General features: G+C 65.9%; 104 protein-coding genes, 1 tRNA gene and 2 pseudogenes (1 of these 107 only partly in view). 31 read left to right on the forward strand and 76 right to left on the reverse strand.

Features of this window, described 5'->3' with window-relative positions; genetic code table 11:
* The 7 genes and pseudogenes from Q9R30_RS05235 to Q9R30_RS05265 all read right to left on the reverse strand — a co-directional run.
* Positions 1 to 153 (reverse strand): annotated as a pseudogene (locus tag Q9R30_RS05235) (bifunctional D-altronate/D-mannonate dehydratase); the annotation flags it as partial.
* A 67-nt stretch (positions 154 to 220) separates the two neighbouring features.
* Positions 221 to 1,210, reverse strand: coding sequence for a sugar kinase (locus Q9R30_RS05240; RefSeq protein WP_311216973.1), 990 nt, complete (start codon positions 1,208 to 1,210; stop codon positions 221 to 223).
* Positions 1,207 to 1,878, reverse strand: coding sequence for a bifunctional 4-hydroxy-2-oxoglutarate aldolase/2-dehydro-3-deoxy-phosphogluconate aldolase (locus Q9R30_RS05245; RefSeq protein ID WP_311216974.1), 672 nt, complete (start codon positions 1,876 to 1,878; stop codon positions 1,207 to 1,209). The genes Q9R30_RS05240 and Q9R30_RS05245 overlap by 4 nt, the downstream gene beginning before the upstream one ends.
* 53 nt (positions 1,879 to 1,931) lie before the next feature.
* Positions 1,932 to 3,080: a galactonate dehydratase gene (dgoD, locus tag Q9R30_RS05250; protein WP_104996542.1), complete on the reverse strand. Its 1,149-nt coding sequence runs from the start codon at positions 3,078 to 3,080 to the stop codon at positions 1,932 to 1,934.
* 7 nt (positions 3,081 to 3,087) lie between these two features.
* Positions 3,088 to 3,966, reverse strand: coding sequence for a carbohydrate ABC transporter permease (locus Q9R30_RS05255; RefSeq protein WP_104996541.1), 879 nt, complete (start codon positions 3,964 to 3,966; stop codon positions 3,088 to 3,090).
* Complete coding sequence (locus Q9R30_RS05260) at positions 3,963 to 4,916, reverse strand: sugar ABC transporter permease (protein ID WP_311216975.1); 954 nt, start codon at positions 4,914 to 4,916, stop codon at positions 3,963 to 3,965. The genes Q9R30_RS05255 and Q9R30_RS05260 overlap by 4 nt, the downstream gene beginning before the upstream one ends.
* A 112-nt stretch (positions 4,917 to 5,028) precedes the next feature.
* Positions 5,029 to 6,324 (reverse strand): ABC transporter substrate-binding protein, encoded by a 1,296-nt coding sequence (locus Q9R30_RS05265; protein ID WP_104996540.1) that lies wholly within the window; start codon positions 6,322 to 6,324, stop codon positions 5,029 to 5,031.
* Positions 6,325 to 6,465: 141 nt separating this feature from the next.
* Here Q9R30_RS05265 and Q9R30_RS05270 point away from each other — a divergent pair, with 141 nt between their 5' ends.
* Positions 6,466 to 7,239 carry an FCD domain-containing protein gene (locus Q9R30_RS05270; protein WP_311216976.1) on the forward strand — a complete coding sequence of 258 codons (774 nt, stop codon included), beginning with the start codon at positions 6,466 to 6,468 and terminating at the stop codon, positions 7,237 to 7,239.
* A 240-nt stretch (positions 7,240 to 7,479) separates the two neighbouring features.
* Here Q9R30_RS05270 and ilvD read toward each other — a convergent pair whose 3' ends face one another.
* The gene (ilvD, locus tag Q9R30_RS05275) at positions 7,480 to 9,345 is read right to left on the reverse strand and encodes a dihydroxy-acid dehydratase (protein ID WP_311216977.1); all 1,866 of its coding nucleotides are present in this window, start codon (positions 9,343 to 9,345) and stop codon (positions 7,480 to 7,482) included.
* 75 nt (positions 9,346 to 9,420) lie between these two features.
* Here ilvD and Q9R30_RS05280 point away from each other — a divergent pair, with 75 nt between their 5' ends.
* Both Q9R30_RS05280 and Q9R30_RS05285 read left to right on the forward strand, forming a co-directional pair.
* Positions 9,421 to 10,272, forward strand: a complete 852-nt coding sequence (locus Q9R30_RS05280) for a helix-turn-helix transcriptional regulator (protein WP_104996536.1) — start codon at positions 9,421 to 9,423, stop codon at positions 10,270 to 10,272.
* Positions 10,273 to 10,477: 205 nt separating this feature from the next.
* The gene (locus Q9R30_RS05285) at positions 10,478 to 10,768 is read left to right on the forward strand and encodes a hypothetical protein (RefSeq protein WP_104996535.1); all 291 of its coding nucleotides are present in this window, start codon (positions 10,478 to 10,480) and stop codon (positions 10,766 to 10,768) included.
* On the opposite strand, the gene Q9R30_RS05290 is transcribed toward Q9R30_RS05285, so the two are convergent.
* The 9 genes from Q9R30_RS05290 to Q9R30_RS05330 form a co-directional block, all read right to left on the reverse strand.
* The gene (locus Q9R30_RS05290) at positions 10,753 to 11,505 is read right to left on the reverse strand and encodes a GAF and ANTAR domain-containing protein (RefSeq protein WP_311216978.1); all 753 of its coding nucleotides are present in this window, start codon (positions 11,503 to 11,505) and stop codon (positions 10,753 to 10,755) included. The genes Q9R30_RS05285 and Q9R30_RS05290 overlap by 16 nt on opposite strands.
* A gap of 226 nt (positions 11,506 to 11,731) precedes the next feature.
* Positions 11,732 to 12,172 carry an SRPBCC family protein gene (locus Q9R30_RS05295; RefSeq protein WP_104999579.1) on the reverse strand — a complete coding sequence of 147 codons (441 nt, stop codon included), beginning with the start codon at positions 12,170 to 12,172 and terminating at the stop codon, positions 11,732 to 11,734.
* A 123-nt stretch (positions 12,173 to 12,295) separates the two neighbouring features.
* The gene (locus Q9R30_RS05300) at positions 12,296 to 13,069 is read right to left on the reverse strand and encodes an SDR family NAD(P)-dependent oxidoreductase (protein WP_104996533.1); all 774 of its coding nucleotides are present in this window, start codon (positions 13,067 to 13,069) and stop codon (positions 12,296 to 12,298) included.
* A gap of 27 nt (positions 13,070 to 13,096) precedes the next feature.
* Positions 13,097 to 14,467, reverse strand: a complete 1,371-nt coding sequence (locus Q9R30_RS05305; RefSeq protein WP_104996532.1) for an MFS transporter — start codon at positions 14,465 to 14,467, stop codon at positions 13,097 to 13,099.
* Between the two features lie 216 nt (positions 14,468 to 14,683).
* Positions 14,684 to 15,397, reverse strand: a complete 714-nt coding sequence (locus Q9R30_RS05310; protein ID WP_104996531.1) for a FadR/GntR family transcriptional regulator — start codon at positions 15,395 to 15,397, stop codon at positions 14,684 to 14,686.
* 107 nt (positions 15,398 to 15,504) lie between these two features.
* Positions 15,505 to 15,996: an RpiB/LacA/LacB family sugar-phosphate isomerase gene (locus tag Q9R30_RS05315; RefSeq protein ID WP_311216979.1), complete on the reverse strand. Its 492-nt coding sequence runs from the start codon at positions 15,994 to 15,996 to the stop codon at positions 15,505 to 15,507.
* Positions 15,993 to 17,741 carry a dihydroxyacetone kinase family protein gene (locus Q9R30_RS05320; RefSeq protein WP_311216980.1) on the reverse strand — a complete coding sequence of 583 codons (1,749 nt, stop codon included), beginning with the start codon at positions 17,739 to 17,741 and terminating at the stop codon, positions 15,993 to 15,995. The genes Q9R30_RS05315 and Q9R30_RS05320 overlap by 4 nt, the downstream gene beginning before the upstream one ends.
* Before the next feature lie 62 nt (positions 17,742 to 17,803).
* Positions 17,804 to 18,577, reverse strand: a complete 774-nt coding sequence (locus Q9R30_RS05325; RefSeq protein ID WP_311216981.1) for an SDR family NAD(P)-dependent oxidoreductase — start codon at positions 18,575 to 18,577, stop codon at positions 17,804 to 17,806.
* Between the two features lie 45 nt (positions 18,578 to 18,622).
* Positions 18,623 to 19,447: a sugar phosphate isomerase/epimerase gene (locus Q9R30_RS05330; protein WP_311217091.1), complete on the reverse strand. Its 825-nt coding sequence runs from the start codon at positions 19,445 to 19,447 to the stop codon at positions 18,623 to 18,625.
* A 183-nt stretch (positions 19,448 to 19,630) separates the two neighbouring features.
* Between Q9R30_RS05330 and Q9R30_RS05335 the strand changes: the two genes are divergently transcribed.
* The 6 genes from Q9R30_RS05335 (at position 19,631) to Q9R30_RS05360 (ending at position 26,644) form a co-directional block, all read left to right on the forward strand.
* A complete protein-coding gene (locus Q9R30_RS05335; RefSeq protein ID WP_311216982.1) occupies positions 19,631 to 20,968 on the forward strand; it encodes an MFS transporter in 1,338 nt (445 codons plus the stop codon).
* Positions 20,968 to 21,870: a transketolase gene (locus tag Q9R30_RS05340; protein ID WP_311216983.1), complete on the forward strand. Its 903-nt coding sequence runs from the start codon at positions 20,968 to 20,970 to the stop codon at positions 21,868 to 21,870. The genes Q9R30_RS05335 and Q9R30_RS05340 overlap by 1 nt, the downstream gene beginning before the upstream one ends.
* Complete coding sequence (locus Q9R30_RS05345; RefSeq protein WP_311216984.1) at positions 21,867 to 22,886, forward strand: transketolase C-terminal domain-containing protein; 1,020 nt, start codon at positions 21,867 to 21,869, stop codon at positions 22,884 to 22,886. The genes Q9R30_RS05340 and Q9R30_RS05345 overlap by 4 nt, the downstream gene beginning before the upstream one ends.
* 120 nt (positions 22,887 to 23,006) lie before the next feature.
* On the forward strand, positions 23,007 to 23,666 hold the full coding sequence (locus Q9R30_RS05350) for a GntR family transcriptional regulator (protein WP_104996523.1): 660 nt from the start codon (positions 23,007 to 23,009) through the stop codon (positions 23,664 to 23,666).
* Between the two features lie 124 nt (positions 23,667 to 23,790).
* The gene (gene treS / locus Q9R30_RS05355; protein WP_311216985.1) at positions 23,791 to 26,094 is read left to right on the forward strand and encodes a maltose alpha-D-glucosyltransferase; all 2,304 of its coding nucleotides are present in this window, start codon (positions 23,791 to 23,793) and stop codon (positions 26,092 to 26,094) included.
* 91 nt (positions 26,095 to 26,185) lie between these two features.
* Positions 26,186 to 26,644 carry a DapH/DapD/GlmU-related protein gene (locus Q9R30_RS05360; protein ID WP_311216986.1) on the forward strand — a complete coding sequence of 153 codons (459 nt, stop codon included), beginning with the start codon at positions 26,186 to 26,188 and terminating at the stop codon, positions 26,642 to 26,644.
* A gap of 68 nt (positions 26,645 to 26,712) precedes the next feature.
* Here the strand turns inward: Q9R30_RS05360 and Q9R30_RS05365 are convergent, their stop codons facing one another.
* The 12 genes from Q9R30_RS05365 to Q9R30_RS05420 form a co-directional block, all read right to left on the reverse strand.
* Positions 26,713 to 27,768 carry a nickel transporter gene (locus tag Q9R30_RS05365; RefSeq protein WP_311216987.1) on the reverse strand — a complete coding sequence of 352 codons (1,056 nt, stop codon included), beginning with the start codon at positions 27,766 to 27,768 and terminating at the stop codon, positions 26,713 to 26,715.
* The gene (locus tag Q9R30_RS05370; RefSeq protein ID WP_311216988.1) at positions 27,768 to 28,622 is read right to left on the reverse strand and encodes an urease accessory protein UreD; all 855 of its coding nucleotides are present in this window, start codon (positions 28,620 to 28,622) and stop codon (positions 27,768 to 27,770) included. The genes Q9R30_RS05365 and Q9R30_RS05370 overlap by 1 nt, the downstream gene beginning before the upstream one ends.
* Complete coding sequence (ureG, locus tag Q9R30_RS05375; RefSeq protein ID WP_104996518.1) at positions 28,619 to 29,236, reverse strand: urease accessory protein UreG; 618 nt, start codon at positions 29,234 to 29,236, stop codon at positions 28,619 to 28,621. The genes Q9R30_RS05370 and ureG overlap by 4 nt, the downstream gene beginning before the upstream one ends.
* Positions 29,237 to 29,265: 29 nt before the next feature.
* On the reverse strand, positions 29,266 to 29,946 hold the full coding sequence (locus Q9R30_RS05380; protein ID WP_104999578.1) for an urease accessory protein UreF: 681 nt from the start codon (positions 29,944 to 29,946) through the stop codon (positions 29,266 to 29,268).
* Positions 29,927 to 30,406: an urease accessory protein UreE gene (gene ureE / locus Q9R30_RS05385; RefSeq protein WP_104996517.1), complete on the reverse strand. Its 480-nt coding sequence runs from the start codon at positions 30,404 to 30,406 to the stop codon at positions 29,927 to 29,929. The genes Q9R30_RS05380 and ureE overlap by 20 nt, the downstream gene beginning before the upstream one ends.
* 26 nt (positions 30,407 to 30,432) lie before the next feature.
* Positions 30,433 to 32,205: an urease subunit alpha gene (gene ureC / locus Q9R30_RS05390; protein WP_311216989.1), complete on the reverse strand. Its 1,773-nt coding sequence runs from the start codon at positions 32,203 to 32,205 to the stop codon at positions 30,433 to 30,435.
* Positions 32,202 to 32,546: an urease subunit beta gene (locus Q9R30_RS05395; protein WP_104996515.1), complete on the reverse strand. Its 345-nt coding sequence runs from the start codon at positions 32,544 to 32,546 to the stop codon at positions 32,202 to 32,204. Before Q9R30_RS05395 ends, ureC begins: the two co-directional genes overlap by 4 nt.
* An 11-nt stretch (positions 32,547 to 32,557) precedes the next feature.
* A complete protein-coding gene (locus tag Q9R30_RS05400) occupies positions 32,558 to 32,860 on the reverse strand; it encodes an urease subunit gamma (RefSeq protein ID WP_104996514.1) in 303 nt (100 codons plus the stop codon).
* 123 nt (positions 32,861 to 32,983) lie between these two features.
* Complete coding sequence (locus Q9R30_RS05405) at positions 32,984 to 33,535, reverse strand: cysteine hydrolase family protein (RefSeq protein WP_104996513.1); 552 nt, start codon at positions 33,533 to 33,535, stop codon at positions 32,984 to 32,986.
* A 52-nt stretch (positions 33,536 to 33,587) separates the two neighbouring features.
* Positions 33,588 to 34,592 carry a LacI family DNA-binding transcriptional regulator gene (locus Q9R30_RS05410; protein ID WP_311216990.1) on the reverse strand — a complete coding sequence of 335 codons (1,005 nt, stop codon included), beginning with the start codon at positions 34,590 to 34,592 and terminating at the stop codon, positions 33,588 to 33,590.
* Between the two features lie 164 nt (positions 34,593 to 34,756).
* Positions 34,757 to 35,341, reverse strand: a complete 585-nt coding sequence (locus tag Q9R30_RS05415) for an HhH-GPD-type base excision DNA repair protein (protein ID WP_311216991.1) — start codon at positions 35,339 to 35,341, stop codon at positions 34,757 to 34,759.
* A 67-nt stretch (positions 35,342 to 35,408) separates the two neighbouring features.
* Positions 35,409 to 36,899 carry an alpha-N-arabinofuranosidase gene (locus tag Q9R30_RS05420; protein WP_311217092.1) on the reverse strand — a complete coding sequence of 497 codons (1,491 nt, stop codon included), beginning with the start codon at positions 36,897 to 36,899 and terminating at the stop codon, positions 35,409 to 35,411.
* 269 nt (positions 36,900 to 37,168) lie between these two features.
* Between Q9R30_RS05420 and Q9R30_RS05425 the strand changes: the two genes are divergently transcribed.
* Positions 37,169 to 38,113 (forward strand): ANTAR domain-containing protein, encoded by a 945-nt coding sequence (locus Q9R30_RS05425; RefSeq protein ID WP_104996510.1) that lies wholly within the window; start codon positions 37,169 to 37,171, stop codon positions 38,111 to 38,113.
* A gap of 24 nt (positions 38,114 to 38,137) precedes the next feature.
* Here the strand turns inward: Q9R30_RS05425 and araA are convergent, their stop codons facing one another.
* Genes araA through araB form a run of 3 tightly spaced genes read right to left on the reverse strand, consistent with a single transcriptional unit; the run spans position 38,138 to position 42,173 of the window.
* Positions 38,138 to 39,658 carry an L-arabinose isomerase gene (gene araA, locus Q9R30_RS05430; RefSeq protein ID WP_311216992.1) on the reverse strand — a complete coding sequence of 507 codons (1,521 nt, stop codon included), beginning with the start codon at positions 39,656 to 39,658 and terminating at the stop codon, positions 38,138 to 38,140.
* A gap of 47 nt (positions 39,659 to 39,705) precedes the next feature.
* Entirely contained in the window at positions 39,706 to 40,419 is a 714-nt protein-coding gene (locus Q9R30_RS05435) for an L-ribulose-5-phosphate 4-epimerase (protein WP_311216993.1), read from the reverse strand.
* Complete coding sequence (gene araB / locus Q9R30_RS05440; protein ID WP_311216994.1) at positions 40,416 to 42,173, reverse strand: ribulokinase; 1,758 nt, start codon at positions 42,171 to 42,173, stop codon at positions 40,416 to 40,418. The genes Q9R30_RS05435 and araB overlap by 4 nt, the downstream gene beginning before the upstream one ends.
* A 140-nt stretch (positions 42,174 to 42,313) precedes the next feature.
* Between araB and Q9R30_RS05445 the strand changes: the two genes are divergently transcribed.
* Positions 42,314 to 42,853: a hypothetical protein gene (locus Q9R30_RS05445; protein WP_311216995.1), complete on the forward strand. Its 540-nt coding sequence runs from the start codon at positions 42,314 to 42,316 to the stop codon at positions 42,851 to 42,853.
* Here the strand turns inward: Q9R30_RS05445 and Q9R30_RS05450 are convergent.
* The 7 genes from Q9R30_RS05450 to Q9R30_RS05480 form a co-directional block, all read right to left on the reverse strand.
* Entirely contained in the window at positions 42,815 to 43,636 is an 822-nt protein-coding gene (locus tag Q9R30_RS05450; protein WP_104996507.1) for an anti-sigma factor, read from the reverse strand. The genes Q9R30_RS05445 and Q9R30_RS05450 overlap by 39 nt on opposite strands.
* The gene (locus Q9R30_RS05455) at positions 43,623 to 44,201 is read right to left on the reverse strand and encodes an RNA polymerase sigma factor (RefSeq protein WP_104996506.1); all 579 of its coding nucleotides are present in this window, start codon (positions 44,199 to 44,201) and stop codon (positions 43,623 to 43,625) included. The genes Q9R30_RS05450 and Q9R30_RS05455 overlap by 14 nt, the downstream gene beginning before the upstream one ends.
* Positions 44,202 to 44,251: 50 nt before the next feature.
* Complete coding sequence (locus Q9R30_RS05460; RefSeq protein ID WP_311216996.1) at positions 44,252 to 45,025, reverse strand: class F sortase; 774 nt, start codon at positions 45,023 to 45,025, stop codon at positions 44,252 to 44,254.
* A gap of 116 nt (positions 45,026 to 45,141) precedes the next feature.
* Positions 45,142 to 45,975, reverse strand: a complete 834-nt coding sequence (locus Q9R30_RS05465) for a DUF4397 domain-containing protein (RefSeq protein WP_311216997.1) — start codon at positions 45,973 to 45,975, stop codon at positions 45,142 to 45,144.
* Between the two features lie 97 nt (positions 45,976 to 46,072).
* Entirely contained in the window at positions 46,073 to 47,098 is a 1,026-nt protein-coding gene (locus Q9R30_RS05470; RefSeq protein ID WP_311216998.1) for a LacI family DNA-binding transcriptional regulator, read from the reverse strand.
* Between the two features lie 698 nt (positions 47,099 to 47,796).
* Entirely contained in the window at positions 47,797 to 48,288 is a 492-nt protein-coding gene (gene bfr / locus Q9R30_RS05475; protein WP_104996502.1) for a bacterioferritin, read from the reverse strand.
* The gene (locus tag Q9R30_RS05480; RefSeq protein WP_104996501.1) at positions 48,275 to 48,478 is read right to left on the reverse strand and encodes a bacterioferritin-associated ferredoxin; all 204 of its coding nucleotides are present in this window, start codon (positions 48,476 to 48,478) and stop codon (positions 48,275 to 48,277) included. The genes bfr and Q9R30_RS05480 overlap by 14 nt, the downstream gene beginning before the upstream one ends.
* 768 nt (positions 48,479 to 49,246) lie before the next feature.
* Between Q9R30_RS05480 and Q9R30_RS05485 the strand changes: the two genes are divergently transcribed.
* Complete coding sequence (locus tag Q9R30_RS05485; protein WP_104999574.1) at positions 49,247 to 49,552, forward strand: metal-sulfur cluster assembly factor; 306 nt, start codon at positions 49,247 to 49,249, stop codon at positions 49,550 to 49,552.
* A 108-nt stretch (positions 49,553 to 49,660) separates the two neighbouring features.
* Positions 49,661 to 50,002, forward strand: a complete 342-nt coding sequence (locus Q9R30_RS05490; RefSeq protein ID WP_311216999.1) for a recombinase family protein — start codon at positions 49,661 to 49,663, stop codon at positions 50,000 to 50,002.
* A gap of 12 nt (positions 50,003 to 50,014) precedes the next feature.
* Here the strand turns inward: Q9R30_RS05490 and Q9R30_RS05495 are convergent.
* Positions 50,015 to 50,233, reverse strand: a pseudogene (locus tag Q9R30_RS05495) (DNA-directed RNA polymerase subunit alpha C-terminal domain-containing protein); the annotation flags it as partial.
* Positions 50,234 to 50,865: 632 nt separating this feature from the next.
* A tRNA-Lys gene (locus Q9R30_RS05500) sits at positions 50,866 to 50,938 on the reverse strand.
* 189 nt (positions 50,939 to 51,127) lie between these two features.
* Here Q9R30_RS05500 and Q9R30_RS05505 point away from each other — a divergent pair.
* The 4 genes from Q9R30_RS05505 (at position 51,128) to Q9R30_RS05520 (ending at position 54,346) form a co-directional block, all read left to right on the forward strand.
* Positions 51,128 to 51,787 carry a hypothetical protein gene (locus tag Q9R30_RS05505; RefSeq protein ID WP_104996499.1) on the forward strand — a complete coding sequence of 220 codons (660 nt, stop codon included), beginning with the start codon at positions 51,128 to 51,130 and terminating at the stop codon, positions 51,785 to 51,787.
* A gap of 316 nt (positions 51,788 to 52,103) precedes the next feature.
* Complete coding sequence (locus Q9R30_RS05510) at positions 52,104 to 52,721, forward strand: DUF47 domain-containing protein (protein WP_104996498.1); 618 nt, start codon at positions 52,104 to 52,106, stop codon at positions 52,719 to 52,721.
* Between the two features lies 1 nt (position 52,722).
* A complete protein-coding gene (locus Q9R30_RS05515) occupies positions 52,723 to 53,736 on the forward strand; it encodes an inorganic phosphate transporter (RefSeq protein ID WP_199775305.1) in 1,014 nt (337 codons plus the stop codon).
* Positions 53,737 to 53,938: 202 nt separating this feature from the next.
* Positions 53,939 to 54,346: a hypothetical protein gene (locus Q9R30_RS05520; protein ID WP_104996497.1), complete on the forward strand. Its 408-nt coding sequence runs from the start codon at positions 53,939 to 53,941 to the stop codon at positions 54,344 to 54,346.
* Position 54,347: 1 nt separating this feature from the next.
* Here Q9R30_RS05520 and Q9R30_RS05525 read toward each other — a convergent pair whose 3' ends face one another.
* From Q9R30_RS05525 to pstS, 5 genes are all read right to left on the reverse strand, one after another.
* Positions 54,348 to 54,593, reverse strand: a complete 246-nt coding sequence (locus Q9R30_RS05525; protein WP_311217000.1) for a hypothetical protein — start codon at positions 54,591 to 54,593, stop codon at positions 54,348 to 54,350.
* Between the two features lie 252 nt (positions 54,594 to 54,845).
* Positions 54,846 to 55,625: a phosphate ABC transporter ATP-binding protein PstB gene (gene pstB, locus Q9R30_RS05530; RefSeq protein ID WP_009357830.1), complete on the reverse strand. Its 780-nt coding sequence runs from the start codon at positions 55,623 to 55,625 to the stop codon at positions 54,846 to 54,848.
* 81 nt (positions 55,626 to 55,706) lie between these two features.
* Positions 55,707 to 56,819: a phosphate ABC transporter permease PstA gene (pstA, locus tag Q9R30_RS05535; protein WP_311217001.1), complete on the reverse strand. Its 1,113-nt coding sequence runs from the start codon at positions 56,817 to 56,819 to the stop codon at positions 55,707 to 55,709.
* Positions 56,820 to 57,752 (reverse strand): phosphate ABC transporter permease subunit PstC, encoded by a 933-nt coding sequence (gene pstC, locus Q9R30_RS05540; RefSeq protein ID WP_104996494.1) that lies wholly within the window; start codon positions 57,750 to 57,752, stop codon positions 56,820 to 56,822.
* Positions 57,753 to 57,859: 107 nt separating this feature from the next.
* Positions 57,860 to 58,981, reverse strand: coding sequence for a phosphate ABC transporter substrate-binding protein PstS (gene pstS, locus Q9R30_RS05545; protein ID WP_104996493.1), 1,122 nt, complete (start codon positions 58,979 to 58,981; stop codon positions 57,860 to 57,862).
* 257 nt (positions 58,982 to 59,238) lie between these two features.
* On the opposite strand from pstS, the gene Q9R30_RS05550 reads away from it, so the two are divergent.
* Complete coding sequence (locus Q9R30_RS05550) at positions 59,239 to 60,366, forward strand: FUSC family protein (RefSeq protein WP_311217002.1); 1,128 nt, start codon at positions 59,239 to 59,241, stop codon at positions 60,364 to 60,366.
* 13 nt (positions 60,367 to 60,379) lie between these two features.
* Here Q9R30_RS05550 and Q9R30_RS05555 read toward each other — a convergent pair whose 3' ends face one another.
* Genes Q9R30_RS05555 through Q9R30_RS05565 form a run of 3 tightly spaced genes read right to left on the reverse strand, consistent with a single transcriptional unit; the run spans position 60,380 to position 64,666 of the window.
* Entirely contained in the window at positions 60,380 to 61,258 is an 879-nt protein-coding gene (locus tag Q9R30_RS05555; protein ID WP_104996491.1) for a PRD domain-containing protein, read from the reverse strand.
* Positions 61,259 to 61,284: 26 nt separating this feature from the next.
* Positions 61,285 to 62,706, reverse strand: a complete 1,422-nt coding sequence (locus Q9R30_RS05560) for a glycoside hydrolase family 1 protein (protein ID WP_396136696.1) — start codon at positions 62,704 to 62,706, stop codon at positions 61,285 to 61,287.
* Between the two features lie 43 nt (positions 62,707 to 62,749).
* Entirely contained in the window at positions 62,750 to 64,666 is a 1,917-nt protein-coding gene (locus Q9R30_RS05565) for a beta-glucoside-specific PTS transporter subunit IIABC (protein ID WP_311217004.1), read from the reverse strand.
* A gap of 230 nt (positions 64,667 to 64,896) precedes the next feature.
* Between Q9R30_RS05565 and radA the strand changes: the two genes are divergently transcribed.
* Positions 64,897 to 66,270, forward strand: coding sequence for a DNA repair protein RadA (gene radA, locus Q9R30_RS05570; RefSeq protein ID WP_157239683.1), 1,374 nt, complete (start codon positions 64,897 to 64,899; stop codon positions 66,268 to 66,270).
* Here radA and Q9R30_RS05575 read toward each other — a convergent pair whose 3' ends face one another.
* Positions 66,271 to 66,540 (reverse strand): hypothetical protein, encoded by a 270-nt coding sequence (locus tag Q9R30_RS05575; protein ID WP_104996487.1) that lies wholly within the window; start codon positions 66,538 to 66,540, stop codon positions 66,271 to 66,273.
* Between the two features lie 118 nt (positions 66,541 to 66,658).
* Between Q9R30_RS05575 and Q9R30_RS05580 the strand changes: the two genes are divergently transcribed.
* Complete coding sequence (locus Q9R30_RS05580) at positions 66,659 to 67,132, forward strand: NUDIX domain-containing protein (RefSeq protein ID WP_104996486.1); 474 nt, start codon at positions 66,659 to 66,661, stop codon at positions 67,130 to 67,132.
* A gap of 108 nt (positions 67,133 to 67,240) precedes the next feature.
* On the opposite strand, the gene Q9R30_RS05585 is transcribed toward Q9R30_RS05580, so the two are convergent.
* Both Q9R30_RS05585 and Q9R30_RS05590 read right to left on the reverse strand, forming a co-directional pair.
* Positions 67,241 to 68,485, reverse strand: a complete 1,245-nt coding sequence (locus tag Q9R30_RS05585) for a beta-ketoacyl-[acyl-carrier-protein] synthase family protein (protein ID WP_311217005.1) — start codon at positions 68,483 to 68,485, stop codon at positions 67,241 to 67,243.
* A gap of 6 nt (positions 68,486 to 68,491) precedes the next feature.
* Positions 68,492 to 70,105, reverse strand: a complete 1,614-nt coding sequence (locus tag Q9R30_RS05590) for a peptide chain release factor 3 (RefSeq protein WP_311217006.1) — start codon at positions 70,103 to 70,105, stop codon at positions 68,492 to 68,494.
* A gap of 261 nt (positions 70,106 to 70,366) precedes the next feature.
* On the opposite strand from Q9R30_RS05590, the gene Q9R30_RS05595 reads away from it, so the two are divergent.
* The 3 genes from Q9R30_RS05595 (at position 70,367) to disA (ending at position 72,006) form a co-directional block, all read left to right on the forward strand.
* On the forward strand, positions 70,367 to 70,582 hold the full coding sequence (locus Q9R30_RS05595; protein ID WP_104996483.1) for a hypothetical protein: 216 nt from the start codon (positions 70,367 to 70,369) through the stop codon (positions 70,580 to 70,582).
* A gap of 54 nt (positions 70,583 to 70,636) precedes the next feature.
* Positions 70,637 to 70,777, forward strand: a complete 141-nt coding sequence (locus Q9R30_RS05600; RefSeq protein WP_311217007.1) for a hypothetical protein — start codon at positions 70,637 to 70,639, stop codon at positions 70,775 to 70,777.
* Between the two features lie 152 nt (positions 70,778 to 70,929).
* On the forward strand, positions 70,930 to 72,006 hold the full coding sequence (gene disA, locus Q9R30_RS05605) for a DNA integrity scanning diadenylate cyclase DisA (protein WP_104996482.1): 1,077 nt from the start codon (positions 70,930 to 70,932) through the stop codon (positions 72,004 to 72,006).
* A 69-nt stretch (positions 72,007 to 72,075) separates the two neighbouring features.
* On the opposite strand, the gene Q9R30_RS05610 is transcribed toward disA, so the two are convergent.
* Positions 72,076 to 72,768 (reverse strand): hypothetical protein, encoded by a 693-nt coding sequence (locus Q9R30_RS05610; RefSeq protein ID WP_311217008.1) that lies wholly within the window; start codon positions 72,766 to 72,768, stop codon positions 72,076 to 72,078.
* A gap of 174 nt (positions 72,769 to 72,942) precedes the next feature.
* Here Q9R30_RS05610 and Q9R30_RS05615 point away from each other — a divergent pair, with 174 nt between their 5' ends.
* Both Q9R30_RS05615 and Q9R30_RS05620 read left to right on the forward strand, forming a co-directional pair.
* On the forward strand, positions 72,943 to 73,878 hold the full coding sequence (locus tag Q9R30_RS05615; RefSeq protein ID WP_396136697.1) for an A/G-specific adenine glycosylase: 936 nt from the start codon (positions 72,943 to 72,945) through the stop codon (positions 73,876 to 73,878).
* Between the two features lie 157 nt (positions 73,879 to 74,035).
* A complete protein-coding gene (locus Q9R30_RS05620; protein ID WP_311217009.1) occupies positions 74,036 to 74,524 on the forward strand; it encodes a hypothetical protein in 489 nt (162 codons plus the stop codon).
* 46 nt (positions 74,525 to 74,570) lie between these two features.
* Here the strand turns inward: Q9R30_RS05620 and Q9R30_RS05625 are convergent, their stop codons facing one another.
* From Q9R30_RS05625 to lysS, 11 genes are all read right to left on the reverse strand, one after another.
* On the reverse strand, positions 74,571 to 74,747 hold the full coding sequence (locus Q9R30_RS05625) for a hypothetical protein (protein ID WP_158677165.1): 177 nt from the start codon (positions 74,745 to 74,747) through the stop codon (positions 74,571 to 74,573).
* A 93-nt stretch (positions 74,748 to 74,840) separates the two neighbouring features.
* Complete coding sequence (dhaM, locus tag Q9R30_RS05630) at positions 74,841 to 75,533, reverse strand: dihydroxyacetone kinase phosphoryl donor subunit DhaM (RefSeq protein WP_104996477.1); 693 nt, start codon at positions 75,531 to 75,533, stop codon at positions 74,841 to 74,843.
* The gene (gene dhaL, locus Q9R30_RS05635; RefSeq protein WP_104996476.1) at positions 75,530 to 76,162 is read right to left on the reverse strand and encodes a dihydroxyacetone kinase subunit DhaL; all 633 of its coding nucleotides are present in this window, start codon (positions 76,160 to 76,162) and stop codon (positions 75,530 to 75,532) included. Before dhaL ends, dhaM begins: the two co-directional genes overlap by 4 nt.
* Positions 76,163 to 76,164: 2 nt before the next feature.
* Positions 76,165 to 77,166, reverse strand: a complete 1,002-nt coding sequence (gene dhaK, locus Q9R30_RS05640) for a dihydroxyacetone kinase subunit DhaK (protein WP_104996475.1) — start codon at positions 77,164 to 77,166, stop codon at positions 76,165 to 76,167.
* A gap of 231 nt (positions 77,167 to 77,397) precedes the next feature.
* Positions 77,398 to 77,907, reverse strand: a complete 510-nt coding sequence (locus Q9R30_RS05645; RefSeq protein WP_104996474.1) for an amino-acid N-acetyltransferase — start codon at positions 77,905 to 77,907, stop codon at positions 77,398 to 77,400.
* Positions 77,908 to 78,315: 408 nt separating this feature from the next.
* Positions 78,316 to 80,439 carry an alpha/beta fold hydrolase gene (locus Q9R30_RS05650; protein ID WP_311217010.1) on the reverse strand — a complete coding sequence of 708 codons (2,124 nt, stop codon included), beginning with the start codon at positions 80,437 to 80,439 and terminating at the stop codon, positions 78,316 to 78,318.
* 400 nt (positions 80,440 to 80,839) lie between these two features.
* Positions 80,840 to 83,332 (reverse strand): ATP-dependent Clp protease ATP-binding subunit, encoded by a 2,493-nt coding sequence (locus tag Q9R30_RS05655; RefSeq protein WP_104996472.1) that lies wholly within the window; start codon positions 83,330 to 83,332, stop codon positions 80,840 to 80,842.
* 143 nt (positions 83,333 to 83,475) lie between these two features.
* Complete coding sequence (locus tag Q9R30_RS05660; RefSeq protein ID WP_311217011.1) at positions 83,476 to 85,323, reverse strand: PxKF domain-containing protein; 1,848 nt, start codon at positions 85,321 to 85,323, stop codon at positions 83,476 to 83,478.
* Positions 85,324 to 85,560: 237 nt separating this feature from the next.
* Positions 85,561 to 85,890 carry an Lsr2 family protein gene (locus tag Q9R30_RS05665; protein ID WP_104996470.1) on the reverse strand — a complete coding sequence of 110 codons (330 nt, stop codon included), beginning with the start codon at positions 85,888 to 85,890 and terminating at the stop codon, positions 85,561 to 85,563.
* Positions 85,891 to 86,023: 133 nt separating this feature from the next.
* Positions 86,024 to 86,200, reverse strand: coding sequence for a hypothetical protein (locus Q9R30_RS05670; RefSeq protein ID WP_311217012.1), 177 nt, complete (start codon positions 86,198 to 86,200; stop codon positions 86,024 to 86,026).
* A 2-nt stretch (positions 86,201 to 86,202) separates the two neighbouring features.
* Positions 86,203 to 87,735 carry a lysine--tRNA ligase gene (gene lysS, locus Q9R30_RS05675; RefSeq protein WP_311217013.1) on the reverse strand — a complete coding sequence of 511 codons (1,533 nt, stop codon included), beginning with the start codon at positions 87,733 to 87,735 and terminating at the stop codon, positions 86,203 to 86,205.
* A gap of 74 nt (positions 87,736 to 87,809) precedes the next feature.
* On the opposite strand from lysS, the gene Q9R30_RS05680 reads away from it, so the two are divergent.
* Complete coding sequence (locus Q9R30_RS05680; RefSeq protein WP_311217014.1) at positions 87,810 to 88,664, forward strand: alpha/beta hydrolase; 855 nt, start codon at positions 87,810 to 87,812, stop codon at positions 88,662 to 88,664.
* On the opposite strand, the gene atzF is transcribed toward Q9R30_RS05680, so the two are convergent.
* The 5 genes from atzF to Q9R30_RS05705 all read right to left on the reverse strand — a co-directional run bounded on the left by atzF (position 88,661) and on the right by Q9R30_RS05705 (position 97,459).
* Positions 88,661 to 90,520, reverse strand: a complete 1,860-nt coding sequence (atzF, locus tag Q9R30_RS05685) for an allophanate hydrolase (protein ID WP_311217015.1) — start codon at positions 90,518 to 90,520, stop codon at positions 88,661 to 88,663. The two genes, Q9R30_RS05680 and atzF, sit on opposite strands and share 4 nt — an antisense overlap.
* Entirely contained in the window at positions 90,517 to 94,293 is a 3,777-nt protein-coding gene (uca, locus tag Q9R30_RS05690; protein WP_311217094.1) for an urea carboxylase, read from the reverse strand. The genes atzF and uca overlap by 4 nt, the downstream gene beginning before the upstream one ends.
* Before the next feature lie 14 nt (positions 94,294 to 94,307).
* Positions 94,308 to 94,985, reverse strand: a complete 678-nt coding sequence (locus tag Q9R30_RS05695; protein WP_311217016.1) for an urea amidolyase associated protein UAAP2 — start codon at positions 94,983 to 94,985, stop codon at positions 94,308 to 94,310.
* A complete protein-coding gene (locus Q9R30_RS05700; RefSeq protein WP_311217017.1) occupies positions 94,982 to 95,866 on the reverse strand; it encodes an urea amidolyase associated protein UAAP1 in 885 nt (294 codons plus the stop codon). Before Q9R30_RS05700 ends, Q9R30_RS05695 begins: the two co-directional genes overlap by 4 nt.
* A gap of 90 nt (positions 95,867 to 95,956) precedes the next feature.
* Positions 95,957 to 97,459 (reverse strand): amino acid permease, encoded by a 1,503-nt coding sequence (locus Q9R30_RS05705; protein ID WP_311217018.1) that lies wholly within the window; start codon positions 97,457 to 97,459, stop codon positions 95,957 to 95,959.
* A 220-nt stretch (positions 97,460 to 97,679) separates the two neighbouring features.
* Here Q9R30_RS05705 and Q9R30_RS05710 point away from each other — a divergent pair, with 220 nt between their 5' ends.
* Positions 97,680 to 98,348, forward strand: a complete 669-nt coding sequence (locus tag Q9R30_RS05710) for a TetR/AcrR family transcriptional regulator (protein WP_311217019.1) — start codon at positions 97,680 to 97,682, stop codon at positions 98,346 to 98,348.
* 88 nt (positions 98,349 to 98,436) lie between these two features.
* The gene (locus Q9R30_RS05715; protein WP_104996462.1) at positions 98,437 to 99,273 is read left to right on the forward strand and encodes an alpha/beta fold hydrolase; all 837 of its coding nucleotides are present in this window, start codon (positions 98,437 to 98,439) and stop codon (positions 99,271 to 99,273) included.
* An 81-nt stretch (positions 99,274 to 99,354) separates the two neighbouring features.
* Here Q9R30_RS05715 and Q9R30_RS05720 read toward each other — a convergent pair whose 3' ends face one another.
* The 6 genes from Q9R30_RS05720 to Q9R30_RS05745 all read right to left on the reverse strand — a co-directional run bounded on the left by Q9R30_RS05720 (position 99,355) and on the right by Q9R30_RS05745 (position 107,403).
* Positions 99,355 to 100,830: a DHA2 family efflux MFS transporter permease subunit gene (locus tag Q9R30_RS05720; RefSeq protein WP_311217020.1), complete on the reverse strand. Its 1,476-nt coding sequence runs from the start codon at positions 100,828 to 100,830 to the stop codon at positions 99,355 to 99,357.
* Between the two features lie 137 nt (positions 100,831 to 100,967).
* On the reverse strand, positions 100,968 to 101,534 hold the full coding sequence (locus Q9R30_RS05725) for a type 1 glutamine amidotransferase domain-containing protein (RefSeq protein WP_311217021.1): 567 nt from the start codon (positions 101,532 to 101,534) through the stop codon (positions 100,968 to 100,970).
* A gap of 137 nt (positions 101,535 to 101,671) precedes the next feature.
* Positions 101,672 to 103,501, reverse strand: a complete 1,830-nt coding sequence (locus tag Q9R30_RS05730; RefSeq protein WP_311217022.1) for a glycoside hydrolase family 13 protein — start codon at positions 103,499 to 103,501, stop codon at positions 101,672 to 101,674.
* Positions 103,498 to 104,307, reverse strand: coding sequence for a sugar ABC transporter permease (locus Q9R30_RS05735; RefSeq protein WP_234005483.1), 810 nt, complete (start codon positions 104,305 to 104,307; stop codon positions 103,498 to 103,500). The genes Q9R30_RS05730 and Q9R30_RS05735 overlap by 4 nt, the downstream gene beginning before the upstream one ends.
* Before the next feature lie 119 nt (positions 104,308 to 104,426).
* Positions 104,427 to 106,043, reverse strand: a complete 1,617-nt coding sequence (locus tag Q9R30_RS05740) for an ABC transporter permease subunit (protein WP_311217023.1) — start codon at positions 106,041 to 106,043, stop codon at positions 104,427 to 104,429.
* A gap of 79 nt (positions 106,044 to 106,122) precedes the next feature.
* Complete coding sequence (locus Q9R30_RS05745; protein WP_311217024.1) at positions 106,123 to 107,403, reverse strand: extracellular solute-binding protein; 1,281 nt, start codon at positions 107,401 to 107,403, stop codon at positions 106,123 to 106,125.
* A 233-nt stretch (positions 107,404 to 107,636) separates the two neighbouring features.
* Here Q9R30_RS05745 and Q9R30_RS05750 point away from each other — a divergent pair, with 233 nt between their 5' ends.
* Positions 107,637 to 109,397, forward strand: coding sequence for an alpha-amylase family glycosyl hydrolase (locus Q9R30_RS05750; protein WP_311217025.1), 1,761 nt, complete (start codon positions 107,637 to 107,639; stop codon positions 109,395 to 109,397).
* The gene (locus tag Q9R30_RS05755) at positions 109,376 to 110,404 is read left to right on the forward strand and encodes a LacI family DNA-binding transcriptional regulator (RefSeq protein WP_311217026.1); all 1,029 of its coding nucleotides are present in this window, start codon (positions 109,376 to 109,378) and stop codon (positions 110,402 to 110,404) included. Before Q9R30_RS05750 ends, Q9R30_RS05755 begins: the two co-directional genes overlap by 22 nt.
* On the opposite strand, the gene Q9R30_RS05760 is transcribed toward Q9R30_RS05755, so the two are convergent.
* Positions 110,401 to 111,021, reverse strand: coding sequence for a TetR/AcrR family transcriptional regulator (locus Q9R30_RS05760; protein ID WP_104996455.1), 621 nt, complete (start codon positions 111,019 to 111,021; stop codon positions 110,401 to 110,403). The genes Q9R30_RS05755 and Q9R30_RS05760 overlap by 4 nt on opposite strands.
* Positions 111,022 to 111,145: 124 nt before the next feature.
* On the opposite strand from Q9R30_RS05760, the gene Q9R30_RS05765 reads away from it, so the two are divergent.
* Positions 111,146 to 111,264 carry the beginning of a hypothetical protein gene (locus Q9R30_RS05765; protein ID WP_311217027.1) on the forward strand. It continues 145 nt past the right edge of the window, so the window shows 119 of its 264 coding nt (coding positions 1–119); its start codon is at positions 111,146 to 111,148; its stop codon lies off the right edge, out of view.

Below are 111,264 nucleotides of genomic sequence, written 5' to 3' on the forward strand. Positions count from 1 at the left end.
AACGTGTTCTTTGAGATAGGCGGCGACGGCGAGCTCACGCCCGTTCAGCGTCGCATCACCAATACCGGTCACACCATCCTCCGTAGTAATCCGAAGCGTCACAAAATTACGGGAGGGACTGGTCACAAACACATCAGCAGCAATGATTTTCACAAAAGATCCAGGCTTTCTTAATCGATAAAGCGGCGGGTTAAGCGGGCAGGGGTGGACCGCGAAGGGGTCAACGTTGCGTGGCTCCGCTGGGAGTGGTTCCCAGCAGGGCGAGCTCCGCACGGCCGGGAAGGCCTTCCCAGTCGCCCGCAGTGCTGACGGCGAAGGCTCCGGTGAGCACGCCGCGCTGCAGGCGGCCGGCCACGTCGGCGCCGTCAAGCAGGGCGGACAGGTAGCCGGCGGTGAAGGCGTCGCCGGCTCCCACCGTGTCGATGCTGGTCACCGGGACGGCCGGGGCGTCCCACCGGCCCTCCGGGGTGTGGACGCTGGCGCCGGCCGCGCCCCGCTTGACCACAACTTCGCGGACTCCTAGCCCAAGGATTTCGGCAACCATCGCCGATTCACTGGTGTCCGTCCCTGGTGCACTGTCCGGTGCGGCGGCAACCAGGCCAAGTTCGTCGTCGGAAGCGATCAGGATGCCGGCGTGCCGCACCAGCGGTGCCAGCACTTTCCGCGCCTCTTCCCGGGACCAAAGCTTGCTGCGGTAGTTGACGTCGAAGGACACCACTGCCCCGGCGCCGGCGGCTTGTTCGGCAGCATATTCCACTGCCTTCCGTGACTCCGGGCTGAGGGCGGCCGTGATGCCGGTCAGGTGGAGGATGCGGGCGCCCGCGCTGAGGGCCTGTTCCAGGTCCTCCGGGCACAGCGTTGATCCTGCCGAGCCGGAGCGGTAGTAGAAGGCGCGGGTCACGTCGGCGGTGCGTTGTTCAAGGAACATCACCCCGGTCCGTCGGGCAGCGACCTCGCGGTGCTCCAGCCGGACCCCCTCGGCACGGAGCTGGCGGAGGATGAACTCGCCGTGCGGATCGGCACCCACCACGCCGGCCCAGGTGACGCTGTGCCCGAGCCGTGCAAGGCCGACGGCCACGTTCGACTCGGCGCCGGCAACGTGCATGGTCAGGGCGCCGCCGGCGGACAGCGGCCCGGCGGAGCGCAGGGAGACCATGGACTCGCCGAAGGTCAGGAGGTCCACGGAAGGCCGTTCGACGGCGGCAGTCACCGCAGGCCCTCGGCGGCCCGGTCGTTGTACTCCGCGGCAAGGGCAACAAAGCGGCGCGCGCGTCCGCGCATCGGCGCAAGGTCGCCCCCGGATCCGGCATCGCCGAACAGCGGCCCTCCCAGCCCGACCGCGATGGCCCCGGCTCCCCAGTATCCGGCGGCTTCCCCGAGCCCGACGCCGCCCACTGCGATGAACGGGATGTCCGGGAACGGATCGCGCAGCGCCTTGAGGTAACCGGGCCCGCCGATGGAGGCGGGAAAAAGCTTGACTGCCGTGGCGCCGCGGTTCATCGCCTCGAATGCCTCGCTCGGAGTGAGGGCCCCGGCCAGGACGGCGATCCCCCGCCCGGCCGCCGCCTCAATGGAGGGGGCGAGTGACGGGGTGACCACAAACTGGCCGCCCGCCGACTCGACGTTTTCCGCGTCCTGCTTTGTCAGCACGGTCCCGGCGCCCACGAAGCACCCGGCGGGTGCAGCGGCGCGAACCTGGCTGATCGCGGTGAGCGCTCCCGGCGTCGTCAGGGCGATTTCAACGTACTTGAAGCCTTCCTCCATCGCAGCGAGGGCCGCCCTCCCCGTGGCCGCGCCGTCCGTGCCGCGCACGATCGCCACCAGCCTGGCCTGGCGCACCCCGGCCAGCAGGGCCTCGGGGGTCAGGGTGTTTTCCATGCCGGGATTCTCCTTTTGAGGGGTGTCCGTGTCCGTGCCCGCAGTCCGGGCCGTCACCATTCTGCGAACGCGCCGTCCGGCTGCCGCCAGACCGGGCCCCGCCAGGCGTGTCCGCGCTTGTCCGCGGCCCGGACCACGGCTTCGTCGATCTCAATGCCCAGGCCGGGTCCGGTGAGCCGCTCGATGTGGCCGTCCACAAACTTCAGTGGCGTTTTGTCCACCACGTAGTCCAGGACCTCGGCACCCTTGTTGTAGTGGATGCCGATGCTCTGTTCCTGGATCAGGAAGTTGGGTGTCGCGAAGCCCACCTGGAGGCATGCGGCGAGTGCCAGCGGGCCCAACGGGCAGTGCGGCGCCAGCTGGACTTCATAGACCTCGGCAAGCGAGGCGATCTTGCGGACCTCCGTGATGCCGCCCGCGTGGGAGAGGTCCGGCTGGGCCACGGCGATGCCGGCCTGCAGCGCCGGCAGGAATTCCTGCCGGCTGTAGAGCCGCTCGCCCGAGGAGACCGGCGTGGTAGTGGACGACGTGAACTCGCGCAGCAGGTGCGTGTTCTCGGGGACCACGGGCTCTTCGAGGAAGAAAGGCCGGTACGGTTCCAGCAGCGGCGCCACGCGGCGGGCGTTGGCGAGGCTGAAGCGGCCGTGGAAGTCCACTGCAACGTCCCGGTGCTCACCCAGGACTTCGCGGGCGGCGGCCACCCGGCGGACAACGCCGTCGAGCTCGGCCACCGAGGCGATCGGGCTCATCCGGCCGCTGGCATTCATCTTCACCGCGGTGAGGCCCACCTCCAGCTGGGCACTGATCTGGTCGGCCACCTCGTTGGGTTCGTCGCCGCCCACCCACCCGTACATCCGGATGCGGTCCCGGACGTGGCCGCCCAGCAGCTGGTGCACGGGGGTGTTGAAGTGCTTGCCGGCGATATCCCAGAGCGCCTGGTCCAGGCCCGAGACGGCGCTGGCGAGGATGGGGCCGCCGCGGTAGAAGGACCCTTTGGTCATCACCTGCCAGTGGTCCTCGATCCGCAGTGCGTCGTTGCCGATCAGGAGTTCGGCGAGCTGCTCGACGGCGGTGCGCACCGTCTCGCTGCGGCCTTCGCATGTTGCCTCTCCCCAGCCGACAATTCCGCTGTCCGTCTCGATCCGGACGAAGAGCCAGCGCGGCGCGACGAGGAAGGTTTCAATCCTGCTGATGAACGTCATCTGTTCCCTAGCCCTTGGTCGCGCCGGCGGTGAGGCCGGAAACGATGTACTTCTGCGTGAAGAGCGCAATGATCATGATCGGGATGGTGACCACGGTGGCAGCCGCCATCAGCCCGCCCCAGTCGATGCTGGCGTAGGACACAAAGTCGAAGATGGCCACGGGCAGCGTCTTGGTGCTGGAGCCGGAGAGCACCAGTGCGAACATGAAGTTGTTCCAGGAAAAGATGAACGAGAGGATCCCGGCCGTGGCGATCCCCGCGACGGACAGCGGCAGCGTGATGAGGCGGAACGCGCCGATCGGGGTGAGGCCGTCCACCTGGGCGGACTCCTCCAGCTCCAACGGCAGTGAATCGAAGTAGCTCATCATGATGTAGACGATCAGCGGCAGGGCAACGAACATGTGGCTGAGGATAAGCACCTCGAAACGGCCCACCATCCGCAGGTTGGAGAACACGTAGTACCAGGGCACCAGCAGTGACACGCCGGGAATCACGCGGGCCATCAGGACCACGAGGGCGGAGCGGTGCATCGTGAAGCGGCTCATCGCGTATGCGGCAGGCACTCCGAGCACAATGGACAGTGCGGTGGAAACGAAGGCCACCCAGAAGCTGTTGAAAATGAAGACGAAGTAGTTGTTCCGCTGCAGGACGTTGGCGTAGTTCTCGCCGGTGGGCGTGAAGAACAGGGCCTTGCCGGTGTCATAGATGTCCACGTTGGTCTTGAGGGAGGCAAGGAACATCCAGAACAGCGGGGCGAGGAGGAACACCACCACGGCAATGAGGGCTGCAACCCGGAAGACCTTGTAGAGCCTGACGGACAGGGGCTTCCGGCGGCGGTGAAGCACCTGGGGCTTTCCGGCTGTTTGGGTTGGGGTCAGGACGGTCATTTGCTTACCGCTTTCTTGCGCATGGTCAGCAGCCACATGGAGCCGATGATGATCATGAAGAACAGGATCAAGACGGCGGAGGACAGCCCGTACTGGTTGTAGTCGAAGCTCAGCCCGTAGGCATAGACGTTCAGGGTTTCCACTTCGTTGAAGGAGCCGCCGCCTTTGCCCTTGGTGGCGTACAGGATGTCGAAGGTCTTCAGGGCGTCGATGCCGCGGAGCAGGATGGCAACGATCACGGTGGGCATCATGAGGGGCAGCGTGATGTAGAAGAAGCGCTGGAAGGCGTTCGCGCCATCCACCCGGGCAGCCTCGTCAGGTTCATCGGAGAGGGACGTCAGCCCGGCCAGGAGGATCAGCACCACCATGGGGGTCCACTGCCAGACGTCCATGAAGATGGTTGTGCCCAGGGCCGTGTCCTGGCCGGAAAGCCAGGGCTGCGGCGGAATGCCGATCATTCCCAGCAGCTGGTTGGCGAAGCCGATGTTGGGATCGAAGATCAGCCGCCACATCATGCCGACGGCAACCGGGGTGGCCACCAGCGGAAGCAGGATGGCCACGCGGACCCACTTTTCACCGCGGAAGGGACGCCATAGGAGCAGAGCGATGCCCATGCCGAGCACAACCTCGCAGACCAGCGCGACACCCGTGAAGGTCAGCGTGCGGCCCACTGCAGGCCAGAAGCGTTCGGTGTCAGTGAGGACAGTGAGGTAGTTCTGAAGGCCGATGAACTCCGTGGCGGCGCGCACCGAGCCCTGCGAATCGGTGAGGCTCAGGTACAGGGTCCACACCAGCGGGAAGACAATCAGAACGCCGACGAAGATCATCGCAGGGGCCGCAAAGAGCCATTTGCGGTGCCGGTTGGACCAGGCGGAGACGTTCCCCCCAAGGCTGGGAGGGCGGCCGGCGCTGCGGGCGGGAGCGCTGCGGGGAGCGTTCGTTACGGACATGGTTCACCTAAGGAGTTGGGGGGAGCGGTCCGCGGCGGGACGGCGACAGGGTCTGCCGTCCCGCCGGGCTGTGGTGCTGGCTGCGATGGACGCAGCGCAGGCGCCTGCTGCGTTACTTCTTTTCGCCGTCCAGGAACTTCTGGAAGGCTTCGTGGGCTGAGTCAGCCGCGGCGGCGGGGTCGGCGCCGGTGATGCTGGCTACGATGGGCTCGCCCACGATTTCCCTGGCCTTGCCCACGGTGACAACCTGGGGACGGTCGTGGCCAACACCGTTTTTCGCGCTGACAGCGATGGCTTCGGCGAGGTCCTTGGGGTAGGTGGAGGTTCCCTCGGCGTTGGACCAGACGGAAGTCCTGGGTCCGGGGACACCGGCCTTCTGCGCGGCCAGGGTGCGTTCCTTGCCCGTGGCCCACTGGATGAATTTCCACGCGTTGTCCTGGTTGCTGGACGCCTCGTTGACGGCAAGGCCCCAGGACGGGATGTTGTAGGGCTTGGACCCTGCAGGACCTGCGGGCAGTGGCGCGAACCCGACCTTGTCCGCAACCTTGGACTTGGCCGGGTCAGTGGCGTTCTTGTAGAGCGAGTCCGCCTCAGTGTAGAAGGCGGCCTTGCCCTGGGTGAAGATTGCCATCGCCTCGGGCCAGCTCATGTCGGTGCTGACATTGGCGGGGCCGTAGTTCCTGATCAGGCCGCCGTAGTACCCGTAGGCCTTCTTCGCTGCATCCGAGTTGACTGCAGACTTTCCGCTGGCGTCCGTAAAGTCGCCACCGAAGCTGTAAAGGAAGCTGGAGAACTGGGTGACGGCCGCGGACTTGCCGGTGCGGGCCACGAAGCCGGCAATGTCGGGGTTGGACGCCTTGATGGCCTTGGCTGCCGCTTCGAGCTCCTCCATCGTCTTGGGAACCTGGAGGCCGGCGGCCTGCAGCAGGTCCTTGCGGTAGTAGAGGACCTCGCGCTCGGTGATGATCGGAACGCCGACGACCTTGCCGTCGGCGGTGGTGGCCTTGACCGGGCCTTCCTGGTAGTCCTTCCAGTCCCAACCGGAATCGGAGGACACCTTTTCGGTCAGGTCGGCAAGGTAGCCGTTCTTGGCGAACGCCTTGCCTTCCTGGAGCGGGCGGTACATCATCACGTCGATCTCATCGCTGCCCGCGTTGAGCTTGACGTTGTACTGGTCCGAGAGCTGGTCTTCGCCGAGCTGAGTAAGTTCCACCTTGAGCCCGCTGGACTTCTCGAAGTCGGGAATGGCTGCCTTGATGCCTTCGGTCCAGACGTGGTTGGCCAGCGTCACCCGCACCGTGCCTGATTCCTTGGCGTCCGTGCTGCCGCCGCCCCCGCTGCAGGCGGTCAGCCCCAGCGAAAGTGCTGCGGCGACTGCCGCGTACTTCACGATTGAACGTCGCTTCATTACGACTCCCTTTGCTTTCTGAGGACTGACATCACTGTCCAGCCGCCCTACAAATGCATCTTTACATCTGCCTTGGAAGCGATCATATGGAAATAAGGCAGACTTAGACAACCCCTTGCCAGTGAGCCGTATGATTTATTTATGAAAACCCCAAAGGCGGAGTCTCCTACCGACCTGCATGCCGCGCTGGTCGAAAGCCTGGGGCTCGGCATTGCCGATGGGCGCTGGGCCCCACATTCCGTCCTGCGGCTTGATGAGCTGGAGGGGCAGCACAACGTGTCCCGGTCCGTGGTCCGTGAAGCGGCCCGGGTGCTGTCATCAAAGGGCATGCTGGAATCCCGGCGGCGGTTTGGGACAGTTGTGCAGCCTGAGGAGTGCTGGAATCTCTACGATCCGCAAGTGATCCGCTGGCGCCTTGCTTCCGCCCGCCGGCTGGAGCAGTTGCAGTCCCTTAATGAACTTCGCGGAGCCATCGAACCGCAGGCTGCACGCCTCGCCGCCGAACGGGCCTCCTGGGATGCCGGCAGCGAACTCGTCTCCCTTGCGGCCAGGCTGTGGGCCGCCGGCCAGCGCGGAGACCAGGAGGAATTCCTCCGGCTGGACGTGGAGTTCCATGCCGCAATACTCAAAGCTTCCGGCAATGCAATGTTTTCCCAGCTGCAAAACCTTGTGGCAGAGGTCCTCACGGGCCGGACAGAGCATGGCCTGATGCCCCACCTGCCGCACCACGAGGCCCTGCAGCTGCATGTGGATCTGGCCAGCGCGATCCAGCGCGGCGAGGCGGGCGCAGCGCACGCAGCGATGAGCAGGATTGTGGAGCAGTCCACCGAAGAAATGGGCCAGATCTGGTCAAGCAGCCAGGGCGGGGCGGGCAACGCTCCGCTGGCCCCTCCGGCGGACATCGCCCACACCTAGGGGAGCCCCGCAAGGCAAGCGCGCTTCGGGCGCTTTACGCCGAGGCTCACCGCCCCTTGGCCGAAGCCAGCCCATTTCACAAGGAATTCCAGCGCAGGCAATGCTTCGGGCATGCCCGCGGCGAGGTTCATGTGCCCGTGGACCGGATCCGTCCTCGTCCACGACCTCCACGCCGGCTTCGCGCGCTTCCACACTAGCCAACCTTTCCAGCCGTAAAGACGCCCCAGAACCCAGGAGGGCCTAAACGAGGTTCTCCACCAGCGAGACATCCCGCACCGCACCCTTGTCTGCAGACAGAGCCATGGCGGCGTAGGCGCGCAGGGCCGGGGACACCAGGCGGTCCCGGTTCTTGGCCTTGTAACCGCCATTGGCTTCCAGTTTCTCGCGACGCTCGGCAAGGACCTCGTCGGAGACCTCCAGCTGCATTGAGCGCTGAGAGATGTCGATGCTGATGATGTCGCCGTTCTCCACCAGGGCGATAGTGCCGCCGGAGGCGGCCTCCGGGGAGATGTGGCCGATCGAGAGGCCGGAGGTGCCGCCGGAGAAGCGGCCGTCCGTAATCAGGGCGCACTTCTTGCCCAGGCCGCGGCCCTTGAGGAACGACGTCGGGTAGAGCATTTCCTGCATGCCCGGACCGCCACGGGGGCCTTCGTAGCGGATGACCACTACGTCGCCTTCCTTGACGGTCTTGTTGAGGATCTTTTCCACGGCCTCGTCCTGGGACTCGCACACCACGGCTGGGCCGGAGAAGGTCCAGATCGACTCGTCCACGCCGGCGGTCTTCACCACGGCGCCGTCGATGGCCACGTTGCCGCGGAGCACGGCCAGCCCGCCGTCCTTGGAGTAGGCGTGTTCCACGGAGCGGATGCAGCCTTCCGCGGCGTCGGTGTCCAGGGAGGTCCACTCGTTCGACTGGGAGAACGCGGTGGAAGAGCGGACGCCGCCGGGAGCCGCGTGCCACAGGGCCTTCGCTTCTTCGGTTGCCTTGCCGCCGCGGATGTCCCAGTCGTCCAGCCAGCCGTCCAGGTCGGCGGAGTGCACGGAGTGGACGTCCTTGTGCAGCAGGCCGCCGCGGTTCAGCTCGCCCAGCAGGGCAGGGATGCCGCCGGCGCGGTGCACATCCTCCATGTAGTAGGTCTTGTCCTTGGCGACGTTCGGGGCCACCTTTGCCAAACAGGGCACCTTGCGGGACTTGGCATCCATCTCCGCCAGTCCATAATCCACGCCTGCCTCCTGGGCCGCGGCCAGCAGGTGCAGGATGGTGTTGGTGGAACCGCCCATGGAAATATCCAGCGCCATGGCGTTGTCGAATGCCTTGGCGGTGGCGATGGAGCGCGGCAGCACGGAGTCGTCGTCGCCGTCGTAATAGCGCTTCACCAGCTCGACGACGGTGCTGCCGGCCTTCTCGTACAGCGCCTTGCGCGCGGTGTGGGTGGCCAGTACGGAGCCGTTGCCCGGCAGGGACAGGCCGATGGCCTCGGTGAGGCAGTTCATGGAGTTGGCGGTGAACATGCCGGAGCAGGAACCGCAGGTAGGGCAGGCGTTCTCTTCGATGAGGTTGATGTCTTCATCGGAGATGGACTCGTCCACGGCGTCGGCGATCGCGTTCACCAGGTCCAGGGAGCGCACGGACCCGTCAGTCAGGGTCACGCGGCCCGCCTCCATGGGTCCGCCGGAAACGAAGACCACGGGGATGTTCAGGCGCAGCGCCGCCATGAGCATGCCGGGGGTGATCTTGTCGCAGTTGGAGATGCAGACCAGGGCGTCGGCGCAGTGGGCGTTGACCATGTACTCCACGGAGTCGGCGATCAGGTCGCGCGATGGCAGCGAGTAGAGCATGCCGCTGTGGCCCATCGCAATGCCGTCGTCCACGGCAATGGTGTTGAACTCGCGCGGCACGGCGCCGGCGGCGAGGATCGCGTCGGAGACGATCCGGCCCACGGGGGCGAGGTGGGTGTGGCCCGGGACGAATTCGGTGAAGGAGTTGGCCACGGCGATGATCGGCTTGCCGATGTCCGTGTTGGCGACGCCGGAGGCGCGCAGCAGTGCGCGGGCGCCGGCCATGTTGCGGCCGTGGGTGACAGTACGTGAACGAAGAGGAGGCATGCTACCGATCCTGCCGTTCCGGGCGCGCGGGCGGAAGACAGTGTTGATACTAGTAGCAGCAGTACCAGAGTACTAGTGTTGGATGTCGTGAAAGAGGCAGGCGAAAAGCGCAAGGAACTCGGTCTTTTCCTGCGGGCACGTCGCGACCAGGCACTGCGGTCGGAGTACGGCCTGCCGCCCGTGGCCCGCCGGCGGGAACGGGGGCTGCGGCGGGAGGAAGTGGCCTTCCTTTCCGGCGTGAGCGTCACTTGGTACACGTGGCTCGAGCAGGGCCGCGAGATCAGGCCCTCGCGGGAAGTCCTGGAATCCGTGGCCCGGACCCTCCACCTCTCGGAGACCGGCCGCTCCTACGTCCTGTCCCTCGCGGGCTATTCCGCGCCGGTGTCCGCAGGCCCGGCGGCTGCCGACGCTCCAGCCCACATCCAGCGGCTCCTCGACGCCCTGGGCCCGAACCCGGCCTTTGCGCTCGCCCCGGACTGGAGCGTCACGGGCTGGAACAGGGCCTACGCCGCGCTGTACCCCAACATCGCCAACGTGGCCGCCCCGGAACGGAACCTGCTGTGGCTGGTTTTCACCGACCCGTATGTCCGTGAACTGCTCCCCGACTGGGACGTCACCAGCAGGCGGTTCCTTGCCGAATTCCGGGCAGAAGCCGGGCAGCGGCTCGGCGATCCGGACGTGGCCTACCAGGTGGAGCGGCTCAAGGACACGAGTCCGGAATTCAAGGAGGGCTGGGACCGGTACGACATCCTGGGCTTCGAATCCCGCGAGCGGCTGTTCCACCACCCGTCGGTGGGCGTCCTCAGGCTGGAACACCACCAGGTCTCGCCCTCGGACCGGCCCGACCTCCATCTTGTGGTCTACACTCCGGCGCCGGAAAGCGACGCCGCTGAGCAGATCCAGCGGCTCCTGGCCGTGGGCAGCTAGTACGACGCCGGCCTCCACTCCCCCAGGTACCGTCGCCTCGAGGTGGAACGCGCCGTCGTCGTGCTTCCATTCCACACGGACGGTTCCAGGAATCCCACCGCATTTGCCGGGCTTAGGAAAAAGAGTCACCGCCCCGCCCATCCGGCAGCGCCGCCGCTCCGAACCCCCACTGGGGACAAAAGTCTTTCCAGGAAAGGACGGAACGGTGGACGCAGCGGACCAGCAGGCCCTGACCGGCGCAGTGATACGGGAGCACGGCCTGGACATGGGGCAGTTGTGGCTGGAACACCTGGCCATCGGCGGCGACGCTTCCGAGGAGGAAATCCGGGACTACAGCGCTGGGCTGGCAACCCTTCCTCCAAAGGACCGGGACACTTTGGCCCAGGCTGTCAATGAGCATTGTGCTGCAGCGGGACTGCTGTCCCGGGCGCCGTTCAGTGACTCCCTGCTGGCCCTGGCACGCAGCGACTCGCAGGAACCCTACTCGTCGAAGTAGGTCGAGATTCCGGAACTGCCGGGGATTGACGCAACCACGGTTGCGGCAACGTCCTTGAGCTTCATGTTCCGTGTGTTGGATGCCTGCAGCAGCACGCTGAACGCCTGGTGCTGGCTGCAATGGCTTTGGGCCATGATGGCGCCTGTGGCCAGGTCGATCACGGTCCGCGATTTCATGGCCTCGCTCATGCTGTCCCTGGTGTCCTGCAACTTGCCGATCCGCAGGGCCAGCCGCAGGCTTTTTGAAACCTGGCCGGAGAAGGCCCGGGCAGCGGCAATGTCTTCGCTGCTGAATGCCTGCAGCTGCCCGCAGTACAGGCTGAGTGCCCCACGGATGTCTTCGCCCAGCGCGAGCGGAACGCTCACTGCGGAGAACAGTCCCTCCCTGGAAAGGGCACTCGCATACGCGGGCCACCGCTTTTCCTGGCTCACATCGGCGACCAGGACCGTGTCCGAGGTGCGCATGGCGGTGACGCCTGGACCGTCGCCGTCCTTGTCCTGGAACTGGTCGAGGATGCGGATGCAGGGATCGCTGCCGGCGATGGCCGTGGCCTTCTTGTGCCTTTCGACGGCGACTCCGCAGAAAATTTCCCGGCCAGGGCTGCTGAACCGTCCCGCGGCATAGCTGGCCAGGTCCTGAAGGAACTGGTCAACATCGGGGCTGTCCAGCACCAGGTCCTGAAGATGCAGCGCGACGTCAGTGAAAACCTCGTCATTCGCGGCTTCGGCGTGAGCCACTGCTTCCCCCTCCCGAACAGCACAAAGGCCATGTAGTCCATTAAAGAACGCCTTGGCCGCTCACTGCCGAACGGTCATCCCAGCCTACCCGCGGGATAGTCATAATGTGTCCACCATGACAGACGCATGCCCGCGCACCGGGAATGTCACAGTGTTTGGTGAGTCTGCGAAGGCCGCCGGCTGACGGTGTAACGGTGTAACGGTGTAACGGTGTAACGGTGTAAGCCTAGGCGGCGGCCAAGGCGTTGAGCGTGTCCCGTATCCCGTTCAGCGCCGGGTCCCGCAGGGACATAAAGGCAGGCTTCAGGAGCGGCTGGACGATTTTGGCAGGCCCTTTGATGCTGAACTCCGCGGTGTATTTCACTACAGACCCCTGGGCGGCGGGACTCACGTCAATGGAGTCGAAGGCCGTGACGGATTTGTTCTCGCCACGGAGCTTGATGTGGTTCTCCGTCAGCTCGATGACCTCGTACTCCAGTGACTGGCGCTTGCCACGGAATTCGGACTCGGCGTGGTACCGGTGCCCCACCGCAACCGGGCCTGGCGTCAGTTTTTCCATCACCGGAGTGTTGGGGTCCCACTCACTGGTGTTCTCGAACGCGCTCAGGAAGGCAAAGGCCTTCTCAGCGGACAGTTTGGTTTCCACACTTCCGGTGACTGTGATCATCACCCCAGTGTAGGAAACAGGCAACCGGGAAGCCCAGCCCTCCGGTGCCCACGCACGGGAACGGCAGCAGCGCACCGGACGGAACCCGCCGGGGCGCTGCTGCCGTGAATCACGGTTGTGCGGTCAGCTGACCTGCAGGCCGCCGTTGATGTCGTAGGTCGCTGCGGTGATGTAGCCAGCGTCCTTCCCGAGCAGGAAGGAAATGAGGGCGGCCACTTCCTCGCGGGTACCCACCCTTCCCATCATGATGCCCTCGGACATCTGGGCCTTGCGTTCCTCGGTGAGGGTGCCGCCCATGATGTCTGTGTCGATGGGACCCGGTGCGATCGCATTGACGGTAACGCCGAACTCCCCCACTTCACGGGCAAGGGCCCTGGTGAAGCCGATGATTCCGGCCTTGGAGGCGCTGTAGGCCACCTTGGAGTAGGTGCCGCCGCCGCGCTGGGCGGAAATCGAGGAAATGCTCACGATGCGTCCAAGCTTGCGCTCAATCATTCCCTTGAGGACTCGCTGGGACACGATAAACGTTCCGCGCATGTTGATCGCGAATACCTTGTCCCACTCCTCCACGCTGGTTTCCATGAAGGTTGTGGGCGAGCTGATGCCTGCAAGGTTGGCGAGGGCAACGATCGGCGGCAGCGAGTCTTCGATTTCGCTAATGGCCCGGTCCACGGAGGCCGCGTCGGAAACATCCGCGCCGACTCCAATGGCCTTCACTGCACGGTTGGATCCGATCTCCGCAGCCGCGTCTTTGGCATCTTCGGCGTTGATGTCGAGGATCGCGATGGACCAGCCCTCGCTGGCCATCAGGTCCGCCGTGGCCCGGCCGATGCCGCGGGCAGAGGCAGCCCCGGTCAGTACGACGGTTCGTTCAGCGGGAAATGGGGTGGTTGTCACAGGTGTATCTTTCGTCAGGGTTCGGGGTCAGGAGACTTTGGCTGCGTTGACTTCTGCCGCAGCGGCAACTGCGGGGTCCAGGGCGGCGTCGCCCTCAGGCCGCTTCCGGGCGTAGAAGTATGTGGCCACTGCCGTGACGCACAGGCAGAAGGACAGGAAGAGCAGGCCGCTCTGGTTGTTGCCGGTGGCGTCCTTGAGCAGGCCCACGGCGTACGGGGCCACAAAGCCGCCGAGGTTGCCAAGGGAGTTCACCAGCGCCAGTCCGGAGGCAGCAGCTGCTCCGGTGAGCGCGGCGGACGGCATGGACAGGAACGGTGCAATAGCGCCGTAGATGCCCATCGCCGCAGCGGTCAGGGCGATGAGGGCAAGGATGGGGTTGACCGGGAGCAGGTAGCCCGCGGCCAGCAGGCCCATGCCGGCCAGCACCATGCTGACGGAGGAGTGCCAGGCGCGCTTGCCCGTGCGGTCCGCCCGCCGGCTCCAGAAGTACACAAAGACTGCGGCAATGGAGTACGGAATGAGGACAATGAAGCCCACCTCGGTGGTGGAGAACTTGCCAAGGGCGGCCACGATGGTGGGCATCCAGAGGCCCAGGCCGTAGATGCCGCAGACCAGGCCGAAGTACAGGGCCGAGTAGGTCAGCGTGCGCTTGTCCTTGAGGCCGGCCAGGAAGTTGTGGCTGCCGACCTTGGATTTGGCGGCAAGCTCGGCGTCCATGGTGGTGGCGAGCCATTCGCGTTCTTCAGTGTTGAGCCATTTGGCGTCACGGGGACGGTCGGTCATCAGCATCGGGGTCAGCAGGCCAAGCAGAATGGCGGGGATGCCCTCGATGATGTAGAGCCACTGCCAGCCGTGGAGTCCCATGATGCCGTCCATCTGCAGCAGCAGGCCGGAGACCGGGGCGCCGAGTGCGTTGGAAATGGGCTGCGCCAGGATGAAGATTCCCAGGACGGTGACGCGCTGGGCGGCGGGGAACCACAGGGTCAGGTAGAAGAGGATCGCGGGGAAGAACCCGGCCTCGGCTGCACCCAGCAGGAAGCGGATGATGTAGTAGGTGCTTTCGCCGTTGACCAGCGCCATGGCGGTGGCAAAGATGCCCCACGTGATAAGGATCCTGGCCAGCCACTTGCGGGCGCCGAAGCGGTACATTCCAGCATTGCTGGGAACTTCCAGCAGGGCGTAGCCGAGGAAGAAGATGCCGGCGCCAAGGCCGTAGGCAGCGGCGGTGAGGCCGATGTCCTCGCTCATGGTGAGTTTGGCGAAACCTACGTTATTGCGGTCAAGGTAGGCAATGAAGTAAAGCAGGACAATCAGCGGCATGACGCGGCGGCGGACCTTGCGGAGCGTGCGCTCGCCGAGTTCGCCCAGTCCTGCGGACGGCATGGAGAGTGAAGTCATCGTCGACCTTCTATCTGGCGGACGCGGCGCGTTGGGGGCGGCGCGTCCGAGGGAAATGGGGATATTCCTTCTGCTGCCTATTGGGTCTGATGTCTGACATCTGACGAAGCAACATGAGAAAGATCATAGAAGGGTGATCCGGATTACGTCAAGCCGAGTGGAAAGGGGCGCCGCCCACCGTGGATGGCGCATCGCCGGGGCGGGGGCGCCAGCGACCTAGCCCTGCGGTTCGGGGTGCTGGACGTAGCGCTCGTAATCGCGGTACGTCTGCTCCATATGGTCATCCATGACCCGGCGGGAAAGTTCGGCGTCACCACTGACGATGCTCTCCATGACCTTCTGGTGGTACTCAATCGCGTGAAGCTGGATCTCGGGCACGGCCGAGGTCTCGCGCCGGGTCATGTAGAGCAGTTGTCCCAACTGCGCGAAGAGGGCCCGCACGAAGGGATTCCCGGAGGCCCTGAGCACAGCATCGTGGAACGCGATATCGGCTTCGACGAAACGGTCCAGGTCCCCGGCCTCCTGGAAGCGCTTCATATCCGCGATGCACTGCGCCATTTGCCGGGCATGCTCGGGAGTATGGCGCTTGGCCGCCAGGGACGCCGCACCTGTTTCCACCATGCGCCGCATTTCGATCAGCCCCACCGACACCTGGTCCGCGCCGTTTCCATGCGAGGCGGCCTTGAAGATCGCGTCCAGCCCGGTCCAGTTGTCCGACGGGTTCACGAAGGTTCCGCGCCCCGCCTTGACGTAAAGGATGTTCTGCGCCCTCAGCGCCTTGAGGGCCTCGCGGACCGTGAGCCTGCTGACGTCGTAGGCCTTTGCTATGTCCCCTTCGGGAGGGATGGCATCGTGCGGTTTCAGCTTGCCCGCCAGGATGTCGTCAAGCAGGCCGTCGACGAGATCGTCAACGAGTGTCCTGCGGCCCATCCTGGCTCCTGCCTTTGGCGTTGCCCGCTGGTGCGGGCCCTCTAAACTTTACTGTCGATTGCCGCCCTGATCACCATCGTGGCCTGTTTCCTGCAGCAGGGCAGGGCTTAGCAGGCCTCGAAGTCCGTGAGGACCTTGACCTTTCCCGCAGACGCGGAGGCCGGATCGAAGGTGTAACCGATCCACTCTTTGGCCAGCCGGCGGGCGAGTTCGATGCCCACCACGCGCTGGCCCATGGTGAGGACCTGGCAGTCGTTGGAGAGGATGGAGCGTTCCACGGAGAAGGAATCGTGGGCGGCGGTGGCCCTGATTCCTTCCACCTTGTTCGCCGCGATAGCCACGCCGATTCCGGTGCCGCAGAAGAGGATGGCCCGGTCCGCGACGCCATCCCTGATCATTTCGCCCGCCGCGATTCCCACGTACGGATACGGCCTGGTGAAGTCATTCGGAGCATCGGACCGGTTGACGCCAATGTCGATCACTTCACTGACCCTGGGATCCTGCCGGAGGTCCTCAAGGACCTTGTCCTTGTAGTCGACTCCCGCTTCGTCCGCGCCTACAACAAGTCTCAGTCCCATGGTTCGTCCTTCAGTATTCATTGCCGTGCTCCCACAGATTCGCTGGATACGGCGGCGGTGAGGTGCGGGCCCATGACGGTGAAGATCATGGCCAGCGAGGTTGCTCCGGGATCCGGTGCGCCCAGGCTCTTTTCCGCCAAAGGGCGGGCGCGGCCCTTGAGCGGCAGCAGGCCGGCTGTCGCCTCGGCGGCCGCCGTCGCGGCGCGGGCCGCGTCCTCCCACGCCCGGCCCGGTTCCACGCCTGCTGCCACCAGCCCGGCGAAGGAAGAGGCGCACGGCAGCAACGCGTCCACCATGGTCTTGTCGCCTGCCTCCGCCTTCCCCAGCTGCACGATCCGGTCCGCGAATGCCCTGACCGCCGCTGCCAGCTGCCCGGGTTCCGGCGCTGAACTGTTTCCCAGGGATTCGCCAAAAGCCCGCAATCCGGCTCCCCACAGGACGCCGGACGTTCCGCCCGCCTTGTCGGCCCAGGCATCACCGGCGGCTGCCAGCACATCGCCCGCTCCGGCGCCCTGCCCGAGGGCAGCGGATGCAGCCGCGGCAGCGGCGTCGATCCCGCGCACCATGCCGCGCCCGTGGTCACCGTCTCCGGCAATGGCGTCCATCCTGCCGAGCCGCTCCTCTGCGTCGTGCAGGAGGGACTGCGTGGCTTCCAGCGCGGCAAAGCCCGCAGCGGCAAACTGCCGGGAGGCGTCGGTGGCAACAAACGGGGCAGAAGCCGCATCGTCGTCGGACGTTCCTCCGGCCGCCACGGTGCCGGCCTCCCGGACCGCGTTGCCACGGCGGTAGGCGGGTGTTTCCGCCGGGGCAAGCCACAGCGGTTCCAGTTCCTCGTCCAGCCAGGTGACAGTGAGCGATACCCCGGCCATGTCGAGGCTGGTGACGAGTTCCCCGACTTCGGGCATCACCAAGGTGTACCCTGCGGCGCGGAGCAGCGGCGCCACGGTGCCCCAGAGAACGAAGAGCTCCTCGTGCTTGGTGGAGCCGAGCCCGTTGAGGATGACCGCCATCCGTTCGCCGGCGCCGGGCGGCGTTTCAGCGAGCACGCGTGCCACCAGTTCACGGCCAAGCTCCTTTGCGGACGGCAGCGCGGTGTCGAACAGTCCCGGCTCGCCGTGTATGCCCAGGCCCAGCCCCATCTGCCCGTCGGGCAGGGAGAACAGCGGCGATTCCGCGCCCGGGAAGGTGCAGCCGGAGAACGCGCTGCCGATGGTGCGGGTCCGGTCATTGGCCTTGCGGCCCAGGCGTGCCACTTCGGCGAGGTCCGCGCCGGCCTCGGCTGCGGCCCCCATCACCTTGAAGACGGTAAAGTCACCGGCGATGCCGCGGCGCTTGGCGGATTCCGACGGCGGTGCGCTGGCGATGTCGTCAGTCACCAGGACGTTCTCCACGGCAATGCCCTCTGCAGCCAGGCGCTCGCTGGCCATGCCGAAGTTCATGACGTCGCCGGCATAGTTACCGTACGTAAACACAACGCCTGCGCCGGACTCAGCCGCCTTCGCCACGGCGTACGCCTGCTGCGCCGAAGGGGACGTGAAGATGTTGCCCACCACTGCGCCGTCTGCAAATCCCGGTCCGATGATGCCGGCGAAGGCCGGGTAGTGTCCCGACCCGCCGCCCGCGAGGACGGCAACCTTGGGCTGCGGGGGCCGGAAGCGCCGCACGGCGCCGCCGGGGACCTGGCGCACCAGGTCCCCGTGGACGTCGCAGAACCCCGCCAGGGCCTCCTCGGCAAATTCCGAGGGATCGTTGAAGATTTTTGTCATGATGTGCTCTCTGCCGTGGGTTCCTGGGCGGGACTAAGGGTTCGCTGGGTGGATATGGCTCCCTAGTGGATGTGGCTGCCGCCGTTGATGTCGATGGTGGTGCCGGTGAGGTAGGCCGAGTCCTCGGAGGAAAGGAACGTGATCACCGCGGCAACTTCCTCAGTGGTGGCGTTCCGGCCCAGCGGGATGCCGGCATTGATGGCGGCCTCCTGCTCCTCGGTGCTGCCCACGCGGATGTTGGTGTCCACGGCGCCGGGGGTGATGGCGTTGACGGTCACACCGTTGGTGCCGAGCTCGCGGGCCAGTGCCTTGGTGAAGCCCAGGATGGCGGCCTTCGCGGCGGAGTAGGGAACCTTGCCGAACACGCCGCCGCCCCGCTGGGCGGAGACCGAGGACATGTTCACGATGCGTCCCCAGCCGTTGCTGATCATGTCCGGCAGGAATGCCTTGGTGACCAGGTACGTGCCGGTGGCGTTGACATCCATGACCTTGTGCCAGAGCTCAAGGGTGGTTTCCAGGAACGGGACAGGCGAGGTGATGCCGGCGATGTTGGCCAGCGCGCCTACCGGCGGAAGGTTGCCGGAAGCGACCTCGGCGGCGACGGCGGCCTGGGCTGCGGTGACGGACGCTTCGTTGGCGACGTCGATCTCGTGGCCGAAGGCGGGGACGTTGAATTCATTGCCGATTTCGGCGGCGACCTTGGCGGACTTCTCGCCATCGAGGTCCAGGATCACCACCGCCCAGCCCTGGCGTGCGTAGCGGCGGGCGGTGGTGATGCCGATGCCCCGGTCCGAGGTTGCCCCGGTGAGTACGGCGGTGCGCTGGATGGTGGTCATGATGCTCCCTTGAATCGTTTGGATTGTTGAAGTGGGTGTCGATGGTCAGATGAGGTCAGTGATGAAGCTCGCGGCTTTGGCTGCCGCTGCGGGGCGTTCGTCGTGGGTGACGTCCCTGGTTTCGAGTTCCAGCGAGAAGTGCCCCCCGTAGCCGTCCGCCGCAAGGCGGCGCAGCCCTGCGGCGAAATCGGCGTTGCCGTTGCCGATGCTGAGGTTGATGTTGCCCGGCACGGCATCCCGGAGATGGACGTGGGAAATACTGCCCTTGCGCCGTTCGAGGTACTCCAGCGGGTCTTCGCCGGCGGCGACGAGATGGCTGAAGTCCATGACAATTCCGACGCCGGTGCCCGCCAGCCGCTGTGCCAGCACTTCCGCGCGTTCGAGGTTCCAGCAGAAGCGCAGGAAATGCAGGGACTCTGTCCAGAGTTCGACGCCGAACTCCGCCGCGCGCTGACCCGCGTGGGTGAGCTGGGCGGCAATAAGGTCCAGGTCCTCCCCAAGGCTCCGGACAGGTTCGTGGCTGAGGGCACCGCACGGGAGGACGAGCGCCTTCGCGCCGGTATTCCGCGTGAGGGTCAGCAGCGCCTCCAGGTGCCGCTCGCGGGCTGCCTGCTGTCCGGCGTCGAGTACGGCATTGAGGTCACCGATATCCCCGTTGACGGAACGGACCCGCAGCCCGGAGGCGGCAACCTCGGCTGTTACCGCCTCAACGGCAGGTGCGTCCAGGTTGTACGGGACGTGATCGCATACGCCGGGGAGGGCGCCGAGATCGATCTCTTCAAAGCCCAGGCCGCTGATGGTCCGCAGGGCGGCCGGCAGGTCCTGATGCCTGAAGCTGATGGATGAGCAGCCGAGCCGGGAGTTGAACATCGTCGTTGATCCTCTGGATGAGCGGGTGGTGATGTGAATCACTGTAGGGCTTTCATTGTTAACAGTCAACTTCCAACATTGACTGTTGACAGTCAGCATGAGGCACGTCACACTGGGGATATCATTTGTTAACAGTCGACAGCGGCCGAACCCCCTCGGACCGCTTTTCGAAAGGGAAACACCATGAGCAACGAAGCTCTAAAAATGCGTGGACACGTTCACGGCACCAAGGATGCTAAGCGCGTCGCCATCGGCTCCGGAGTGGGCGCCGTTATTGAAACCTACGACTTCATCGGCTTCGGCACCGCTGCGGCCCTTTATTTCGGAACAGCCTTCTTCCCCACAGGCGATCCCGTAACAGGAACGCTCGCAGCATTCGCCACCCTCGGCGTCGGCTTCGCCGCCCGCCCCATCGGCGGCATCATCGGCGGCCACCTCGGTGACAAGGTGGGCCGCAAGCCCGTCCTGGTTGCTTCCCTGATCCTGATGGGTGTGGCCACGTTCCTTATCGGCCTGCTGCCCACCTACGAACAGGTTGGCCTGCTGGCTCCCGCGTTGCTGGTGTTTGTCCGCATCGTGCAGGGCCTCGCCTTCGGCGCGGAATGGGGCGGCGCCATCCTCATGAGCTACGAACATGCGCCCTGGAAGTCCAAGGGCAAGTACACGGGCATTGTGCAGGCAGGCTTCCCCGTGGGCCTCCTCCTGGCCAACCTCGTCTTCCTGGTCAGCGTTAACCTCGGCGGTGAACTGGCGTGGCGTGTTCCGTTCCTCGCAAGCATCGTGCTGGTGGCCGTCGGCCTGATCATCCGCTCCAAGGTGCCGGAGTCCCCCGTCTTCGACGAGGTCAAGGAGAGCGGCTCCATTGTTAAGTCGCCCATCACCGACGTCATCAGGACCGACTGGCGGAGCATTGTCCGCGGCATCGGCCTGCGCATCGCCGAGACTGCAGGCTACGCGGTGTCCGTCACGTACATGATTTCCTACCTGCACACCCAGCAGCTCGCAAACAAGACCGAAACCCTCGTGGCCCTCTGCATCGCCTCGTTCATCGGCATTTTCGCCACCATGGCATGGGCCCGCCTCACGGACCGCATCGGCCGCCGGCCCCTGTACATCTGGTCCACAGCCTTCGCTGCCCTGTTCGGCATTCCCATGTTCCTGATGGTGAACACCGGACTGTTCATCTTCGTCATTGCCACGATCGTTATCTCCTACGCCGTCTGCCAGAACTCGCTTGCCGGCGCCCAGGGCCCGTGGTTCCCGGAACTGTTCCAGGCCAAGACCCGCTCCTCCGGAGCGTCACTGGCTTACCAGATCTCAGCCATGGTCTCCGGCTTCACGCCCTTCGTCACCACCCTGCTGTTCGTAGCCCTCGGCTGGATGGGCCCGGCGCTCCTCTTCAGCTTCTACGCAGCCATCGGCCTCTGGGCCGCCCTCGTCACCAGGGAGACCTGGGGCAAGCGCGAACGCCAGCTGGCGGATGAGGCCAGCAAAAGCACCCCGCATCCGGTAACTGTCTAATGACCATCACCCACGAATCGAACACGGAGTCGGCAATGCCCGCAGGAATCGTCCAGGACCGGTTGGCGCAGGTCAGCGCCGCGGCCTACCGCATCCGCCACCATGCCCTGAACATGGGCGAGGTCCAGGGCCAGGGCTATGTCGGCCAGGCCCTGGGAGCCGCGGACATGCTGGCCACGGTCTACGGAGACCAGCTCCGCTTCCGGGCGGAGGATCCGCACTGGGAGGCCAGGGACAGGTTCCTGCTTTCCACCGGGCACTACGCAATTGGCCACTACGCCGCCCTCGCCGAGGCCGGGATCGTCCCGGTCGAAGAGCTGGAAACCTACGGTTCGGATGATTCCCGGCTGCCGATGTCCGGGATGTCCACCTACACGCCGGGAATGGAAATCTCGGGCGGCTCCCTGGGGCACGGCCTCACCATTGCCGTGGGCATGGCCCTGGGCCTGCGCTATCAGGGCTCCAGCGCCCGCGTCTTCAATTTCCTCTCCGACGGTGAACTGGACGAGGGCTCCACCTGGGAGGCTGCCATGGGTGCGCACCACCACCAGCTGGGCAACCTCACCGCGATGGTGGACATCAACGCCCTGCAGGCGGACGGCAAGACGGACACAGTGCTCCGCACCGAGCCGGTGACCGAGAAATGGGAGTCCTTCGGTTGGTACACGCAGCGGGTGGACGGGAACGACGTCGGCGCGCTGCTGGCGGCGTTCGACAATGCAGCGGCCCAGGCCGCCGCCGTCGGACGTCCCTCGGTGATCCTGTGCGACACGAAGGTGGGCCGCGGAGTGCCGCTGCTGGAGGAGCGCGAGAAGGCACACTTCATGCGTATCGACGAACACGAATGGCAAATCTGCCGCGAGCAGCTCACCGCCGGATACGAAGGAAAGGCTTCAGCATGAGCACCACCACCGAGGCCCCCGACACCGCAACAGCGGCGAAGCCGAAGCTGAAGACCTCGGCGATGATCGCCTCCTTCGCCGACCCCGGCCAGAAAACCAGCTCCGCCCCGTTCGGGCACGCGCTGGTCAAGGCCGCCCAGGAAAATGACAAGATCGTTGGCCTGACGGCGGACCTGGGCAAGTACACGGACATGCACATTTTCGCCAAGGCCTTCCCGGAACGGTTCTTCCAGATGGGCATGGCCGAGCAGCTGCTCTTCGGTGCCGCCGCCGGCCTGGCCGAAACCGGGCTCGTGCCGTTCGCGTCCACGTACTCGGTGTTCGCTGCACGCCGCGCCTATGACTTCCTGTGCCTGGACGCGGCCGAGCCGAACCTGAACGTCAACATCGTGGGCGGCCTGCCCGGCCTGACCACCGGGTACGGGCCCAGCCACCAGGCCACCGAGGACATGGCGATCTTCCGCGGCATGCCCAACCTGACCATCGTGGACCCGTGCGACTCGGTGGACATCGAACAGGCGGTCCCCCAACTGGCTGCCAGCGACGGCCCCACGTACCTGCGCCTGCTGCGCGGCAACGTGCCCACCGTGCTGGACGAGTACGGCTACACGTTCGAACTCGGCAAGGCCAAGGTGCTGCGCGGCGGCAACGACGTTGTCTTCATCTCCTCCGGGCTGATGACCATGCGGGCCCTGCAGGCAGCAAAGGCCCTGGCGGCACACAACGTGGACGTCGCCGTCGTGCACACCCCCACCATCAAGCCGTTCGACGCCGAAACCGTCCTCGCCGAGATCAACACCGACCGGCTCGCCGTCACCCTCGAGAACCACTCAGTGGTGGGCGGCCTGTTCGAAACCGTCGCCTCCGCGGTGGTCACAGCAGGGCTCGGCAAGCGCGTGGTGCCCGTGGCACTACCGGACCAGTTCCTGGACGCCGGCGCACTGCCCACCCTGCACGACCGCTACGGCCTGGCCGTGGACCGCATCGTGGCAAAGGTCCTCGCCGAACTCGGCTAGCATCCGCCCCGCACCGAAGAAAGCACGGCACCGGACCCGGCCGGCGCCGTGCTTTCTGCCGTACTATCGAAACTACTACCGACTGTAAACAGTCGACTTACAACATTGAGGACAGAGGCCATGGCCGGACTGACCGCCCCGCTGCTGGGACTGCAAAAAAAGAGCCTGCGCGAACAGGCACTCTCGGCCCTGCGCGCCGCAATCACCAGCGGAGAACTTGAACCGGGCCGCCACCTGGTGGAAACCGAACTCTCCGAGATGCTGCAGATCAGCCGGGGAACCCTGCGCGAAGCCCTGCGCCAGCTGGAACAGGAAGGCCTGGTTTCTGCCGGGCCCCGTGGCAGGCTCTCCGTCCGGCACCTGGACGAAAAAGAAATCCGCGACATCTACACCGTTCGCGCCGCCCTGGAAGCACTGGCCGCCCGCACGCTCTGTGAACTGCCGGACCGCCAAAACGTCATCTCATCCCTCCGCTCGGCCATCGACGCGATGAAGGCAGCCGAGGAGGAAGGCCTGCAGCAGCGCGTCGAATCCGACCTGGAATTCCACCGTACGCTGTGCCGGCTCACGGGCAACGAGACACTCCTGCACACCTGGGAAGCGCTGGAAGGGTCCATCAGGATGTCCATCATGTTCGCCGGGCTCGAAAAGGGCGTTAAGAACATGAGCGTGGACCGCCACCACGATATTGTGGCGGCCATCGAAACCGGCGACGCCTCGCTGGCCCGGAAAACCATCCGGGAACATATGGACACTGCCGCGGCCAATCTTGTGGCCTAGCCATTTCTTGGTAGTTTCGTAGTTCGCCCGAATAGTCTCGGCACCCCCGGGTACTGGGACTATGGGAAGGGTGTCAGGCGGCGCGCCTTGGGACCGCGGAATCAACGTGTAGAAAGAGGACTGTATGCGGGAACCGATGGCCAGCGACGGTGTTTATGAAGCGGAGACCGTTGCGGGTGATGACCAGGAAGCTACTTCGGCAACTGTTGAACCCTCGGTGGAGCCGGACGTCAATTTCGACGAGCAGTTCTATCCTGCCCGGCCCAAGGCGCTGCGCCCCACCGCCCGCCGCCGCCAATACTTTGCCACCAGGCCCTCCTTCGAATTCGATGGACGCAATACGGCCTACGTCGAATGGCTGCGGAACCAGGCGATGCTGGGCGACGCCAATACGCTGGCCCGGCAGCTCTCAGGGCAAGCCAGCATGTGGCAGAACTCCTACGCCCATCCGAATCCCCGGGCCGCCGTTGAACGCGCACCCGTATGGTTCACCGCATATCCCCTGTCCTTCATCACCAGGTCCAGCCAGTCCTTCCTCTCGGCCCTCGGCGATCCGGCCATGTGGGAAGCCTTCAGCCAAATAGGTATCCGCGCCATCCACACCGGCCCGGTCAAACTGGCGGGCGGCATCAGCGGCTGGTCCCAGACACCCAGCGTGGACGGCCACTTCGACAGGATCAGCATGGCGATTGATCCCGTGTTCGGCACTGAGGATGAATTCCGCCGGATGTGCGAGGTTGCTGCCGACCATGGCGGGACCATCATCGACGACATCGTTCCGGGGCACACCGGCAAGGGAGCGGACTTCCGCCTCGCCGAAATGAACTTCCGGGACTACCCGGGGATCTACCACATGGTGGATATCCCGGAGGAGGACTGGCACCTGCTGCCGGATGTCCCCGAAGGGCAGGACTCGGTAAACCTGAGCCCGGACGCCGAGCAGGCTTTGCAGAAGGCCGGGTACATCATCGGCCGGCTGCAGCGGGTCATCTTCTATGAGCCCGGCGTCAAGGAAACGAACTGGAGCGCAACCCGGCCGATCGTTGACACCACCGGGAAGACGCGCCGCTGGGTTTACCTGCACTACTTCAAGGCAGGACAGCCGTCCATCAACTGGCTGGACCCCACGTTCGCCGGGATGCGCCTGGTGGTGGGCGATGCGCTGCATTCCCTGGTTGACCTGGGCACCGGTGCGCTCAGGCTGGACGCCAACGGATTCCTCGGTGTGGAAAAGAGTGCCGAGGAGCAGCCGGGCTGGTCCGAGGGGCATCCGCTGTCCGAGGCGGCCAACCAGCTCATCGGCTCCATGATCCGGAAGGTGGGCGGGTTCTCCTTCCAGGAGCTGAACCTGACCATCGACGACATCAAGGCGACCTCCGAAGCAGGCCCCGACCTTTCGTACGACTTCATCACCAGGCCGGCCTACCACTACGCGCTTGTCACCGCGGACACAGAGCTCTTGCGGCTCACACTGCGCCTGTCAATGGAAATCGGCGTGGACCAGGCTTCGCTGGTGCATGCGCTGCAGAACCATGATGAGCTGACCTACGAGCTGATGCATTTTGCTGCCGGGCACCGGGACGAGATGTTCGAGCTCAACGGGCAGGAGCTCACCGGGGCGCAGCTTGCCGAGCAGGTGCAGCAGACCATGCGCGAGCGGCTCACCGGCGAGAACGCACCCTACAACGCGGTGTTCACTACGAACGGCATCGCCTGCACATCGGTCAGCTTCATCATGGCCGCGCTGGGAATCCGGGACCCTGATGCCATCACTTCCGAAGAGGAAGCGCGGGTCCTGGATGTGCACATCCTCCTCTCGATGTTCAACGCCCTCCAGCCGGGCGTCTTCGCCCTTTCCGGCTGGGACCTGGCCGGCATCACCGCGCTGGACCGGAAGAGCGTCGAGGAACTCACCGCCCAGGGCGACACCCGCTGGATCAACCGCGGGGCCCACGACATTATGGGCACCAGCCCGGACGCGGAAGTGTCCTCCTCGGGCATGCCCCGGGCGCGGAGCCTTTACGGTCCGCTCCCCGAGCAGCTGAAGAACCCGGACTCCTACGCCAGCAGGCTCCAGCGGATCCTGGCTGTGCGCGAAGAAAACGGCATAGCCACAGGGGCCCTGCTCGACGTTCCGGACGTTTCCAACCGCGGCCTGCTGGTGATGGTCATCCGGCTGGAAAGCGGCGCCCTGGGGGTTACCGTGCTGAACTTCTCGGACCAGGATATTTCGGGCAGCATCCAGTCCAGCCACCTGGTGCCGGGGGCTGCCGTCCACGACCTCTTCAGCGGCGACGCTGTTGGCCAGGTGGATGACCTGTGCAGTTTCTTCCTCGAACTGCCCGCCTTCCACGGAACCGTCCTGCAGCTGACAGAAGAAGCCCCTGAGCAGGACGAAGATGCACAGCCCGGAGAGGACCTGCCGTAGCGGACTGGTCGACGCCGTTCGGGAATCCTCCTGAGTTCCGCGCCGTTAACTGAATGTGCGGAAAGTTCCGCTCATTCGAACGAGGGATTGAATGACCGCGAAGTTTGTATCAGTGGAAGACGACGCCGGGAAGGTCACCCGGTACGTCCGGCACGCCAACGGCGGCGGGCTTGTTGGGCCCGGCGCCGTTGTGGCCGAGAGCGCCCGGATTGGCGCCATGACGTACGTGGAGAGCGGCGCCCGGATCGGCCCGGGGTGCAGGATCGGGCACGGCAGCTGGATTGACCGCGACGCGACGGTGGGCGAGCGGACGGTGATCGGCGACGGAGTGCGGATTGGCCGCGGCGCCGTGGTGGGTAACCGGGTCCACATCGGGAGCCATTCCCGGATCGGCTCAAGCGTGACGATTGAGCACGGCACCCACCTGGAAGCGGACGCAACAGTGCCCGACGGCGGACAGGTGCTCTCCGGGCCCTACGGAAAACGTTCCCGGCCCGTTCCCGGTAAGAACCGGACGCATGCCAAGGGCAGGGGCCGGGTAGCCGCCTGAGCCGTATTGCTGCACGGGCCGCCGCGCCGGCACGTGCAGCAAGCTAAGGGGCAGGCCGGCCGTGCGTCCTACTTAGCCTGCGTCCGTGCCTTCAAGGCTGCTGCTGCCCAGACGGTCACCAGCAGCGCCACCAACAGCAGGCCGGCGTCGCCCAGGTCAACGGATCCCAGCCACGCCGTCAAGGGGTCCTCCAGCGCGAAGGCTGTGTCGGCGAAGCCGCCCAGGGTGATGACCGCGATAAACAGGGCGGAGACAGCCGAGATTCCGGTGACGAGGGCGTTAAAGCCGAGTTTCCGCTGCGGATCGTCGAGGGCCGAGCGGTACATCCGCATCATGGCCATCCCGTTGAGGGAGTCGCACAGGGTCATGGCGGCCGCGAAAGCGAGGGGCAGCGCCAGCAAGGCGAACGCGGGCACCCCGGCCAGCGAGGCCGCGGTGGTGATCATCAACAGTCCGACGGTGGTGGCGGTGTCGAAGCCCAGCCCGAACAGCAAGCCGATCACATAGATGTTCCGCGGCCGCCGCACCCTGGCCAGCGGCCGGGCAAGGAGGCGGGCAACCAGTCCCTGCGGCGCGAGGTCCTGCGGATTGATCGCGGCCCCGGTCCGTGCCCGGCGGTAGGCGCGGGCCGAGCGGGCAAACGCTGAACCGTTGAACAGGCCCATGGCCAGCAGGAACAGTCCGGACACGCCGCTGCCCACCAGCCCGAGCACCAGGTTGCCGGCGGACCCTTCCTGCATCAACTCCCCCACCACGGCGGCGCCCGCGATCACCAGCACGCCGGCCAGCGTCACCACGGAGCTGTGGCCGAGGCTGAACGCGAACCCGACACTCACCGGGTCCTGCCGCTGCGCCACGAATTTGCGGGTGGAGTTGTCGATGGCCGCGAGGTGGTCCCAGTCGTAGCTGTGCTTCACGCCGGAGAGGTAGGCGGTCAGGACCAGCCCCCAGGTGAGTGCCTGCGCCCCGGTTCCGCCTGCATTGCCGGTATTCCCGGCGAGCAGGAGCACGACGGCGGCTGCATGCAGCGCGGCCACGGCACCGAACATCCACAGCAGGCGGGTCCGCAGCGGCAGCGCTTCCCGGTCCCGGTACAGCGTGGTGATGTTGCCGAGGGCGGTCATCAGTGTTTCCTCAGGTTCAGTGGTCCCTGCCCGTGCCACCGCTCCCGGAGGAGCGCAGTGCAGGACCCAAGGAGGCGGTTCAGTTCCCCGGTACTGTTCGACAACGCGCGGAGGACCAGGCCCGTGGTTCCGGCGATTGTGCGGGTGAGGGAGATGCCGGTCAGGGCATTGTCCGACGTGACGCCGTGCAGCTCATCTGCGAGCGCCTGGTCCACGCGCGGGTCCACCACGATCAGCGAGCCCAGGTGGCTGAAGCCTTCCATGAAGCCAAGCCCTGTGACATCCCCCGACGGCGGCCGGATGAGCAGGTTGTCCAGCGCCAGCAGCTGGGTGGCGCCTTCCGTCTTGACGTGGATCTCGTTCCGCAGCCGCACTTCCTCGAACCGGAAGGCAGCACCGTCCGGAGACCAGCCCGGGGTCACCACCTCGGCCATGGCAAGGCTCGACGACGGCCGAACAGTAATGTGCGTCCGCTGCCGGTAGCTGGCCCCCCGGTAGGCAATGAGCTGGTCCGGCACCAGCTCCAGCCGGGCCCCCTCCCCCAGCCGGACAGCCATCCGCTGCTCGGCGAAGGACCCGGGTGTCCGGTAAACCTTGGTGGCGGACTGCGTGGTGAGCAGCAGGTCAGCGCCCTCACAGACCTCGACATCAAGCACGAAGAGGTCCGCCCCGAGATAGGCCCCGCCAGGATTCACGACGACATAGCAAACCTGTCCCGAGTCATCCAGGTAGTGCGGCCGCACCACCCGCAGGGCACCCTGATGGAACTGGCGGGAGGCAACGGACCTGCCGCCCCGGAAACTCACGCCAAGCTCAAGCCGGCCCATCGGTGACCGGGCCGCCGTCGTGCTCATTGCGCCAGGTCAAGCATCAGGACGTCATGGCGTATCCAATCGATGACTTTGTCCAGCCCTTCGTCGGTCTTGAGGTTGGTGAAGCAGAACGGCTTGGCTCCGCGGAACTCTTTGGAATCCCGTTCCATGACAGCGAGGTCCGCCCCGACGTGGGGAGCGAGGTCGGTTTTGTTGATGATGAAGAGATCGGACTTGATCATGCCCTGGCCGGCTTTGCGGGGGATCTTTTCGCCCTGGGCCACATCGATGATGTAAATGGAGAAGTCGACGAGTTCCGGGCTGAAGGTGGCCGAGAGGTTGTCTCCGCCGGATTCGACGAAGATGACCTGCAGGTCCGGATGCCGCGCTTTGAGTTCCCCGATGGCGGCGGTGTTCATGGAAGTGTCTTCGCGGATGGCGGTATGCGGGCAGCCGCCGGTTTCGACGCCGATGATCCGGTCCGCGGGCAGGATGCCGTTGGCGGCGAGGATTTTGGCGTCTTCTATGGTGTAGATGTCATTGGTGATGGCGGCCATGGAGACCTCCCCGCTCATGTGCCGGGTGAGCCGCTCCACAAGCTGGGTCTTGCCCGCCCCCACGGGCCCGCCGATGCCAATTTTGATGGGTTCAGCCATGATGTCCTCCTTTGAATTCAAAAGCACTGTTAGCTCATGAACATCCGGGCACGTTGGCGTTCGTGCCGCATTTGCGAAATTTCCAGTCCGGGGCTTACGGCCCCGAAGTCGTCCGGCGTCAGGTGCTGGATGCGTTCGACGGCGGCAGCAACGTCGTCCGCCGCCTGGCGAAGCAGCCGCTGGCCTGCATTCTGGCCCAGCGGGATGGCGCGGACGGCGTTTTGCGCCAGGGACGTGACCGTGGCGAACAGGTAGGCGGCGAGCGCCTCCTGGAGCGGCACCCCGAGTGATCGGGCGACGACGGCGAACGCCAGCGGCTGGTGCCCGGCGGCCCGGCCGGTGGCCACCAGGTCCCGGAACAGTTCCAGCTCCGCCGAGGGAAAGACCTCCGCCCCGATTTCCAGCAACCGGGTCCCCATCTTGACGGAAGCCTCCCGAACCTGCCGCGGCAAAAGAGAGGCGGAAAGCAGGGCATCGAGCTCAAGAACATCAACCCCCTCATAGAGGAACCGGACAGCCAGCCCGTCGGAATAGGTCAACTGCTGCCCGATGAAAGCACCGAGCCACACCCGGAAGGACCCCTCATCAAAAACGACCCCAGCGTCGACGTAAGTCTCAAACCCAAGAGAGTGCGCAAAAGCCCCTGTAGGAAGCGCAGAGTCAGTAAGCTGCTGCAGCGCCAGCTGATACTTAGTGACTGTGCTCAGCATGGCGGAAAGGCACAGGCATGACGCGGTCCTGGCGGGAGTAGGGCACGGCATTGTGGCGGAGGTAGTCCTCGACGGTGTGGTCGTAGGCGCACACCATGACGTCAGCCCCGTACTCCGAGGCAGCGTCGAAGAACTGTGCCTGCAGGTGCCGGTTGCCCAGGGAATGGGCTACGACACCCATTTCGTAGACGGAGCGCGGCGCGATCACCAGGACGTCGGTGGGCAGGACGGACACCACGATCATGTTGGTTTCAGCGACGTGCAGGATGTCGCCGTCGCGCAGGTCGCCGGAGCCGGCCGGCAGCCGGATGCCTATCTCCTTTCCGTGGTCCGTGGTGGCGCGCTGGATGCGTTTGACCAGCTGGGCACTGGGGAGGACCACTTTTTCCTGGTGCAGGCCCGCGTAGGTGTGCGGGTCCGGCAGTTCGTGCAGGTTGCCGAGGACTTTGTCGATGATCACTTGGTTCTCCGAGGGCTTGGAAGAAATCAGAAGAGGAAGTAGCGCTGGGCCATGGGCAGCACGTCGGCCGGATCGCAGGTGACGTCCTCGCCGTCGACCGTCACCTGGTAGGTTTCCGGGTCCACCTGGATGTCAGGTGTGGCGTCGTTGTATTTCAGGTCGGCCTTCGTGAGGGTGCGGATGCCGGAGACGGGCCGGACGACTTTCTCCAGCCCGAGTTCCCCGGGGACGCCGGCGTCGATGGCTGCCTTGGACAGGAAGGTGATGGAGCACTGCTGCACCGCCTTCCCGAAGGCTCCGAACATGGGCCGCATGGTGCGCGGCTGCGGGGTGGGGATGGAGGCGTTGGCGTCCCCCATCAGCGCGTAGGCGATCTGGCCGCCCTTGAGGACCAGTTCGGGCTTGACGCCGAAGAAGGCCGGGTCCCACAGCACCAGGTCGGCGAACTTGCCCACCTCCACCGAGCCTACGGAGTCCGCGATCCCCTGGGCGATGGCGGGGTTGATCGTGTACTTGGCCACGTAGCGCTTGAGGCGGAAGTTGTCACTGCCCGCGCTGCCGTGTGTGCCGGCAGCGCTGTCCCCGCGGGGGTCTTCCAGGACACCTCGCTGCTTCTTCATCTTGTCCGCCACCTGCCACGTGCGGGTGATCACCTCGCCAACGCGCCCCATCGCCTGGGAGTCCGACGACGTGATGGAGAAGACGCCGAGGTCCTGCAGGACGTCCTCGGCCGCGATGGTTTCGGCACGGATCCGGGAATCGGCGAAGGCCACGTCCTCGGGAATGTCCGGGTTGAGGTGGTGGCACACCATCAGCATGTCCAGGTGCTCTTCGATGGTGTTGCGCGTGTAGGGAAGGGTGGGGTTGGTGGAGGCCGGCAGGACGTTGGGCATCCCGGCAATCCTGATGATGTCCGGCGCGTGCCCGCCGCCGGCTCCCTCGGTATGGAAGGTGTGGATGACGCGCCCGTTGATGGCGCGGATGGTGTCCTCCACGAAGCCGCACTCATTGAGCGTGTCCGTGTGGATTGCCACCTGGACGTCGTACTCGTCGGCCACAGTCAGGGAAGTGTCGATCGAGGAGGTGGTGGACCCCCAGTCCTCGTGGACCTTCAGTCCGATGGCACCGGCGCGGATCTGCTCGGCCAGGGGTTCGACGGCGGACGCGTGGCCCTTGCCGAACAGGCCGATGTTCATGGGGAACCCCTCGGCCGCCTGCAGCATCCGCTGGATGTGCCACTTCCCGGGCGTCACGGTGGTGGCCTTGGTGCCCTCGGCGGGACCGGTGCCGCCGCCGATCATGGTGGTCACGCCGCTGGCCAGCGCCGTCGGGATCTGGTCCGGGGAGATGAAATGGATGTGGGTGTCAACGCCGCCGGCGGTGAGGATCTTGCGTTCGCCGGCGATGATTTCGGTGCTGGCGCCGATGGTGATGGTGACGCCGTCGGTGATCTGCGGGTTACCGGCCTTGCCGATCTTGAAGATGTGCCCGTCCTTGAGGGCGACGTCGGCCTTGTAGATGCCGGTGTAGTCCAGGATGACGGCGTTGGTGATCACGGTGTCGGGCACCCCGCCGCCGGAACCAACGCCGCCGGAACCGACACTGTCGCGGACCGCCTGGCCGTTCTGGCCCATGCCGTCCCGTATCACCTTGCCCCCGCCGAACACCACCTCTTCGCCATAGACGGTGAGGTCGTCCTCGATCTCGAGGAACAGCTCGGTGTCCGCCAGGCGGATGGCGTCGCCCGTCGTCGGACCGTACAGGTCCGCATACTGCCGGCGGGGAATCTCGAAACTCACTTGGCACCCTCCGTCGAGTGTTCCTTGGCACGGCCGGACAGCGGCCCGTTGACGGCGTTGCTGAGCCCGTACACCTCGCGGGTGCCGGCCAGTTCAATCAGCCGAACGCTCCGGGAGTCCCCTGGTTCAAAACGCGCAGCCGTCCCGGCGGGGATGTCCAGGCGGCGCCCGTAGGCGGCTTCCCGGTCGAAGGCCAGCGCGGCGTTGGCCTCGGCAAAGTGGAAGTGCGAGCCCACCTGCACGGGCCGGTCGCCGGTGTTGGTCACGGCGACCTCGATCGCCGTCCGCCCGGCGTTTGCCGTCACCGGCTCCGGCCGGAGGACGTACTCTCCTGGGATCATGGCCTGCCCCTTCAGCGGATGGGATTGTGGACGGTGACGAGCTTGGTGCCGTCGGGGAAGGTGGCCTCGATCTGCACATCATGGATCAGTTCGGGCACGCCTTCCATGACGTCTTCGCGCCTGAGCAAGGTGGTGCCGTAGCTCATGAGGTCAGCGACGGTGCGGCCGTCCCGGGCGCCCTCGATCAGTTCGTAGCTGATGATGGCCACGGCTTCCGGGTAATTGAGCTTGAGCCCGCGGGCCTGGCGGCGGCGCGCGAGGTCGGCGGCCACCACGATCAGAAGCTTTTCCTGCTCACGTGGCATCAAATGCATGAGGGTCCCTTCGGCAGCCAGCGGACGGCGTGGGACCCACAGTAGGTGGCGGACGTTTCGGCTACGTTTCGGCTTTGTTATGGGCGGCTCTCCGGTCCAGGCGAGGCTCCGACGGCGGGAGGCTCACCTGGTGAGCCTGGCCAGGATCTCCTCGATGGACTGGACTGGCTGGCGGTAGCTGGTGGAGAGGATGCGCAGCATGTCCGCGGCGTCCTGGCTGTCCTCGGATGCCATCGCGTCCTTGGCGTAGGTGACCCGGATGTTGTGCGCGAACGCGTCTGCGCCGGTCTGGGCGATGCAGTTGTGGGTGGAGACTCCGGCGAGGACCACCTCATCCGCGCCCCAGTTGCGCAGCCGGGACAGCAGGTTGGTGCCCACGAAGGCACTGTCCCGGGTTTTGTTCAGCTGCGGCAGGCCGTCGAGGGCGAGCCCCGGCACTGCCTGGGCCTGCTCGGTGCCGCGGAATACGAAGCCCTGGTCGTCGTCGAGCATGTTCAGCGTCCAGGTTGACTTGTCCCGCTCGTGCTCCGTCCCCACCATCAGGGCCTTGTGGCCGTTCGCCTTGAAGGCCTCCAGCAGCCTGTTGCAGGACGCCACCAGCTGTTCCTGCTGCGCTGCAAGTTCGGGCGCCTCGAAGTACGCGTTCTGCATGTCGATGACAAGAAGTGCAATCATGTCCGGAAACGTACCCCGTGCCTTGCCGTCGAAACCTCGGCAGGTACAACCCCTACGGGGCCGACTCGCGCACTTTCAACTGGAAGCCGGCCTCGACGTGCACACCCTGTTCCTCCATGGCCAGCCCCTCGATCCGGTCGATGAGCAGGCCGATGGAGCGTTCCGCAATTTCCTCCATGCCGGGCGAGACGGTGGTCAGCGAGGGTGCGGCGAACCGGGCCTCGTCGATGTCGTCGAAGCCCGCCACCGCAACCTCCTGCGGAATCCGCACGCCGCGGATCAGCAGCTCGTGCATGGCTCCCAGGGCGAGGACATCGTTCAGGCCGAAGACGGCGTCGAACTCCACGCCGCTGTCCAGGAGCCCGGCCACGGCCGCCGCTCCGCCGTCCCGCCGCCACTCGCAGGGCGCTATCAGTGCCGGATCAAACGGGATTCCTGCATGGTCCAGCGCCGTTCGGTAGCCGCTGAGCCGCAGCCCGGCGCTGCCCGCCGACTCCCCTGGGTAGGCACCAACCACGGCAATCCGGCGGCGGCCGCCGGCCAGCAGGTGGGTGGTCAGGGCGGCAGCCGCTTCCCCGTTCTTCATGGTGACCAGGTCGAACCGGGGATCCAAAATGTGTTCGCCCAGCAGGACCAGGGGCTTCTTGCCGAGGCGGGCGGCGATGCTGTCCGCGTCAACCATCAGGGGGGTGAACAGCAGCCCGTCGGTGAGCTGGCGGAACGGCCCCTGCAGGGCGTTCAGTTCCGCTTCACCCACCGCGTCCGACTGTTCCACCAGGACCCGGTATCCGCGCCGGGACGCCGCCTTTATCAGCCTTGACGCCAGTTCCGCATAGTAGGGGGCCGAAAGGTCGGAGAGGACCAGCCCCAGCATCCTGGTTTTGCCGGACCGGAGGCTGCGGGCGGTCAAGTTGGCCTCATAGCCCAGCTCCGCGATGGCGTCCAGGACCCGCTGCCTGGTGGCGGGCCGGATGAACTCGTAGTCATTGAGCACGTTGGAAACGGTCTTGAGCGACACTCCCGCCACCCTCGCAACGTCGTTCATGGTGACCGCCATCATGGCTCCTTCGTGTGGTTCAGCCGGTTCCTGCCATACATCGTTGCAGAAGATGGCGTGGGTGCCGCAACCAACGCTGCCAGGGGCCAGTGCCGCCGTCGGGCCAAGGGCTAGTGCCGCCGTCGGCCAGGGCAGGGGCGAACGGCCGCGAGGGGAACGGCCGGTCAGGCCTTTGCTGCCTTGGCGGCCGCCTTCGCAGCCTGCTTGCTGGCCCGCACCTTGGCGAGGGACTCCGGGTCCACGATGTCGGCCACGGAGAGGTACGAGCCCTCCTCGCCGTAGTGCCCGGCAGCTTCCCGCCAGCCCTGCGCCTGCAGCCCGCACTGCTTGCCGAGCAGCGCCAGGAAGATTTTGGCTTTCTGCTCCCCGAAGCCGGGCAGCGCCTTCAGCCGGCGAAGCACCTCCGCGCCGTCCGGGTTGCCCCTGGTCCAAATGGCGGTGGCGTCCCCGTCCCACTCGTCTTGCACCGTTTCGGCGAGGGCCTGCACGCGTGCGGCCATTGAGCCGGGGAAGCGGTGCACGGCGGGCCGTTCCTTGAACATCTCCACGAAGGCCTGCGGCTCCTGCGCGGCGATGGCCTCGGGTTTCATTGACCCGATCCTGATCCGGATCTTCTCCGGTCCCGCGAACGCGGACTCCATTGTGACCTGCTGGTCCAGCAGCATGCCGGTCAGCAGTGCGAAGGCGTCCTCGCTCAGCAATTTGTCCGCGGCGGGATCCCCCGTGATGTGCAATTCCATGCGGTCCATCCTCCCATCCCCGGGCCGCCGCCGTCATGCCGTCCCCGCCCCGGACCGGCAGGAGTTTGGCTGGCGGCTACTGCCCCACCGCCAGCCGGATCATGGACCAGGACACTGCCGGGAGCTCGGCTGTGAGGCGGCCGCCGTCCGCCTTCACCGTGACGTTTTCGGCCGGCAGGACTGATGTTGAGTCGTCAGCGGTTGCCTGCCAGTACGGGTCCTTGTTCGTGTAGGTGAGCGCCTCCACCACGCGCACGCTGCCCAGCCCGGACAAAGCGGCGTCCAAACCGATCACGTCCGTGGCCGAGCGGTTGACGGCAAAGACAACCGCCTCGCCTTTTTCGGCGTCATGGGTTGCGACGGCGGACACTGCGGCAAAGTCGGCCGTCTTGCCGCCGCTGACCCGCGGGGATTCGACGGCGAGCTGCAGCACGGTTCCGGAGGCGTGGCGGGAGGTGAGCGCGAACGGGTGGAACGTGGTCTGCTTCCAGGCGCGGCCGCCCGGCTCGGTCATGATCGGGGCGATCACGTTGACCAGCTGGGCCAGGCTGGCCGAGTGGACGCGGTCCGTGTTCCTGAGCAGGGTGACCAGGAGATCGCCAACGACGACGGCGTCCGCCACCGTGTAGGTGTCCTCAAGCAGGACGGGGGCCACGGGCCAATCCTTGCCGGTGGGCACCTTGGACTCGTCGCGGGTCATGTGCCAGACGTTCCACTCGTCGAAGGAGATGTTCACCTGCTTGGCGGACTTCTTTACGGACTTCACGTGGTCGATGTGGCTGACGATGTCCTGGATAAACGCCTCCATCCGGTGCCCGGCGGAAAGGTGTTCCTGCAGGTCGCCGAAGTCTTCAAAGTATTGGTGGGCGGAGATGAGGTCCACCAGCTCGTAGGTTTCGGAAAGGACCACGCGCTCCCACTCCCCGAAAGTGGGCATGGCGGGTCCGGAGCTGCCGCATGCCACAAGCTCCAGGTCCGGTTCGATCATGCGCATGCCGCGGGCGGTGTCCGCTGCCAGGCGCCCGTACTCCAGCGCGTTTTTGTGCCCGATCTGCCAGGGCCCGTCCATCTCATTGCCAAGGCACCACATCCTGATGCCATAGCCGTCCTCCGCACCGTTGGCCCTTCGCTGGTCCGAGAAGGTGGTGCCGCCGTCGATGTTGCAGTACTCCAGCAGGTCAAGCGCCTCCTGCGTGCCGCGGGTGCCCAGGTTCACGGCCATCATGGGCTCGACGCCGGCCTTGGCGGACCACTTGGCGAACTCGTCCACCCCCACCAGGTTGGGGTCGGTGGAGTGCCAGGCCAGGTCCAGCCGGACGGGCCGCTGGTCCGCCGGGCCCACGCCGTCCTCCCAGCGGTATCCGGAGACGAAGTTGCCGCCGGGATAGCGGACCGTGGACACCCCCAGTTCCCGGGTCAGCTCGAGCACGTCCCGGCGGAACCCGTCCTCGTCGGCGTTGCGGTGTTCCGGCTCGAAAATGCCGGTGTACACACAACGGCCAAGGTGCTCAACAAAGGCACCGAAAGTACGCCGGCGGACCGGACCCACCACGAAGGCTGGATCCATGGTGATTTTGGCTGCGGCTGGTTCTGTGGCGGTCACTAAAACGTCCTTGTCTCATCATTTTTACAACGTTATAGAAATCATTGTTCGTGCTGCGGCGGCAGGAGTCAAGCACTGCCTGGTCATGGAGGCGGCCATCCAAGTAGTACCTAATCTCAAAGTCGGGTACCTCTTACGCGTTCGCCGGGACCTGCGGCCCAACTACTTTTTTCTCAGAGACAAGACGTGTTCAGGCTTGTAGGACTTGGCTCACTAGGGGGTGTGAGACGGCAATGCACGCACAGCAGGTAAGCGCGGGTTTCCCGGTCCATCGGACGCGGGTATTAAGCGGGGCCGGCGACGAGGAGGCCTTTGAGACCAAGGCCTCTCCCCCAGCCGTCGCCGGCCCTCTTCGTTCCCGGCAGGGCGTCGACCAGCGGCAGGCACCGGCCCGGCCCGCCGGAAGGCCGGCTGAGTCCGGCAGCCCGGACGGGCTGGTGCTTGATCTGGTGACCGGCACCCACAGCCTGCATGATTCCCTCGACCTTCTGGCGGCCGCGACCGTCCGGACAGTGGTGCGGGCCACGGGGCTCCGGATAGAGTGCGGGGTCCTGGTGCACCAGCCCAAGAGGAATCCAGCCGCTACCGGCACGTCGGACGACGTGGTCCATCTTTTGGAGTGGGAGCGGGAAGCCAAGGAGGGCCCGGTCAACGAGGTCCTTTCAGGCGGCCATCCCGTGGCGGTGCTCCAGCGGAACGGGGACTTCCGGTGGCCGCGGTATTCCACCCAGCTGCAGCTGGCAGGGTTCGGCAGCGCAATGGGGGTACGGCTCCGGGTGGCAACCGACTATGCGGAAAGCGGGGCTGCGGACGGAACCGCTTACGGGGGCATAGGCGCGGCCTTGGCATTCTTCGCCCAGGACGCCAAGGCCTTCCCGCTGCAGGTCATCGCCGAAGCCCGCACCTTCGCCGGGCTTGCCGCGCAAAGCCTCGGAATGGCCATCAGCCTCCACTCGGCGAGGTCAATGGCCACCGACCTGCGCTCGGCGCTGGACAGCCGGACATCAATCAATGTCGCCTGCGGAGTGATCATGGCGCAGAACCGGTGCTCCTACCACGAGGCATTTGCCATCCTCGCCAAGGCGTCCAGCCACCGGAACATCAAGGTACGCCTGGTGGCGGAGGACATCCTCGAGCGGTTGCCCGAGGGTCCGCCCCGTGCCCACTTCGGCCACTAGCCAGGCCGGCAGCCCAAGGACCCGCTAGATGCCGCCGGCCAGCTTGTAGTAGGCGGCGTTCCAGTTCAGGTCCTTCTTGAACTGGCGAATGGTGGTTCCCTCGTCGATGGTAAGCAGCTCGGTCTTTGCGATTTCGGCAAAGTCCTCGAACACGTCCATGCCTACCTGGGTGGAGAGCACTGTGTGGTGCGCGGCGCCGGCGGTGAGCCAGGCGGCGGCGGAGGTGGCGAAGTCCGGCTTGGGCTGCCACAGGGCGCGGGCCACGGGCAGGTTGGGCAGCGGCTGGTCCAGGGGCACAACCTCGACGGCGTTGGCCACCAGGCGGAACCTGTCCCGCATGTCCGAAAGGGCGACGACGACGCCCGCGGAGGCATCGGCGTCGAACACCAGGCGCACGGGGTCTTCCTTGCCGCCGATGCCCAGCGGTTGGATCTCCAGCCTGGGCCTGCCGGCGGTCAACGAGGGGCAGACCTCCAGCATGTGCGCGCCCAGGATTTTTTCTGCGCCGGGTTCCAGGTGGTAGGTGTAGTCCTCCATGAGCGAGGCGCCGCCGGGCAGGCCCGCGCCCATCACTTTCGCGGCCCGGACCAGGATGGCTGTCTTCCAGTCGCCCTCGGCGCCGAAGCCGTACCCGGCGGCCATGAGCCGCTGCACCGCCAGCCCGGGGAGCTGGCGGAGGGAGCCGAGGTCCTCGAAGGACGTGGTGAACGCCGCTGAGCCGTTGGCTTCCAGGAAGCTGCGCAGGCCCAGTTCGATCCGGGCGCCGTACCGCAGGGAATCGTGCCGCGGCGCGCCTGCGCGGAGCTCCGGCACCACGTCGTAAAGGTCCCCATATTCGGCCACCAGGGCATCGACGTCGGACTCCGCCGCGCCGTGCACGGCCTCGGCCAGCTCGTTGACGGACCAGGTGTTAACCGCGACGCCGAAGCGCAGCTCCGCCTCAGTCTTGTCGCCTTCGGTGACGGCGACGTTGCGCATGTTGTCGCCGAAGCGGGTCAGCCTGAGCGTGCGGACGGCTGCCCAGCCGGCGGCGGCGCGCTGCCAGGACCCCACCTGCCGGGCCACTTCCGGGTTGGACACGTGCCCGACGACGGTCTTCCGGGCGATGCCCAGGCGGGACTGGATGTAGCCGAACTCACGGTCTCCGTGCGCGGCCTGGTTCAGGTTCATGAAGTCGAAATCGATATCCGCCCAGGGCAGGTCCCGGTTTGCCTGGGTATGCAGGTGCAGCAACGGCTTGCGGAGGAGGTCCAGGCCCTGGATCCACATCTTGGCCGGGCTGAACGTGTGCATCCAGGCCGTGACGCCGATGACGGAATCATCCGAGTTGGCCTCCAGCGCGGTGCGGCGGATGGCGTCCGGGTCCGTCAGGACCGGTTTCCAGACGATCCGCACCGGAACTGCGGAGGAAGCGTTGAGCTGGTTGGCGATTTCCTGCGACTGCGCGGCCACCTGCTTGAGGACGTCCTCGCCGTAGAGGTGCTGGCTGCCGGTGAGGAACCAGACCTCAAAGCCGTCAAGGGAGGTGTTTGCTGCGGTGCTCATGGGTTCTCCTGAAATACGTGTGGGGGCCATCGTGTGGCCGCTGGCTGTTACTGGCCGTAAACGTTCTGGTAGCGGGCGTAGAGGGAGTCGATGGAGCCCTGGTCGATGGCGATCGGCTCGCCCAGCTGCCGGGCGATGTGGACGGTGCGGGCCACTTCCTCGCACATCACGGCGGCCTTCACGGCGGAGCGGGCGTCCTTGCCGATGGTGAAGGGGCCATGGTTCTGCATCAAAACGGCCGGGGAGTTGGAGTTCTTGAGCGTCTCCACGATGCCGTGGCCGATCGAATCGTCGCCGATCAGCGCGAACGGCCCCACCGGGATGGACCCGCCGAATTCATCGCTCATCATAGTGAGCACGCAGGGGATGGCCTCGCCGCGGGCCGCCCACGCGGTGGCGTAGGTGGAGTGCGTGTGCACCACCCCGCCCACTTCGGGCATGTGGCGGTAGACGTACGCGTGGGCAGCAGTGTCCGACGACGGCGAGAGCGGCGGATTGACCCACGCGCCTGTTGCATCGCCATCCACGGGTGCGCCGTAGAGGTCGGTGACCACCATCTGGTCCGGGGTGAGGTCCTGGTAGGAGACGCCGGAGGGCTTGATGACCATCAGCTCGTGGCCGGGGACGCGGGCCGAGACGTTGCCCGCAGTCCACACCACCAGTTCGTACCGGGTCAGCTCGGCGTGCAGGGCACAGACTTCTTCCCTGACGCGGGCGATGGTTTCCAGGATTCCGGTTCCCGCCGCCTTCCCGGCGCTCACGCGGAAACCCCTGCCGTGGCGCGGACAGCGGGTCCTGCCGTGGTGCCGGGAAGCACTGCTCCGGCAGCCCTGCGCTGGATGGCCTTGAGCCGGTGCATCACGTCGTTTGCGCCGCGGCCGAAGTAGTCGTGCAGGGTCTTGTATTCCTGGAACAGTTCCTCGTAAGCAGCCACGTTTTCCGGAATCGGGGTGTACACCTCGCCTGGTTCGGAGCCCATGGCAGCTGCCGCTTCCCGGATGTCCGGGTAGGCGCCGGCGGCCACGGCCGCGTGGATGGCCGATCCCAGTGCCGGGCCCTGGGCGGACCCGATGGTGGAAAGCTGCAGGCCGGTGGCGTCCGCATAGATCTGCATGAGGAGCGGGTTCTTGAGCAGGCCGCCGGCCACGATGAACTCCTTCACGGGGACGCCGGCGTCCCGGAAAGCGTCCACGATGGTGCGGGTGCCGAAGGCGGTGGCTTCCAGCAGTGCGCGGTAGGTGTCCTCCGGGCGCGTGGCCAGGGTCTGGCCCACCACGATGCCGGAGAGCTCGTGGTCCACGAGGACCGAGCGGTTGCCCGAGTGCCAGTCCAGGGCGATCAGTCCGTGCTCGCCGATGGCCTGCCGAGAAGCCAGTTCAGTGAGGTATTCGTGGATTCCCAGGCCCGCCGCTTCGGCCGCCCGGTGGTATTCCGGCGGCACGCCGTACTTGGTGAACCAGCCGAAGATGTCCCCAACGCCGGACTGGCCGGCCTCGTAGCCCCAGAGTCCGTCCACGATGCCGCCGTCCACCACCCCGCACATCCCGGGCACTTCACGTAGTTCGGCCCCGTTCATGACGTGGCAGGTGGAGGTGCCCATGATGGCCACCAGCTGGCCGGGATCAACTGCCTTCGCCGCCGGGGCGGTAACGTGGGCGTCAACGTTGCCCACGGCCACGGCGATGCCCTCCGGCAGGCCGGTCCAGGAAGCGGCTTCGGCAGTCAGGTACCCGGCGGATTCACCCAGCCGGCCGATGGTGTGTTCGAGCTTGGTGTTGACAAAGTCCTTGAACGCCGGGTTCAGCGCGGCCAGGAAATCCCGTGACGGGTAGCGCCCGTCCTGGTAAATGCCCTTGTAGCCGGCGGTGCACGCGTTGCGGACGTACCGGCCGCACAGCTGCCAGACGATCCAGTCGGCTGCCTCAACCCAGTGGTCCATTGCCGCGTAGGCTTCCGGATCTTCTTCAAGGAGCTGCAGGCCCTTGGCAAACTCCCATTCGGAGGAAATGAGCCCGCCGTAGCGGGACAGCCAGTCTTCGCCGCGCTCGGCTGCCAGCCGGTTGATGCGGTCCGCCTGTGGCTGCGCCGCGTGGTGGCGCCAGAGCTTGACGTAGGCGTGCGGACGGTTTTCAAACCCTGGCACCTCGTTCAGCGGTGTACCGTCCGCTGTAGCCGGCACCATGGTGCAGGCGGTGAAGTCCGTGGCAATTCCGACGACGGCGGCCGGGTCAATCCCCGCCTCGGCAAGGGCTGCGGGAACAGCTTTGCGCAGGACCTCCCGGTAGTCGTTGGGCACCTGGAGGGCCCATTCGCCGGGAAGCCGCACGGTTCTTCCGCCCGCGCCGCGGCCCGTCACATCCTCCGGGAGGCGATCCGTCACCACGGCATGCGGATAGTCATACACACCGCTGCCGAGTTCCTTGCCGTCGCGAACCCGCACCACTACTGCGCGGCCCGAGAGCGTTCCGTAGTCTACGCCGACAACAAATGTGTCCGGGGCACCCACTGCGTCCATAAGAAGCTTCCTCCATAGCTGCCGCAGTTTCGCGGCCTGAGCACAATTGTGAGCGCTAACAAGAACCAAGTCAACAGCGTAGACCCTGCGAAACGGGGTAAGGGCAGGAAGATTGCAAAAGGAACTATGGGAGGGGCGCCATGGAGGGTGCACAAACGGCGCCGGAGATGGCGGGGTCAGTCGGTGCCGCCCGGGGCAGCTCCCCTGCGTGGCTCTCCGGCCCGCTCTCTGCCGGGCTGGGACTGTCCGCCCACCTGGCGGCCGGCGGACAGGCGCCCGGGCTCCTCATCGTTACCGCTCTGGCTGCCCTGCTGGGCATGGCCGGGTCGATGACCGCCTCGATTGCCCGCGGCCGCCGGCCGCCCGGGTGGGCTGTGCTGCTCGCCGCAGGGCTGGTGCAGCAGCTGCTGCACGTGGCCTTCGAAGCGTTCTCAACGGCCAGCGGCTTTTCCCTTCCCGGCCATCATGGCGGGGCGCCAACCCCGCAGGTGCCGGCCCCCGCAGCACCTGCCGCGGAAGGAGCCGCCGCCACCCACTCCCCGCACCTGATGCTGCACCTCCACGTGGCAGCCGCACTGGTGGCCACGGTTTTGGCCACCACAGGGACCACCTTGCTGTCCGCGGCGCAGCGGAGAGGCCGCTCAGGTATTGAGCGTGCCCCTGGCGATGCTAACGCTTGAATGGGCCGGGTTGCCGTCCACGGGTTCGTCAGAGACGTCAACAATGGGGTACTCCGAGAGTTCCAGGCCGGCAGGCAGTTGGAAGGTCCCCGATTCGGAATTCAGCACGCCCAGGCTCACCAGCCGTGAGAGGTCGGGGGCGATCAGCCAGACTTCCTGGTAGCCCTTCGCCTCGTCCTTGCTGAGCTGTATCTCCAAGGCACGGGAGCCGTCCGCCGCCTCCACCACCTTTGCCGAACCGGCGGCGGAGAACTGGGCAAGTGGCGCCAGGTCCGCCTCCGCAAGCGGCCGGGGCGCCTGGTTGAGCGACCACACAGCACCTGCGGTGACCAGGACTGCCGCTGCGGCAGCGGCCATCCAGGTTCCCGGGCGCTGCCACCAGGCTGTGGTTCGGCGCTCGGCGGGGCGGGTTCCAGCCCTGTCCTGCAGGGAAACAGGCTCCGCCGCAGACTGCCCGCGGGCTGTCTCCTCACGGCCGGCAACTGCTTGACGTTCGGCAGGAGCCGGGCGTTCCGCCGCCGCCGGCCCGGCGCTGGCCAGCGGATCCTCCTGCACGGACTCGGACAGGCCCAGTTCCCGATGGATCCCGGCCCACACATGGGGGCCGGGGCGCTCCAGGCTGCCGGCGTCCGGCGTCGTCTTTACCGCCTCCACAGCCCGGCGAAGGGCAGCGAAGTCTGCGGCGCACTCAGGGCAGACCCGCAGGTGTTCCCGGCTGCCGCCGTCGTCCCAGTCGTCGTACAGGGCAAGGAGGCTCAACTCTTCCGGATCAAGGTGCGGCATGGTTTACCTCCAATCTGTTCCTCAGGTGGGACAAGCTGCGGCGGATGTGGCTTTTGACGGTACCAAGGGGCAGGCCAAGTTTCCTCGAAATCTGCTCATGGGTCAGGTCATCGTAGAAGGCAAGCTTCATGATGGAGCCCTGGGGTTCGCCGAGCCTGTCCAGTTCCCCGTCCAGGAGAATCCTGTCAGCCAGGAGTTCTGCATCTTCAAGGCCGCTCCCGGCTTCATCCGCCAGGCCGGCTCCCGCCACCGCGAGGGCCTTCCGCGTTTCCCGGGCCGAGGCGGACAGGGTGTCCGAGATGACATTCCGGGTAATGCCCACGATCCAGGCGGGAAGCCTGGCAACCTGTGGATTGAAGGTGCTCCGGGAGCGCCATACGCGGATGAAGACCTCCTGGGTGACATCGTCCGCCGCCGAGCGGTCCGGCAGGGAACGCACTGCAAGGGTGTGCACCAGCGGCGCGAATTCACGGTAGGCAGCGGCCAGGGCGCGTTCGTCTCCGGCCAGGAAGGAGGATGTGAGCTCATCTTCCCAACCCCGCGAAGCCTGGTCGGGAGTTGCCAAACGTGGCTCCTTCGCGGCGTCGGTGGCGAGATTCAAGGCAGCATCACCGTTCACTCAAGGACCGCGGTGACAATCACATTGTCGCTGTAGTCCATTCGTTCGTCCAGCCATTCGCCGCCGCAGGTGACCACCTTGAGTTCATGCGGACCCGTGCGCCGGAACACGGAATCTCCGTCAAATTTGTCCTTGGCCATCAACTCCACCGTGACCACCCGGTAGTTCAGGGCAGGGGCACCTTGGCGCCCCACCTGCACCAGGGTTCCTGCGGCCACCGTCTTCAGCTGCGAGAACGGTGCGTTGTCCGATTTCGTGTCGATGTGCCCGGCAATGACGGCAGTACCGGCCGCGGATCCCGGGGGCGGGCCGAACCGGTACCAGCCCGCCCGGTCGAAGGCGTCCGGGATTTCCATCGCCCCGCCGTTCGCAACTCCCACCGGCACCAGGGGCATGTCGATGGAAGTCCCTGCCACGGTGAGCCAGGCCGGGTAAGGCTCCGCTGCCGCTGATTCCGGAATGGCGGGCCGCACAGGAATGTCCGGAACCGGCGCAGCCCCGGCGGCCGCCGGGGTTTCCGGCTGGGCCGGCCCCGGCGCAGCTGCCTGGCTGGCGGCCGGCGGGGAGGATGGGGCGGGCTTGGAGGAGCCCGCTGCGCAGCCGGCAAGCAGCAGTGCGGCCGCGAACAGGATCCCGGCCGCAGAAAAAACAGAAGGACGACGGCGGCACTCGCCTGCCGTCGTCGTGGCTGTCTTTATCTGTCCGGCGTTGGCCTGCGCAACGTTTGCGTGGCCGGCGTTTGCCCTGCCACCGTGCTGTCTCGGGTCCATCTTTCCGGCCTTTCTCATGTCCGCGCCCTGGCGGGAACCTGCAGCTGATGGAACAAGCAACTGATGGGACAAGGGGGCGGCCGCCCGGCTTCCACCGGGCGGCCGCCAGTGGGGATTTACCCTGCCCGGCGGGCGGCAACGGTACGGGCTACGCCCAGGCCGCCGAGGAGCAGGGCCAGCGCTGCGGCGCCGAAACCAACCGTGAGTGCCGCCGGGTCAGTCGACGCAGCATCGCCGGAGCCGTCACGGGCTCCCGGCACCGAGGCGGGAGCGGAGTGCAGGCCCTCGATGGTCTGCACGGCCAGCTGGAGGTTCTTGTCCGCCAGGCTGCCCCAGGCGTACACGATGGTGTGCGAACCCTCGGCGATCGTGACGTCGGCCGGACCGATGACCGATGCCGTGGTTCCGGCGGCAGCGACTGCAGCCGAAACGGTGCCGGGGTCAAGCGTGAGGGTCTGCTCGTTCGGGTTGGCGAGGTTGGACACTACCGCGGCGCCGCCGGCGAGGACGTCCACGGCGGGAGCTGCGGCGGTGTGCCGGACGGTCAGCTTGCCCTTGCCGGCCTCGATCCGGGAAACGTTGTTGGTGAAGAGGTTGGCGGTGGGGTTGCCTGCTGCGTCGAGGTTGGCGACGGCGGTGTAGTTGCCGTTGGCGGCCAGCGTGACACTGACCGGGCCTATGTCGGCCGCGGACGCGTCGGCGGCATCCGAGGCGGTTATGGCGAGTTCGTAGGCCCCTGGCGGCAGTGCCAGCGGGCCGGCCAGGCTGCCGGGGGTGAAGTCGTCCAGGGTCCGGTCCCCATTGACCCAGACATCCACGGTCAAGCCCGGTACGCCGTGGAGGACGGACAACTGTGCATCCCCCTCCGCAGCGTGGGCAGGGCCGGCGAGAGCTATGGCTGCCGCGATTGCCGCCGCACCGGCGCCTGCTGTAAAAATCCTGTTGCGCATGTCCTTCTCCTTGATCGGCCCGCCGTACGGGCGTTTTTGCTTACACCCCTACTACCGGCGCAGCATCAAGGTTGGATGCACTTGCATGGAAATTTGTTCAGGATTTTTCGGCCGCGGGCGGGGCTGTGCTCGCCCGGAGGACCAGTTCCGGCGTGACCACAGTGGAGCTGACGCCGGCGCCGGCTTCGATCTCCTTGAGCATGATGTCCATGCAGCGCCGGCCCAGCTCCTCGAAGTCCTGCCGCACCGTGGTGAGCGGCGGGGTGAAGTACCCCGATTCCGGCTGGTCGTCGAACCCCACCACGGAGACGTCGTCGGGCACCCGGACCCCCGCTTCCGCGAAGGCGCGCAGTACGCCCAGGGCCATCTGGTCGTTGCCCACGAAGAGCGCCGTCGCGGTCCGCCCGGCCGCGAGCTGCCGGCCGGCCTCGTATCCGCTGCCGGCGCTCCAGTCGCCCTGCACCAGGAGGTCGTCGGCCAGATCGGCAGCCCTGAGTGCCTCGCGCCAGCCTTCGGCGCGCTCGGAACCGTCCGTCCAGTCCTGCGGCCCGGCAATGTGGCCGATCCGGCGGTGGCCCCGGCTGATCAGGTGCTCGACGGCGAGCTGGGCGCCGCGGCGCTGGTCCACCATGGCGCCGCTGACGCTGCTGCTGCCGAGGGATCCCACCGCCACCACCGGCACGGTCAGCCGCATTTCTTCCAGGGCCAGCAGGGTGTCGGCGTGCGGCACCAGCACCGCGATTCCGTCGACGGCCTGGTCCATGAAGTGGTTGACGGCGGCGGAAATGGCATCCCTGCCGACCTCGCGGAGGGCTGCGATGCTGACAAAATAGCCGGCGTTCCGGGCGGCCTGTTCAACTCCGAGGAGCGTGTTGGCCGGACCGTACTGGGACAGTTCATTGGCCAGGACGCCGATGGTCTGCGATCGCCGGGTCACCAGGCTACGGGCGGCGGTATTCCGGCGGTACCCCAGCTCGGCGATTGCGGCCTCCACCTTCGCGCGCGTCGCTCTGCTGACATTGGGATGGTTGTTGACCACCCGGGAGACCGTCTGGTGGGAGACCCCGGCCCTGTCCGCCACGTCTTCAAGGCGCGGCATCCGCCCCTTGCTGCTTTTTGCCATGTGCCCATTCTGCCTGCGCGGAGAGGATTGCAGCTTCCGGCACGACTGACAAACACCCCGAGCGGGTACAAACAGGACAGATGATCCCACCCCGCCCGAGCCAAGCTTGGCACCGAGGCCGCTGAGGCCGTGGGCGACTAGGCAGGCAGTCCTGGGCTTGTTCGCGAATCCGCGCCCTCAGGGTTAGGAACCGCGAAGAAGCTTGGGAACGCCGGGATGTCACTTTCAGAAGCAGACTGCACTGAATGTCCAAAGTCCTCTGCACTAAGCCTTGATCCACCGATCCGCCCGGGTGAATCCGGATGCGTCGGGCGCGGCGGCGATCCTGGCCGGATGTGGGTGGGTTTGCGGCGGATCGTTCCGGTACGGGCCTTGCCGAAGGGCCCGGCAGCGGGGATCCCGGCGGCGCAGGCGGAGGTTGTAGGCCATGACGCGGCAACGAACCAAGCCGTTTTAACGGCACAAACGCTTGAGGGCATATGTGCCAGCGCGCTGTCCTTCAGGTCGGCATTGACCTGCTCGATATTATGCAGACGTCTGCACATCGATTATCTTGATGTCCGGGTTATGCCGATGGTTCCGTGAAATTGCTGGTCAGCGTCGTGTTGATGGCGAACACTTCGGCATAAAGAGAGAGGGCGCTGCTTGGTCTTAACTTCGCGCCGATTCCCGCGTCGAGTGACCGGCAGCCGGCCGGGTCAGCCCTGCGGGCCGGTGCCGGCCGCGATGTGCTGGGCGAGGTACGCCTCGACGCCGACGCGTTCGATCGCGTCGAGCTGCCCCTCAAACCAGTCGGCGTGCTTCTCCTCGTCGCGGACCATGTCCTCGAAAACCGCGGCGGTGCCATGGTCACCGAGCTCGCGGCACTCCTTCGCCGAGGCGTTGAACTGCGTAACGGCCGCCTTCTCGCTGACGAGCGCGAGGGAGAGCATCTCTTGCGCCGTCTCGCCGACGGTGATGGCTCCCAGCTTCTGCACGTTGGGATGGCCGTCGAACATGAGGATCCGGTTGATCAGGTCGTCGGCGTCGCGCATCTCGTCGATGGACAGTTCATAGAAGACCTTGCCGAGTGCGCTGAGGCCCCAGTTGTCGAGCATCCGGGCGTGGAGGAAGTAGGTGTTCGTGACGGTGAGCTCCAAGGTGAGCGCGTCGTTGAGGAGCTCTGTGATCCGTGGGCTAGCTGGCTGCACCGTCGACCTCCAGGAATGCTTGTTCTTGCTCTCGATACTGGCACACCAGTGCCTTCACCGTAAAGATGCAGGAACCGCAGTCCTGGGCGGCCCCGGTGCTGCGGCAGACGGCCCCGACCGAGCCGGCGCAGTCAGCGAGGGCAGCCTGGATGTCACGGTCGCTGACTACCTTGCAGTGACAGACGATCATGGCGCCCTCCTTCCTCGGAGTTCAAGGTTAGGGAAGCCTTACCTATTTGTCCATTCGGGGATGCGGCACGCGCTCGGCGGGGCAGCCGTCGATCTCTCTGCGAGGCCATCTCCGCACGTCCTGCGCCGTGCACGCTGGGGACGAAGACGTCAACAGACCGCCGGAGGACACCATTCCGGCGACGCGGCTTTGCCCCATAAACGCGACTGCAGTAGGGATGGGACCCAGGGACGCCTGAAATTGCCATGGTGTACGCCCAGGAAGGCACCATTCGGGGCCGTCACCGTGGTGAACTGGCCCAACTCGGCCCCACCGGCTACGGATAGGCCATATCCGCCCGGTTTGTCCCGGCTACTTGCGTCGGCCCCATTAACGAAGCGTCAGATGCGTGTTTTCAAGGAGCCGCTTTCAAACTATGATCACAGGATAGCGGTTGCTTAGGTAAGGCTTACCTTGCTTCCGCGGTAGACTGTAGCAGGAGTCTTTGAGCTACATGAACAAGCGCATGACGTAATGGAAGTGCCTGTTTGAAGACACTCGACGCGGATCTTGTCCCCGCCGTGCAGACGACTCTCGCGGGGCGGACACCCTGCTGGGAGCTGCTCAATTTCAGGTTCAGACTGCAGGAACTGCAGAAGTGGGCGGCCGGCGCCTTGCGTAGCCGTCCGCCGGGCTGCGGTCGCTAGGCGGTAGCGGTGTGCCACGGCATAAGAAGGAACAGTGTCTGAGACAGAGATCAGCCCGAGAACTGCAACAAACTCCGCCCCGATGCCCCTTGAGGATGTGGAGGAAGCCCTCAAGGAGGTCTTTGACCCGGAGCTGGGAGCCAATGTCGTCGATCTCGGGCTCCTTTACAGTCTTGAGTATGGGGAGGGCAGCGCAGTGGTGATCACAATGACGTTGACCTCGGCGGCCTGCCCTTTGGCCGAGGTCATCGAGGAGCAGGTTGGCAGAGCGATGAACGGCGTTGTCCAGGAATGGCGTTTAAACTGGGTCTGGATGCCGCCCTGGGGACCGGATCGAATCACCGAAGAAGGCCGAGAACAGATGCGTACCTTTGGCTTACAACTCTAGGATCCCGGTGCAAGCTCCCGGGGTTTGACGGCGGAATTTTTCAGGCTGGACGGCACCAACGGGAGTTGGTCTGCTTCTCCTTGGTGGTTTCCCGTGGTTGGTTGATCCATGGGGGGACAGTCGAGCGACGCCCTACAGAAGGCCGGATGCGACAAGGTCTACAAAGACACGATCAGCGGCGCCAAGCCCCAATGCCCCGGCTCAACCAGGCGCTGGACAATTCGCGAACGTGACACGCTGTGGGTGTGCAGGCTGGACCGCCTGGGCCGGAGCGTGAAAGACCTCCCTCCCAGGTCAGAAATTGTCGTCCCTTGGCCCGATCCATGCCTTGTGGTTGGTGACGTGGCGATCGGTCTTGGATCGGCTCCGAGCGCGGCGTGGTGGTACCTGGGCAAACGCCACAGAAGGTTTATCCGTTGGTGCGAGCGAAAGGTTTTCCAGGGCGAGTGAGGCCTCGATGACCTTAAGCATTCCTTCCCCAAGACCCATGATCTCTGTCATGAGGTCCTCTTTTGACCGGGCGATCAATTGTCCCACCGAGCGCACTCCGTTCCGAAGCAGAGCATTTGTTGCTCTTGAGGGGAGGGCGAGTTCAGTGACGGGGCGAAACCGGGCAAGCTCCCGTTCCCGGGGTGAGGCGTTCACAGGCTTTCCCCGGCCGTGATCCCGAAGCAAGTACATTTTGTCCAAACCAGGCGGCACCCAAGGTGATGAATGGCTGCAGATCCATATGAAACGGCCATGACGTCCAAGGCGGCAGTTTCGGACATAACGTTCTCCCTTTCCCTAAGCGCGCGGCGGCAATCGGGTCATCGATCCGCACCACGTCGCAGGAGCTCCACCCGAAGTGTGACGGGCATAACTCTGAATGCGTGCATAATCCTATTTGAATATTCGGGCGCCGATTGACTTCCGGCGGACCTTCCGTGCCAGGACGGCACGAGGACCTTGTGGGCGGTTTTCCAAGCCCCCTGCTGCACGGGACTGTTGACATCCGATTGCCGGAAGACGGTCATGCGGATCAACGCCAAGGTCCGGTGCGGCCTGAAAGTCACCCAAATCAATTTCACGACATTCAACGTGGCCAACAGCCCAGGTGTCCCTACGGTAAAACACTCATCTGCCGGAATTGATCTCCACTTCTGAGGATGCCTGAACGAGCCTGGGCGCGTTCCGATTCCGGACATTCAGTGCGAACGACTCCTGATAATGACACCGGCCCCTGATGCTCGAATCCTGCATGAATTCACGGAAAAACCCCCGGTTCCCTGCTGGTGCAAGGAACCGGGGGTTTCCACTCTTCGCTAAAAGAGTGGGCCCTGTGGGGCTCGAACCCACGACCCACGGATTAAAAGTCCGATGCTCTACCAACTGAGCTAAAGGCCCCCGCCGGATGGTGCAACGCCGTAAGCGCTGGCCAACTCGGCCCAATCCATTTCTGGACGTTAATACTCTAACCCATGGTTCCGGCGCGTTCGCACGAAGCTGCCCGTCCGCCGTCGGCCGCGGAATCCTGCGACCGCCGACAGGAACGGATGCTCGATTTCCGCCTTGGCACAGGAGTAGCGTGGGGGCATGAGTGAGCAAGCAGGATCCAGTCCTTACGGCGGCGCGAACCGGCACCATAAGCCCAAGCCCTTCGCTCCCATCGACTTCGAGCCCTTTACCGGGGGCGCGGATCCCGCGCGGGTGTCTGAGGCGGCCCACCTCGCGGCCCAGGCCTTGGTCCGCCACGGCCGCGACAGTGACGATCCCGTGGTCACTGAGCGCCTGGTGAAGCTCGCCGACGAGCAGGGGCTGGAGGCCATCGCGGAAATGTGGGCCGAAAGTCCGGCGCGTTCACTGCCCGGCGCGTTATGGCGCCTCTACGCCCTGCGTGCCGCCACGGTCCAGGACCCCGAGCGCATTTCCGTGTACTTCCGGGCCGGCAAGGACACAGCCCAGGTGTCCAACGTGGTGGCCGGAGCGGCCGAACCGCCGGGCGCCGATGAGATGCGGGCCATGGCGGATGCCATCCTCTCCGGCGCGTTCGACGGCGAGTTCGACGTCGCGCTGGAACGTTCCGCAGCCTTTTGCCGGGTTGTGGCACTCGGCCAGGCGACCATCGCCGACGGTGCCGAGCACGGCAACGAAGCACACGCCAGCAAACTCACCCGGAACTCGCACCAGCTTGTGAAAACCGCTGAGGACCTGGAGCATGCGGCGAATGCGTGGCGGCTGGGCGAACTCGACTGAAACCGGCCCGCCTGCCCCGCCGTTGCCCAATCTGTCAAGATTGACTTGCGCCAGGCAAAGTAGAAAACTGAAATCGGTGCCGAGCCGCGAAACCCCCGGGCTTCAACAATTAGCCGCCTAGAGCGGCCTACCGCCGAGAGGCGTATCCGGTTCGGCACCATTTTTCTGCCACTTTTCCTCCCGTCTTTCCGGACATTCCGGGCCTGTTTCCAGGCGCCAAGTTACGGGCCGGTAGAGTTGGCTCAGTTGCGCGCCGGGGTCAAGTCACACGGCAGCAACACCCCGCCCGTACTTTTCCCCGGAGACCGGTAAACACGTGAAGCTGCGCCTTTTCCCCCAGGAGCCCGCCGGGCTGGACCTCCTTTCCCAGTTGGCCCAGCAGATTGTGCTGGCAGCCGCCACCCTGGCTGAAATTCTTGGCGTCCCTGCAGCTGAACACGACAAGCTGGTAGAGGACATGCACAACCACGAGGCGAAGTCCGCGGAGCTGCACTTCGCCCTCCTGACGCATATGCGGTCCAGTTTCGTGAATCCCCTACCCCGCGAGGACATGTACGCGCTCTCCCGCTACCTCAACGAGGCGATGGAGAAGATGGACGCGGCTGCGGAGCTGGTGGCCCTCTACAAGCTGGAGCGGCTGCCCAAGCGGGCCGCAGACCAGCTGGAGATCATCAGCCGGCAGGCTGAACTGACCGTGGATGCCATGCGCCGGCTCAACAACCTCGATGACCTCGAGGATTACTGGATCGAAATCCTCCGCCTCACCAAGCGCGCCGAACGCACCCACCGCGTATGGGTGGCGGACATGATCGCGGACATGAAGTGGGCGCAGTATTCCCGTAACCGGGACATCGCCAACCAGCTGGTGGAAGTCACCAAGGACATGCGGCGGATCGCCACCCAGGTAGGCAGCCTCATCGTCAAGGAATCCTGAGGTGACAGCGGTCATCTTCGGCATGGTGGTCCTGCTGTCTGCGGCGTTCGCCTTCCTCAACGGCTTCCGTGACGCGTCCACCTCGGTCGCGCTTGCGGTCCGCACAAGGGCACTCACCCCCAGCGTCGCAGTGCTGCTGGCAGCCTTCTTCAACTTCGTTGGCGCCCTCCTGAGCGCCGGCCTTGCGGTGGCCATCAGCCGGGCCTGGATCAGCCTTCCTCCGGGGCCGCAGGGCCTCAGCATCCTGGTGGCCGGGCTGGCCAGCGCGTGCGCATGGGGAATTTTGCTGTGGTGGCGCGGCATCCCCGCCTCATCCACCCATGCCCTGGTGGGCGGACTTGCCGGCGCCGGACTGGCCAGCCTGGCGGTGGGCGGCACCGGCGTCGGAGGGGTGGACCAGTCCCTGCTCTTCCAGGTAGTACTTCCGCTGGTGCTGTCCCCGCTCGTCGCGTACAGCGGCGCCTTCATGCTGGTGTATCCGGCCACCTGGGCCGCCCGCTACTCCCAGCCCAATGTGGTCAACCACCGCTTCCGCCGGAGCCAGGCAGTGGCGGCCGGGGCCGTGGCTTTCGGACACGGCCTGCAGGACGGGCAGCGGGTGAGCGCCGTGCTGCTGCTGGCGCTGTTGGCGGCCGGGTATGCCGACGGCGGCTCGTTGCCCCTGTGGGTGATGCTGCTGACAGCGGTGATGATCGCCGCCGGGACCATGTTCGGCGGCTGGCGGATCTCGCACACAATCGGGTACAGAATTACCCGGGTGGATCCGCTGCGCGGATCTGTCGCCCAGACTTTCAGCGCCGTAATGCTTTTTGTGGGTGCCATTGGGCTCCATTGGCCGTTGTCCACCACACACACTGTGACTTCGGCGGTCCTCGGGGCGGGAGAGAACCAGCATTTTTCCGTGACTAACCGGAAGCTGGTGATCCGGATCGTGGGGCTCTGGGTCCTCACCCCCGCCGCCACGGCTGCACTGGCATTCGTGCTGGCTTTGGCGCTCACCCCGGTGGCTGGCTGAACCTGGTACGTCCCGGCGTCATGCGGGTTTTAGGTTCCCCTGTACACGCTGATCACGGTGACGTAGATTCGAGAGTAAGTCTCCGGAATCCCGTGCTCACGATTTCCGGGGCCGGACATCCGCCGCCGGGTGCAGGGCCGCGGACTGGGCCGCTGCAGCATATCGGCGGCATGGATGCACCTCGCGGAAATGATCAGGCATCATGTCTACTTCGAATCCCCGGCGTTCCCTGCCCCAGCCGCGGCAGCTGCGCTGCGAAACCTGCGGGACCGAACATCGATTAACCATCCACGCCATCAGGGCGATGGGGGCAGCCAACGGGGACCTGGTCACCGTTGCCTACACCTGCAACGACTGCCGGCTGTTCCAGGAACACCTCGCTTATGCACGGGATGTGGCGGCGGCGCTGCACCAGGTGCGCTGGATGGCGCAGGTCATCCTGTTCGGCGATGAGTACATCCACTGCGGGTTTCCCATGGAAGAAGCCGAGTTCGAGGTCGAACGGCTCTGCTACCGCAGCAGCAACAACGGAGGTGCCCTGAACATGGTCTCGCTGCCCACGCGGGTCCTGCGCTGCCGGTGCGGTTTCCAGCTTGAAGTTCCGGAGTAGGCTAAATCCCTGCCGGCCAGGCGGACGGGGCGTCCAGCAGGGCCGCTTCCAGTTCCTGGGACGTCATGTTCGCCGCCTGGAGGAGCGCGCCGTGGTCCACTCCGGAGCTGGCTGCCTGTTGGACAGCTTCCCTAAGGGATTCGTGGGCGGCATCGAGTTCCCACTGGACGCTCTCCAGGTAGGAGCTGGTGCGCCAGACCGCGGAGAGGTGCTCCCCGCCGGCTGCGGCTTCTCTCCTGACGGCCATCCCTGCCGGATCTTCCCGTCCGGGATTTCCGGAAACTTTGAAGTGATGGCCCACAAGGCCATGCCCCGTCTGTGTCAAGAAAGCTCCTAAGCCTGCAATTTACTAGTTAGACAAGTATCTAGTTGAGCTTACTAAATGGCGGGGCCTTGGACAACATGCGTTTCTGAAGCCGCCCCGGCAGGAGAAAGCAGAAACCCGGGCAGGATGGATTCCCGCCCGGGCTTCTTGTTGCGCCTTGGTTATGCCGGCGGGTTATCCGAAGCGGCCGGAGACGTAGTCCTCCGTGGCCTTCTGGGTGGGGTTGCTGAAGATGGTGTGCGTGTCTCCGACCTCGATCAGCTTGCCGGGTTTTCCGGTGCCTGCAATGTTGAAGAAAGCGGTCCGGTCCGAGACGCGGGCTGCCTGCTGCATGTTGTGCGTCACGATCACCACCGTGTACTGGTCCTTGAGCTCATTGATGAGGTCCTCGATGGCCAGGGTGGAGATGGGGTCCAGCGCCGAACACGGCTCGTCCATGAGGATCACCTGCGGCTCCACGGCGATGGCACGGGCGATGCACAGGCGCTGCTGCTGCCCGCCGGAAAGGCCCGAGCCCGGCTTCTCCAGGCGGTCCTTAACCTCGTTCCACAGGTTTGCGCCCTTCAGCGAGCGCTCCACCAGGACGTCGGCCTCGCCCTTGGAGATCTTCTTGTTGTTCAGCTTCACGCCTGCCAGCACATTGTCCCGGATGGACATGGTGGGGAACGGATTGGGCCGCTGGAACACCATGCCGATCTGCGAGCGGACAGTCACGGGGTCAACGCCCGGGCCGTACAGGTTGTCGCCGTCGAGCAGGACCTCGCCCTCCACGCGCGCGCCGGGAAGGACCTCGTGCATGCGGTTCAGGGTTCGCAGGAAGGTGGACTTTCCGCAGCCCGAGGGTCCGATGAACGCGGTGACGGACTTGGCCTCGATGTTGATGGTGACGTCCTCCACGGCGAGGAAATCGCCGTAGTACACGTTCAGGTCCTTGACGTCGATGCGCTTAGACATGGTGTTCCTTCACTAACTGGGTATGAATTGAAGTCTAGGTTCCGGCGGGAAGGACCGGAAGGGACGGTGGCCTGAAAACAGTCAGCGGCCCGTCTTGGGGGCGAAGACCCGGGCGATCAGCCGGGCGCCGAGGTTGAGGACCATCACCAGGATGATCAGCACCAGGGCCGCCCCCCAGGCGCGCTGGGAAGACGGGTCCGGGTTGGCCGGCGATGTGGGGTTCAGGATCTGGGTGTAGATGAACGTGGGCAGCGAAGCCATCCAGCCGCTGAACACGTTGGAGTTGATGCTGGTGGCGAACCCCGCGGTAACCAGGATGGGTGCCGTCTCACCGATGACGCGGGCGATCGCCAGGGTGACGCCCGAGGCAATACCGGAGATCGCCGTCGGGATGACAACCTTGACGATGGTCCGCCACTTGCGCACGCCCAGGGCGTACGCGGCTTCACGCAGTTCGTTCGGAACGATCTTCAGCATCTCCTCGCTGGAACGCACCACCACGGGGATCATGAGCACGGAAAGCGCGACGGCGGCAACGGCGCCGGTTTTGGTGCCGGGGCCCACAACGGCGAAGAAGAAGGCCGCCGCAAAGAGGCCCGCCACGATGGACGGAATGCCGGTCATGACGTCAACGAAGAACGTGATGGCGCGGGCCAGCCGGCCGTCGTTGCCGTACTCCACCAAATAGATGGCAGTCAGCAGGCCCACCGGCACCGAAATGACCGTGGCCAGGATGGTGATCTGGATGGTGCCGATCAGCGCGTGGTAGATACCGCCCAGGACCGGGGCGCCTTCCTCCACTGCCCGGTTGTCGTAGACACCGGTGACCCCGTTCATGGACCTTGCCAGGAATCCCGGGTTGAGGAGTCCGGGAACACCGTTGACCAGGACAGTCCAGATCACTGAAATGAGCGGCAGAAGGGCGATGAGGAAGGACCCCACCACCAGGCAGGTGGCCAGCTTGTCCTTTGCCTTGCGGGAGCCTTCCACGGCTGCACTCCAGGACACCAGCCCGATGGCAAACAGCAACGCCGAGACGATGCCCCAGCCGACGGGGTTGAAGCCCACCAGGGCCATGATGGCAGCACCCAGGATCAGCGCAGCGGCAAGGACGACGTATGGCGCATACTTGGGCAACTGGCCTTTGGTAAGTGCCGAACGCTTGCTGCGCACAGGGGTAAGCGTGGAGGTCATTTAGTTGGCTCCCGAGAATTCTTTGTGCCGGGTGATGATCCAGCGCGCGATCATGTTCACGGCCAGGGTGATGACGAAGAGGACCAGGCCGGCAGCGATGAGGGTGCTGACCTTGAGGCCGCTGGCCTCCGGAAAGTTCAGGGCGATTTCCGCGGCGATGGTCTGGTTGCCGGACTGGATCAGGCTGGCGGTGAGTGCGCCGGAGGACAGCACCAGGGCAACGGCCATGGTCTCGCCGAGTGCACGGCCCAGGCCCAGCATGACGGCGCTGATGATGCCCGGCCGGGCAAACGGCAGGACGGACATCTTGATCATTTCCCAACGCGTGGCGCCCAGGGCGAGCGCAGCTTCCTCATGCAGCTTGGGGGTCTGGAGGAAGATCTCGCGGGACAGGGAGGTGATGATAGGGAGGACCATCACAGACAGGACGATGCCGGCGGTCAGGATGGTCTTTCCTGTTGCGGAAGCCGGACCCTGGAAGATCGGCAGCCAGCCCATGTTGGCGGCCAGCCAGTTGTAGGCGGGCGAGATTTCCCTCGCCAGGAAGGCCGCGCCCCAGGCGCCGTAGATGACGGACGGGATGGCGGCCAGCAGGTCCACCACGTAGCCCAGGCCGGAAGCGAGTCCGCGGGGGGCGAAGTGCGAGATGAACAGTGCGACGCCGATGGCGATGGGTGTGGCAATGACCAGGGCGATGACCGCAGCGATGAGCGTGCCGATCACGATAGGCCAGATGTAGGCGAAGAAGCCGGCGCCGCCCTGGATTTTGTCGGCCGGGGCGGTCAGCGCGGGGATTGCCTGGACAACCAGGAAGAGTGCGACGCCGAAGAGGACGGCAAGAATGAGGCAGCCAGCGGCCAGCGCGGCGCCCGAGAAGATTTTGTCCCCGGCGCGCCCGGCGCTCTGGGTACTTGTCAGGGGGGTGGCGGTCATTCGACGGCCCTTCGGTCGGTAGCTGATTCAGGAAAGATGCGTTGCCCAATGCCAAGTTCCCCGCACTGCCTTTCGGCAGGCGGGGAACCCGGTTTCAGAGCGGCTTATTAGGACTTAACCTTGATGGAGTCGATAGCCGCTGCTGCCTTCTCTGCAAGGGTAGAGGAAAGCGGGGCCGACTTGGCGGAATCCGCGGCGGCCTGCTGGCCTTCCTCGGACACTACGTAGTTTTCGAAGGCCTTGACCAGGTCAACGGTTTCCTGCTTGTCGTAGGTGCTGCAGACCACGTGGTAGGAAACCAGCACCACCGGGTAGGCACCCGATGCGGTGGTCTTGCGGTCCAGCTTGATGGCGACGTCATTGGTTGAACGGCCTTCAACGGCCTTGCCTGCCTCGACGGCCTTGGCTGCGGCGTCGGAGGAGATCTTGACGAACTCGTTGCCCACCTTGATGGAGGCGGTGCCGAGCTTGCCGCCCACAGCTGAGTCGTCAGCGTAGGTCACGGCGCCGGGGGTGTCGGTGACGGTCTTGACTACACCGGAGGTGCCCTTGGCGTTTTCGCCCTGCAGGGTGGCAGGCCACACGCCGGAGGACTTGTCCGTCCAGACCTCGGGTGCTGCGGAGGCCAGGTAGTCGGTGAAGTTGGTGGTGGTGCCGGAGTCATCCGAACGGTTTACCGGGGTGACCTTGAGGTCCGGCAGGTTGACGCCCTCGTTCAGGGCGGCGATGGCGGGATCGTTCCACTTGGCGATTTCGCCGCGGAAAATCTTGGCAACCGTGGTTGCGTCCAGCTTCAGGTCCGTGATTCCGGGGAGGTTGAAGGCCACGGCGATCGGGGAGATGTAGACCGGGATGTTGATGGCGCCGTCGGGACCGCATACAGCCTTGGAGGCCTCGAGCTCTTCGTCCTTGAGGTAGGCATCCGAACCGGCGAACTGGGCCGAGCCGTCAATGATGGCCTTGCGGCCCGCACCGGAGCCGTCCGGGGAGTACTGCACGGTGGCGCCCTGGTTTGCGGAGGCGAAGCCTGCCTTCCACGCGTCCATGGCTGCGCCTGTGGAGGATGCGCCGATGCCGGTCAGGGTGCCGGTGACCTTGGGGCCTGCAGAAGTCTGGTTGCCGGTGGGCGAGGTGTTCGTGGCGTTGTCTGAACCGCAGGAGGTAAGCGCGAGAGCGCCGGCTGCGATAACAGCGATAGCCGCGTGGCGGCCGAAGCGGAGTGCCTTCACTAGATGTACCCCTTCCAGGGTTTTTTCAGTTGCGGTCAGGGACGGAGAACCCTGCTGCGCGATGCGTACTTTTTGTACCTTCATCGAAGTTAGGGTCCGCAGGTAACGGGATGGGCTGCCCAAGGTTAACGGAGGATTAACGGCGGCGGGATATTCGTTTACAAATGCCCGGTCACCATTGCGCAGATCACATGTTCCACCGTAAGGCGCTGCGCACCGGAAATAAAACGGGGCGGGCAGCAAATACACTGGACGGCATGGCTCCCGCAGCAGGACTCTCAGCAGGCAGGCGGTTCCTGCGCGGGCGCTTCCGCACAGGCCTGATCCGCAGCCGGAACTCCCTGCTCCCTGCGGTCCAGATGACCGTGTGCGCCGTGGGAGCGTACGCTTTCGCGGAGTATGTGCTGGGACATTCCGGCCCCCTGTTCGCGGCCACGTCCTCCCTTATTGCCCTCGGTTTCTCCCGGGAGCCGCGGTTGCGGCGGGTGGTGGAGGTTGGCCTGGGCTGCACCATCGGCATTGCGGTGGGCGACCTGCTCCTTCACTGGCTGGGCCCCGGGATCTGGCAGGCCGCCGTCGTCCTTCTTTTCTCCATCCTGCTGGCCCGCTTCCTGGACAGCGGCAATATCTTCACCACCCAGCTGGGGCTGCAGTCGCTGCTGGTTGTCCTGCTCCCCGCACCGGCCGGCGGGCCGTTCACGCGGAGCATCGACGCCGTGGTGGGCGGGCTGTTCGCCCTGCTGGTAACCATCCTCGTCCCCAAGGATCCGCGCCGCGAACCCCGCAAGGACGTGAAGAAACTCCTCCACGAGCTTGCCGAGGTGCTGCGCGAGTGCGCAAACGCCCTGGACAACAGCGATTCCACCCAGGCCTGGCACGCCCTGATCCGGGGAAGGAACTGCCAGCCGCTGGTGGACGCCATGCGCCAGTCGCTGCGCACCTCCGGAGAGGTGGCCAGGCTGGCGCCCGCCTACCGAAGGCACCGGGACGAACTGGACCAGCTGCAACAGTCGCTGGACTTCATCGACCTGGCGCTCCGGAACAGCCGCGTCTTCGCGCGGCGGCTGACCAGCGCCATCAACCATGCGGCGCTTTCGGATGAAGCCACGGAGAACATCGCGGAGGTCCTGCAGGAAACCGCTGCCGCCATTGACGAGCTTTCGCTCGGCTTGGCGGAAACGCACGACGGCGTCCGCCGCGCCCACATGCGCACCGCCCGCCGGGACCTCAGCGAGATCGCCCTGCGCCTGCACCCCAAGCTCCTGGAAGTGCAGCGGCTGGAGGGCGAAACGGTGGTGATGCTGTACCGGCCGCTGATGGTGGACCTGCTGGAGGCCACGGGCATGGACGCGCGCGAGGCCCGGGACGTGCTGCCCGCGCTGTAGCGCCCCGGTGGCCCTATTTGGCCGGGGGACGGGCCTGCAATGCTGCGTCCTGCAGCCGCAGGTCGTCGGCCATCCGGGCGACGTGCAGGGTCAGGTAGGTCACCTCGTCCTCAGTCAGCGGCTCGCCGAGCCGCAGTTCCAGGACGGCCTGCAGCTTGAGGGCGGTGCCGAAGGCATCGGGGTAGGCCTGCCGGATGGCAGAGCCCAGCCCCGTTGCCCCTTCGGCCAGTTGCCGGCCGGTGTGGGCGCGGACGAAAAAGTAGCGCAGATGGGTGATGAAGCGGGCAGCGTTGACGGTTTCCCGGTCAAAGGCCCGCCCATAGGCCTGCTCCAGGACCTCAAAGAGCTGCGCGAAGACGCCGGTCATCTGATACGTGTAGGACAGGTCCCCGCTGGCAAAGCCCGCGTTCACCAAGTGCAGTGCCACTGCCACTGCCTCGTCGCCGGGCAACGGGTCCTCCAGCCGGGCGTTCACGAAATCCACGATCTGCTGCGCCATCCGCAGCTCGTCCGGATAAAGGTGGGCCACTTCGGCCCGCAGCGGGTACTCGATGTTCAGGCCCTGCCGCAGCCGCTTGATGGCGAAGCTCAGGTGGTCCGCAAGCGCCACCACGGTGGTGGAGTTCAGCGGCCCGTCCATCCCGCCGCGGGCGATTTCCAGTGCCTGGTCGGCTAGGGCCAGGTGTTCGGGCGGGATGGCCGCCACTAGTGAACCAAAGTTGTCCGCGTTGCGGCCATCCTCCGGGACGAACACCCGCACCACCTTGGCTTCGTCCACCTTCCGGCCGGGTTTGGCCTGGAAACCGAGGCCCCGGCCGGTGAGGATGACCTCTCCCCCATTGGCGGCGCGGGCGAGGACGACGTTGTTGTTGAAAACGCGCAAGACTTCCACGTCGTCCTCCTTTCGTCGTTGAGCGGTTACTTCTTCAGGCTGGCGCCATTGGTGGCAATGACTTCCTTGTACCAACCGTAGGACTTCTTGGGGTAGCGCTCCATGGAGCCGGTACCGTCGTCATTCCTGTCCACGTAGATGAAACCGTACCGCTTGCTCATCTGCGCGGTGGAGGCACTCACCAGGTCGATGCATCCCCAGGAGGTGTAGCCCATCAGCCGGACCCCGTCTTCAACCGCCTCGCGGGCCTGCACCAGGTGGTCGTTGAGGTAGCCGATGCGGTAATCGTCAAGGACGGTCTGTGCGCCGTTCACCTCGACCAGCTGGTCCTTGGCGCCCACGCCGTTCTCCACGATGAAGAGCGGCTTCTGCCAGCGGTCCCAGTAGTCGTTGAGGGCAACCCGCAGGCCCTGCGGATCGATCTGCCAACCCCACTCGGAAGCCGTGAGCGTGGGGTTGGGGACGCCGCCCATGATGTTGCCGGGGCCCTTGGTCTTCCTGGCCGGATCGGCGGTCTCGCAGATGCTCATGTAGTAGCTGAAGGAGACAAAATCCACCGTGTTCTTCAGGTCCTCGCGGTCCTGGGCCGTGATGGCCAGCTCGATCCCGTTGTCGCGGAAGTACCGCAGCAGGTAGCCGGGGTACTCGCCACGGCAGTGGATGTCGCCGAACGCGTAGCTGTCCTGCGCGGTGTGCATGGCCGCCACGACGTCGGAGGGGTCCGGGGTCAGCGGGTAGGTGGGCAGCGCAATGATCATGCAGCCCACCTGCGCACCCGGCATCAGCTGGTGCGCCAGCCTGGTTGCCCGGGCGGACGCCACCAGCTCATGGTGGATCGCCTGGTAGAGGTCCTGCTTGGTGAGCTGTTCCTTGGGCGTGGGGATGCCGCCGGAAAGGAACGGCTCGTGGATCACGGAGTTGATCTCGTTGAACGTGAGCCAGTACTTCACCCGGCCGCCGAAGTGCTCGAACAGGGCGCGGCAGTAACGTTCGTAGAAGCCGATCAGTTCGCGGTTGGTCCAGCCGTTGTACTTCCGGGCCAGGTGGAGCGGGGTCTCGTAGTGGCTGATGGTCACCAGCGGCTCGATGCCGTGCTTTTCGAGTTCGTCCAGGATCCGGGAGTAGTAGGCCAGTCCCTCTGCGTTGGGGGTTTCCTCGTCACCGAGCGGAAAGATCCGGCTCCACGCGATGGAAAAGCGGAACACCTTGAAACCCATGTCGGCGAAGAGGGCGATGTCCTCCTCGTAGCGGTGGTAGAAGTCGATTGCCACCTGCTTGAGGTTCTCCGGCGTCGGACCCTCCGTAGGTGTCTCGGTGATGCCCTTGGGCATCACGTCCTGGATGGACAGGCCTTTTCCGCCTTCGTCATAGGCGCCTTCGATCTGGTTGGCGGCGGTGGCGCCGCCCCAAAGGAAGCCGTCGGGGAAAGTGGTGGTCACAAAAATCATTCCTTCATCGGTAGGACTGGAAAGTGGAGCCAGGATCCGGGCGTCAGGCCTGGACGGTGATGGCGGTGTCGCCCTGGGCGAACGTCCCGCCGGTCACCGGTTCAACGCTGCCGAGCTGGGCAGTGTTGGTAACCATCACCAGCGTGGTGGTGTCGTAGCCGGCCTCCCTGACGACGTCGAGGTCGACGACGGCGAGCAGGTCACCGGCGCAGACCTGCTGGCCGCGGGTGACGGCGGAATCAAAACCGCGGCCCTGCAGCTGGACGGTGTCGATGCCGATGTGGACCAGGACCTCGACGCCGTCCTCCGATTTGATGCCGAAGGCGTGGCCGGTCTTCATGGCCGCTTTGATGGAGCCCGAAATGGGTGCGCAGATGCGGCCGTCGGCCGGGATGATGCCCAGGCCCTTGCCCATGGCACCGGACGCAAACACCTTGTCCTGGACGTCTGCCAAAGCCACGGCCTGCCCGGCGACTGGTGCCAGGACGTTCACAGTGCCGGTGGAGGCGGCCGCGGTGCCGGAAGGCGCAGAAGCGGGGACGGGCGCAGCTGCCGCCTCCGTCTCCGCAGGGGTTTCCGGAACGGACGTGCCGGCGTCGGACGCTGCTTCCTCACGCGGCCCGAAGAAGAAGGTCAGGCTGAAGGCGATGGCGACGGCGGTGCCGGTGCCCAGCAGCTGCAGTGCGAAGTTGCCCACCTGGCTGAAGGCCGGCAGTCCGAGGAGGGAGGGGAACACGAACGCCGAAGCGCCGCTGCCGCCGGCGGCTGCTATGGCGCCGCCCGCCACGCCGCCGGCAATGCCGAAGTAGAAGGGCTTCTTCAGGGGCAGGTTGACGCCGTAGATGGCGGGTTCGGTGATGCCGGCGAGGAAGCCGGACAGTGCCGCGGGTCCGGCAACGGTGCGGCGGGCCTTGTTGCGGGTCCGGAACATAACGGCGAGCGTCGCGGCAGCCTGGCCCAGCACTGCGGCGAGCAGCGGACCGAGAAGCAGTGAGTAGCCCTGGGTGGCGATTTCATTCAGCATGCCCGGAACCAGGCCCCAGTGCAGGCCGAACAGGACGAAGACCTGCCAGAAGCCGCCCATGACGGCGCCCGCGAGCCACGGCGCAAAGGTGAAGGCCGCGTTGATCCCGGCGGACAGGCCCTGCGCGGCGAACGTGGTGACGGGACCGACAGTGAGGAGGACCAGCGGCACCATGACCAGGAGCGTCAGCAGCGGCGTGGTGAAGTTCCGGATGGCGGACGGCAGCACGCGCGTCAGGAAACGCTCCGCATAGCCTTGGAGCCAGACCGCCACGATGATCGGCAGGACCGAGCTGGTGTAATTCATCATCACCATGGGGATGCCGGCGAAGTTGACCGGTTCCGGCTGGGCCGCAAGCGCCACGATGCTCGGGTAGACCAGCGCCCCGGCGATGGCCATGGAGGTGAACTGGTTGGTCTTGAACCGCTTCGCGGCGGTGACCGCCAGGAAGATCGGCAGGAAGTAGAAAAGCGCATCCGCGGTTGCTGCCAGGATCACGTTGGTCTGCGAGGCGGGATCCAGCCATCCGAACTGGGTGGCCATGCTCAGGAACGCCTTGAGCAGGCCGGCTGCAGCCAGCGGCCAGATGACCGGCGAGAAGATGGAGGAAATCAGGTCGATGAAGCGGTTGAAGAGGTTGCCGTGCTGGACGGGTTCATCGCTGCCCGCGTCGTCACCGGTGAGCTTGGTGATCTTGCCCAGTTCGGCATAGACCGTGGGGACGTTGTTGCCGATGACCACCTGGAACTGGCCGCCGGCCTTCATCACGGTGATGACGCCGGGCAGCTTCTCGATGGCCGCCTGGTCCGCCTGGGAATCGTCCCGCAGCTTGAGCCGGAGCCTGGTTGCGCAGTGGGTGGCGCTGGTGATGTTCTTTTCGCCGCCCACCCCCTGCAGGATATCTCCGGCCAGCGACCGGTAGTCCACAGTTGCCATGTCAGACCTCTCTGTCTATTTTTGGGCACAAAAAAAGACCCGAGACGCACGTAGTGTGCTTCTCAGGTCTTGCCCCGTTTCCGAGTAACAATCCTGTAGGCGAAATTGCCTTCGACGTTCGACTATACAGGCGGCTCGAGTTCCGGGCAAGTGCTTTCCCGGCCGGAGTTGGTGTCCCTGCCGCAGGGCGGCGGCCTGGAATGTCGGAGCCCGCCGCTAGGGTTGGACGCATGGCTACGAAGACTTCCCGGGCATCCAAGGCGCCCGCCTACAAGTGCGCCGAGTGCGGCTGGACCACGGTCAAATGGGTTGGCCGCTGCGGCGAGTGCCAGGCGTGGGGCACCGTTGAGGAAACCGGCACCGCCGTGGCGCGTACGACGGCGGCCACAACAGTCCTTGAGCCCGCCCGCCGGATTGCCGAGGTGGACGCCACCACGGCCGCGTTCCTGCCCACGGGCGTTGATGAACTGGACCGGGTGCTGGGCGGCGGCCTGGTTCCGGGCGCCGTCATCCTGCTGGCCGGGGAGCCCGGCGTCGGAAAGTCCACGCTGCTGCTGGACGTGGCCGCCAAGTTCGCCCGGACGGCCCAGGACGTGCTGTACGTGACCGGGGAGGAATCCGCGGCGCAGGTGAAGCTCCGCGCGGAGCGGATCGACGCCGTGGCTGAATCGCTCTATCTCTCCGCGGAAACGGACCTGGGCCAGGCGCTGGGGCAGGTGGAGAAGATCGAGCCGCGGCTCCTGATCGTGGACTCGGTGCAGACCCTCAGCAGCGCCGATGTTGACGGCAGCGCCGGAGGCGTGTCCCAGGTCCGGGAGGTTGCCGCGTCCATCATTGCCGCGGCGAAGCGCCGGAACATGACAACCCTGCTGGTGGGACATGTGACCAAGGACGGCTCCATCGCCGGGCCGCGGTTGCTGGAGCACCTGGTGGATGTGGTGTGCCAGTTCGAGGGCGAACGCCATTCCCGGCTGCGGATGCTGCGCGCGGTCAAGAACCGTTACGGGCCCACCGACGACGTCGGCTGCTTCGACCTGAACGAGAACGGCATTGAAGGCCTCGCCGATCCCAGCGGGCTTTTTGTCAGCCGCACCAAGGACCCGGTTTCCGGAACCTGCATCACCGTGACCATGGAAGGCCGGCGGCCCCTGCTGGCCGAGGTTCAGTCACTGCTCGCGGAAAGTCCCAACTCGCAGCCCCGCCGGGCCACCAGCGGGCTGGACAGTTCGCGGGTTTCCATGCTGCTCGCCGTGCTGCAGCAGCGCGCGGGAACACTCCTGCACAAGGACGACTCCTACGTGGCCACGGTGGGCGGGGTGAAGCTCAGCGAACCTGCCACGGACCTTGCCATTGCCCTGGCCGTGGCCTCGGCCAAGGCCCGCAAACCGCTGCCCATCCGGCTCATTGCCTTTGGAGAAGTGGGCCTGGCCGGCGAGGTCCGTCCGGTTCCGGGCATCAACCAGCGCATCCAGGAGGCCCACCGCCTCGGGTTTACGCACGCCGTGGTCCCCGCGAGCCATGCGGGGCCCGGCCCCATACCGGCCGGTTTTTCAGTGCGCGAAGTTGAACACCTGACCGAGGCCCTGAGCCTGCTGATCGGGTAGCTATCCGTGCTGCGGCAAGGAATCGGGGTCGTCCCGGTGAACATTGAAAAGCCACCCCGACACGTCGCTGCGCAGCACCAGCAGCGGCCCGCCCGTGGCAGTGACGTTTCCGGTGGGTACGTAGTAGCCGCGGCCGGAGCCCGGCCCGCCAGCTGCCCGGTCCAGGGCATCCACCAGGTGCCGCGGCAAGTGGCCCTGCGGACCAAGGCTGCGAAGCTCTTCAAGTTCTTCCGGCGTAAGCCGACCCAAAACCTCAGCGATACTGGCCATGACGGGTCCCTTCGAGCAGAGTGCCTGAAGGAATAACCTAAACCAGGGCCGTGAACTGCAGGTTAACGTTGGACGGCATCTTCTGTTCGTTATGGAACATCCATCCCCGGGAGGACAAATGCCCGTTACGAGTGCAGGAATCCTGCTGTACAGGCAGGCGGCCCCGGGCCTGCTGGAGGTGTGGATTGCCCACATGGGCGGCCCGTTCTGGGCCCGCAAGGACGCGCAGGCCTGGTCCGTCCCCAAGGGTGAATACTCCGCAGGCGAGGACCCGCTGGACGCGGCCCTGCGCGAGTTCGCAGAGGAGATGGGAACTCCCGCGCCCGCTGCGGACTACCGGCTACTCGGCGAGTTCAAACAGCCCTCGGGCAAACTCATCACGGTATTTGCAGCCGAGCATGACTTCCAACCGGAAGGGATCGTCAGCAACACCTTTCCGCTGGAGTGGCCCAAAGGTTCAGGCCGCATCCAGCAATACCCGGAAATCGACGATGCCCGCTGGTTCCCGGAAGTTGAAGCCAGGCTCAAGCTGGTGAAGGGCCAACTGCCGGTCCTTGAGGCCCTGGTGAAGCTCGTCCGCGCGCAGGCCTAAGGCCTGCCCTGCCTCTTCCGATGGCTGCGCTTCGGACACCCGCTACTGGTCTCTGCACCTGCGAGCGCCAGGGTGCGTATTGCGCCGGACAAGTCCGTTTTGCAGGGCCTAAGCGCCAGTGATCACCAGGGCAACGCTGTGCCCGCCGAAACCGAAGGCGTTCACCAGCCCGGCCGGAGGAGTTCCGGGCTGGAGCTGGCGGACTTCTTCGGTGACCACGTTTAGGTCCACCTCGGGGTCCTGCGCCTCAACGTTCAGTGTCCCGGGCAGCATCCCGGTGCGCAGGGCTTCCACCACCACGACGGCGGCCAGCGCCCCCGCGCCGCCGAGCAGGTGCCCGGTGTGCCCCTTGGTGGACGTGACCGGGATCGCGCCGCCGAAGATGGCGTTGATGGCCTGGCCCTCGAGCCTGTCCCCGACGGGCGTGGACGTGGCATGCGCGTGGACGAAGCCGATGTCCCCGGCGGTCATGCCGGCGGACTCAAGCGCCTTCTGCATCACCCGCCGCTGCATGGCAGGATCGGCCGCCACGATGTCATTCGCGTCGGACGTGACCGCTCCCCCGGCCACTGCCCCCAGCACCACTGCGCCGCGGGCGCGCGCGTGCTCTTCGCTCTCCAGCACCACCACGCCGGCGCCCTCCGCGAGCACAAACCCGTCCCGGCCGCCGTCGAACGGGCGCGATGCCCGCTGCGGGTCGTCGTTGCGGGTGGACAGTGCGCGGATCTGGGAGAAGCCGGTGACCACAAGGTCGTTGACCGAGGCGTCAACGCCGCCGGCAATAACGACGTCGGCAGCGCCTGAGCGGATCATCTCGGCTGCCTGGACAATCGCCTCAGCCCCGGAGGCACACGCGCTGACCGGCGTCCGGGCGCCGCCCCTGGCGCCGAGGTCGATGGACACCCAGGCGGCCGGGCCGTTGACCATAAGCCGGGTGAGGGTGTGCGGCGAAACCTTGCGCGGGCCCGACGCCGCCAGCGTCCGGTCCTGCTCCAGGGTGGAGCCAAGCCCGCCGTACGCCGAGCCGATCACCACGGCGAAGCGCTCGGGATCAACCCCCGGTGCGCCCGCCTGTTTCCAGGCCTCGCGCGCCGCGATGAGCGCCAGCTGCCCGCAGCGGTCCATGCGCTTCATTTCGCGGGTGCTGAGGTGCGCGGAAAGATCAGCGGTGACCTGTCCTGCCATCTTCACCGGCAGCTGTTCGGCCCACGCATCCTCAAGCGGCGCGATCCCGGATTTTCCGGCCACAAGGCCGGCCCAGGTTTCGGGCACGGACGAGCCGACCGGGTTGATGGTGCCGACGCCGGTGACCAGCGCGCGGGGCTGTTTTGCACCGGCTTGAACTGCGTTCATGGTTCGCTACTTTGCTGGGTTGTGCGTGCCGATGGGCACGAGGGTGAGGTCCGGGTGGTTCTTTTCAATGCGGCGGAGCGCCCAGACGTCGTTGAACAGGGCCAGGTATTCGCCGTCGGACCGCAAAAGCACCTCGGCGCCCGGGACGTTGGCCAGGGCAGGCATGGCGTCCGCCGTCGAAATTCGAGCCAGGGAGTAGGGCAGGCGTTCCAGGCGCATGGGCGCGCTGAAGTCGTGCGCCATGCGGTCCTCCACCACTTCGAACTGCATGGGGCCGACGGCGGCAAGCACCGGAGCCTGGTCGCCGCGGACGTCGGAACGGAGCACCTGGATGACGCCCTCGTGTTCGAGCTGCTCGATGCCGCGGCGGAACTGCTTGAACTTGCTGGGGTCCTTGGAGCGCGCCACCTGGAAATGCTCGGGGGCGAACAGCGGGATGGCCGGGTATTCCACCGGGCCCTCGAGGAACAGGCTGTCCCCCACCCGCAGGGATGAAGCGTTGACAAGGCCGACGACGTCCCCGGGGTATGCCTCGTCGATCACTTCACGTTCGCGGCCGAACACCTGCTGGGCGTACTTGGTGGCGAAGGACTTGCCGGTGCGGGTCTGGGTGACCACCATGCCGCGCTCGAAGACGCCGGAGCAGACGCGGATGAAGGCTACGTGGTCCCGGTGGGCCTTGTTCATGCCGGCCTGGACCTTGAAGACGAAGCCGGAGAACGGGGACTCGACCGGCCTGGGATTGCCCTCGATGTCCGGGCGGGGGGCTGCCGGCGGGGCGAAGTCCACCAGCGCGTCCAGCAGTTCCTTGACGCCGAAGTTCAGCGCGGCGGAGCTGAACAGGATGGGGGTTGCCTTGCCGGCGTGGAAGCTTTCGACGTCGAACTCCAAATTCGATTCGATGACCAGGCCGGCCTCGTCCACGGCGTTGGACCAGTTGCTGCCCTGGCTTTCCGCAGCTTCCTCAGGACTGAAGTACTCGGTGATGGCGATCTGCGCGCCGGCGTTGTTGCGCTGGAACCGGGCGAACCGGTCATTGCGGAGGTCCCAGACGCCGCGGAAGTCGCCGGAGATGCCGACTGCCCACGTGAGCGGCATGGGCTGCAGGCCGGTGCGCTCGGTGATTTCGTCCATCAGGGCCAGCGCGTCCAGGCCGGGCCGGTCCCATTTGTTGATGACGGTGACGATGGGCAGGTTCCGCTGCTTGCAGACTTCGAACAGCTTCATGGTCTGGGTTTCCAGGCCCTTCGCGGCATCCACGAGCATGACGGCGCAGTCGACGGCGGCCAGCACGCGGTAGGTGTCCTCGGAGAAGTCCGCGTGGCCCGGGGTATCCAGGAGGTTGATGACGGTGTCCCGGTAGGAGAACTGCAGCGCCGCGGAGCTGATGGAGATGCCGCGGTCCTTCTCCATCTGCATCCAGTCGGAGACGGTTTCCTTGCGGTTGGCCTTGCCGCTGGAGGCACCGGCGGTGCCGATCACCTTCGCGTGCAGGGCCAGCGCTTCGGTGAGCGTGGACTTGCCGGCGTCGGGGTGCGAAATGACAGCGAAGGTCCGGCGACGGCCCGCCTCTTTGTGGATACCGGAGATCCGGGCGGGGGTCAGGACATCTTGGGACACGGTGCTACTTTCGCTGCGGTGGGACTGCCCGGGCGCTGCCTCGCGGGGCACTGAGGCGGTGGGGCCGGGGAAACGGGGCTGGCAAACAGCCAAGTTCCAGTTTATCGCAGGGCGGCAAACCGGCGGCGGCGGCGCTTAACGCCCGCGAAACGGCACGTTCAAGGCCGCGAAATGACGCCCGGCTAGCGTGACCGCATGAACACCAACGACAACCCGGCGCACGGATGCCCCCTGCGCCGCATGGCAAGGATCTGAGCGGCTGTGCAGGGTCTCTCCTTTTCCGGCAACCTGTTCTTCGATCCCCTGGCCACCGGCTTGGCCCCTGCCCGGATGCAGGATCCGGATTCGCGCGGGAACGCAGTGCAGCGCCCCCGCCGCGGAACCCAGAGTCCGGCCGAGCAGAAGGCCCTCCGGGCGGCGTCCCTTTCGAAGGTCAGCAAGGACCTGGAGCGGATGCTGCGGGAACGGATGAGCTGACCTTCGTTAGGGACTTCAGGCTTCCGGCGCCCGGGGCCGGGCTGGACTTGACTTATGCGGGAAGGGGATCCAGCAATCCTGCTCCTCGGCTACGTGGAGATAGCTGAAGCAACCGGCCAGGACGCCGGCCGCCAAAGTACCCGCTCAAGCACCCGCCGCCGAACGCTTTCCAAGCCGTTGCGCGGCACCCCCTAATGGGGCACTTTGGGGCTTGGCTGTGCGGAAGAGGGTGTTCCTTACCCCTATCATTGAGCTTGCGGGAAACAGAGCACTTTCTGGTCCTGCCGGCAACCTGCTGAAGCCGGCATTCTTGCGGGCGGCGGCCTGCACCTTTGAAGGGAACACCTATGGCGCGGAGCCCCGAAGAATCACTCAGGGCCACCCTGGGCAGAGTGGCGCCCGGCACTCCCCTTCGCGACGGCCTTGAGCGGATCCTGCGGGGACGGACCGGCGCGCTCATCGTCCTGGGCTCGGACCGGACCATCGACTCCATCTGCTCCGGCGGCTTCGATATCGGCATTGATTTCTCCCCTACACGGCTCCGCGAACTCGCCAAAATGGACGGCGCCATCATTTGCGACAAGGACGCCGGCAACATCCTGCGCGCCGCCGTCCAGCTGGTCCCGGATTCCAGCATCGAGACCCAGGAGTCCGGCACCCGGCACCGCACAGCCGAACGAGTAGCCATCCAGACCGGCGTGCCCGTCATCTCCGTCAGCCAGTCCATGCAGATCATCGCCCTCTACGTCAACGGCCTGCGCCATGTCCTCGAGGGCTCGGAGAAAGTCCTGGCACGCGCCAACCAGGCACTGGCCACCCTGGAGCGCTACCGCTCGCGCCTGGACCAGGTCACCAGCTCGCTCTCCGCCCTGGAAATCGAAGCCATGGTCACCGTGCGGGACGTGGCCGTCACCCTGCAGCGCCAGGAAATGGTCCGCCGAATCTCCGAGGAAATCGCCCAGTACGTGCTGGAGCTCGGCGAGGACGGCAGGCTCCTGTCCCTTCAGCTGGATGAACTCACGGTGGGCCGCGGCCCCGGCAGCGACGTGATCATCCGCGACTACGGTTCCCCGGACGCCACCCCCGAAGACATCGAAAAAGCCGTCAGCGCCCTGGTCAACCTCGGCCCCACGGAATTGATCGACCTCGGAAAGATTTCCGGAATCGTGGGGTTTGCGGGCGGCGAAGCCAACCTCGATGCCGTTGTGCAGCCCCGCGGCTACCGGCTGCTGTCAGGGCTGAAGGCAGTTCCCAAGGCTGTTGCGGACCGCCTTGTTGACCACTTCGGCGGGCTGCAGTTCCTGATGGCGGCCACGATTGATGACCTGATGACGGTGGACGGCATCGGCGACCAGCGCGCCCGCACCGTCCGTGAAGGCCTCAGCCGGATGGCGGAAGCTAGCCTGCTGGACCGCTTCCTCTGACAACCGCCATCGAGTGCTCCGCAGTTGTCGTTTTGGAGGCTCAAAAGGACAACTGCGGAGCACTCGATGCTAAAGCAGCTGGAAAACGGCTTTGGGGCTGGCCTTGGAGCCGAGTTTCGCCGTGAAGATGTAGTACGCCCCGCCGCCGCCCGGTTTGGCTTCGACAGGCTGGCAGCCCTCCACGCTCCGGTTGCGCGACCACGGGAAATTGGCGGTCTCGCTGGCACCGGGCGCGATCACCTTCAGCAGGTCCTCGCTCTTTGCCTGGCAGTCGCGGGAGGAAAAGATCCGGTCCGCGCCGCTGGTCACGAGGAACTCCATCTGCGATGTGCCGATGTTCACCTCACACGGCATGGTGCCGCCGTTGGTCACCTTGAGCGTGAGCATCGGATTCTGCTCCGGCCCGTAGGCCGCCTTGTCCGTGGAGGCTGAAACCGTCACCAGGTTCTGGTTGCATGTTGGACTGGCCGATGGCGTTGGCGTCGCGGCAGGTTCCGTGGCGGAGGGGGAAGGTGACTCCCCGGCGGCAGGACCGGCGGATGCCGTGGCTCCGGCTGCGGGGTCTGTGGAGGAAGCCTGCTCCGACCTGCCGCTGAATGCACCGGCAACCGCGAATCCAGTCACCAGCGCGATGACCAACAGCAGCGCCCCGCCCACAAACAGCCGACGGCGGCGGTAAACCGCCGCGCTTGGCCTGCGGACGGCAGTGGACCCGGATGCCGGTGCCCCGCCGCGTGTTGATGAATTGCCTTGCCTGCCCATACTTCTAGGCTAGGGAACTGCACCGCTTCTGCTAACCACCACGCCGCCGCGCCGCCAACGTTCTGGTCACATCCTGTTTTCGGCCTGTCCGAACACATCCATTACAGTGTTGGCATCGACACTGTATCCTTCGCTGCCGCCTTTTCCGCCGCCTCCGGCCGCCCCGCCGGAGGCGTGGCAGAACTCAACACGCTGCACGATCGCATCAACGGCTGGTTCGCCGAAACCGCCCGTGATCTGCCGTGGCGTGAGCCCGGCTGCTCCCCCTGGGGAATCCTGGTCAGCGAGATCATGCTGCAGCAGACGCCCGTGGTGCGGGTGCTGCCTGTCTGGCAAGAGTGGTTGGGCCGCTGGCCCACCCCGGCAGGCCTCGCCGGAGAACCTGCCGGGGAGGCCGTCCGCTCCTGGGGCCGGCTCGGGTATCCCCGCCGCGCGCTTCGGCTGCATGCGGCGGCAACGGCCATAACGCAGGACCATAACGGCAAGGTCCCGGACACCTACACGGACCTGCTGGCCCTTCCCGGTGTGGGCAGCTACACCGCTGCCGCTGTTGCTGCCTTCGCGTACGGGCGGAGGGAAACCGTGGTGGACACCAACATTCGGCGGGTGCATGCCCGGCTGGTCTCCGGCACAGCCCTCCCGGCCCCGGCCCTCACGGCGGCGGAGATGCGCCTTGCTGCTTCGCTCCTGCCGGCCGCGGACCATTCTTCAGTCCGGTGGAACGCGGCCGTCATGGAACTGGGGGCGCTCGTGTGCACGGCGCGGACCCCCAAATGCGCCGCCTGCCCGGTCAACGATCTCTGTGCCTGGCGGGCGGCAGGTGAGCCGCCGCCGTCGTACGTCCCCAAGGGCCAGGCCTGGCACGGGACGGACCGCCAGGTCCGGGGCGCCGTGGTGGCTGTGCTGCGGCTGGCGGAGGCTCCGGTGCCTGCGGAGATGTTTTATCGGGAACCCGCCGACCTGGGTTTCGCACCGGCGGGGATGGGCGTCCCGCTCGCGGCCCTGCACAGGCTTAATTCCGCTCCGGAGCAGCTGGAGCGGGCGCTGGCAGGGTTGCTCGCGGACGGACTGGCGGAGATGCACGACGGCGGCTACCGGCTTCCTGCCTAAGCGCACCACTTTCCGGGGCTCGGCGAACGGCGGCCGTTCAGGGACTCGCCGCGCCATGGTCTCCTTTTGGCAGTCAGCGCCGCCCCGGAAATAACAATGCGGGCATCAGTTGGCCCCGGCGCGGGGCAGCGCAGCCGCCCGCGCCTACGCTGAAAGTATGCGCAAGCATGGGCTGCTCTTGGCACTGTTGACGACGGCGGGACTCGCCACGGCTTGCGGGCCGAGCCCCGGCGCCGCCCCGTGCCCTGCCATCGCCCAGGCCACTGCCGTTTCGGTAACCGTGCCGGCAAGCTACGCCCCGCAGGTTGCAGCCCTCCACTTGAAGGCCTGCCAGGACGGCACCTGCAAGGAGGATAACGTGGAGCTCCGGCCCGGAAGCGCGTCGATCGACCAAGGCTGCACCAATGGCGTCTGCTCGGCCACGGCTTCCCCCGACGGCACGAAACTTGCCACGCTGTTCCTGGGCGCCCTGACCGAATCGCCGATGACGGTGACCGCTGCCGGAACGGGCCCGGACGGTGTTGCGCTGCCGGTGCATACGCTGGAATTCCGCCCGCGGGGTGAGTATCCGTTTGGGGAGCAGTGCGGCCGGTTCATTACGGCGTCACTGGTGCTGGATGCCGAAGGGCTACACCAGAGCGACTGACTCCCGGACGGCTGATCCTTCGAAAGGGCCCTGGTGAGAACGGCCCTTAGAACAGTGCCGGCTGGCCGAAGGCGTTGCCGCCAGCCGCCGCGGGTGCCGGCTCCTGGGCAGGAGTGCCGGGCCGCCACTCAAACCCCAGCTCGGCCAGCAGTTCCTCGACGGATGTCTGCCCGTCCAGTACTTCGATATCCGCGGAACTGTCTTCGAGCTGGGGCATTTCCATGGCATCGAGCATATTGCCAGGACCGGCCGTGACCCTCTGGAACACACCGCCAGCGCTGATTTGGACCAGGCCGGTTTGCAGCTGCAGCCAGCCTCAGGGTTCCCCGAACCCGGCCTGCACCAGCCCGCCAACATAGTTCACGGCCCGCTCCGCGTCGGCGCCCCACGCTTCGACATGCAGCACGGACCCCTTTCCCGCGGCGAGCGTCATCAGTCCCGTCATGGATGCCCCGTCCACCCCGTTGACGGTCACCTCGGCGTCCAGCGCGGACAGGCCGCCGGCGATCTTCGCCGCCGGGCGCGCGTGCATCCCCGCAAGGTTGACCAGCTCAAAGTCCCCGGTGAAGTCCGGGCCCCCTCCGGTGCCTCGTCCTTCCTCAACGCTGCTGCGGGGAGGTTCTTCCTGGTGACGGAACCGACTGCCCGCGGCTTCGGCCGCCCGCCTGACTGCCTGCATGTCCGCACCGCCCTGAGCCGCCACGGCTGCTGCCACGAGCCCCTCCACGAGCGGCGCATCGGCCAGCACCACGTCTTCGGCGTTTTCCGCGAACTCCAGCGCGGACTCGGCCGTCATCACCGCGGACCCCAGGTCGGTGAGGATCACGGTGCCCCCGTTGCCCGCTTTGTCCAGCGCGGCAAGGACCTTTTCAAGGCTGGTGCCGATCCTGCCGTCAGAGGTGCCCCCGGCGGTAAAGACCACGACGTCGGGTGCCATCTGGGCGGCAAGCTCGGCAGCGCCGTCGGCAATCTTTCCGCTGTGGGAGACCACCACGAGGCTCACGGTCACGCAGCTGCCCCCACGGCTGCGCGGAGAATCAGCGCTGAGGAGGCGGCGCCGGGATCCCGGTGACCGGCGCTGCGCTCCCCGAGGTAACTCGCGCGGCCTTTGCGCGCCACCATGGGATCGGTGGCGACGGCCCCGGCCTCGGCGGCCTCGGCTGCTGCAACCAGGACCGACAGGACATCCGAACCGCCGTTCGTCACGGCCTTCTGTGCTGCCTCGGCCGCCGGAGTCCACGCATCCACCATTGTCTTGTCCCCGGACTCGGCCTTCCCGCGCGCCACAATGCCGTCGCGGGCGGCGGTCAGGGCGTCTGCCCAGGCCGCCGGAGCGATTTCCGCGGAGTCCCCCAGGGACGTGGCCGCACGGAGGAAGGCCGTGCCGTATAGAGGGCCGGCAGCCCCGCCGACCTTGGACATCAGGGTCATGGCGGTCAGTTTCAAGGCAGCGCCGGGTGTCTCCGGGGGCGCCTCCGCCAGCTTCGACAGGACGGCTTGGAAACCCCGGTCCATGTTTTCCCCGTGGTCCGAATCGCCGATGGCGCGGTCGAGTTCAATCAGGTAGACCCGGTTTTCTGCCAGCGCCTGCGCGGAGAGCGTCAGCCACTTCACTGCCCAGGTGACGTCCAGTGCCACTGCTACACACCCCAGCGCAGCGCTGCCGTGTGCACCGGTGCGTCCCACAAATCCGTGAGCTCGTCATCCAGCCGCAGGACTGAGATGGAGCAGCCCTGCATTTCCAGGGACGTAATGTAGTCGCCCACCAGCGAACGCTCCACGGTGGCGCCGCGCTCGGCCAGGACCTGCGCAGCACGCCGGTAAACGATATACAGCTCACTCAGAGGCGTGCCGCCCATGCCGTTGACGAACAGCAGGACTCTATCCCCCTGCGTGATTCCCAAATCCGCCAGTACGGGTTCCAGCAGCCGGTCAGTAATGCCGTCCGCGTTCTCCATGGGGATGCGGTGGCGTCCGGGCTCCCCATGGATGCCGATGCCGATTTCAATCTCGTCCTCGGTGAGGTCAAAGCTGGGCGAGCCTGCGTGCGGGACGGTACAGGCGGACAGGGCAACGCCCATGGTGCGGACATTGGCGTTGACCCGTTCGCCGACGGCGGCCACAGCCGCCAGGTCATCGCCCCTTTCGGCGGCGGCACCGGCAATCTTCTCCACCAGCACCGTCCCGCCCACACCGCGGCGGCCTGCAGTGTACAGGGAGTCCTCGACGGCGACGTCGTCATTCACCAGGACCGTGCGGACGCTGACGCCCTCGGCTTCCGCCAGTTCGGCTGCCGTTTCAAAGTTCAGGACGTCGCCGGTGTAGTTCTTCACGATATGCACGACGCCGGCCCCCGAGTTGACCGCGAGGGTCGCCGGAAGGATCTGGTCCGGCGTCGGCGAGGTGAACACCGCCCCCGGCACGGCGGCGTCGAGCATTCCCGGTCCCACAAAGCCGGCGTGCAGCGGCTCGTGCCCGCTGCCGCCTCCGGAGACCAGTCCCACCTTGCCGTTCACGGGCGCGTCTTTGCGCGTGATGAACGTTGGATCTGAGCTGACGGTAACCAAGTCGGCGTGGGCCAAACCAAAGCCCCGCACGGATTCATCCACTACGGCCCGGGGATCGTTAATGAGTTTTTTCATGGCGGCGCTCCTGGTTCTGCTTCCTGGAGAATGTCACCTTGACCCTACTACCGGCAGGCCGGACAACGGTAGGGACGCCGCCCGGCAATCAACTCCGGTGGCGGAGGCAGAAAAGGGACAGCCCCCAAATGACTGTCCCTTCCCTGTAGGCCCCCCATCCCGGCCGCAGCCAGTTTATCCATCAAATCGAAGAAAGGGAATCTTGGCAGGTCAGGTCAGGTCAGCCGGCAGTCACAGCACTTTGATCATGCGGGTGTTGCCCAAGGTATTGGGCTTCACCCGTGCGAGGTCCAGGAACTCGGCAACACCTTCGTCATGCGAACGGAGGAGCTCCGAATACACCACCGGGTCAACCGCGGACTGGTCGGCCATGACGTCGAACCCGTGGCGTTTGAAAAAGTCCACCTCGAACGTCAGGCAGAAAACGCGGGAGACGCCAAGGGCCCGGGCTTCATCGAGGAGGCTCTCCACCAGCACGTGCCCCACGCCTTTGCCGCGCCAGTCCTGGGAAGCAGCGAGGGTACGAACTTCGGCAAGATCTTCCCACATGACGTGCAGCGCCCCGCAGCCAATGACTTCGCCGTCGCTGGATTCAGCGATCCGGAACTCCTGCAGGCTTTCGTAGTAGGCCACCGTCTCCTTGGCCATGAGGATCCGCTGCTCCGCCAGCGGCGCCACCAGCTTCTTGATGGCGGGGACGTCACCAGTGCGGGCAGGACGAATATGGAAGGAGTCAGTCACAGGGCAATCCTAGTTCGCACAGCCGACGGCGCCCCACCGCGCACTCCTTCTGCTGGCATGTCCTCGCTGTCCACGGGACAGGGTCCCGGCTTTTATCCGCGCCAGTACAAATGCCGTGCTGCCAAGCACCCGGTACATTTGGCCACGCGGCCGGGAAACGCCCACCGGACTGCTTCCCACAGGGATTGCGGGACTCCGCAGCTGTGCTTGCCGTCATTCGTGGCACTCCCGGTGGGCGTCATCCGCGCCGGGGCCGGGAGCTGGTGCCGGTTTTTCTTTTGACGGGCCGCTTTTCTTTTCGATGATGAGGGCAATGTCCGTAAAGGCTTTTGCAGGCCCCGCCCGCCCCCTTTCCGGAGCGGGCGGGAAAATGCCTGAAAAAGGTTTTGCCTATACCTGCCGGAGAAGCTAGAGCCCGAGCTCGGGGGGCAGTGGCACGTCCTGGTCAAGGACATTCCTGGCCAGGAATGACTCCACAACCTGGTACCAGACCTTTGCATGCTGTGGCTGGAGCACCCAGTGGTTCTCGTCCGGGAAGTACAGGAACCGGTGCGGCGTCTGCCCGTCCTGGTCCGCGGCGAGCTTTGACTTGGACAGAAGCTCGTACCAAAGCCGCAGCCCCTCGCCAATGGGCACCCGGTAGTCCTTGTCCCCGTGGATCACCAGCATGGGCGTGCCGATGTTTTCAACGTGAAGGTGCGGCGAGTTGTCCAGCGCCATCTCTTCTGTCATTTCCTTCAGCCAGTACTGCGAGGCGTCCGTGGTGGGGCCGAACTGGTCCAGGGCCCACAGGCTGGCGTGCGTCACGATTGCCCTGAACCGGTCCGTCTGCCCTGCAACCCAGTTGGCCATGTAGCCGCCGAAGGAACCTCCCATGGCGGCGGTGCGGCCGGCGTCGATGTAGGGCCGCTGGACCGCGGCGTCCGTGACCGCCATCAGGTCCGCGAACGGCGCCTTGCCCCAGGCTCCCCACCCGCGTTGGATGTGGGCCTGGCCGTACCCGGTGGACAGCGCAGGGTCCGGCAGGAGGACCGCGTAGCCCTTGGCAGTCATCAGCCACGGGTTCCACCGCCAGGTCCAGGCGTTCCAGGACCCGAGCGGTCCGCCGTGGATCCACAGGAGCATAGGCGCCGGAGACTCCGCGGACGCGCCCTCCGGCAGCGCCAGGTAGCCCGGGACGCGGGACCCGTCCGCCGCCGTCGCAGCGATGCGTTCCAGCCTGCCGGGGCGGACCGGCCGCTCCGCGGGGGCGGGCAGCCGCGTGGCCTCCCCCGTCCGCAGGTCCAGGCGGACCGCTTCAGGCGGGAACTCGTAGGAGCTCCGCAGGGCGTAGGCGCTGCGTCCGTCCGGCGAAACCACGACGTCGGAGTATGCCGCAGCGTCCTGGGTCACCCGGGTGACACTGACCTCAGCCGCGGCGGCGGGGACGCTGATCCGGAAAACCGGCGACGCGCCGTCGTCGTCCGCGGTGACCAGGAGGGCGGACCCGTCCGGAAGCCAGGCAGCCGGTTTGGGCCAACGGTCCCAGTCGTGAGCCAACGGCACCAGCCCGCCGGGGGCGTCTCCGCCTTCCCCCGTTACCTCCAGAAGGTGGAGCTTGACCTGCGGGGCTTCCTGCGGGGTGGTGTCGCTTTCGCTGACCACCACCAGGATGCTGCCGTCGGGGCTGACGGGGCCCGGGAAAAAGCTCATGCCTTCCTCGTCCAGCAGCACCTTGGTGCTGCCGGAAGCCACGTCCACGGCCACCAGGATGGACCTGCTGTCAGCCTTGGCCAGCGGCTTGGTGTAGCTCGTGTAGATGGTCTTGCCATCGGGGCTGACCACGGTTTCCGCTTCCCGCAGCCTGGGTCCGGCATCCGGCGTGAGGTTTCGCAGGACCAGCGGCGCGGTGGCATCCACGGTTGCCGGCTTGCCGCCGTCCTTTTCTTCGCCGCGTTCAACAGCGAAGATCCGCGGCTGGCCCGGTCCCAGGTCAGCGTCCCAGTACCGGACCGGATATTCGCTGTGCAGGATGGCGGATACCTTGCGGTCCTTCCGTGATTTTCGGCGCTCGGCGTCCTCCTCTTCGTCGGCGGAACCGGCCAGCACCTCCGCGGTAACGAAGGCGGCATCGGCGTTCCTGGCCGTCAGCACGCCGCCCACTCCGCCGGCCCGGTTCAACACCACGCGGGCTTCACCGCCGTCCGCGGGCAGGAGCCAGAGCGCGTTGACGGGCTCCTCCTCGGGGCTGTCCGGATCCGGCCGCGCGGAAGTGAAGTAGACGTCCCCGCTGGCGGCGAACGCCGCCCCCGCCTCGCCCTTGGCGCTGCGGGTGATCCGGCGGGCATGCTTTTGCCCCGCGGGATCCAACTCCCACAGGGCGGTACCGAATTCGGTGCCCTTGCCGTTAAGGGTGGCCACGGTGGTGACCAGCCGACGTCCGTCGGGGCTCAGCGCCAGACCACTAACCCGCGGGATCGACAGGTAATGGTCCAAATCATGAAAAGGGGTCAAAGGTCGCTCATCCGGGATCGCCGGTTCCAAGTTAGCCATGCCCCCGATTCAACCGGACCGTGTCCTACATCACAAACCGCTACCTACCCACGGAACGACGCCGGCGCTCAAGTTCAAAGGGGAGGCAGGGCGCCCGGGTCCGCTCCGGCGACGACCATCAGACATTTCCCGGCGCCTGCTCGTTCCTCGCTTTGACGGCGCCTACATAAATGCCTGATGTCCGTCGCCTCGTGCATAGGCGCGCCCCACGCGAAGCGGAGGGGCCGGGGTCATTTGTGTAGCTTGCGTCAAAGCGACGGAGGAGCAGCAAGCGGCAAATGACTCCGGTGCCGCAGCGTGGTGACCCGTGAACACCACACGACAACACTTTGACGGGACCGGGGGCAAAGCGAAGGCCCCGCCTGCTCCTTGCGGAGTGGCGGGGCTTTGGCTGTCGAGACTAGACGCTCGGGGCGATTTCCGGGATGCGCGGCTTGGCGTTTCCGGCGAACGTGAACTTCGCGTCGTCGCCATCGCCTTCCACATCCACAACGACGATGTCGCCGGCGTGGATCTCGCCGAACAGGATCTTCTCGGAGAGCTGGTCCTCGATCTCGCGCTGGATGGTGCGGCGCAGCGGCCGGGCACCCATGGCGGGGTCGTAGCCTCGGGTTGCGAGGAGCACCTTGGCCGCGGGCGTGAGCTCGATGCCCATGTCCTTGTCCTTGAGGCGCTTCTCCAGCCGGGAGACGAAGAGGTCCACGATCTCGATGATCTCGTCCTGGGTGAGCTGCGGGAACACCACAACGTCATCCACACGGTTCAGGAACTCGGGACGGAAGTGCTGCTTGAGCTCCTCGGTGACACGGGCACGCATGCGGTTGTAGCCGGTCTGCGTGTCAGTGCCGGACTGGAAGCCGGTAGCGACGCTCTTGGAGATGTCACGGGTGCCGAGGTTCGTGGTCATGATGATCACGGTGTTCTTGAAGTCCACCACGCGGCCCTGGGAGTCGGTCAGCCGGCCGTCTTCCAGGATCTGCAGCAGCGAGTTGAAGAGGTCCGCGTGGGCCTTTTCAACTTCGTCGAACAGCACCACGGAGAACGGACGGCGCCGGACCTTCTCGGTCAGCTGGCCGCCTTCCTCGTAGCCCACGTAGCCCGGAGGGGCACCGAACAGCCGGGAAACGGTGTGCTTCTCGGAGTACTCGGACATGTCCAGCGTGATGAGGGCATCCTCTTCACCGAACAGGAACTCGGCGAGTGCCTTGGCGAGCTCGGTCTTGCCGACGCCGGTGGGGCCGGCGAAGATGAACGAGCCGCCGGGACGCTTGGGGTCCTTGAGCCCTGCACGGGTGCGGCGGATGGCCTGGGACAGGGCCTTGATGGCCTCGTTCTGGCCCACCACGCGCTTGTGCAGTTCGTCTTCCATCTTCAGCAGTCGCGAGGACTCTTCCTCGGTCAGCTTGAAGACGGGGATGCCCGTGGAGTTCGCCAGCACCTCGGCGATGAGATCCTCATCCACCTCGGAGATGTCGTCCATGCCCCCGGACTTCCAGTGGCGCTCCTTCTCCGAGCGCTCGGAAATCATCTTCTGTTCCTTGTCGCGGAGGGCGGCTGCGCCCTCGAAGTCCTGCGCGTCAATCGCGGACTCCTTTTCCATCTTCAGCTTGGCGATGCGCTCGTCCATGGCCTTGAGCTCCGGCGGAGCGGTCATGCGGCGGATGCGCAGCCGGGCACCGGCTTCGTCGATCAGGTCGATCGCCTTGTCCGGCAGGAAGCGGTCCGAAATGTAGCGCTCAGCGAGGCTGGCTGCTGAGGCCAGGGCACCGTCGGTGATGGTGACGCGGTGGTGTGCCTCGTAGCGGTCGCGCAGGCCCTTGAGGATCTCGATGGCGTGCGCCACGGAGGGTTCCTTGACCTGGATCGGCTGGAAGCGGCGCTCAAGAGCGGCATCCTTTTCGATGTGCTTGCGGTACTCATCCAGCGTGGTTGCACCGATGGTCTGCAGTTCGCCGCGGGCCAGCATCGGCTTCAGGATCGAGGCAGCATCGATGGCCCCTTCAGCGGCGCCCGCACCCACCAGGGTGTGGATCTCGTCAATGAAGAGGATGATGTCGCCGCGGGTACGGATCTCCTTGAGGACCTTCTTCAGGCGCTCTTCGAAGTCACCGCGATAACGCGAGCCTGCCACCAGGGAACCGAGGTCCAGCGTGTAGAGCTGCTTGTCCTTGATGGTCTCAGGGACATCGCCGCGGACAATCGCCTGGGCAAGGCCCTCGACGACGGCCGTCTTGCCGACGCCCGGCTCACCAATCAGGACCGGGTTGTTCTTGGTGCGGCGGGAGAGGACCTGCATGACGCGTTCCATCTCCTGCTCGCGTCCGATGACGGGGTCCAGCTTGTTCTCGCGCGCAGCCTGGGTGAGGTTGCGGCCGAACTGGTCCAGGACCACAGACCCTGCGGGCGTTCCCTCGGGCTGCCCGGAGCCGACGCCTGCGCCGGTGGTCTCCTTGCCCTGGTAGCCCGACAGGAGCTGGATGACCTGCTGGCGGACCCGGTTCAGGTCGGCGCCGAGCTTGACCAGCACCTGGGCTGCAACACCCTCCCCCTCGCGGATGAGGCCCAGCAGGATGTGCTCCGTGCCGATGTAGTTGTGGCCCAGCTGGAGGGCTTCGCGCAGCGAGAGCTCCAGCACCTTCTTGGCACGGGGCGTGAAGGGGATGTGGCCGGAGGGCGCCTGCTGGCCCTGACCGATGATCTCCTGCACCTGCTCGCGAACGCCGTCGAGCGAAATGCTCAAGGACTCAAGAGCTTTGGCGGCAACACCCTCACCCTCATGGATAAGACCCAAGAGGATGTGTTCGGTACCGATGTAATTGTGGTTCAGCATGCGTGCCTCTTCTTGGGCAAGCACAACTACGCGACGGGCACGGTCCGTAAATCGCTCAAACATTTCGCCACACTCCTAGCTACGACGTACTTTGATGCTACGTGGCTGGCCCCTGGTTGTGGAGCGTGTTCGCCACAGGGGAAACATGGTGCGGATCCGCAGGGAGTGTTCGGGGTGCGGCTACCGTATTGCCCGGAGCAGGCTTCCTACTTCCGGAAGTGGAACAGCGCCGTATGAACCGTGCCGTCATTGAGCCTGAGCTCCAACTGGCGGCAGGAACCGGCCCATGCCTTCTCGGTCTTCCAGACGAAAGTGTACGAATCGCTGGCCGCGTTGTAGCTCAGCAGGCTGGTTCCGGCGGCAACAGTCTGCTCGATATCGTCCGGCGCGGTGCCGCCCGGACACGCGATCGCAGACGACGACGGCGCTCCGCCGGCCAGGATGTCCAGCCCCCGGTTACCGCCCACGCCGAACTTGAGGGGCACCGAAGCCCCGGCGGTCATTGCATTCAGGACAGCGCCGCTGTCCACCGGCTGCAGGAATCCGGTGAACGGCCAATGCGGCTGGCCGACGGCAAAAGGTGAGAAGGAATGCGTCACACCGCAGACCCTTCCCGTGCTGCTGCTCACCGTGATGTCCTCCCACGCTCCATCCACGTAGTGGTACAGGTGCTGCCCCGCCGCCTGTGCCTGGGTCATGCCGGCGGTGTCGAAGGTGATGCAGACTTCCACGCCGAGTGCGGCGTCGAAGACCGCACTGGTTTCGATGTCGTAATACAGAGGCGGGTCGGTAAGGGATGAGAAGCTGCCGGCAGGCGGGGCAGCTTCAGAACCGAGACGGGTGACGGTGGTGTTTCCCGCCGTCGTTACTTGTCCGAACTCCAGCGTGGCGGGGGCCTGGCCGGTATTGTCCACAGGCGCAGCGACGACGTCATTTCCTACCGCAGTGAGGCCGGGGTCCACCGGCCCGATGGAGTTGCCGGCCAGGGCCGTGTAGGTGCAGCCGATACCTGCAATGTCGAGCCGCGCAGATACAGATTTCCCCCCGGCGTCGAGGGGAACAACGAAGGTGGGGCCGTATGCATCTTCCACCAGGTCGGTGCCGAGGAACCAGGTGTACCGCTGGAGGCAGGGCTCCCCGAAGGGTCCCGCCTCAACGAAATCCGGAGCGGCGGTGAGGGTTGCTCCCAGGGCCGGCTGGCCGGACAGAGTCAGGACGCGCGCCGCATCAACAGGCACTGACGGCGGGAAAACTGCATAGGCCAGATTGAAGTGGTTGCCGCCGGTAAGGGTGATAACCTCCGCCTCAGCACGGTGCGGCGTCTCCGGCCACCAGCGCTCAGTGATTCCCCCTTCGGGACTTTCCTTGACGAACCGCACTTTGTACGTGCCCGGCGCCACGCCCTCAAAGGTGTAGTAGCCGTTGGCGTCGGTACGCAGCGCCTCGCCAACCAGGCTGGTTTCCGGTGCAGCTGCCGCATCATGCAACTCGACGCCGATGCCGCTGAGCAGTGACCCTGCCTCCCCTCCGGAGCTGCTGGCGACAGCCCCGGAAATGGAGGACGCGGCCGAATGGAGAACCGTCCACCCCGCATGGGTCCAGCTGGAATTGGCAGGGGTGAGGGAGTCCACAACAATCACGTCCGCCGTGGCGAAGGTCCTGCTGTCCTGGTACGTAATCAATTCGGAGATGGAAAATTCTCCGGCCCCTGCGGTGGACGTGTACCAGCCTTCCAGGAATCCCGGCGCGGTGGCCCGGATCTTATAGCGGCCATCCGGCAGGTGGAAAGGAACGGTACCGAAGATATGTTCCGCCTTGTTTGTGGCCACCGGTGCGGAGCCATCGCCGTCTGCCGCAAAAACGTCGTAGGTAATTTCAGTCAGCGGTTCAGTTCCGGAATCGACCATGGCGACCAATTCGGTGGAGTGCGGCACCGCACCCACCGAAACGGAGGCGTGGTCCGAAAACGCCACCGGACCGAGCGGCACTGCCAGGAGCACCACAAGGGCGCCGACGACAGCCGCAAACCGACGGGGCGTAAGTTTTCCAGACATCATTGTCCTCCACCGCACAGAAGTTGAAACGGCCGGATAAAGCCGGCATCCCAGACCGGTAATCCAGCGCGTTCCCCGCCCATCAATACCCGCAATCGAATCGGCAAGTAGGTCAACGATACGCGCAGCACCCCGGACTTCCAAGCATTTCTCCAGCCGCCCGCTGCTGGTTTAAGCTGAAAACCCTGCCGCCGCCGGATGGCGAAGGCAGGGTTTTATGCGGAATGGGATGCGACGCTAGGAGTGGGCCTTTTGGTAGGCTTCCTGGATTTCGGCCTGAATTCGGCCGCGGCTGTTAACCGTGTAGCCGTTTTCGCGGGCCCATTGCCTTATTTGAGCAGAGTCGTGGCTGCGTCCCCCCGATGCCGCCTTGGCACGGGGCGGGCGGCCACCGGAAGTCTTCCGTGCGGCTGCAACGAAGCGTTCCAGCGTAGAACGGAGTTCAGCAGCGTTTGCTGCTGAAAGATCAATCTCGTAGTTCGCCCCGTCAAGGCCAAACTTCACATTCTCGTCTGCGGATCCCCCATCCAGATCATCAACGAGGATGATGTTTACTTTCTGTGCCATTCAAGACTTCCTTTTGGAAAGGGTTCGGTTTTCAGAAAAGCAGGATGTTTTCCTTTAAAGTATGACTCTCATTATGGCAACGCGTCAAAACGCCAAATGATTCCGGGGGATATCGCGAAAAGGCCGGGGTTTATCAATTCGATTTCGGGTCCGGCCGGTCCCCGGTTGATGCCGCCTTGGCTTCAGCCTCGGCCTGGGCCCGCGCTTCCGCCTGGCGCTCTGCTTTGTCGGCATTGAAAATCGACTTCATGGCAAACCAAAAAAGCAGGCCCACCACAAGGGAAGGAAGAAGGACAGCTACGTATTCCACGGTCAGTGGCCTTCCGGCTTGAGCAGCGGGAAGAGAATCGTTTCGCGGATTCCGGCTCCCGTGAACAGCATGACCAGCCGGTCGATCCCCAGTCCGATTCCGCCCATCGGAGGAGCACCGTACTCAAGGGCACGCAGGAAGTCCTCGTCCAGCTGCATGGCTTCGTCGTCGCCGGCGGCCGCGTGGCGTGACTGCTCGGTCAGGCGTTCGCGCTGGATAACGGGGTCGATCAGCTCGGAGAAGGCCGTGCCGCGCTCCATTCCGCCGATGATGAGGTCCCAGGCCTCGATCAGGCGGCCGTCCTCGCGGTGCGGACGGGCCAGCGGCTGGGCGGAGGGCGGGTAGTCGTAGACGAAGGTGGGGTTCAGCAGCGTGGGCTCCACGATCTCGCCGAACAACTCAACAGCCAGCTTCTCGGCGTCCCACTTCGGATCCACCTTGACCTCGTGCTTCGCCGCGATGTCGCGGAGCACCTCCAGCGGGGTGTCCGGCGTGACTTCCTGGCCAACGGCGTCGGCAAGCCCCGGGTACACGGCAAGCCAGGCCCAGTCGCCGTCGAGGTTAATCTCACCTGCCTCCGTCTGGAGGACGCGCCCGGCACCCACGGCGTCGGCGGCGTCGAGGATGATCTCCTTGATGCGCTCGGCCATCACGAACTGGTCAGCCCACGCCTCGTAGCACTCAAGGGTGGTGAACTCGGGGCTGTGGGTGGAGTCCACGCCCTCGTTGCGGAACACGCGACCCATGTCGTAGACACGGTCGATCCCGCCCACCACGGCGCGCTTGAGGTAGAGCTCGGTGGCGATGCGCAGGGTCATCTTCTGGTCGAAGGCGTTCATGTGGGTCTCGAACGGACGTGCCAGCGCGCCGCCGTGGACCAGGTTCAGGATGGGGGTCTCCACCTCCACGTAGCTGTGGCGGAAGAGTGTCTCGCGGATGGAACGGGTGATGGCGGCGCGGGTGTAGACCATTTCGCGGGCTTCGTCGCGGACCATCAGGTCAACGTAGCGCTGGCGGACGCGGGTCTCTTCGTTCAGTTCCGCATGCAGCACCGGCAGCGGGCGGAGCGCCTTGGAGGCCATGGACCAGGACTCTGCCATGACGGACAGTTCGCCGCGGCGTGAGGAGATGACCTCACCCTTGATGAAGACGTGGTCGCCCAGGTCAACCAGGGCCTTCCAGTCGGCGAGCGCCTCTTCGCCCACGTTGGCGAGGCTCAGCATGGCCTGGAGCCGGGTTCCCTTGCCGTCGGTGCCGCCCTCCTGGAGGGTGGCGAAGCACAGCTTGCCGGTGTTGCGGATGAACACCACGCGGCCCGTGACCCCCACGGTGTCCCCCGTGGTGTCGTCCGCCTCAAGGTGGGCGTACTTCTCGCGGATCTCGGCGAGGGAGTGCGTCCGTTCCACGCCCACCGGGTACGCCTCGGTGCCGCGCTCGATCAGTTTGGCGCGCTTCTCCATGCGGATCCGCATCTGCTCGCTGGCGTCGAGGGGCTCTGGGGCGTTCTTGGGCGCGGGGGTGTTTTGGGAAGTCACAATCCCCAAGTTTACCGGGAGTTGGACAGCCTGGCTTCGCGGCTGCCCGGCAGGCGCCTGCCTAGGATGGGGTGGTGAAAGAACAGGTACTTCCAACGCCCGACGGCGGCCGGCTGGCTTTGTACAGCTACGGCACCGAAGATGCGCCGGGAGAACGCCGGGTGCTGCTGATCGGCGGAGCCTTCCTCACCGCGCTGATTTACCGGCCATTTTCCGTGGCCCTGGCGAAGGGACTCGGCGAGGGATGGGCCGTTGACGTGTATGACCGCCGCGGGCGCGGAAGCTCATCGGAACAGCCAGCGGACTACTCCATGGCCACCGAGATCGCGGATGTGCGGACGGTCCTGGACGCCAGCGGCGCCCGGAACATCCTGGGCCACAGCCTGGGCGGATCCGTGGCCCTCAACGCGGTCCAGGAGTTCACCGGAACCGCGTACGTGCCGGACAAGCTTGCGGTGTACGACGCCGCAGTGAATATCGACGGCAGCATCGACACCGGCTGGCTCGACGGGTTCGAGGACGCCGTGAACAACGGCAAGGTGGGGCATGCCCTGGCCCACATGAAGAAGGCCACCAAACCGGGTTCGGCGATGGCCAGGATCCCCGAGCCCGTCCTTGCCGGGCTGATGGCCGTGCTGTCGCGGACCAAGGTGAACCGGATGTTCCAGGAAGTCATGCCCAGCGGGGTGGGCGAGCTCCGGGCCGCCTACAAGGAAGCGGATCATGCCAGGGACTTCAGCGTGCTTCCTGCCAATACCCACTTCATGGCGGGCGGCAAGAGTCCCGGCTATTACAAGGCAACGGCAGAGCGGCTGCACGCTGCGGTCCCCGGCAGCACCTACGAGCTCTCCCCCAAGTGCTTCCACGGTTCCATCCCGGCCGCCGTGGACGAACTGGTCACCGACATTTCCAAGTACTTCAAGGGCTAGGCTCCGCGGCTGGACCCTGCCAGCGCGGCGTCCCCGAGGTCCTGCCCCGCGGTCTTGGGCCGGGGCACGCGGTCCTTGGCAGCCAGCCAGTCGCCGTAGTGCGTGATGTCCTCCCCCTGTGTGGCGGCCACCGCATCGCAGGCGAACCCCACGGCGCGGGAACCGTCGGCCAGTTGGATTGATCCGAGCAGCATGGGTTCGGGCAGGGCAGCCAGGAACGCGCCCATCCCGGCTTGGGACACGAGCCACCGTTCACCCACAAGCTCGGCTCCGCCGTCCTCCGCGCGGTACACCCCGGGCTTCGGCGGTTCTGTGTCCAGGGACACCATCCGGTAGCGGGCCGCGGTGCGGACGGGGCCGTCCCAGGCGGCGCCGAGCTCCTCCAGCTGGCGGGCCAGGGGCTGTCCTTTCCGGTGCGCGCCGACCACCACCAACGGCACGGCGGCTGCGCCTGCAGCCACCGGCCAGGGAACGGACGACGACGGGTGGGCAGCTTCGCCGGCAGCCGCCGGCGCCGCGCCCGGCGCGTGAAGGGCACGAGCGAAGAGGGCAGGCGCTTTGGGGGTCACCTCAAGGAGCCGGGCGATGTCAGCGGCAACGGCGTCGTCGAACGTCCGTGCCACCACGGTCAGCCCGAACTGCGCGCCGTCCACGGCGCCGGCCGGCACCGCAACAGCGCTGAGGTCAAACAGGTTGCAGAAGTTCGTGTAAGTCCCCATCAGCGAGTTCACTCCCACCGGGTCCGCGGCCACGTCGGCAAGGGTGGGGTGGAAGGGGGTGGTGGGGATCAGCAGGGCGTCAAACCCGTCCAGCCGCGCCATGGCCTGCTGCTTCAGCGCTTCCAGCTTGGCGGTGTCAGCCACGTACCGGTGGGCGGGCACACTGCCTGCTGCCCGGATGATGCGCTCCACCGTGGGATCGATGCCCGCCTGGCTGCCCGCGCCGGCGCGGTACTTTTCCAGGAAACTGCCGACGGCGGCGTGACGCTCCGCCACCAGCCCGCCGTCGTACAGCAGCCGGGCGGCCTTGAGGAAGGCATCGAATTCGATGGCTTCCGCCTCAACGCCCAACCCCTTGAGCCGGTCCACATTGCGGTGGAATTCGGCTGCCCAGGCCTCCGGGAGCGCCGGGAGCGTTGCGGGATAGGCCACCCGCGGCTTTTCCGGGGCCGCCAGCCGGATGTCCGCCGGCCAGGCGCGGGAACCTCCAGCCATCACCCCCATGGCGAGCTCCGCCGTCGACAGGCGGCGGGCGAAGATGGTGACGGCGTCCCAGGACCGGCACGCGGGCACCACACCGGCGGTGGACACAACGTCCAGCGTTGGTTTGATGCCTACGATCCCCTGCAGCCCTGCGGGCACACGGCCCGAGCCGGCGGTGTCCGTTCCGATGGCGATGTCCGCCAGGCCAAGGGCCACAGCGACTGCCGAGCCGGAGCTTGAGCCGCCGGAGATATAGTCCGGACGGCGGGAATCCCGGACCGCCCCGTGCGGGCTGCGGGTACCCACCAGGCCGGTGGCGAACTGGTCCAGGTTGGTGGCGCCCAGCACCAGGGCTCCGCCGGCACGGAGGCGGGCCACCGCTTCGGCGTCCTTCTCCGGCAGGTAGGCGAAGCCGGGGCACGCCGCCGTCGTGGGGATTCCCGCGACGTCAACGTTGTTCTTGACGGCGAGCAGGAGCCCGGCCAGCGGCAGGTGGGCTCCACCCGACACAGCCGTGTCGATGGCGGCGGCCTCCGCCAGCAGGTCATCCGCAGTGCGCAGGCTGATCCAGATTTCCGGACGATCCACTGCTTCCAGGGCGGCCAGCGCCGCCTTGACCCGCGTGGCGGCCTTACCGGTGGTTACGGTGCTCATACTGTTGCCTCTTCCAGTTCCTGTGCTTCCGGTTCCCGTGCTTCGATAACGGACACGGACTCCGCGCCCACGCTGCCGAGCACCACCACTGCCTCTCCCGCAACCACCTGCGAACCGGCGGCCGGCAGGACCTGCAGCACCACGCCGTCGCAGGGAGCTTCCAGGACGGTCTCCATCTTCATCGCCTCCAGCGAGACCAGAGCCTGGCCCTGCACCACCCTGTCGCCTTCCGACACGTCAACCTTCCATACGCTCGCGGCGAACGGAGCGGCCACGAGGGACCCGCCGTCCGGAACGGTCACCTCATCTGCCACCGGTGAGATGACAGTGGCAAGGGCATCGGCACGGTCGAACTCGCCGGCGTCGGCCCATGCCTGGCGTTCCACGGCGAACGCGTCGCCCTGCTTTTCCCGGAATGCCGCGATGGATTCACGGTTTTCCTCAAGAAACACTTCGTGCTCGGCCAGCGAGAAGGTACCGTCCTCGATTTCCACGCCGCGTCCCCGTCCGGCGGCCATGTCCGCGCGAAGGCCCAGGAGTTCCTCCGGGCTGACGGGGTACCAGGAGATCCGGTCGAAGAAACGGAGCAGCCAGGGAGACCCGGACTCGAACGGGGCGGAATCCGCGTAGCGCGACCATACCTGGGTGGTGCGGCCAACGAACTGGTAGCCGCCGGGCCCTTCCATGCCATAGATGCACATGTAGGCGCCGCCGATGCCCACTGCGTTCTCCGGGGTCCAGGTGCGCGCGGGGTTGTACTTGGTGGTGACCAGGCGGTGGCGCGGGTCCAGCGGGGTGGCCACCGGGGCGCCGAGGTACACATCACCCAGTCCGAGGACCAGGTATTCGGCGTTGAAGACGGTGTCGAACACTTCATTGACCGAGTCCAGCCCGTTGATCCGCCGGATGAATTCGATGTTCCAGGGGCACCAGGGGGCGTCGTCGCGGACGCCCGCCATGTAGCGTTCGATTGCCTCGCGGGTGGCTGGGTCGTCCCAGGACAGCGGCAGCCGGACGGTGCGGCTGGGGACCACCAGCTCGGAACTCGCCGGCAGTGCCGCCTCGATCTCCCGGACCAGGCCCAGCAGGCGCTTGGTGGACAGGACCGAGGGATCCACCTTGACCTGCAGGGAGCGGATGCCCGGGGTGAGGTCCACTATGCCCGGCACGCGGAGCTGTTCGAGGTGCTGGTGCAGGGCATGCACCCGGGCGCGGAGGCCGAGGTCCAGGGCCATCTCGCCGTATTCGACGAGCAGGTTGTCGTCGCCGGAGCGGCGGTAGGTGACCGCGGGCCGGCCGGGACCTTCCGGCACCCGGCCCAGTACGCCGTCGTCGCCATCCCCGCGCGGTGCAGGCAGGCCGGAGCCGACGGCGGGGGCGGAGGCCGCTGCGGCGGCCACCTTCGCCATGTCCCCGGACCAGCCGGCGTCGCCAGGCAGGACCAGCTGCCGGCCGGGTCCCAGGTCCTTGGCCGACGGCGCCTGGCTGACACGGACGGGAACGAACCGGACCTTGTCCCCCGGCCGGAGCTGGCCGAGCTTCCAGCGGTCGGCGGTCACCACGGTCACCGGGCAGACAAACCCGCCCAGGCTGGGGCCGTCCGGGCCCAGGAGGATGGGGGTGTCGCCGGTGAAGTCCAGGGCACCCACCGAGTATGCGGTGTCGTGGATGTTGGACGGGTGCAGTCCGGCCTCGCCGCCGTCGGTCCGGGCCCAGCGCGGCTTGGGGCCGGTCAGGCGGACGCCGGTGCGGGCGGAGTTGAAGTGGACCTCGTACTCGGAGGCATACAGCTCTTCGATGTCTTCGCGCTGGAAGAACTCCGGGGCACCGTGCGGACCCTCCGTCACGGCGAGCTCCCAGGTGGAAGTGAGTGCCGGGCGGCTATCCAGCGGGACTGCCGCCGAGGAAACTTCCTTACCTGCAGTGCCTGCGGCGGGGGCAAGGGCGCGGAGCACGTCACCGGCGCGCAGGACCCGTCCGGCGTGCCCGCCGAACTGGCCCAGCGTGAAGGTGGAGGCGCTGCCCAGGTACTGCGGAATGTCCAGCCCGCCCTGGAACAGGATGTAGCCGCGCAGGCCGTTGCCGCCGGCCGTGCCGACGTCGAGCGTTCCTCCGGCCGGAACCGTCACGGGCGCCCAGGCCGGCACCTCTGCCCCGTCCACCGTCACCGTTACCTCCGCGCCGGTGACGCAGACAGTGGTGGCGTGCGTGAAGGCCAGGCTGGGGCCGGTCATGGTGAATTCCAGGCCGGGAGCACCTTCCGGGTTGCCCAGGGCGGTGTTGCCGAGCCGGAAGGACAGATCGTCCATGGGCCCGCTCGGCGGAACGCCGATTTGCCACAGTCCGGTGCGGCCGGGCCAGTCCTGCACGCTGGTCTGCAGGCCGGGGCGGCCCACGGTTATGCGCGGTTCAGGGTCGCCCACGTTGTCCAGGGTGCTGGTGGAGTGCTGGACGCTGCGGACCACGTCCAGGCTGGTGGCGGCGCGGAGCATCCCGAGGTTGGTCTCGATGCCGTCGATCCGGGTGCCGGCGAGCGCGGCGGCCAGCCTGTCGAAGGCTTCGGTGCGGTTCGCGCCCGAGGTGATGATCTTGCCCAGGAGCGGATCGTAGTTGGTGGAGACTTCAGTTCCGGTTTCGGCCCAGGCGTCCACCCGGACGATCTCCGTGGCGGGGTAGGCGGCGTTGGTCACGGTGCCGGCGCTGGGCTGGAAGCCGCGGGCGGGGTCCTCGGCGTAAACACGGGCTTCCACCGCGTGGCCTGTTACGGGCAGGCTGTCCGGGACGTCGGCGAGGACGGTTTCCGCCTCGCCGCCGCCCTGGGCCAGGCGGAGCATCCACTCCACCAGGTCCACACCGGTGACGGCCTCGGTGACCGGGTGCTCCACCTGCAGCCGGGCGTTGACCTCGAGGAATGACGCCTCGCGGCGGGCCGAATCGTAGACGAATTCCACGGTGCCGGCCGAGCGGTAGTTGAGGGAGGCGCAGAGGGCGCGGGAGCTGCGGTGGAGTTCTTCCCGCAGTTCCGCCGGGAGGTCCGGCGCGGGGGCCTCCTCGAGGACCTTCTGATGGCGGCGCTGCAGGGAGCAGTCGCGGTCGCCAAGGCTGACCACCCGGCCCTTGCCGTCGCCGAAGATCTGCACCTCGACGTGCCGGGCGTTCTCCACGTACCGCTCGGCGAAAACCCCTGCGGTGCCGAAGCTGGCACCGGCCAGGCGGGCCACGCGAGGGAAGCTGTCCACGAGCTCGGCCTCGTTGCGGCAGACCGTCATGCCGATCCCGCCGCCACCGCCGGTGGCCTTGAGCATCAGCGGGAAGCCGATCGCGGTACTGGCCGCAACGGCGTCGTCGACGTCCCCAAGCAGCCCTGAACCGGCGATCATCGGCACCCCGGCTGCCCGGGCGGCGTCGCGTGCTGTGTGCTTGGTGCCGAAGATGCGCAGCTGCTCGGGTGTGGGTCCGACAAAGACCAGGCTCGCGGCCTCGACTGCCTCTGCGAAGGCGGCGTCCTCGGAGAGGAAGCCGTAGCCGGGGTGGATGGCTCCGGCACCGGTGGACTTGGCCGCTTCCAGCAGCGCATCCACGCGGAGGTAGGAATCCTTGGCCGGAGCGGGTCCCAGGAGCACCGCTTCGTCTGCCAGGCGGACGTGCTTGGCGCCCCGGTCCGCTTCGGAGAATACGGCGACCGTCCGGAGCCCCAGCTTCTGCGCAGATTCGATGATGCGGCAGGCGATCTCGCCGCGGTTGGCGACCAGGAGGGTGTCGAATGTGTTCAGCGTGTCGAAGGAGTTCACAGTGCAGCCTCCGGCCGGGTGACGATCATGCGGACGGGGGTGGGGTTGAAGCCGTTGCACGGGTTGTTGACCTGCGGGCAGTTGGACACCAGTACCAGGGTATCCACCTCGGCCCGCAGTGCCACGCGCTTTCCGGGCGCGGACAGCCCGTCAACGATGCCCAGGGCACCGTCCGGGTCCACGGGCACGTTCATGAACCAGTTGATGTTGGACACCAGGTCCCGCTTCCCGAGGCCCCAGCGTGAGCCCTCAATCAGGAAGTTCTCCACGCACGCGTGCTGTTCACGGGTGTGCTGGCCGTAGCGGAGGGTGTTGGACTCCTGGGAGCAGGCGCCGCCGATGGTGTCGTGAACGCCCACCTCGTCCGCAACGACTGTCATCAGGGGCGCGCCTGTTTCCGCCCTCAGGACGGAACCCGTGGTCAGGACAATCGACTGCTGATGCGCAATGGTGACGGCGGCGGAGTACCGCACGGAGGTGTCGCCTGCTGCGTACAGGAGGCAGTCCACGGCCTGGTTGCCTTCAAGGTCCACAATGGTCAGCACATCGCCGGCGGAAACGACGGCGGACCAGGGGCCGCGCGCCTCGACCAGCTCGTCGAGGACCACGTCGCCGGAAACCAGGGCAATGTCGCGGGCGCCTGCTGCGGGAGAGGCGTAGGTGGCGGTGTTCATCGGGAGTTCCTCGCGGTCAGATCGTGTTCGGTGTTGCGCAGGGCCTGCAGGTGTTCGGGAGCCAGCGGCCCGGTGAGTGCGCCGGATTCCAGTGCCGCCAGGTCCTGCGGCGCGTACCAGGCCACGATGTCCACGGCAGCGCCGGTGAAGTCAGGGCGCGGGTCCAGCGGGTGGGCGGTGTTGGCCAGTACCAGCACGGTGTCCAGCTGGAGCAGGAGTTCGACGGCGGCACCCGGCCCGGCGCTCCCGGTGAAGGTGATGCTGCCGGCGGGGTCCACGGTGATGCCCTTGAAAAGGGTCAGCGAGGGCGCCACATCACGCGGGCCAAGGCCGCTCTTGAGCGCTCCAAGGGTGAGCAGCTCGCGGGCGGCAGGGGACGCACTGTGGGCGGTGCCCGCACCGTACCGTGTCGTGTTTCCCCCCAAGGTGGTGGCGCCCGTCAAGGCATCGTGGCGGGAGGAGGCATCGGCGACGATCGTGGCCATCAGGCGGCCGGCGTCGGAAAGCAGCGGGTGGCCTGTTGAGGGGTAGGCCTGCCAGGGCACCTTGACGGTGTCCGCGATGTTGAGCCGTTCGTGCAGGGCTCCGGCGCGGTAGAGGAGGGCGTGCACGCAGGCGTCGCCGGAGGTGTCCGTGAGCCTGATCCTGGTGCCCCGGGCCAAGGTCATGGTGGTGTAGCGCCCGAAGGCGAGGGATTCGGCCCAGGTGGGCTGGGCGGCGGCGTCCCCGGTGAGGCCGGCGGTCAGACGGTCGGGGGCGGAGACGGCGGGCACAAACCGCATCGTGTCAACGGTCCTGCCGTGCTGCTCCCGGGCGTGGGCGCGGGCACCTGCCGTGGTGGCGGTGCCGGCCGATGCCGGGCTTTCGGTTACTTGTGTCATGTCTATCCCGTGTTGTTCTGGAGCGCGGTTCGTTGCGCGTGGTTGTTTCCGGAGCTGTTGCTCCGCAAGCCGGGGTGAAGCTCCGGCCTCTCAGTCCTTCGAAGCCAGGTTCCGGCGTCGGACCCACATCCCCAGGAGCAGAACGACGGCGACCATCAGCGGCGCCGAGTAAAGGAGGAGTCCGTTTTCGCCGGAGGGGTCGTAGACCTCCGGACGCGGCCAGGCAAGGTTGACCACCATGACGGCCCCGTAGAGGACCGCGAGGATGTTCACCGGAAGCCCCCAGCGGCCCAGCGAGAACAGTCCTTCAGGCAGCGCCTGCCCCACCCGGTTCCAGTCGCCGCGGAGCCTGTTGAGGAGCTGCGGCACGGTGACCAGGAGGTAGGCGATGTAGACCATGACGATGCAGACGCTGCAGAGGGTGGTGAACAGGGCGGCGTTGCCAACGTTGATGGCAAGGACGCCGACGGCCAGCGCGCCGATGGCGATCGACGGCCACATGGGCGTACCCCGGGTGGGGTGGACTGTCGACAGCAAGGCGGACGCGGGCAGCTTGCCGTCGCGGGCCATGGAGAACACCAGCCGGGAACCGGCGGTCTGGATGGCCAGGGTGCAGACGAAGATGGCGATGGCCACGTCCACCAGCAGGACCTTGCCCCAGAACGTGCCCAGGACGGCGGTGAGGACGTAGGGCAGGCCCTCGGTGGCGAGGCGGCCGTCGTCGAGGCTTGGCGCGGCCATCAGGGCCGTGATGATCATCAGGGCGCCGCCGATGCCCGAGATGAGCAGGGCGGAAAGAATGGTGCGCGGAGCTGTCCGGCGCGGGTCCTTGGTTTCTTCCGAGAGTTCGCCGGCGGAGTTGAAGCCCACCATCACGTAGGCGGCCATCAGTCCGGAGACCAGGAAGGCTCCCACGGCGCCGAGGTCGGACGTCTGGAGCACCGTGGTGTCCGCAACCACATCCGGTCCGCGCTGGGCTGCGCTGATCAGGGCGAGGATGACGGCCACGACGCCGACGATCTCGCAGGTGACACCCACCGAATTCACATGGGCCATCAGCTTGACGCCGAGCGAGTTGATGATGGTGGTGGCCACCAGGAGCACTGCTCCGAGGATCACTGCATTGGCGGCTCCGCTGACGGTGTTGAGCGCGGGGTCACCGCCTACTATCTGGAAGCCGTCCCAGAGCTGGGGCAGCACCACCTGCAGGGCGATCGCGGCGGCTGCGGCTGTGACCACCTGGGCAATGGCCATGAACCAGCCGGCGAACCAGCCCACGCCCTCTCCCCCGACGCGGCGGGCCCACTGGTACACAGCTCCGGACAGCGGGTAGCGGGCGGCGAGTTCCGCGAAGTTGAGGGCAACGAGGAGCTGGCCCACCAGTACCACCGGCCAGGTCCAGAAGAAGGCCGGCCCCGCGAAGGAGTAGCCGAAGGCGAACAGCTGGAAGATGGTGGTCAGGATCGAGACGAAGGAAAAGCCTGCAGCAAAGGAAGCGTAGCGGCCGAGTTTCCGGTGGAGGGTGGGTTCGTAGCCAAGGGACGTCAGATCCGCGTCGTCCGCGTGGACGGCGGGAGCAATGGTTGAGGTCATCGGATTCTCCAGGGGCTGGAATGGCGGGGGGGCCGCCGGTTCTGCAGCACTCGGCCGAAAGCTGCGGAATACCGGTCAATTGATAGTTTTCCAGCGCGATGTCCCCAGCTAGTTTCGCCTCTGTAAAAGGCTCAAAGACATCTTGTTTCCACGGCATTTCCGGCTCCTCACCCCGGCCCCGGAGACGAAGGCGTGCCCGCCCGGGTGCAAGAATGATGCGGTGACTTCAGCCGGACCAGGACGCCCCCGCAGCCAACAGCCCTCCAGGCCCGGGGCGACTGCCCGGGAGGAAATCCTGGATGCGGCGGCCGAGCTTTTCACGACCCACGGCTTCGCCAACACCTCCACCCGGTCCATCGCCGACGCCGTGGGGATCAGGCAGTCCTCGCTGTACCACCACTTCAAAACCAAGGACGACCTCCTCGAGGACCTGCTGGAGGGCACCGTGCTCGGCGGGCTGACATTTGCCCGCGCGGTGGCCGCCCTGCCCCACGGCGAGGGGACTCCGGGAGGCCGGCTTCACGCCGTCGCACTTTATGACGGCACGCAACTGTGCAGCTCCCGCTGGAACCTTGGAATCCTGTACCACCTGCCCGAAGCCCGCGGCGGCCGGTTCGCGCGGTTCCTGGCGGACCGGCAGGAACTGCGGAACCTGTACGGGGAACTGGGCGCCGCCGTGTCCCCGGCGGCGCCCGCCGCAGCTTCGGGGAACCCGGGCGACCTGGCGTTCCGCCTCGTCGAATCCCTGGTCAACCTGCGGGCAGACGGACTGGCAACATCGGAATCTCCGCTGCAGGCGGCTGACGCCGGGCTCATCCTCTGCGGACTCGCCGAAGAACTGCCGGCCATCCGGGAACAGAGCACGGCGCTCATCGCACGCCTGGGCTGACCATCCCGAGCCCGGCCACCGCCAAAATGTCTCCGGGGGTGCAGCGCGCGTGATGGTTGCCTTCAGGTTGCTCAGCTAGGCTCGGAACATGACGCGTGAGAACATCAGGACCCCCGACGGCGGCACGCTGGAGCTCTTCTCCACAGGCACGGAACTCGCTTCCGCCGGTTCGGGCGTTGTTATTGTCCCGCCTTCCATGGTGACCGCCGCGGACTACACGAAGTTTGCGCAGAAGCTCAGCGCCGCGCTGGGCCGCCCGGTCCACACGTTCAACCGCCGCGGCCGCGGTTCGTCATCCCCCCAGCCGGAGGACTACACCCTGGACGTGGACATCCGCGACCTGGACACGGTCATGAAGCACACCTCGAGCACGGACGTGTTCGGCCACAGCTTCGGCGGGGCCGTTGCCCTGCACGCGGCGCGGACCCTGCCGGTGGAGCGGCTGGCCGTGTACGATCCCGCAGTCTCCGTGAACCACAGCGTCAAGGCCGACTGGACGGCGGAGTACGAGCGGGCAGTTGCCGCCGGCGACGATGACCGTGCCCTCGCCGTCCTGAAGCGCGGACTTGAAGCAGGCGGCTCCTTTTCGTCCCGCATGCCGCTCTCGATGCTGACCCTCGCCAACAAGCTCACGGCGGGCACTAGCGAGGGAAAGCAGCAGCGCGAGTTGATGCGCACGGGCGTCCGGGAAATCAAGGCCATCATCGCGGCGGACATGCCGGCCGAGCCGTTCCTGGAACTGCCGCTGGAAACCCTGATCGTGGTGGGCGAAAAGAGCCCGGCGTACTTCGGCGTGGCCTGCGGCCAGATCCACGACGTCCTCTCCGGCTCCAGCTACACGATCCTCCCGGGCCTGGGCCACGACGGCGTCATCAAGGCCCCGGACAGGCTCATCAAGGAGCTGGCGGACTTTTTCGCCGGCTAGCCCAAGTAGGTAGCGCCAAGTGTCGTTTTGAGCGGTCAAAACGACACTTGGCGCTACTCAGTTGGGCAGGCCGGGGGCCGGTTAGTGGGCCGCGTGACCCGGCCCGGCACCTTCGGTCTTGCGCATCATGGCGGAAAGCACGACGGCGGCAAAGGCTATGACGGTTGCCGTAAGGAACGCGGCGCTCATCCCCGCCACGAGGCCGGACGCTGCCGAAACCACCGCGAAGATCGACACCAGCAGGGCCGTGCCGGCTGCGCCCGCAACCTGCTGCGTGGTGCTCATGATCGCGGACCCGTGCGAGTAGAGGTGCGGCGGCAGCGGGTTCAAACCGGTGGTGAACGCCGGAGTGAACAGCAGCGCCAGCCCGAAACTCAGCCCCACGTGCAAGGTGACGATCCACGCAACGGACGTGCCGGCGTCGAGCATTGAGAACTGCCAGAGGGACACAACCATCAGGACGGATCCGGAGACGGTGAGCGGCAGGGGCCCTACCTTGTCGAACAGCCGGCCGATGACCGGGCCGAGCAAGCCCATCGCCAGGCCGCCGGGAAGCAGCGCGAGTCCCGTTTCAAGGGAGCCGAGGCCGCGGATTTCCTGCAGGTAGAGCGGCAGCAAGATCACGCCGCCGAACAGCGCCATCATGGCCACCACCATCAGCAGGACGGACACCGTGAACATGCGGAAGTTGAAGGCGCGCAGGTCAAGCAACGGGGCTTCGGCCTTCTGCAGCCGCACCTGGCGCAGGATGAAGACGGCGAGGCTGGCGACGCCGATCACCAGCGCTGCGATGGCGGGCGCGCCCGGTCCCGCCTGGCCGCCGTGGCCGCCGCCGATCTGGCTGAGACCGTAGACCAGCCCGCCGAACGCGGGGACGGTAAGGAGGACCGAGAGGAAGTCGAGCCTGGTCTTCTCCGTCTCCCCCACGTTGGTCAGGTACTTCGCACCGATGGCCAGCGCGACGAGGGCAACCGGGAGGACGAACACGAACATAAAACGCCAGGTGAAGTGTTCCAGGATCAGGCCGGACACCGTGGGGCCCATGGCCGGAGCCACGGAAATGGCGATGCTGACGTTGCCCATGACGGCCCCGCGCTTGGCGAGCGGGACCAGGGTGAGGATGGTGGTCATCAGCAGCGGCAGCATGATTGCCGTGCCGCCCGCCTGGACGATACGCGCCAGCAGGAGGAGCTCAAACCCGGGAGCCGCCGCGGCGAGCGCGGTACCGCCGGCAAAGAGCCCCATGGCGAGCATGAAGACGGCGCGGGTGGAGAGGCTTTGCAGGATGAACCCGGTGGTGGGGATGACAACGGCCATGGTGAGCATGAAGCCGGTGGAGAGCCACTGGACTGTGGGCGCATCCACCCGGAGGTCCACCATGAGCCGCTGCAGGGCCACGTTCATGATGGTTTCGTTGAGGATCACCACGAAGGTGGCCACCAGCAGCGTGCTGATGATGGTCACGGACTCCCGGGACATTTTCTCCGGTGCGGCGGGCTTGGATCCTGCGGCCTGGACGGACTGGCCCTTGGCGTTTGGAGAGAGTTCGGTAGACATGGGTGTTCCCCCAGGGAGTGTATGGATGATGCGCGGACATGGCCGCTGCAAGTGCCAACACTCTACCGGGTGGAGTAATTCCTCCACACCGGAACTTTCTCTAAAGCCTGAGGGAACTGCCGGGGTTGGGTGCGGAACTAGGCGGTCTGGCCGGCGTGCCGGCCTTCCGCGATTTCCTCCACCAGCTTGGCGTTGAAGGCGGGCAGGTCGTCCGGTTTGCGGCTGGTCACCAGGCCCTGGTCCACCACCACTTCCTCGTCGGTCCAGTTGGCGCCCGCGTTCTTCAGGTCGGTCTGGAGCGTGTGGTACGAGGTGACGTTCCGTCCGCGCAGCACGCCGGCTTCAATGAGGAGCCAGGGCCCGTGGCAAATGGATGCCACCGGCTTGTGCTGTTCAAAGAAGCTGCGCGTGAACGCCTGGGCGTCCTTGTCCACGCGGAGGTGGTCGGCGTTGACGACGCCGCCGGGAAGGACCAGCGCGTCGAAGTCACCGGCGTTGGCCTCGGCAACGGTGAGGTCGACGTCGAACGTGTCGCCCTTCTCCGTGCCCTTGAAACCCTGCAGCTTGCCGCTCTTCGGGGCCACGAGCGTGGGCTGGCCGCCGGCGTCCTTGACTGCCTGCCACGGGCTGGTGAGTTCAACCTGCTCGACGCCGTCCGTCAACAGGAATGCGACCTTCTTGCCTGCGATGCTCTGTTCTGACATTGTTCCTCCTCGACTGAGGCGGGTCCGGCGCCTTGCGGGCACCGGACCGCGCCCCGGAAGCTATTGCCTGACGTTTCCAGCCTAGGAAGTGGAAAAGTCATAAGCAAGCTGAGCATTTCCTCCGCAGCACAGCGGCCTTAAGCGGACGGATCACAGCTCCACATGGCAAAGGCCGGCCCTGCGCTGGGCAGGGTGACCACTCCACTTGCCTCTGCGTGAACGTCCGGGGTCCCTGCGAGGCCGCGAAGGCGGGTTCCGACGACCTGGGCGGGAATCCTGATGGCGGCATGGTCGGCCCGGGAGGCGTGGATCAGCACCGTTTCTTTGGCTGATTCACGAAGGAAGGCAAAAGCATCATCTCCAATTGCGAGCCACCGCAGTCCGCCCTGTCGAAGGGCTTCCGACTGGTTCCGCGTTTGGAAAAGAGCACGGGTGGTGGCCAGCCTGTCATGATCCCATTCATCCGGCTTGTCCCAGGGGAAGGGGCGGCGGCCATCTTCACCGTTCACGCCTTCCTGTCCGATCTCATCACCCGCCCACAGCATGGGGATCCCTGGCATCGTGGCCAACAGTCCAAATGCCACCGTGACCAACCGCGGGTCCCCGAGCAGGGTGCTTACCCGGAAGGTGTCGTGGGACCCGACAAGGTTGAGGGCGTGCGCGGCCGCGCGCCAGGGTACGGCCGCAGCGAAGTCCCGCATTGAGCCAACCACGTCTTTTCCGGAGAGCCGGGGGATGGACACGAAGGGCCCTGGCTCCAGCGGTACGGCGGCTGGCGGCTTCAGCCATTGCCATACCGGGCGCGTGAAACCGGCGTAATTCATCACGCCATGCCAGCCATCCACCTGCAGGTCCTGCGATGCGTCGTGGTTATGTTCGGCCAGCAGCAGCGCCTCCGGATCCGCTTCAGCCATGGTCCGGCGCAGCGTTGTGGAAACCATGTGGTTGAGATCAGTGGTGCCGTGCCGCCCCGTCATGTTGGCGACGTCGATGCGCCAGCCGTCGAATCCGTGCGGTCCCAGCCAGCGGGCCACCACGGAATCCTTGCCCTCGTACAGGCGCCGGCGCAATTCCGGATCGCTGTGGTTGAACTTCGGCAGCGATTTATGCCCGAACCAGCACACGTACTCATCAGGGTGGTCGGTGAAGAGGAAGAATCCCGCTTCGACGCTTTGCGGATCCTCAACCGCTGTCCTGAACCATTCGTGGGCGTCCCCGCAGTGGTTGGTCGTCAGGTCGCCAAGCAGGCGCATGCCGCGGTCATGCAAGGCCCCGGAGAGGCGGCGCAGAGCTGCATCTCCGCCAAGCAACGGATCCACCTGGTCGAAACTGGATGCGTCGTACCGGTGGTTTGAACGGGCGGGAAATATCGGTGTCAGATACACGGTGTCGGCCCCCAAGGAGGCAATGTGTTCCAGGCGGGTGGTGATTCCGTCGAGGTCTCCGCCGAAGTATTGATACGGAGTTTCGGGTCCCCGCCCGATCACCTTGTTTTCCCAGTCCTCGGGGATGGCCCAGTCCGGTGCCGGCCGGTCCACTGATTTTGCAAACCGGTCCGGGAAAATCTGGTAGAGGACGGCACTGTTTGCCCAGGCGGGAGGCGGGGAGTAGGCAGTGATGCGGAAGTCGCAGGCGTCCGTCACGTCGCGGGTGTGCAGGCCGGTCCCGTTGAACCACTGGTACCCGCTCGGGGATCCGTCCAGCAGCCAGCGGTAGTTCACCACCGGGTTCTCCAGAAGGAAACCAGCCTTCAGCCAGAACTCGTCCGCGTTTTGACGATCGATGCTCGTCTCAAGCAGCGCCTGTTCGCCATCGATGCATACGCGCAGCAGTGCCTTCGTTACGCCGCTGGCGCGGGGAACCCGAAGGAACACCGTGACTGCGTCCCCCAGTTCAGGAGTGGGGTTGGAAACGTACATTGCGGAACCGTCATGATGCGGCTGGTCCCACAGCTGCATGGCGCTCATCCCTTGACCGCCCCGGCGGTGAGTCCTCCGGTGATGAACTTTTGCAGGAACTGGAAAAGCAGGACCACGGGCAGGCTGGTGAGGAGGGCTCCGGCGGCGAACACGCCGAGGTTCCCGGACCGGTCAGCGTCGATGGTGGCGTACAGTCCGACAGCCAGGGTCTTGACGTCGTTATCGGTGAGGAAGATCGATGCCAAGACAAATTCGCCCAGCACGCCGATGAAGGACAGCAGGCCGGTGACTGCCAGGATCGGGGTTATCAGGGGGAAGATGACGCGGAAGAACACGGTGGCGTGGCCGGCTCCATCCATGATTGCTGCCTCGTCCAGCTCCTTCGGCACCGAGTCGAAGAATCCCTTGATGAGCCACACCTGCGAGAGCGCGCCACCCATGAGCAGGAGTCCGTAGCCCAGGAGCGTGTTGAGGCCCAACTGGGGAATTATCTCGCCGATGGCAGTGAACATGAGGTACAGCGCCACTACGGCGAGGAACTGGGGGAACATCTGGATGAGGAGGAGGCTGAGCAAGCCTATTCGCCGGCCGCTGAAGCGGAAGCGCGAAAAGGCGTATGCTGCCAGGGCGCTGCACAGAATCTGGCCAAGGGTGACGGCAGTACTGATGATCAGCGTGTTGGCAAACCAGCGGAGGTAGGGCCGGTTGGGGTCGGTGAAGAGCGCTTCGAAATGCACGAAGCTCACTTCACGGGGAATCAGGCTGGTGGACGCCACCGTGCCCAGCGGGTTCAGTGCCGCCGAGACAATGAACAGCACGGGGAACAGGGCTACTGACACCGCGGCGATTGCCACAAGGTGACGCCATCCGACTTCTGTGAACCATCGGTTTCGCTGGTGCCTGCGTCGGGACTCCGGGATCTTTTCCGGTTCCTGCAGGGGTACCTCAGCAAGACGTGTCTGGGCAGACGACATCAGTTCACCTCTTCCAGGGTGCGCGTGAAACGGAACTGAATTGCGGCGATGATGCCGGTGATGACGAACAGCAGCACTGACACGGTTGCAGCAAAACCAAGCTGTGCGCCCTGCCCTCCGAAGGCCAGGCGGTAGGTGTAGCTGATCAGGATGTCAGTTGCTCCCGCCGTCGGGTTGGCGGGATCGAAGGGCCCGCCTTCCGTCAGCAGGTAGATGGCGTTGAAGTTGTTGAAATTGAAGGCGAAGGTCGATACCAGCAAGGGGGCGACAGTGACCAGGAGCAGCGGGAACGTGATTTTCCGGAAGCCCAGGAATCCGCTGGCGCCGTCGATGCGCGATGCTTCCTTCAGGTCTGCGGGGATGGCCTGGAGGGCTCCGGTGCACACCAGGAACATGTAGGGGAATCCCATCCAGAAATTGGTCAGCAGGATGGCTGCCTTAGCCAGGAAGGGGTCGCCGAGCCAGTTCAGGTCCAGGCCCAAGGCGTTGTTGATCAGGCCAAAGTCTTTGTTCCAGAAGCTGGACCAGACCAGCAGGGCGATAAATCCCGGGATGGCATAGGGAAGGATGAGGATGGCCCGGTAGAAGCGCTGGCCCTTGATCCGCGGATCGTTGAGTGCGGTAGCGAGGCCCAGCCCAAGCAGGAACGTTCCCGCTACCGAAACTGTTGCGAAGATGAAGGTCCATGCAAATATCTGCAGGAAATCGGCGCTGATTCTCGTGTCCGTGAAGATGCGCTGATAGTTGGCAAACCCCACATCTGCCAGCCAGGACTGGTCGGACAGCCGCTTCCCCTCTGCGTCGACGAAGTACTCCTTGTCGCCCTGCAGCACAGGTGCGTAGTCCACGCCGGTCACTGTGTTTGAGATGACGTCGCGGGCTTCGTCGTATTTGAGCGGTGAGGCGCCCTCGAACGCCTGCCGGATGCCAAGTTGCCGGATGGCGCCACGGTCCGTCGGCACAGCAAGATCCTTCAGCGCGTCGCTGGCGGTGTTGACCTGTTGGGGCGTCAGGAGCTGGTAGCCCTCGGCTTTGGTGACGAACCCGCCGCTGACGGTAACGTCAGCCGGTTCAAGCTCCTGCAGCCCATCCCCGGGGGTGCCAAGGAAGACTGATCCGCTTTTGGGCTCCACGAGCAGAAAAGCGAACGGTCCGGTGGCGGGATTCCCTTCAGTTGCCACGGAGAGGTTGTAGCGCGGCGAGTCAGGGCTCTGGACGACGGAAGAACCGATTATTTGCGAGACGGTTTCTTCCTTTGACGTCCTGGTTCCGTCACCGAAGTTGGTTGTAGACATCTGGAACGTCATCACGATGGGGTACACCAGGAAGACCACCAGCAGGAGGGTGCCGGGCACAAGGTACTTGGCAGGCACACCGCGGCCGGTGATGTATGTCAGCAGCAGGATGCCGGCGATGCCCCAGACTGCCGCGAGGAAACCCCACCTTCCCGTGGCGATAAGGGCCGGGGTAAGTGCCGCGGCTGAACCGGCCACGGTACCCAGTGCAAGGATTTTGGCAAAGAGGGACACCGGTTTGGTCGTGATGTCACGACGGGTGCCGGGATCGTTTGCGGCAGCCGACGAGGGATGCTGCAGGCGCGTGAGTGTTTTGATCATGGGGGTTCTCCTGGAGGTCAATCCGGGCAGCAGGGCCCAGGGGGCCGAAGACTTATGCAACGGCCCCTGGGCCGGTTTGCTACTTGCCGATTGCAGCAGCGATGGTTTCCCGCACGGAGCGCATCGTGCTTTCCGGGTCAGCGCCGCCCACGAGGGCCGCAAAAGCCTGGCCGAGGGGGGCGAAGACGGCAGCCATTTCAGGAATGGCCGGCATGGGCCGGGCGGACTCCGCTGCGGAGGCAAACGTCTCTATGGCGGGGTTTTGGCCTGCGATCTTGTCCCGGACCGTGGTCATGGTCGGCGGTAGCTTTGCGCCTTCGAACATCTGCGTCATGCCCTCTTCGGTGTTCATCGCGTTCTCCACGAACTCATGGGCGAAGGCTTCGTTCTTTCCTTTCGAAGCAACGTAGAAGCCCTGAACGCCGGCGAAGGGCTGGGCAGCGGCCTGTCCCTCGAAACCGGGAATGGGTGTCACCTCGAAGGGGATTCCCGCCTTTTCAACCTGGTTCAGGGCCCAAGGACCGGCAACAAGGTACGGCGCCTTGCGGTCAGCGAACAAAGAGATCGAATTGTCAACGCTGATGGAGCGTTTCAGGATGCCGCTGCCCGCTTCCCCAAGGGCGTGAATCTTCTTGGCTGCAGCGACCGAGCCTTCGGCGCCCACGCCCAGGTCCGCGGGATCGGGGTCACCCTGTGGTGTCGAACCGAAGAGGTAACCGCCCATGGATGTGTACAGCGGCTGCATGTGGTAGGCGTCGCCGCTGTTCCCTTGCGGCAGGCTGAAAGGAACTTCCGCCTTCTTGGCGGCCACAGCCTCCTGTCCCTTGGCGAAGGCATCCTCCAAGGTCAGCGGCGCCTCAGGGACGACGTCTGTGTTGCGGAACAGGCCGAGGGTTTCGATTCCATACGGCAGTGCGTACACCGACTCGTTATAGGTCACAGCCTTCACTGCCGTCCCGGCGTAGCCCTTGAGCTGGTCCGGGGCAATCTGCAGCGGATCAATGGAGCCGTTCTGGACGAGATTGCCGATCATGTCGTGTGCTCCGGTGAAAACATCGGGGCCATTGCCTGCAGCATTTGCCGTCACAAGGGCGGTCTGGAACTCGCCCGAGATGACCTGGACGGCCACGCTGATGCCGTTGTCAGCCGCAAAATCCTCGGCGAATGCGCGGATCGAATCGGCCTTCAGGTTGTCCGTCCAGATCACCAGGTCGGCATCCGCCCGCTCGGGGGCGGCGGTGGACCCCGCCGCGGCCGGTGCTGACGAGGCTGCCTGCTTTGGTTCGGCACCGTTTCCGCACCCCGTAAGCAGCAGCACCGCGGTAGCGGTAACTGCGAGAGCACCCTGAATCCTACTCATGTTTCTCCTTTGAAAGCGTGCCGTTTCTCCGCGGAAGGGAGCCGGCTGGTGATTTGCGTCACCCAACTGTAAGCGCTTCCATTTTTGATTGTCCAGCCCTTAGGAAAATGGCGTCACATGCACCGCCATTCACACGGTAGGCAGCAAAAGACCCGCCCTTGTTGCGGAAAGCGTCGGTATCAACTTCTTGGAAGCCTTTCCATTTTTGGCGCAACTGCGGCTACGATGTCACGATGACGAACACACTTTCCCCTGCAGAGCCTGACGTCTCCGCCGCCCGCCTGGTGCCCGTCCACCCGGCAGACGAAGGCTCGGAGTGGTGGCGGTCCTCGGTGATTTACCAGATCTATCCGCGCTCGTTCCGGGACCTGAACGGCGATGGGCAAGGCGATCTTCCGGGCATCACAGCCGAGCTTCACCAGTTGGCTGAGCTCGACGTCGACGCCGTCTGGCTGTCGCCCTTCTATGTCTCGCCGCAGCGCGACGGCGGGTACGACGTTGCCGATTACTGCGACGTCGACCCCGTGTTCGGCACCCTCGACGATTTTGACGCCCTTGTTGCCCGGGCAGATTCCCTGGGTATCCGGGTCATCATCGACCTCGTCCCGAACCACTGCTCCTCGGACCACACGCTCTTCCGGGCAGCGCTACAGGCCGGCCCGGGAAGCCCCGAACGTGACATGTTCATCTTCCGGGACGGGCTCGGGAATGCCGGTGAACTGCCGCCCAACAACTGGCAGTCCCACTTCGGCGGACCGGCCTGGACCCGCGTCACGGAGCCGTCCGGCGAGCCGGGACAGTGGTACGTGCACCTCTTCGATTCCTCCCAGCCGGACTTCAACTGGGACAACCCGGCGGTACATGCCGAATTTGAGCGCATCCTGCGCTTCTGGCTCAGCCGCGGCGTCGCCGGTTTCCGGGTGGACGTGGCCCACGCCCTGGTCAAGGCTGAGGGCCTGCCGGACTGGCATGGGCGGCCCGACGGCGTCAGCACCGATGACTTCCCGGGCCATCTGGCGCCGATGTTCGGCCAGCCGGAAATCCACGACATCTACCGCCGGTGGCGCGAGGTCCTTGCCGAGTTCGACGGCGAGCGCATCCTCTGTGCCGAGGCAAGCATTGATCCCCTGTCCCGGCTGACCAACTGGGTCCTGCCGGACCAGATGCACCAGGCCTTCAACTTCGCGTACCTGGGCACCCCGTGGGATCCCGCCAGGTTGCGTGCAGTGATTGAAAGCTCACTGCGGATGTTCGATTCCGTGGGTGCGCCCACCACATGGGTGCTTTCAAACCATGACGTCGTCCGGCATGCCACGCGCTTCGGCATCATCGACCCGCCGGCCCGCCCCGGTGACGGCCTGGGCGCGGAAGACGTCCAGCCCGACGCTGAGCTTGGGCTGCGCCGTGCGGTGGCGGCCTCGATGCTCATGCTCGCGCTGCCTGGCGGCGTGTACCTTTACCAGGGTGAGGAACTGGGCCTGCCGGACCACACCACTATGGACCACACTTTCCGCCAGGACCCTTCATTTCGGCGGACCGCGGGGGAACGCATCGGCCGCGACGGCTGCCGGGTACCCCTGCCATGGGAGGCGGCCGCGCCGGCTTTCGGCTTCAACAGCACGGGCGAGTCGTGGCTGCCGCAACCCCGGGCCTGGGCAGCGCTGTCCAGGGATGTGCAGCGGCAGGACGCTTCCTCCGCGCTGTCGCTGTACACCCGCGCACTGGGGCTTCGCCGTGCCCTCAAGCTGGGTGCCGGATCTTTGGCCTGGCTTGACGGTTTCACTTCGCCTGGCTGCATCTCGTTTGCCAACAATGGCGTCCTGGTGATGATGAACATGGGCGAAGAGCCGGTTGAGCTGCCCCGCCTGGAGATCCTCCTTAGCACGGATGGGGACGCTGCTGACCAGCGTAAGCTGGGTCCTGCGCAGTGCATCTGGCTGCGCATGGCGCCAAGCGGAACAGCAGAGGGTCAGTGGCAGGAATCAGGGACGTAGCGCGTCTGGCGGGGGTTTCGCAGGCGACGGCGTCGCGTGCGTTGAGCGGCAAGGGCAGTGTTTCCAGCCGGGCCAGGCAGGCCGTGACCGAGGCAGCCAGTGAGCTTGGCTTCGTTATGTCCTACCATGCCTCGAGCCTGGCGAGCGGTCGCAGCCACAACATTGGAGTGGTGCTGCCCTTCGTCAACCGGTGGTACTTCGCCACGCTGTTGGAAGGCGCCAATTCCGCCCTGATGGATGCCGGTTACGACCTCACCCTCTACGACTTCCAGGGCGACCGGTACCGGGAATCGGTGCTGGGGGATTTCCTGCTGCGCAAACGGCTTGACGGCGTCTTGGCAGTCTCGCTGCAGCTCAACGCCCACGAGACCGAACAGATCCTCGCTGCCGGAATCCCGGTGGTGGGCGTGGGTGGCCCGCTCCCGGAGATTCCCACCCTCCGGATCGACGATGTGGAGGTGGGCCGCCGCGCAACCAACCACCTGATCAGCCTGGGACACACCCGGGTGGCCCACCTCGGCGGCGAGCATGAGTATGGGCGGCACTTCGAGATCTCCAGCGGACGGCACGCCGGCTACGAACACGCAATGGAGGCAGCCGGCCTGCCGGTTCGCGAGGCGTGGTCCCTGATCTCCGATTACTCGGCGAACGATGCGTACAGCCAGACAAAGCATCTGCTGGCGGATGCCGGTGAACGGCCTACCGCGATCTTCTGCGCCTCCGACGAAATGGCCTTCGGCGCGATGCTGGCCGCCCGCGACCTCGGGCTCCGGATCCCCGACGATCTTTCCGTCATTGGTGTGGACGGCCACGAGATGGGCGAAATCCTGGGCCTGACCACCATCGACCAGTTTCCCCGGGACCAGGGAATGCGGGCGGTGGAGCGCCTGCTGGCATTGGTGCAGGATGACGCGGAGGCCGCAGGGCCGGCCGATGAGCTGATGCAGACCAAACTGGTGGTGCGGTCCAGCACTTCCGCTCCCCGGAAGCCCGAGCGCGGCTTCTAGCCCCGGTGGTGCTGGATCAGCCAGCCCGCCATCTGCTGTGCGCGTTTGGCGGCCTGCATGTCGCCCTCGGTGGCCGAGATGATCGAGCCCTTCATGAGGATGTGCCAGGACCGGGCAAACTCCTCCGGCCGCTGGAGCCCCGCCTCTTCGGCCAGGGCCTGCACGTGCCCGCGGATCTTCGCCAGGTAGTCGATGCTTGCCTGCCCCAGCGGATGGGCCGGGCCCATCTCGAGCAGGATGTTGATGAAGGAGCAGGCTTCAAAGTCCTCCCGGAGGAACCAGTCGCCAAACACATCGAAGATGGCCAGCAGCTGATCGGCTGGCGTGCTTCCCCGGCGGCGGGCCTCCGACACGATGGCGCCCACTGTCCATTGCCTGTCCCGCTGTTCCAGGAAGGCCAGGACCAGCGAGTCCTTGGAGGGGAAGTGCCGGTAGAAGGTCGCCTTGGCAACCCCGGACCGTTCAATCAGCTCATTGACGCCAACATCCCGCACGCCCCGCTGGGAAAAAAGCTCATAGGCCACGGCCATGATCCGGTCCACGGAATGTGCATGGCCCTCAGGTGACACCACCGGTGCTGACACCGGGGACGGAGGGACTTCTGCCTCTGGACTCATAGGACCCTAAGTCTACTCCGGAGGGGAGACAGACCGGTCTTTCCCGTTGTAATGTTTTTCCAACATGCTTTTGACGCCGCGGAGGCCCTGACCGGCCCCCTCGGATTGGTGCAAGGAGGCCCCTATGTCAGCAGAGCGGATGTTCCCAGCCGTGCCCTCGGATCCGGAGCCATGGATGGCCAGTGATACGCCGGCCGAGATCCGGCAGTTTGCCATCGAGTCCCTCCGGTGGCAGGCCCAGGA

The organism is Arthrobacter sp. AB6, assembly GCF_031844545.1.
Classification (GTDB): domain Bacteria; phylum Actinomycetota; class Actinomycetes; order Actinomycetales; family Micrococcaceae; genus Arthrobacter.

What these genes read in the sequence shown, in the direction of transcription:
- Q9R30_RS05245 (WP_311216974.1), bottom strand. Translation starts at nt 1,878, where the DNA reads ATGGAAAACACCCTGACCCCCGAGGCCCTGCTGGCCGGGGTGCGCCAG.
- dgoD (WP_104996542.1), bottom strand. Translation starts at nt 3,080, where the DNA reads ATGACGTTCATCAGCAGGATTGAAACCTTCCTCGTCGCGCCGCGCTGG.
- Q9R30_RS05255 (WP_104996541.1), bottom strand. Translation starts at nt 3,966, where the DNA reads ATGACCGTCCTGACCCCAACCCAAACAGCCGGAAAGCCCCAGGTGCTT.
- Q9R30_RS05260 (WP_311216975.1), bottom strand. Translation starts at nt 4,916, where the DNA reads ATGTCCGTAACGAACGCTCCCCGCAGCGCTCCCGCCCGCAGCGCCGGC.
- Q9R30_RS05265 (WP_104996540.1), bottom strand. Translation starts at nt 6,324, where the DNA reads ATGAAGCGACGTTCAATCGTGAAGTACGCGGCAGTCGCCGCAGCACTT.
- Q9R30_RS05270 (WP_311216976.1), top strand. Translation starts at nt 6,466, where the DNA reads ATGAAAACCCCAAAGGCGGAGTCTCCTACCGACCTGCATGCCGCGCTG.
- ilvD (WP_311216977.1), bottom strand. Translation starts at nt 9,345, where the DNA reads ATGCCTCCTCTTCGTTCACGTACTGTCACCCACGGCCGCAACATGGCC.
- Q9R30_RS05295 (WP_104999579.1), bottom strand. Translation starts at nt 12,172, where the DNA reads ATGATCACAGTCACCGGAAGTGTGGAAACCAAACTGTCCGCTGAGAAG.
- Q9R30_RS05305 (WP_104996532.1), bottom strand. Translation starts at nt 14,467, where the DNA reads ATGACTTCACTCTCCATGCCGTCCGCAGGACTGGGCGAACTCGGCGAG.
- Q9R30_RS05310 (WP_104996531.1), bottom strand. Translation starts at nt 15,397, where the DNA reads ATGGGCCGCAGGACACTCGTTGACGATCTCGTCGACGGCCTGCTTGAC.
- Q9R30_RS05315 (WP_311216979.1), bottom strand. Translation starts at nt 15,996, where the DNA reads ATGAATACTGAAGGACGAACCATGGGACTGAGACTTGTTGTAGGCGCG.
- Q9R30_RS05320 (WP_311216980.1), bottom strand. Translation starts at nt 17,741, where the DNA reads ATGACAAAAATCTTCAACGATCCCTCGGAATTTGCCGAGGAGGCCCTG.
- Q9R30_RS05325 (WP_311216981.1), bottom strand. Translation starts at nt 18,577, where the DNA reads ATGACCACCATCCAGCGCACCGCCGTACTCACCGGGGCAACCTCGGAC.
- Q9R30_RS05330 (WP_311217091.1), bottom strand. Translation starts at nt 19,447, where the DNA reads ATGTTCAACTCCCGGCTCGGCTGCTCATCCATCAGCTTCAGGCATCAG.
- Q9R30_RS05335 (WP_311216982.1), top strand. Translation starts at nt 19,631, where the DNA reads ATGAGCAACGAAGCTCTAAAAATGCGTGGACACGTTCACGGCACCAAG.
- Q9R30_RS05340 (WP_311216983.1), top strand. Translation starts at nt 20,968, where the DNA reads ATGACCATCACCCACGAATCGAACACGGAGTCGGCAATGCCCGCAGGA.
- Q9R30_RS05345 (WP_311216984.1), top strand. Translation starts at nt 21,867, where the DNA reads ATGAGCACCACCACCGAGGCCCCCGACACCGCAACAGCGGCGAAGCCG.
- Q9R30_RS05350 (WP_104996523.1), top strand. Translation starts at nt 23,007, where the DNA reads ATGGCCGGACTGACCGCCCCGCTGCTGGGACTGCAAAAAAAGAGCCTG.
- treS (WP_311216985.1), top strand. Translation starts at nt 23,791, where the DNA reads ATGCGGGAACCGATGGCCAGCGACGGTGTTTATGAAGCGGAGACCGTT.
- Q9R30_RS05360 (WP_311216986.1), top strand. Translation starts at nt 26,186, where the DNA reads ATGACCGCGAAGTTTGTATCAGTGGAAGACGACGCCGGGAAGGTCACC.
- Q9R30_RS05365 (WP_311216987.1), bottom strand. Translation starts at nt 27,768, where the DNA reads ATGACCGCCCTCGGCAACATCACCACGCTGTACCGGGACCGGGAAGCG.
- Q9R30_RS05370 (WP_311216988.1), bottom strand. Translation starts at nt 28,622, where the DNA reads ATGAGCACGACGGCGGCCCGGTCACCGATGGGCCGGCTTGAGCTTGGC.
- ureG (WP_104996518.1), bottom strand. Translation starts at nt 29,236, where the DNA reads ATGGCTGAACCCATCAAAATTGGCATCGGCGGGCCCGTGGGGGCGGGC.
- Q9R30_RS05380 (WP_104999578.1), bottom strand. Translation starts at nt 29,946, where the DNA reads ATGCTGAGCACAGTCACTAAGTATCAGCTGGCGCTGCAGCAGCTTACT.
- Q9R30_RS05395 (WP_104996515.1), bottom strand. Translation starts at nt 32,546, where the DNA reads ATGATCCCAGGAGAGTACGTCCTCCGGCCGGAGCCGGTGACGGCAAAC.
- Q9R30_RS05400 (WP_104996514.1), bottom strand. Translation starts at nt 32,860, where the DNA reads ATGCATTTGATGCCACGTGAGCAGGAAAAGCTTCTGATCGTGGTGGCC.
- Q9R30_RS05405 (WP_104996513.1), bottom strand. Translation starts at nt 33,535, where the DNA reads ATGATTGCACTTCTTGTCATCGACATGCAGAACGCGTACTTCGAGGCG.
- Q9R30_RS05410 (WP_311216990.1), bottom strand. Translation starts at nt 34,592, where the DNA reads ATGGCGGTCACCATGAACGACGTTGCGAGGGTGGCGGGAGTGTCGCTC.
- Q9R30_RS05415 (WP_311216991.1), bottom strand. Translation starts at nt 35,341, where the DNA reads ATGGACCGCATGGAATTGCACATCACGGGGGATCCCGCCGCGGACAAA.
- Q9R30_RS05420 (WP_311217092.1), bottom strand. Translation starts at nt 36,899, where the DNA reads ATGGATCCAGCCTTCGTGGTGGGTCCGGTCCGCCGGCGTACTTTCGGT.
- Q9R30_RS05425 (WP_104996510.1), top strand. Translation starts at nt 37,169, where the DNA reads ATGCACGCACAGCAGGTAAGCGCGGGTTTCCCGGTCCATCGGACGCGG.
- araA (WP_311216992.1), bottom strand. Translation starts at nt 39,658, where the DNA reads ATGAGCACCGCAGCAAACACCTCCCTTGACGGCTTTGAGGTCTGGTTC.
- araB (WP_311216994.1), bottom strand. Translation starts at nt 42,173, where the DNA reads ATGGACGCAGTGGGTGCCCCGGACACATTTGTTGTCGGCGTAGACTAC.
- Q9R30_RS05445 (WP_311216995.1), top strand. Translation starts at nt 42,314, where the DNA reads ATGGAGGGTGCACAAACGGCGCCGGAGATGGCGGGGTCAGTCGGTGCC.
- Q9R30_RS05450 (WP_104996507.1), bottom strand. Translation starts at nt 43,636, where the DNA reads ATGCCGCACCTTGATCCGGAAGAGTTGAGCCTCCTTGCCCTGTACGAC.
- Q9R30_RS05460 (WP_311216996.1), bottom strand. Translation starts at nt 45,025, where the DNA reads ATGGACCCGAGACAGCACGGTGGCAGGGCAAACGCCGGCCACGCAAAC.
- Q9R30_RS05465 (WP_311216997.1), bottom strand. Translation starts at nt 45,975, where the DNA reads ATGCGCAACAGGATTTTTACAGCAGGCGCCGGTGCGGCGGCAATCGCG.
- Q9R30_RS05470 (WP_311216998.1), bottom strand. Translation starts at nt 47,098, where the DNA reads ATGGCAAAAAGCAGCAAGGGGCGGATGCCGCGCCTTGAAGACGTGGCG.
- Q9R30_RS05480 (WP_104996501.1), bottom strand. Translation starts at nt 48,478, where the DNA reads ATGATCGTCTGTCACTGCAAGGTAGTCAGCGACCGTGACATCCAGGCT.
- Q9R30_RS05485 (WP_104999574.1), top strand. Translation starts at nt 49,247, where the DNA reads ATGCCCCTTGAGGATGTGGAGGAAGCCCTCAAGGAGGTCTTTGACCCG.
- Q9R30_RS05490 (WP_311216999.1), top strand. Translation starts at nt 49,661, where the DNA reads ATGGGGGGACAGTCGAGCGACGCCCTACAGAAGGCCGGATGCGACAAG.
- Q9R30_RS05505 (WP_104996499.1), top strand. Translation starts at nt 51,128, where the DNA reads ATGAGTGAGCAAGCAGGATCCAGTCCTTACGGCGGCGCGAACCGGCAC.
- Q9R30_RS05520 (WP_104996497.1), top strand. Translation starts at nt 53,939, where the DNA reads ATGTCTACTTCGAATCCCCGGCGTTCCCTGCCCCAGCCGCGGCAGCTG.
- Q9R30_RS05525 (WP_311217000.1), bottom strand. Translation starts at nt 54,593, where the DNA reads ATGGCCGTCAGGAGAGAAGCCGCAGCCGGCGGGGAGCACCTCTCCGCG.
- pstB (WP_009357830.1), bottom strand. Translation starts at nt 55,625, where the DNA reads ATGTCTAAGCGCATCGACGTCAAGGACCTGAACGTGTACTACGGCGAT.
- pstA (WP_311217001.1), bottom strand. Translation starts at nt 56,819, where the DNA reads ATGACCTCCACGCTTACCCCTGTGCGCAGCAAGCGTTCGGCACTTACC.
- pstC (WP_104996494.1), bottom strand. Translation starts at nt 57,752, where the DNA reads ATGACCGCCACCCCCCTGACAAGTACCCAGAGCGCCGGGCGCGCCGGG.
- Q9R30_RS05550 (WP_311217002.1), top strand. Translation starts at nt 59,239, where the DNA reads ATGGCTCCCGCAGCAGGACTCTCAGCAGGCAGGCGGTTCCTGCGCGGG.
- Q9R30_RS05560 (WP_396136696.1), bottom strand. Translation starts at nt 62,706, where the DNA reads ATGATTTTTGTGACCACCACTTTCCCCGACGGCTTCCTTTGGGGCGGC.
- Q9R30_RS05565 (WP_311217004.1), bottom strand. Translation starts at nt 64,666, where the DNA reads ATGGCAACTGTGGACTACCGGTCGCTGGCCGGAGATATCCTGCAGGGG.
- radA (WP_157239683.1), top strand. Translation starts at nt 64,897, where the DNA reads ATGGCTACGAAGACTTCCCGGGCATCCAAGGCGCCCGCCTACAAGTGC.
- Q9R30_RS05575 (WP_104996487.1), bottom strand. Translation starts at nt 66,540, where the DNA reads ATGGCCAGTATCGCTGAGGTTTTGGGTCGGCTTACGCCGGAAGAACTT.
- Q9R30_RS05580 (WP_104996486.1), top strand. Translation starts at nt 66,659, where the DNA reads ATGCCCGTTACGAGTGCAGGAATCCTGCTGTACAGGCAGGCGGCCCCG.
- Q9R30_RS05585 (WP_311217005.1), bottom strand. Translation starts at nt 68,485, where the DNA reads ATGAACGCAGTTCAAGCCGGTGCAAAACAGCCCCGCGCGCTGGTCACC.
- Q9R30_RS05600 (WP_311217007.1), top strand. Translation starts at nt 70,637, where the DNA reads ATGCGGGAAGGGGATCCAGCAATCCTGCTCCTCGGCTACGTGGAGATA.
- disA (WP_104996482.1), top strand. Translation starts at nt 70,930, where the DNA reads ATGGCGCGGAGCCCCGAAGAATCACTCAGGGCCACCCTGGGCAGAGTG.
- Q9R30_RS05610 (WP_311217008.1), bottom strand. Translation starts at nt 72,768, where the DNA reads ATGGGCAGGCAAGGCAATTCATCAACACGCGGCGGGGCACCGGCATCC.
- Q9R30_RS05620 (WP_311217009.1), top strand. Translation starts at nt 74,036, where the DNA reads ATGCGCAAGCATGGGCTGCTCTTGGCACTGTTGACGACGGCGGGACTC.
- Q9R30_RS05625 (WP_158677165.1), bottom strand. Translation starts at nt 74,747, where the DNA reads ATGGAAATGCCCCAGCTCGAAGACAGTTCCGCGGATATCGAAGTACTG.
- dhaK (WP_104996475.1), bottom strand. Translation starts at nt 77,166, where the DNA reads ATGAAAAAACTCATTAACGATCCCCGGGCCGTAGTGGATGAATCCGTG.
- Q9R30_RS05650 (WP_311217010.1), bottom strand. Translation starts at nt 80,439, where the DNA reads ATGGCTAACTTGGAACCGGCGATCCCGGATGAGCGACCTTTGACCCCT.
- Q9R30_RS05655 (WP_104996472.1), bottom strand. Translation starts at nt 83,332, where the DNA reads ATGTTTGAGCGATTTACGGACCGTGCCCGTCGCGTAGTTGTGCTTGCC.
- Q9R30_RS05660 (WP_311217011.1), bottom strand. Translation starts at nt 85,323, where the DNA reads ATGTCTGGAAAACTTACGCCCCGTCGGTTTGCGGCTGTCGTCGGCGCC.
- Q9R30_RS05665 (WP_104996470.1), bottom strand. Translation starts at nt 85,890, where the DNA reads ATGGCACAGAAAGTAAACATCATCCTCGTTGATGATCTGGATGGGGGA.
- atzF (WP_311217015.1), bottom strand. Translation starts at nt 90,520, where the DNA reads ATGAGCACCGTAACCACCGGTAAGGCCGCCACGCGGGTCAAGGCGGCG.
- Q9R30_RS05695 (WP_311217016.1), bottom strand. Translation starts at nt 94,985, where the DNA reads ATGAACACCGCCACCTACGCCTCTCCCGCAGCAGGCGCCCGCGACATT.
- Q9R30_RS05700 (WP_311217017.1), bottom strand. Translation starts at nt 95,866, where the DNA reads ATGACACAAGTAACCGAAAGCCCGGCATCGGCCGGCACCGCCACCACG.
- Q9R30_RS05705 (WP_311217018.1), bottom strand. Translation starts at nt 97,459, where the DNA reads ATGACCTCAACCATTGCTCCCGCCGTCCACGCGGACGACGCGGATCTG.
- Q9R30_RS05715 (WP_104996462.1), top strand. Translation starts at nt 98,437, where the DNA reads ATGACGCGTGAGAACATCAGGACCCCCGACGGCGGCACGCTGGAGCTC.
- Q9R30_RS05720 (WP_311217020.1), bottom strand. Translation starts at nt 100,830, where the DNA reads ATGTCTACCGAACTCTCTCCAAACGCCAAGGGCCAGTCCGTCCAGGCC.
- Q9R30_RS05725 (WP_311217021.1), bottom strand. Translation starts at nt 101,534, where the DNA reads ATGTCAGAACAGAGCATCGCAGGCAAGAAGGTCGCATTCCTGTTGACG.
- Q9R30_RS05730 (WP_311217022.1), bottom strand. Translation starts at nt 103,501, where the DNA reads ATGAGCGCCATGCAGCTGTGGGACCAGCCGCATCATGACGGTTCCGCA.
- Q9R30_RS05740 (WP_311217023.1), bottom strand. Translation starts at nt 106,043, where the DNA reads ATGATCAAAACACTCACGCGCCTGCAGCATCCCTCGTCGGCTGCCGCA.
- Q9R30_RS05745 (WP_311217024.1), bottom strand. Translation starts at nt 107,403, where the DNA reads ATGAGTAGGATTCAGGGTGCTCTCGCAGTTACCGCTACCGCGGTGCTG.
- Q9R30_RS05750 (WP_311217025.1), top strand. Translation starts at nt 107,637, where the DNA reads ATGACGAACACACTTTCCCCTGCAGAGCCTGACGTCTCCGCCGCCCGC.
- Q9R30_RS05760 (WP_104996455.1), bottom strand. Translation starts at nt 111,021, where the DNA reads ATGAGTCCAGAGGCAGAAGTCCCTCCGTCCCCGGTGTCAGCACCGGTG.